Below are 102,884 nucleotides of genomic sequence, written 5' to 3' on the forward strand. Positions count from 1 at the left end.
CCTGCTCCCATAAAGATCTAATAATTGGTTGCGTATTAACCTCAAGTGGCATTGCAAAAGTAATCGCAATTTTTTGCGCTTTTTTAGTTAAAGGATGTTGCAAAAATTTAGTAGCCAAAATTTGATCTTCTGCTAGTTTTCTTGATGTCTGTGCAAAATTAGTTAATAAATTGATTTGCTTCTGGCGAAATGTCGTTTTATCTATCATATGATCTCCATAAATAAAAAAACAACAGGCAAACCTGTTGTTTTAATTACTTAGTTTCGCGGTGAAGTGTTGCCTTTCTTTCAACTGGGCAATACTTCTTTAATTCTAAACGTTCTGGATGCTTACGCTTATTCTTTTCAGATAAGTAACTTCTGTCACCACATTCGGTACATTCAAGAATAATATGATCTGCCATCTTTTCCACCACCTATTTGTTTTTATATTGACTGTTAAACTATACCATTATTCAGGTTAAATTTCCAGTCTTTTTCTATTTGTATAACTCAGCATAATCTTCAACCATTGCTTTAGCTACTTGAAGGGTAAAAGTACCTTCTTTGTCAGGATCTAAGCCAGGGAAAACTACAGCGATGGCAATTTTAGGATCTGATTCTGGTGCATAGCCAACAAAGGTCGCATTAATCACTTCTGGAGCATTAGGATTACCAGGTTTGTCAGGATCATAGTAGAAGGTTTCAGCCGTACCGGTTTTACCAGCAATACGAGGCTTAACATCACTCAAGGCATGTGCCGTTCCCCATGAATTACTACCGTGAACTACGCGATCGAATCCCTCACGTACTACATTTAACTCATCTTGCGTCCATGGAATTCGCATCTGTACTTGTGGTTTTTTATTGTAATTAATAGCCACTTTCTTACCATCAGCAGTAGTCTTACCAACAGATTGCACGACATATGGTTGCATCCGGTAACCACCGTTAGCAATGGTTGATACATATTGGACCATTTGGATAGGCGTATAAGCATCATAGTTACCATAAGCCAAGTCAAGCACTGATCCTGTTAATAATTGTCCTTTCGAGTTAAATGAAGCTCCTTTAATTCCGGCAACTTCTCCTGGTAAATCAATCCCAGTTTTTTGGCCAAGACCAAACATTGAAAAGTTATTTCTTAGTGTTTGGAAAGCATCTTTAGGCATTGAAATATAAGTATGAGGTTCATATTTTGCCTTCACCCATCTCAAAGCTAGTTGCATCATATAGATATTAGATGAAACTTCCAAGGCTGTTGGTGCATCGAGGGCACCGAAGGTTCCCACCGGATAAACTGACTTTTTAACTGGTGAACCAGGTAAGTAAATCGGAGTATCGGGTAAAGTGTTACTAGTTGGAGTAATAATATGATTCATTAAACCACCAGAAACAGTTGCCCCCTTAACTGCTGACCCCATAACAAAGGATTGGTTAATAACGCCAAGGGCATTTTCCGTATCTTTACCAGTCTTAGGATTATGACTAATTCCGGCCATAGCTAAAACTGCACCAGTTTTAGGATTCATAGCTACTGCATAAGCACCACTTGAATATTGAGTAGCACCAGCTGCTTCAGCTGAATTATAAACTTGGGTGAGGGCTTTTTGAACTTCTTGTTGATATTTGGCATTAATAGTTAAAACTAAACTTGAACCACTTTCACCTTTATAAACAGTTTTGGTTTGTTCGATTTGACCATTGTCTTTGGAAGTAACTTCCGATTGACCTTTGGTTCCTTTTAATAAAGGTTCATATTCTTCTTCTAAATAAGAAGTTCCGACACGATCATTTCGTGAATAACCTTGACTTAGGTAATATTGCAAATTATCACTTGGTAGGCCAGATTTTTCAGAAGAAACAGATCCAATCACACTTTGAATTGATTTTCCATTAGGGTAGTTACGAGCCCAGTCAGTTCCGATTCCCACACCTGGAAGATCAGATAAGTGTTCACCGACAGTAGCTAATTCCTTATCCGATAAGTGATTATTCTTAATATAAATAGTAGATAAAGTATAAGCACCTGAGATTTTATTAAAAATCAAAGCAGCAGTTTTTTGTCTCTTGGTAAATTTAGGATTTTCTTTTTCGAGTTCCTTTAAAGTATTTTCATAAACTGTACTGCTATCTAGTTGGTCGCCATTACTATCTACCTTGGCTGATTTAGGTAGTTTAGCTTCTACTCGTTTGTTATTTGCCTCATTTGCGAGATAATAATCATATAAGTGTCTTTTAGTTGGTTTTTCATTATCAATGGTAATGTAATGACTTAATTTATTTGAAATTGAATAAATTTGTTCAGTACTTACTGTACTACTCTTGGTATAAGTAATCGCATTATTAGCCTTATTACCTACTAAAACTTTTCCAGTTGAATCATACATTACCCCACGTGGGACATTAGTCGTGACGACTTTGGAATCTGTCTTTTGGACTTCCGAGTTAAAACGTCCCCCATAGATAATCTGTAGATAGACTAATTGACCAATCAAAAGTAAAAATAAGACTAAAATTATCCCGAGGATAATATTCATTCTTAAAGCAGTTGAAGGACCGCTATTTTTTTGTTTTTTATTTTTACGTTTAAAAATATTAAAATTCAATTTGAAACCTCTCTAAACTAGATTTGATTTTAGCAAAAAATGCGACTTATTGCTATTTTCACTATGACAATTTACTAATATTTAATTCTTTTATGAGTAAAGTGAGTTAACTATGACACCTAGCAAAAAATCTCCTCAAGTAATTTTTTATTTATTATCTTTTTTCCTGCCCGGCTTCATTTTCCTATCTTATTTTTTATCAAATCAAACCAATATTTTAACTGTTGATCTTGGGCAACAATATATCGATTTTTTGGCTTATTTGAAAAACAATTTCTTTTCTGATCCCTTAAAATTAATTTACAACTTTAATCAAGGGTTAGGCAGTAGTTTTATTGGGACGAGCGCTTATTATTTAACCAGTCCGTTTAACTGGCTCTTATTTTTCTTTCCAAATAATTATTTACCTCAGGCTATTCTGATAATTATTAGCCTTAAAATTGGTGCGATTGGCTTAGCGGCTTACTATTTTTGGCAAACAAAATTTCAGACCTACCAAAAAATTTATGCCCTAGCTGCCAGTCTTGCCTATGCACTTTCCGGTTATGTAGTTGCCTTCAATTTAAATTTAATGTGGCTTGATAGTTTAATTTTACTTCCCTTATTAACTAAAGGAATCGATCAATTATTTATTATAATCACCCGTAAGCAGTTGGTTTATTTAACTCTAATAACCTTCTTGATGTGGACCACTAATTTTTATACTGGTTATATGGTATTACTTTTCGGTCTCTTTTATTATCTGTGGCAAGTATTTTGTCAAGAAGCTCCGCTTAAATCCTTTCAATCGACGATCTTTTCTTATTTATTTGCAGAAATCAGTGCTAGCTTAATTGCTTGTTTTCTTTTATTACCGACGATTAGTGACCTATTTGCTGGCAAAGTTCAAGGAAAAACTAACTGGACTTTAACCTGGCAATTTCCCTTATGGAAAGGACTCAGTAAGTTTTTAAACGGGGCATTTTCATTTCACGAAATGTCTCATGGTCTGCCAAATGTTTATCTTCCTAGTATTTTACTTTTACTAAGTCTCTTATTTTTCTTTAACCCGCAGATTAAAGTCAGACCAAAACTAGCAAGCTTCATTTTTTTGAGCTTTCTAATTATATCTTTAAGTTTTACCCCTTTAGTACTAATTTGGCATTTAGGTCAGTTCCCAGTTTGGTATCCTGGCCGGCAAAGCTTTCTCTTGATCTTTTACCTGCTTGATCTCATGATTCTCACTTTAGCAAGACAAAGTAAACTTCTAAATTGGCAAAAAATAATTCTCCTAATTGCTGGACTCGCTTTACTTATGTATTTCATTTTTACGAGAAAGTATTTTGCTTTTGCCAACTCACTTAATCTAACAATTAGTAGTATCTTAATCATCTGTAGTTTGCTTTTAATTATTTTTTTCAATTATAAATATAGTCCACTTTTACTTTTTGCTTTGGTGGCCTTGAGTAGTACCAGCAACCTTGTTTTAAGTTTAAGTTCAATTTCTTACCAAAATAATTCTGAATATAGTAACTATACTACTGAAGTAAGTAAAGCCAGCTCCTGGGTTCAAAATCACGATTATCATTTTTATCGTACCGAAAAGAATTTTAGTCGCTCAGATAATGATCCTCTAAGTAGTAATTACGCTGGCGTAAGTTCATTTAATTCTATTAATAACCGCCAAGTAATCCGTTTTATTAATTATTTGGGGCTAAAAAATAATGATAATTCTTTTGAAAACCAATACGCTACATTGGCGACAGATAGTATTTTAGGAATTAAATATTATTTAGTGGCTTCTCATCAATATGATAATCCTGCTTTCAACACTTATGATTATCGCCCGAGCTTGATGAATAAAAAGACGCTTAAGCAGTATCAAGACTTTAACATTATCAAAAATCAGACTGCTTTGCCTTTAATATTTGCGTCTCCAACAAGCTCCAATCCCCACCTTATTTCAAATGATCCAACTCAAAACCAAACTAACATTTTAAATAATATTACCGGTAAAAAATTTATCCTTTATCAAGAAAATTACTGGCCATTAGCCCAATTACAGAATGCAAAAGAATCAAAATCCAATTGGCATGAATTTAATAAAATTAACCCTGAGCTCCCAAGTAAAGTAAGTTTCACTTTTGTCCCAACATCCAATGATCCTTACTATTTAGAACTTCCACCAGATCTAGATCAAAATAACACCACTATACGAGTTAATCATCAGCTAATTGATAATAGTGAACTTGGAAATAATAATCATCTAATTGAAATTGCTAACCAGCAAAAAGATAAACCAGTTAAAATTACTTTTACCTTACACCATAGAGAGCTATATCTTGGAAATGCCCTTATTTGGCAATTTAATCAAACTAAATTTAATCAAGTACTAAAATCATATTTAAAAAAGCAACCCCAAATCAAACAAACATCGGCTCTGTCCTTGAGTTTTAACTTCAAGACAAAATCACGAGAAACTCTTAAATCTACTATTCCTTACTCTTCAGCTTGGTTAGTGTATGATAATCATCACCTCATTCAGACCAAACCTTTTGCCCACACTTTCTTGAGTTTTGATTTAAAACCAGGGCATCATCAAATAAAATTAATTTATCTCCCTCTTACTTTACTAGTAGGGATGCTGATTTCTTTAATAGCTTTAATTGTTTTTATAATTATTTTGTCTAAACGAAAATTTATGTAAAAAAATAACCAAGGATAAAATCCTTGGTTATTTTGCTACTTAGAATAAATTTATTTACTTTCTACATCATCGATAGTTACATCAAAACTTCCACCTGGAGTATTGATAGTAACAGTGTCACCCTTCTTTTTTCCAAGTAAGGCCTTAGCAATTGGTGATTCATTTGAGATCTTACCACTTAATGGATCTGATTCATCTGAACCGACAATAGTGTATGTTTCTGGATCATCAGTACCTACTTCAGTATAAGTAATGGTCTTACCAATTGAAACTTCATTAGGATCTACACTATCAGCCTCAACCACCTGTGCATATTTAAGCATTTGTTCAATTTGAGCAATTCTTTGTTCAACTGCACTTTGTTCATCCTTAGCAGCATCATATTCTGAGTTTTCAGAAAGGTCACCGTAAGATCTAGCAACCTTAATTCGTTCAATAACTTCAGGGCGTTTAACTAACTTTAAATCTCTTAATTCTTTTTCAAGCTTTTCCTTACCTTCTGCGGTCATCGGATATACTTTTTGTGCCATAGCGATTTAACTCCTCACTTTTTTCTCTTTGCAAATCAAATAGTATGGTTAATTAGTCTAATTGTCAACTTTTACTGCCCAAAACTTGCATTATTTGCTTCGTGTTCATCTAAAGTATGGGAGAACTTAACTTCTCCAGTCTTAAGGTTAGCAACGAAGTAAAGGTAATTATCATCACGATCAAGTGGGTTTAAGACAGCACTAATTGAGTTTAGACTTGGATTATTAAATGGACCTGGTCCATAACCCTTATGTACATACAAGTTATATGGTGATTTCACCTTAACATCTTTTAGAGATAATGAATGTTTATGCTTGTTTAGAGCATACATAACTGAAATATCTGATTGTAATGGCATGCCAGCATCAAGTCGGTTGAAGAAGACACCCGCAATCTTGCGTCGGTCAGTATCCTTAACACCTTCTCGTTCAACTAAAGAAGCTAAGGTTAAAACTTGTTGAACAGTCAAATCCTTCTTCTTAATCGAACTGTAGTATGGCATTAAAACTTCGTTTTCTTTTTCAACCATTTGCGTTACTAATTCATCCAAACTTGCCCCTTGGTAAACATCATACTTAGCTGGGAATAAGTAACCTTCTAAGTGATAACGGACATCTTTTTTCTTCATTGAAGAAGTCAATAATTTTGGATAACGTTTTTCAAGGGTGGCCAAAAACTTCTTATTCTTCATTAAAGCTAAGAAATCCTTCTTAGAGTACTTAGTATTCTTGGCAATTGTATTTCCAATTTCATCAATTGTTTGCCCTTCTTTAACAAGTACATGCCCCACTACTGGGCGACCACCACCGCCTTGCAATTGACTAACAATTTGACGGTTATTCATTGAAGGTGAAACATAAAAGTCTCCTGCTTGGAAGTTAGCAATTGAATGAGTTTTGAGCCACATTTTGAAAATTGATGTATTCCGAATTAAACCATCTTTTTTCAAGATATTGGCAATTTCATCATTAGTTGCACCATCAGGAATATGAACACTAACTACACTCTCATTATGACGATTAGCTGGTTGTAAGGCGTAAACGGTATAAACACCACCACCAATAACAAATAAGGCGATGAGAATTCCGACTACGCTAGCCACCCAACGCATTACTTTATTAGAACCTTCTTGCTCTAATTCATGCTCTCTTTGTTTATTTTGATCTTGCAAATTAACTTTCCTCCAGACAAAAACTCTAGGAACAGTTTACCAAATTTAACGAACAATAATATTTAATTTTTCCTTTAAATCGTCATTAATTTTGGTCATTGCCTTATTAATCACTTCATCAGTTAAGGTATCTTTTTCATTAAGGAAAGTTAGCTTGTAAGAGATGGACTTCTTACCGGCATCAATATGGCTACCTTCATAAACATCAATTACATTCACTTGGTGCAAATATTTGCCGCCAGCGGACTTAATCACATCTACCACTTGTTGATTGGTAATATTCTTATCCAGTAAGAGTGATAAATCACGTTCAATTGCTGGGAATTTTGGCGCAGGCTTAGCTTTCATGCCATCTTTAAGCATTGGAATTAAAGCATCTAAATCTAATTCATATACGTAGATTTCATGGTTACGCATTGCTTTATCTGGCATTGTTACGACATGAGCCACCATCCCTATTAAACCAATATATTGGTCATCAAGATACATCGCAGCACTACGAGTTGGGTGTAGACCGGGAACATTATCAACTGGTTGATAAATCACTTTTTCAGGATCGAGTTCTACGGCAGTCAACATATCTTCTACAAGACCTTTAAGGTAGAAAAAGTCGATCTTTTCATTTTCATGTTGCCAGTTAGCATCAAGCACATCACCAGTCATTAGAGCGGCCAAGTGTTCATGTTCATTAAATTCACCATTGGCATGATCATAGGTACGACCTTGTTCATAAAGTGCTAATTGATCTTCTTTACGAGCCATATTATAACTAGCGGCATCAACTAGACCAGTAATTAAGTTTTCACGCATAGCACTTCTACTTGAGTTAAGTGGCATTTCCACTTCAACTATCGGTGCAGCTGGTTCAAGATTATAGCGCACTGCCTTTTCAGGTGAGGTCAATGAATAAGAAATTGCTTCCATCAAACCTTGACCTTCAGCGATTTGCTTGAAGCGTCTAATATGATTTTCTTTTTCAGAATAACCACCATGAGTTTCAGCAAGTAATGGTTGCGTTGACTTCAAATTGTCATAGCCATAAATACGACCCACTTCTTCAACCAAATCAGCTGGAATTTCAATATCCCAACGACGGTTAGGAACAGTTACAACTAGTTCATCCCCATTAATTGCTGTCTCAAAATTAAGACGATCAAAAATTTTTTTCATTTCTGATTCAGTAAGTTCAGTTCCCAAAACTTTATTAATGTAAGAAATTGTAGTTTTAACTACTGCTGGTTTCTTTTCAGTATCAGTGGCTTTAATTTCACCATTAGCAATGGTTGCCTCGGCGTCATTTCTTAAAAGCAATGCAGCCATATCAAGAGCTTTTTGGGTATTATCCCAATTAACACCTTTTTCATAACGACTTGAAGCTTCAGTTCGATTAGCATGGCGCAAAGCAGCCTTTCTTACTAAAGTTGGGTCAAAAATAGCTGATTCTAAAATAACATCAGTCGTATCTGCTTCAACTTCTGAGTTTTTGCCACCCATAACTCCAGCCATCATAACTGGTTTGTCACCATCTGTGATCACAATATCATTAGGATCAAGTTCTACTTCTTTATCATTGAGTAAGGTTAATTTTTCACCTTTTTGGGCTTTTCTAACTTCAAGCTTGCCATTAGCAAAAGTCTTTGCATCATAAGCATGCATTGGTTGGCCAGTTAAAAGCATGACATAATTAGTCACATCAACAACATTATTAATCGGGCGAATACCTGCATTCCAAAGTCTTCTTTGCATCCATAAAGGACTAGGGCCAATTTTAACGTTATTAACTTTTCTCAAGTAAAATCTTGGTGCCAAAGCTTGATCAACTTTTACCTCAAGTTGATCAGTCCAATCATCGCCATCTTCTTTCAAGACAACATTTTCAATTTTAGGATTTTGATCTAAAATAGCACCTACCTCATAGGCTGCACCTTCCATTGACAAGGTATCTGCACGATTAGGTGTAATATCAAAATCTAAAATATAGTCATTCATGCCTAATGCTTCATAGACATCTTCACCAGGTTTAACATCAGCATCTTTTGGAAAAACATAGATACCATCACTAAATTCTTTTGGTACAACACTATCAGAAAAACCAATTTCTTGTAAACCGCAGATCATACCGTTAGATTGAATTCCACGAATTTTACCCTTTTTAATTTTTTCATTACCAGCAATGCGGGCACCATGTAAAGCAACAATTACATTTTCACCTGCAGCCACATTAGGTGCACCACAAACAATTTGAATTGGTTCATCTTCTCCAACATCAACTAAACACTTGTGCAAGTGGGTACCTTCAATATCTTCACATTCTAAAATATGACCTACTACTAATTTTTTTAAACCTTCAGCAGGGTGAGTTACGGTTTCAATTTCAACCCCAGTACGGGTGATTTTTTCGCCAAGCTCTTGGGGATCAATATCAAGATCTAGAAAGTCTTTTAACCAGTTATATGAAACAAGCATTATTTTTCCTCCTTACGGAATTGTTTTAAGAAACGAACATCGTTGGTATAGAAGTCACGGATATCATTAATTCCGTATTTCAAAATTGCTAAACGATCAAGTCCAACACCAAAAGCAAAACCACCATAAACTGATGAATCTACGCCCGCATTTTCTAAAACATTTGGGTGAACCATACCAGCACCTAATACTTCAATCCAACCAGTATATTTACAAATTGGACAACCTTTACCATCACAATTAAAGCAAGATACATCCATTTCAACTGATGGTTCAGTAAATGGGAAGTATGATGGACGCAAACGGGTTTCCCGATCTTGACCAAACATGTGCTTAGCAATCATTTCTAAAGTTCCCTTTAAATCTGACATCGTAATGTTTTTGTCAATTACTAAACCTTCCATTTGTTGGAATTGGTGTGAGTGGGTTGCATCATCATCATCACGACGATAAACCTTACCCGGCCCTACCATCTTCAAAGGTCCCTTAGAAAAATCATGTTTTTCTAAAACTCGGGCTTGGTCACCAGAAGTTTGTGAACGTAAGAGTCTTTCATCATTAATATAGAAAGTTGCTTGCATATCACGCGCAGGGTGATCCTTAGGTAAGTTCATCATTTCAAAAACATAATGGTCAGTTTCCATTTCTGGGCCTTGAACCACTTGATAACCCATCCCAATAAAGTAACTTTCTAAATCATCTAAAATAATATTAATTGGGTGTTTTGAACCAAGACGAGTTTTACGACCAGGTAAAGTAACATCAATTTTTTCTTCTTCTAGTCTTTTGGCAATAACTGCTTGGACAAACTTTTCTTTAGCATCATCTAAAGAAGTTTGGAAGAGGTCACGAATTTGATTAACCTCTTGACCTACCTTGGGACGATTTTCGGGGGCAACATCTTTCATTGAGTGTAAAATTTCAGTCAATTCACCTTTACGACCTAAAAGTTTGACCCTAATTTCTTCTAATGCCTTTTGGTTATCAGCATCTTGGATATTTTTTATTCCCTTTTCTTTTATTTCTTTTAATCGATCAAATAAGTCCATCTTATTTCCTTTCCAACAAAAAAAGCCCCGTCCCAAAAGGGACGAAGCTTCGCGGTACCACCCTAGTTTAAACAGCAACTATTAAAAGTGCGTGTTCACACTCTTTTCGTTTAACGGGGAAACACCGGAATTGATTAGATTCTGCTCCCAAGATGAAATTCATGTCTTCCTATTAAGTACTCCCACCAACCATACTCTCGCTAAAAATAGGAATCAACACTACTAATCTTGATTATCGCATTTATTGTTTATGATAGTATCTTAATGCATTTTAAAGATTCTTGCAAACTTAAATTATGCCCACTTATCAGCCCAATCATGGACTTGATCAAAAACTGGCTTTAATTCAACGCCCTTTTCAGTTAGGGAATAAGAAATGATTCCAGACTCATCATTAACATTACGTTTGACAATTTTAAGCTGTTCTAATTCTTTTAAACGCTCTACTAATACACGATCAGAACACTTATCAATGCAGCGCGCTAAATCCTTAAAACGCATAGCATTAGTATCACACAAAGATGAAATGATTAGGCCATTCCATTTCTTCCCAATAATTCCAAAAGCACTAATAAAATGATCGCATAAAGCATATTCTTGTGGATCTTTACAATCTATTTTTTCTTTTTTATTTTGTGCAGTCATATTGGCTTCCTCCTAAGTATTTGTGGTTCATTAAAGCTAAAATATACTTTAATTATAAGAAAACCACTTACTAAAAACAAGTCCCCTTTGCTTTAGTTTAACTAAAATGATAAATCATAATTCCTGCTGCAACAGCCGCATTTAATGATTCAGCCTGCCCCTTAATTGGAATATAAATCTTTTTATCAGCTAAGGCTACTACTTCCTTGCTTACACCATGAGCTTCATTACCAATTACAAGTGCTAATTGCGGAACCGGTGCACAATTATTCAGTTGCTTAGCAGACTTATCCAGCACACTAACATAAATTGGGAAGCCGTTTGCCTTAAAACTAGCTAAGGCCTCAAGAATTGGCATTTGAATTACTTGTACATGGAATTGGCTGCCTTGCATACTGCGTTGTACTTTAGGATTATAAAGGTCAACACTTTCTTTTGATAAAACTACCCCATCAAATCCAGCTGCATCCGCCGTTCTAATGATCGTACCAACATTACCCGGATCAGTTAAATTATCGAGTACGACCCACTTCCCATATTCAAAGGAAAAAGTCTTAGGTTGATTGATATTGAGTACCATAAAGACTTCTTGACTATTCTTCGTAGCTGACAAATGTTCAGCAATTACATCTTTAATGATGATTACCTTGCGATCATCAATATTTGCTAGTTCTAATAAGCGATCATAAGCTTTTTCAGTAGCCAATAGATAATCATATGCCTGATTACCCTGTAATGCTTCTTGGACTAAATGAAAGCCCTCAATCAAATATTTATTTTCTTCATGACGGTACTTTTTTTGTAATAATTTTTTTATTTCTTTAATTTTAGTGTTTTTAACGGAATTGATTTCTATCATTTTTACTCTTCTTTCTCTTACTTCTATTTTAATGTACGCAGTAGAAAATTAACATGTTAAAATTTATTTGAATTAATTTTAAGAAAGCTGGCAATTAAGTATGGAAACAAAAAGAATCATTGTTTCAGGATTAGTCCAAGGAGTAGGATTCCGATGGGCAACACAACTTCTTGCTAAGGACTTAAAAGTTAAAGGAACTGTTAAGAATCTAGCAAATGGTAATGTCGAAATTATTGCTCAAGGAAATTCACTCCAGCTGGCTCACTTTATCAGTAAAGTTAAGGCTTGCCCAACTCCGGCAGGAAGAGTTGATCGGGTTAGCGTGGAAGATCTTCCAGCAAAAGATAAATTTCATTCATTTAACATTGTTTACTAAGTTGCTTGAAACTAAGATTACTAGTAAACTTTACTCAATACAAAGAGAAAGGTATTCATTTAATGAAAATTAAAAGTAAATATTTAAAAATTGCGGCTCTCTTAGGAATCATGATGGTCTTCCTTAGTGCATGTGCTTCAAAGACCACTTCTGGAGCACTTCAAGCTCCAACTTCTGGACCTTATGCTTGGATTTATAACTTATTTGGTCACCCATTACAAAATATCATGCTATTTGTAGAAGCCAAAATTGGTGGTAGTAATGGTGCTGGTTGGGCAATTGTGTTAATTACCTTAGTCGTCCAATTCATTGTTTTGCCACTGCGCTTAAATCAATCTTACAAGATGACCAAGCAGCAAGAACGTACTAAACGTCTACAACCACAAATTAGTTTGGTGCAAAAGACTTTAAAGAATCCTAACTTGACCCAAGACCAAAAGATGCAAGTTAGTCAATTACAAATGAAAATCTATCGTGAAAATAACCTTTCATTAATGGGTGGTATGGGTTGCTTACCTTTAATTATCCAGTTACCTATTATGGCAGGAATTTATCAAGCTGTAGCTTATTCAAGTAAACTTGCCCAAACAAGTTTTTATGGAATTTCACTAAGTCAACGTTCAGTAACCTTAGCTATCATTGCAACCGTTCTTTATGTTATTCAAGCTTACCTTTCAATGATTGGCTTATCTCCTGAACAAAAGAAAACCATGCAGACAACTGCTTTTATTAGTCCATTGATTACTTTCTTCTTCGCCATCACTTATTCCGGTGCTTTAGCCCTTTACTTTGCTGCCGGTGGTGTTGTAATGGTAATTCAACAACTTATTACTACTTTCATCTTGATGCCACGCGTTAAAAAAGAAGTTGATAAGGAATTAAAAGAAAAACCAATTAAAGAAGTTGTCACTGAACAAACTATTGCCGATATCATTGGTGGTAATACCCCAAATGGTAATGATGTTTCAGCAACTTTTTCTAATCAAGAACTTCATGAAGATTTACGTTCACGTAATGCTGGTAAGCAAAAACGTAACAAGGATGATAAATATAATTAAAATTAACCATCAAAATTGACCTTTTCGGTCATTTTGATGGTTTTTTTTATACTCTTCTATCATAATTTCTAAGACTATTCAGAGAAATAAAGTACATTGTTTTTTGCAATATATTAAAGAAGATTTTCATGATCATGAACTCATCGGAAATTATGCAGGTTACCGCGAATTTCATCTTCGTGATACTCCGAAAGGATATCATCCATCTGAAATTAATAATATTTTAGTTATTTATAAAATTAATAATCAAGATTTAGTTTTAGTTGCCGTTGATATTGGATCTCATAAAAAAGTAAACTTATTCCTCTATTGACCTCAAATCTTACAATCACTAACTAGAAAAGAAGGTCAGACACTATCAAGCTATAAAAAAACCAACTTAACTTTTATTTGTTAAGTTGTTTTTTTATTTATTTAATTTTTTCCTTTAAACGAGAATAACCATGAACCTTTTTGACTATTAATCCCCATTATCTTTTCCTTGACTTGTTTGAACTATCACCAATTGCTTTTCAAAATGATGTGGATACCATTTAACAAAGATTAACTGACTAATTACTACTGCAGTTAATTCTAATAAAATTAACAAACTAGCTCCAAAATAAGTATAGACTATTAAGATTAGCCCTAGATTTAAAGCTTGTACCCCTAGAATAAAGTAAGCCATAAATATTCCATTCAAATTAGAAAGCGTCGGATCAATGTGACCATCCCAACTGAATTCTGTTGGCTTTTGCAAAATTTCTCTTCTTAAGCCACGATAAAATTGAATACTACTAACCAAAAAAGATATTGAGGCTACAATTCCACTTAATCCTCCACTAAGAGCTACTTGATGCTGGGAAATATCATTTGACCTTACAATGATTAAAAAAACTCCAATGCCTGCAATGGCGAAGTTAACTAATAAATTCAAAATATTTTCACCAAGATTAGCTTTTTCTTGTAACCAGCGGCGAATTAAAACTTTATTATAGGAAATGACTAAGGCTAGTGAAATAATGATAAAAAGTACGCCCAGCATAATTATTCTTTTTCCTCACCCTGTTTAATTACTGCTTTTCTTGCTTTATTATATTTACGATAAAAAGGACAACTAATTACTAACCCAATGGTAAAAATAATCATACCTACCCTAGTACTTTGGGTAATTAGCAAGCCAATTATTCCTATTGCAAAGCTTACATAACAAATAATATCCCCTATACGTTTATTCTTTTTCATTTCTTACTCCTTTAATCTTCATTATTTTCAACTAACTTTGTTCTTACTTCCTCTGGTAAGTTCTTTCTCACTACATAGGTCATTAAATTAAGCATCCATTTTCGTGATTTAATAGCTATTACTATTCCTAGCACAAGTGGAGAGATAATAATCAAAAAAGGAATTAATCCTTTTACTGATTCTGGAATGATTTGCTCCAGCCAACCTGTTCCTGTTGCTCCTAACATCATTATTCCTACCATACTAAAACCGAATATTGTTCCAAATACTGGTCCAGCTTCAAAATTAATTTCATTATTATAAATAAAGTCAGTTGGATTTTTTTTAACATATTTTAAAAATAGTGTAAGTACAATCAAACTACTTACTAAAAAAATTAAACCAAATGCAGTTAAACCTAATATATTTGAAATAATGTGCATTTTTAGAGGAAAATAATAAGCAATTAAAATCATTTCTATGATTACTGACCCTACTATGATAAATGCAAACAGAAGTATTTCTAAAATTCCAGTCTTTTGTTTACTTGCTCGATTGCCAAAAATAATACTTGCAATTATTGAAACACCAAAAACTATAATCATAACTAGTAATAAAGTGCTTTTGGGAATTGGGCGCATTATGTCATCCATTATTGTTAATTCAATCATTTTAATCCTCAATTCTTACTCACCCATTATTTTATCTATCATCTTATCGTTTAATTTTTCCGTTGTTTTCTTAGCACCTTTAGCAGAAATACTGTTGTCATTGTTACTAGATTCCATCATTGGATCAATAATCTGTTGTTTTGCTCCTTCTTTTATGGTCTCTTTAATTCCTTCGTGTCCATACTTGGACATTACTACAGCATGATTATATTCATGTAGTTCTGATCCTGATTTTCCTACTATTTTTGGTAGTTCATATTTTTCTTTTGAAAATACTCTTGATACTGCCATTTTTGAATTACTACCCATAGCTTCAAAATCACCTTTTGTTGCTTGTAAGATAGTTTTGTTAGTATCACCCTTCAGCCAATTCTTCGTATTTTTTAAGACAGGTGCGGCTTTATCTACTTTCCCTACCATAAAGCCATCTTTAACTAGGCCTTTAAATGCTTTATCCGAACCTGCAGTTCCTGCTGCTATATTTAAAACACTATAAACATTCTCTGCATTTTCTCGAGACATACCCAGATGGACCATACTATCTTTTATAAAATTAAAACCATATTTCTTACCAGAAGTTGCTTTATCAAGATCTTCTCCAATTTGAAGACCATCTAGCAACATACTTCCTGCCGTTAAATTAAAGGTGCTGCTGTACCACCTGAAGCTATCGTAAGAACTGCACCTCCTAAGATGAACGCTGCATCAACTGCCAATGAACTCCAACCATCTCGCTTGTTCGCTGCTTCTTCAGTTTTTTTCTTTTGGCTTCCATAAACTTTTGATAATCTTTAATGGCATGACTAATGTTCTTTTGCGCTACCTTTGCTTTTTTACTATCTGAATCAATATTTTGGTACATATTGGTTAATACTTGAGCTGTTTGATCAGACATCTGGGCATTAAACATTCCTTCTTGATACCCTGTCATCACGTTCAGACTCTTGCTCTTATATTGATCAATCAGATTTTCTATTGCACTAATTTCACTATCTAGTTCATCAAAGGCCTTACTTTGCTTGCTTTCATAGCGAACCCATTTTTCTCTTTGATGTGATGTGTAATTACTATTATTACATGTTCCATTTACAGGCTATACATAGTCGATAAGAAAAATTAATATTTTATAACGAATGTTATAAAATACTCACAAAATTACTTACCATAATTAGCATCATCAGTTTGTTTATTATATCCAACACCTAAAAGGTTGTTTGTTTCTCCGTCTGTTTGCTGCTTTAAAGCACTAACGGATAAATTAAAGCTATCTATTACCTTATTAATATCTGTAAACGGTTTAAGATCAGTCTTACTAAATTGCATCTTATCTACTTTTGAGATACTATCTACACTTTGCTGTACAGTTAACACTGTTTGTTCCCATCGGTCAGGTACTACCCCAGTCTTCATTGTTAATCCTCCCATCTCCGTTGCAAACCTACACTAATATCTGTATAAATTTCGCCATTTAATTCATGAAAAACAAAAAAAGTAGGTGTATTAGGATCTTCTAAATCTCCTGTCTCTAAGACAGCTTGCCCAAGTTTTTCCAATCCGCGTGCAAAATCTAAATTTGTCATTCCTTTTACTCGGACTGAAAGTAAATGTCGAATTTGAAAATATGAACGGTAAATAAAGTTTTCTGGTAATTTTCCATGATAATCTTCTGCGACGGGTACAAATATTTGTAAAGGAATATTTTCAGTTTGATCTATCTCTCCACCATTGGCATAAAAAATACTTTTTACGGGAGTATAACCTGCATCCTTGATTGTTTGTGCAAAATCTTGGAATGCCTCATTCATCATATCCATATCTGCAATACACTTATACTCAATTACATTTTTTTCAGTTATTGCTTGTTCGTATCCAACCATAATTCTTCCTATTCTTCTACTACATCTTCTAAAGGCACCACAATATTTACCCAGTAATCTGTATATACGGGAGTCAAAATTAAGAATATTCTTTCTGGTACAGGCTTATTATTATCATCCAGATATTGACGCAGCTTTCTAAATTCTTCACTAACTTGATCATTAAATTTCATTTCTGAAGAAATAGCCTTAGGAATATCTAGAACATTTTGCCAACTAAATTCACTACCTTCAACTTCGACTTCTTGACTAACCGGTACATAAGCTTTAAAATCAATTTCTTTATCAAAAAAGTGTTCTGTCGGAATAGAAATTATGGTAGGACCTATCTGATATACCCCTTCTCCAAAAGTAAGTTGGCTTATATCTTCAACTAAATCAGCAAATTGTTCTCCCTTTAAATGTTTTTCAATTGTCATCATATCTTCAACATGTACTGAAATTAAATCCATGCTATTTCTCCTTATTTTTCTTTTTATTTATAAAAATACTATTTGCCTCAATATCCTTAGGTCCGAATTCTTTTTCTAATTTTCGTTTAAATGGAAATTTAAGAATAAGTACATAACAAAAAATATAGCTTCCCATTTGGCATCCAATTATCAAAACTGATAACAAGAAAAATATTATTTTTTCAGAGATTATATATATCATCATTATAATAAGACCAATTAATACCATACCGTAATAAATATTCTTTAAGAACTTTCGATCTTTACCTGCTATTTCATTACTTTCATACCAAATTACAATCAAAGACCAGCAAATAAAATAAATAAACATTATGAATACAGCAATTATAATTGTCTGAAGCGATAAACCAAACCCGTCCCCACAAAGTTCCGTTAACATAATCATATCTGCATATACAGCGATTACTTCAATTAGTCCTGCCAACCTACTTTGACTATATTTTTTCCAAGAAATTCGATCTATCACCAAAAAAAATAAAACAATTATAAAGAAAAATATTAATCTTCTTTTACCTTGAAAGCTCACACTCATATTCGTCATTACATTGTCAGCTAGTCCTAATATAAAGATCACAATCATAGTACCCATTAGACAATGAAAATTACTGGTCTTAGTAAGAGTATGCATTTTACTTAACGAGTACATATATTTTTTTAATCCCTTTTTATTCACTATTCTTCTCCTTCTAATGACTCATTGCTTTTATTCCCCAGGAAAGAACATTGTTCCAAGCTTTCTTAGCCTTCTCTTTTACATGCCAATGTTTTGCTAATGCATTAGCACCCATTGCTGCACCAACTCCTATTGCAGCTACTGCGCCACCTACTACCCATGCTGGTGCGGTTGCAGTCATTCCTGCGGCCGCACCGGCAGCCAAAAGTCCGCTCACTGCTATATTTGCAGCAAAATCGGCTGTAGCCGCTACACCAAAATCTGTAGCTGCATCTGTAACAAATCCGCCACTCACACTAGCTACTTTCCAATTTCCTTTTAGCTTTCGCTCATCAGCCATTCTCTGAGACTCTTCTACTCCGTCTTTAACATCTACTCCTGTAGATACTATATTTAAAAATGGAAGTGTTTTACCTATTCCTTTGGCATTTTTAAATTCCTTAAACATTGATACGGGATTAATACTATCTACTCCAGCCTTTAAAGCAGATTTACCATACACTTTTAATTTTGTATGCTCTTTGGATTCTGGATTAAACCATTTATGCCCATCTAGTAAATGCAAGTGCTTTTTCGCAATATCTGCTGAATACTCTTGTATATCTCCTCTTATATTAAGTAGTACTCTCATATTTTTTTTGGAAAGAGTACTGTTTATAGTTTTTTCATTTAATCCTTTGGTTAATTGATCAACAATATATTTTTGATCCATATGCTTTAGTAATTTGATAATAACCTTGGGAACAGTTTTTTTGGTTTTCATCTCATAAGCTTTTACCATGTCCTCAACTGTTCTAAAACCAATTCTTCCCTTATCATCTTTAGTTAGGGCTGCTACAACAAATAAATCAGCAAACCTTTTTTGAAATTTTTTACCTTTTTTAAAAATATCATTTCCATTATTCTTCACTTCACCAATTAAATTAACTAAATCATTTAATTCTGAAGCTTTTATATTTTTACCATCAATAATATCTAAAGCGGGCGTTTTCTTTATAAGTTGTTTTTTAACCTTTTTATCAAAATTTTCTGTATCTTGTAGATACTTTGTATTGAATACAAAAGAGCCTTGAGCATAGCCACCTGATAATGCAGACGTTAATTTTCCGATTACAACTTTTTGATTAGCTAATTTTTCCTCTATTTCCTTGTACGGGTCGCTAATGGAATTAAAATTATCCATCCAATTATTTGTATGCGTTAGCACAGTTTTTGCTTTTGAAAATTAATTTTTAATTTTACTTATACTTGGATTTGAAATTTTAATAATATCATCTTCTTCTACACTCTGGTAAATACTCTTTGCAGAATCATGTAATTCATCTAAATCCACACTATTAGTTTTAAGTTTGCTTTTTAATGAATTTACAGTGCTAGTGTCTATAACTGCGCTATTGTTAATTTCAAAAAAGATATTTTATACCTTTTGATATAAAATATCTTTTTTGTCTAATTTGATACTAAATTTCAGTCTAATGAAAATTATTTACATGCTCGTAATACATTTATTCTCCATACTTTCTCTTTGGAATATTAAGTTTGCTTTCCCATTCGGCATAAATTTCTAAGAAGCGCTCTTCATCGTCATCTACATATCCTTTAAAAAGTACTTTATCTATATCTTCATTATTGAAGAAAATTCCATCATCAGGTTCAAAACCACTTGGATAAACAAATCCAAGATAATCTGTATAGAACTCTCCTTGATCATCTTCAATTACGGTTCCTCTACCGACAATTACAATCTTTACTGTTCCTTCTTTTAAGTAAACAATTGAACCTAATGGTAATAAATCTGCTTTTTTTGTCATTTTATTCTTTCCTCATTTCTTTAGATTTCATTTGAATTTATTTTCTTTTCATCTTCTGGCCGATAAACGGAGGGATGTTTTGCGGCACGCTTTTCTCCTAAGTACCACAATTTATCAGAAATCTTATAATAAAGTCGATATTCAGTTGGGTATTTTTTGATGTAATACCAACTCAGCTTTGCAGAAAAAGAGAGCCGTAATATCTCTATTAAGATTACATAAAGTAAAGGTACGATTAAACCAATTAGTAATCGTTCTTTCCAAGAAGGTCCCACTTGACCATTTGTTTCAAATATTCCACATATTGCAATTATAAAGAATATTCCTATTAATCTAACGAAGGTCTTAAACTCATCTATCGGTAATAATTTTTTGTTAAATTTATCAAAAATATTCAGTTTTTCTTTTGTTCCATACATTTTCTGTAAACTATCCATTAACCAACTTCTAAAATGATAAATTTCAAAATCTACTACTATTATTGCTGCCACAATTGTAGCAATAATTCCACTATTTCCTAATGAGATACCGAGAGCTAATGGCAAAATTGAAATAATTGTAGATAAAATCCATAAAATCATAATATTGAATCCATTATTCATAAAATTTGCTAAATTTTTAAATGGAAACAGTCTTCGAAAGCAAACCATCAATTCTAATATTAATACAATAAAAAATACTACTTGTACTACTCTTCCAACTCCATAGACATAGTTTCCTGTATTAGGCGCTAAATTTAAATTTTTTCCTTTACTGTCTAAAGATAAATAAATAAAACTCCAGGTCATTAACATAAAACCTAAAAATAATAATATTGTAAATATACGAGTAAAAAAGCTATTATGATTTATATTTCTATAATCATTGCTATATAATAGCCAATTTCTTTTCATTATAATTTCCTTTGATTGTTCAAAGGTTCCTTGAAAGAGTTTTTTTAGTTTCAAGATTCTCTATCCTCCTATATGAATTGGGCCAAATTTAAATGAACGAACCACACTTTTAACCTTATCTACTCCTTTATCTACCGTATTCTCAACGTTTTCATAAAATTTATCCTTTCCTTTAGAATCAACCTTTCCCCATATCCAATTTGCAGTTCCTGCTATAGCTCCTCCTGCAACACCAGCAGCCATACCCACAGGCCCACCAACTAAACTTCCTGCTTGGGCACCAGCAAGCGCTCCACTAATAGGACCAGCACTTTTTACGGACTCTACTGCTGTGTGCACGACTGCATGTCCAAAATTATGGTATGTTTTTTTATTCGATTTATCGAGATAAGCTGCTCCTGCACTAATTCCACTTAAGAGACCTGCAGCGACCCAACCACCTTTACCAGAAATCTTATTAAGCCATTTAGCATGTTTGCCTAAGTATCCTAATGCACCAGCAGTTTTTTTATTTAATAATCCTTTTACTTGCTCTAATTTTTTAGGAGACGCCATTTGTTGAATAGATTTAAAATTAAGTTTACGCACTATTGTAGACAAATTATCTGCTTCAAAAGCTTTTACTAAGGATTTAACAGGATGAACTACTTTTTCTGCCAAATCCAATCCTTTTGATATCTCTTTAACTCCCTTACACTCAGATAATGCTTTGATATATTTTAAATTACCTATCTTTTTCAAATTGATATATAAAGAACTAGATAATTTTCCTGCTTTAATTTTGGAACTAAGCCATTTTTTAGTTAATGCTTTATTCCACAAAAACTCTACTCCTTTTATAGCGGGTCCTTTTCTAAATTTTCCATCCTTTTTATAAAATTTATATAGTGTCTGATCTAAATTAATTACTCCATCTTTGATTCCCTTTATCGGCTTTATAACTTCATCAATTTCATCATAAAATCCCTGGACTCCCAGTCCAAAACCTTGTAACTTTTTACCAAACCACGTTAGTTGTTCATTATCTAAACTTGCAAAGGTCTTATCTAATTCCTTATTATCCTTTTCTTCATAAGCCGTTGAAATCTTGTTACTATCTTTGATTCCTTGACTTATCATTTTCCGATATTTCTTGGATTCAAAGATCTTCTTATTCGAAATCGACTTATACGCTCCTGCTGCTGAGGCTGTTGGTGAAATCACTTTTAAGGTTGAATTTACTGAATTCATTACTGCATCTATGTCACCTTTAACCTTTACATTGTTAAAGGTTTCCATATTATCAGATATTTTCTTTATCTTTCTAGTTGCTGATTTTACTTTACTATCTACCTTACTATTAGATAACTTCCCTAGATCAATAATATCTGAAACACTACTTATTGCTTTATTTGCATCCTTAATTTCATCATCCACATTATCTCTTTCGTGATTTAGATCTCGCGACATACTTTCTAAAGCATCAGTATCAATAATCGCATTAGAATCTGTTTCCTGGACGATGTTCATAAATTCATTAATAAGATGTTGAAATTCTGTTTGTAATTTAGACGCAGCAGTTTCATAACCATTCATTAACGGAATCGTATAATTGCCTATTTCATTATTTATCGCATCTTTTACTTTTCCCTTTAATGAATCAGTACTTTGAATTTGGTTACCATTAGTTCTAGCTCTTGAAAGATCTGACTTTGTTGCTTTAACTGAAGCTGCTAACTTTGATCTTGCTTCATTTACTTCGTTTAACTCAATTCGCATTGTTCATCCCTTTTATCCATAATTCATAACTTACTGGTATTAATCCATTAGAAATAATCTCTTTTCTGAGATAATTAGCATAATTTTTGGTTAAAGGAGTTTCTGGTCCCTCTCCAATTACTCGTTTAACAAGATGATTATTTAAGGGAATTGGTTTTTCCACCCCATTACCTCGTACACCATTTGGATAGAAGCTAGCTAAATAATCAATATATGTATTATTATCTATTGAAATTCTTTGCCCAATTATTGACATGTAATAATAATCTATATCTGGAAATTCTTCCTTAGCATCCCTTGTTAATAATTCTTTATCTATTTCAACAATCGTTCCCAAAGGATAAATTTTTGAGTATAAAGCATCAACAACAGCCAGTATTTCTAAGAATTCTGATTTCGTAAGCTCAACAGTATCATTAAGACGTATTATTTTTACCTTCTCTTTAAATACAACACTAAACCCAGTTCCAATTTGTGGATCATAATGATAATCTAAAGCTCCACTTAAAAAAGCATTTAAAAGATCATTTGCAATAGTAGATTTTCTCTTTAATAAACTTATAAATGAATTAATAAGGTGGGAACTTTTAATCTTAAAACCACAGCTATCTGCGTATAATTGCCATTCTTCCAAAAATAGTCCTCCCATTAACCCCGTAAATCATTTGCACCTTGAGAATCAACCGTCACTTTATTTTCTCCAACTTGTAACATATTTGCTTGTTGCTTAGCGACATAGGATTTAAAAGATGAAAGTGAACTATTTACTTCATTAATATATTCATTAAAACTTGTAAACGGAGTCATTGTAGTTTTGCTTAACTTAATTTTTTTAATCTTTTTAATTCCACTTACATTTCTGCCATAAGATGTTACTGTAGCATTCCATTCTTGAGGTCTAACTCCAGTTTGTACCATAGTCTTCTCCTTTCATTTATTTTTTTAACAATGCCAAACTGCCTTTTAATGAACTTATGTCAGTTAAAATTCCTCCAATTATTGTATTGTTCCACACTTGTTCTGCTCTTAATTGGACAATTTTCATTTCAATGGCTCCAGCTTTTTCAAGAATATCAACCTTTAAAGCATTAATTTCACTCATGACATCACTTATTTTTTGGTTAACCTTATCACGTTGTTGCCCACAAAAATCTTCTTTTTTTGAATTACTAATTTTTTCAAATTTACTATGTGATTTACTTAAATGATCACTGACATGAGCCAAGTTGCGCTTAACCTTATTCAATTTTGCTATCTTGTTATCAATATCTTTATTTTTTGTATTTAATGAACTTATCTGACTCTCTAAACCACTTATCATATTTGTAATTTCTGATTTTGACACTATTCTGACCTCCTAACTAAGAACCTGAATTCTTACACCCCTTTGACCTTTAAATGCATTAACCTCATTTTGTTTAAGACGTGGTTCTCGATAACTAGCTTCAATATCAATGTTACTTTGATCACGGAAACGACTACCAATTATTCCAATAGGGATATTATTTTTTATTGCTTTAACTACATTATTAAATTGAGCAAAGAATTGCTTTTCTGGAGCATCAAAAATAAAGTAAATTTGTACCTTCCTTGCTCGTAAAAGGAAGTCATTGAAATCATCCTCTGAATCCATCAATTTATTTCCTAATTGATGAGCCCCTAAAACATAAATAAGCATTGGTATTCCGCCACCATCCACTTCACGATTTTCAACTTCATCTTTTAAATCTGCAAATTGATCTGCAATATTAGTTCCTTCATCTTCAATTACTGTGTCAAAATGACTGGTAAAACTATCATCCGAGTTTGTAAGCTTCATAAGAATTGAACTTACTTTACCTTTCAAGTGATCTATACCTGTGACAATAGCCTTTTGCAATCCCTGCTGTTGTGAAAGGCTATTATAAAGCATTACCAAATATCCATCTCTATTTAAATCAAATATATACGGTAAAGTAGATTCTATTTCAAATCCAAGTGGTAACTTAAATTCTTGCCATGCTTTTTGAACTTGCTCATTATTAGCAAAACCTGATTGATCAAGTTTTTCAGGTAACATTGGTATCTTCTTAGGTCGATTACCTTGCCATTCTTGATCCATAGTAGTAGATAATTCACGAATATCATTGATTATCTCTAAAGAATCTGTATCTGGCATTGGAGTATAAATTTGAAACGCAAGGACTTCATCTTCAAATTCCATTTGTCCTCGTCCAGGAACAGCAGACTGAGTTAGTACATTCCTTCCAAGCAGGTCTCTTGGTGCAGTTTCATCTACCATGTAAAGACCTATCTTTTTAGTAATATTGCTTGTAATTGTCAATCTAAAACTTGAGTATCGATTTGCGGTCATTATTGTATAAATGCCTAGAGCTTGTCCTTCACGCAATAGTTTTGTGATTATAAGGTCAATAGTTTCTCGATAATCTTCATTTTCAGTAACGGTATCATAAGCATCAAGGGCCACAACAATTACTGGTAATTTTATTTGTAGAAGATTTTCATATTGTTCTAGTGTAGATACTCCATTTTCTTGTAAGAGTCCTTTACGCTCATCAATTAATGAACTTAAGCGTTTAAGCATCTTATTTAATTTTTCAATGTTTTCAAAACTTGCAATATCTCCTACATGTGGTAATTGTGCCAAAGGCAATAGTCCATTAGTTCCAAAATCAAGTAAATAGAATTGCATTTGTTCAGGAGAATTTTCTTTTGCCAAATTTAAAATTAAAGTCTGTAAAGCCATGGATTTACCATAGCCAGAACTTCCAATTAAAACAGCTGGTGAGAATTCGGCCAAATCAAAATTCATAGGCTTTTGCTCTTGATGACTTGGAATGTCTAACAATCCAAATGGAACAGATAAAGTACACTTCTTTTGCCATTCTTCACGCCAGTTTATTTCTGGACCATGAATCACTTCCTTAAGTGGTGGCAACCATGGCTTCAATGGAATTACTGACTTGGCTACTTTACTTTCCTTAACTACTTCATCTACAACAGCATCAAGTTGAGTAATATCTTCATCAACTTGTTCTTCTTGATCTTCTTCAGATAAGTCAGTTGTTAATAATTCTGCTTGTCCTAAGTGATTAATCATCCAAATTCGGTTATCCACTTTTTGATCTTCTTCTCTATCAGGTTGATAGGTTGCACCACTATAAGCAGTTTGGAATAATTCATAAATTTCATTGTTACCAACTTGCAAGTAAGCACGGCCCGGTTGAGTAATGGAAGCAGCATCTGGTGTGTGAATAATTTCTTTAGAATCTGCTGGTTCAGCAACTTTAAGCGCAATTTTGAAGCGTGAGTTAGACCAGATTTGATCATTAACTACCCCACTTGGTTTTTGCGTCGCTAAGATTAAGTGCACCCCAAGTGAACGTCCGATACGCGCAGTTGAAACAAGCTCGTCCATAAATTCTGGCTCATTAGCCTTTAATTCCGCAAACTCATCACTAATTAAGAAGAGATGTGGTAGCGGTTGATCAGGATAATTTTTCTTTTCTTCCGGATCAGTAATTGTCTTACCCTTCTTATAAAGCTTGGTATAGGCATTAATATTATTTACATGGTATTTTCTGAACCATTCTTGCCGCTTATTTAATTCAGCACGAATACTCTTTAATGCTCGTTCAGTTCCAGCTCCATCTAAGTTAGTGATTGTTCCCATTAAGTGTGGCAATTTGGCAAATAAGTTAGCCATTCCTCCACCCTTGTAATCAATTGGGAGGAAGCCCACATCTTCAGGAGCAAAGTTAACTGCTAGTGACAAAATATAACTTTGAATAACTTCTGACTTACCAGATCCAGTTGTTCCGGCAATTAATCCATGGGGACCATGAGCACGTTCGTGTAAGTTAAGATCTACAACATCATCTTTTCCTCTTAGACCAAGTGGAACTGCCAAAGTCTTAGAAGTGTCTGCTTTTTGCCAACGATCTAAAATATGGAGATCAGTCACATTCTTGGCGTGATATCGACTCTTGTTAAAGAAATAAATTACTAATATAAAAATGATTAGGTAAAAATACCATGATAACAGAGTATCATTAACGCTAATAAATTAAAATATTTTTTCATAATTACTTCACACAATATTCACCCTTTAAGTCTAAAAGATTAAAATAACTTTGATTATATTTAAAATTATCTTAATTCTTAATACTCCCTCTTAACTTTACTAGTACTAGCACTTTATTTAAAAACGACTTATATTAAATATAAATAAACATAACAGTTGCTTTTTAAACAAAGATTATAAAGCTTAACTAGTCACTATTTCAAACTTCCTATAAACTTAATTACAAAATAAAATCCTATTAAATCAACTTTTTACTAATTGATCTAATAGGATTGATTAATTTTGTAGAATTTTACATGACCTTGAATCAAAAAAGGCCCATTAAAAGCTACAGTACGGAGGTGATGCTTACCACCAACTGCTAGTGCCAAAGAACCTCCTAAAGAGTGTCCAGTTACAGAAATCTTAATATTAGGAACTTTTTGCCCATATTTATTTTTGATATATTTCATATAACCATCAGCGGTAGTAAATTGTGATTGTTTAACACTAAGACCAACATAATCTTTAGAGCCATTTATCACATTTTCTATATCAGTTAAAATATCTTTTATATCTCCAGTATTTGTTCCAGCGTAAGCAATGGTAATATGCCCATAATCTACTTTCCCCTTTTTATCTACTGGCGCAACTGTCATTGCTTGCATTCCATTTGTGGCGCCATATTTATGATGGGGTCCATAAATTCCATCACGGGAGATGTCGAGGATTTTATACTTCGTACTGTTCCCTCTTATTATTTTTCCAACTTGCGGCCTTTTGTTTGAGACTTTTTTAATAGGATCAACATCATATACAGCATTAGCCAAATAATTATTATCAATTAAATTATTTGAAAAATCCATTTATTTCTCCTTCCATTCTTCGATCTTTATTCCTTTTAAAGTTCTAGACTTTATTTCTTTTTTAGTAAATTCATATTTACAATTTGAAGATATAAATGCTCCACCTTTCATTGGAACTTCTCCATCAACACTTAAATCAAAACTATTATTGTCATTATTATTAATTTTTACACTTACACTACTTCCACCAGTACCGCCAATCCCATTTCTTCTAATTTCACTAATTTCTAGACTTTTTATAGGTTCAGGTCCTTCTATATTTTGTACTACCCACAATGCTATCTTTTCTCTCTCTTTTTTATGTTCTTTCTCTTCTTTAATTTTCTTTTTTTTAGCTTCTTCCATCTTTTTTGCCTTCCTATTTTCAATAACCCTATTCGTTGTTTGGACACTGACTATTGTTAACCCAGTTACTCCTATTACTATTCCTAAAATTATTAATATTCGTTTTATAATCTTCTTTTTCATTTTATTTAAACTGATCAAACTTCTTATTTACTTTATTACCACTACATTTTTAAATTTGACTATAATTAACGTTGCCATTTTTATCTACTGGCGCAACTGTCATTGTTTGCATTCCATTGGTGGCGCCATATTTATGATGGAGTCCGTAGGTTCCACGGGAGATATCGAGGATTTCGTAGGATTGGGAACTATTTGGAAATTTTACATTTTTTCCTACAATATAAGCTGCTCCCTTTTTAGGATCGGTTTTATAAACCACAATTGAGAGAATATTATAATCTCTTAAACTTGTTTTGTGCATTCACTAATTTTCCTTCCATTCCTCTACTTTTATACCCTTTAAATTTTTACTCTTATCTGTTTTTTTAGTAAAATCGTATTCACTATGCGGATCAAAAGTTCCTGCTTTAGGAACTAAATCTTCACTATCAACGATAAATGAAATACTATTTTTCTTCATATTATTGATTTCTACATCTATTGAAGTTCCTCCAGTTCCTGCTATGCCAAGTTTTGTTACTGGGCCAACTTTTATTTCTTTAATTTTTGGGCCTTCTAGATTTTGTACGCACCACAGAGCTATCCTTCGACGTTCCTTCTCAGCTTTTTCTTCTTTCTTAATTTTTTCTTCTTTTCTTTCTTTTTCCATTTTTTCTGCTCTTTCAACTCTTACTTCTCTAATTTTTTGATTAACTTTTACACTTATAAATGTTGCTGCACTAATACCTAAAATAATTCCTACAACAATTAAAATATTTTTCTTCTTCATTTTATTTAAATTCATTCAATTATTTACTTAATACTACTGTGAGCTGTTGTAAATTGAGATTGTTTAACTCCATTTTAATGTCCCTTCCATTCTTTCACCTTTACTCCATCTAAGGTATTATTATTGGACTTTTGTGTAAATGTATATTCACATTTTGGAGCAAAACCTCCTCCTGTTGGACTACTATTCTTTTCTAAGCCATCCAGGTCGAGTACAATAGTATTTTGTTTTTCATTATTAATTTGTACATCAATTGATGCGCCTCCCGTTCCATCTAAACCATATTTTGTAAGTTTTCCCACTTTTATTTCTTTAATCTCTGGGCCCTTTAAATTCTGCACGCACCACAGAGCTATCTTTTCTCTCTCTTTTTTAGCTTCTTTCTCTTCTTTAATTTTCTTTTCTTTAGCTTCTTCCATCTTTTTAGATTTCCTATTTTCAATAATTTTATTAGTAGTTTGTACACTGACTGTTGTTAACCCAGTTACTCCTATTATTATTCCTAAAATTATTAGTATTCGTTTTGTAATCTTCTTCATTTTATTTAAACTGATCAAATTCCTTATTTAACTTCGTAGCTGCATCAACTACTCCCTTGGCCATTTCTCCTTTAATGGCACCATCTACTGCATCAATATCTACTTGAATATCTTCTTGAGTTTCAGTCGCTAGTGACTTCACCCTATCTAGCGTAGTGTGATAAATATCATTTTTTATACTTCTTCCAGCCGGGCCAACGCTTTTTATAATAGTTAGTATTTCTGATGCCTTTTCTATTTCTTTTCTTATGTCTTCAGCCACTCCCCATTGCTTAAGATTTAACGCATCATATAATTGCCCTGTTAAACTTCCTATTTTTTCAAAAATAAAATTAATATCCATCTTTCATTCTCCTTATGCTATCTAGATCATCCTCTAAATTTCGTTTTTGCTTTCGATAATCTTCTTCATATTCTTCCCATTCATTAAGCAACTTTCTTCTTTTAGTCTGATAAACTTCATAGTTCATGCTTTGCAATTGTTGATTTATCTGTTCAGCACTTGTGAAGTATTCTGGTTCTGACTGCATTTCTTTTAAAGCCTGGTGTGCATTAAAATTTAGTTCATTATACATTTGGCTAAGATCATGGTTTGTTTGACTAAATAAATCTAATTTTTCACTAAATTCTTTACGTTTGGCATAATATTCATCTTCAAGTTCTTCTTGTTTTAACTTTATCTTGCGCTTTAATTCGTCTTGCTTTTCTTCTTTCATAGTCCAAATTTCCTTGTTAGTTTACCATCATCACCAACTTTTAACTTTTTAATTGGTTCTGAACTTTCTATATTATTCCTCCAAAAAATAACTGGTGTAATTATATCATTTTTAAATATAGTAATTTTAATTTTATATTTAAACTACAAAAAAAGCAGTATTCTATTTGCGTATATAGAATACTGCTTTATTATTACCTAAATCTTTAAAACTAACTTATTAACTATTAATCATCATTACAATTATTTAACCAACTAAAGAAATCAATGAATCAAATTTCATAACAAGAGACATTAATAGTCGCTTTTATTCTAACCTCAATACTTGATCGTTAATTTAAGTATTAAAAAAGCATTACCTTTTGTCGCGATTAGGTAATGCTTTTTGAGTCTATTGAAATTTAGACCTTCTAACTTATTACATATTAAGTATATCATTTTTAAATTGAGGACATAACTCAATTAAATTATTTTGTTTAACTAACAATGATCTATTTTTAACCCTAATCTTTAAACCAATCAGTTAATTCTTGATCATACCCAACTATCTTCTCAATTCTTTGGGCAGAAGTTAGCATCTTTTAAGCTATTCACTTTTTAGCTCCATTCTTCTATATTTATTCCCTTAAGATTTTTATTCTTATTTTTATGTTGTAAAATTTTATATTCACAATTTGGAGCTGAATAAGCTACCTCAGAAATAGGTACATTCTCATTAACAAGGAAGATAAAAGTATTTTTTTCTTGATTGTTAATTTCCACGCTAACACTACTTCCTTCTGTACCACCTATTCCATTCTTACTTATTGCACTAATTTTTAGTTCTTTTATAGGCTTAGGACCCTCTATATTTTTTACTACCCACAGAGCAATCTTTTGCCTCTCTTTTTTAGCTTCTTTTTCATTTTATTTAAACTGATCAAATTGCTTATTTAACTTCGTAGCTGCATCAACTACTCCTTTTGCCATTTCTCCTTTAATTGCATTATTAACTGCTTCAATATCTCTTTCTATGTCCTCTTGCACTTCAGTAGCCAAGGAATTGATATTATTAGAGCCTGTATTATAAATTTGACTTGCTTTAGATGCTCCACTAGGCCCAACTGTATTCATAATATTCATCAGTTCTGTCATTTTTTCAATTTCTTGTTTGATGGCTGCAACTGAATCAAATTGTCCCTTACTCAATACATTAAAAAGCTCACTAGTTTTGGCAGCTATATCGTTTATATTAATAATCATTACTTCTCCATCTGTAATTTACTTAGCTTGTCTTCTAAATTGATTTTTTGTCGACGATAACTATGCTCATATTCTTCCCAATTATTAACTAATGAACGTTGTTCTCTTTGATAAATATCATTAGTCATTTCTTGCAACTGACTATTTAATTTTTCAGCCTTGGAATAATATTCAGGAGCAGAATCCATTTTCTTTAAAACCAAGTTCACTTTAGCGTTAGTTTCTTGATAAAACTGTCCAAGCTGTCTATTTGTCTGGTTAAATAAGGCCAATTTTTCATTGAACTCTCTACGTTTTGTATAAAATTCATCTTCTAATTGTTCTTGTTTGCTCCTAATATCTTTGATTAATTCTCTCTTCTGCTCTTCTTTCATAGTCCAAATTTCCTTGCTAATTCTCCATCATCGCCAATTCTTTTATCAATTCGTTCTGTCATTTTGTCACTAAAATCATCAAAATCTTGTGATAATTGAGAAATACCTTTGACTTTACTTGCTAACTTATCATCTAGGTTAGTGTAAATACTATTTTTGTCTGCTTTTACTGTGGCGAGCGCTTCAGCAATTTCACTTGCAGTCAAAACTTGGCCAATAGCAGTTGCGGCCTCATGGGTTTTAGTCCAATTATTTTTAAGAGAGCGACTAGTTTTTTGCTTCTCTTGTTTTATAGCTTTAATTCCAGCCTGGGCATGTTCCTGAATGGCATCCTTAACTGCAAGGGCACTTAGAGAATCTAAATATATTTCTCCTTCATTTCCAGTTCCTGCACCACCAAATTGATTCACTATTGCAACAAGATGATCATTTAAAGCTTTATCAATTTGATAACTTGTATTTTCAAAAGTTGATTGGTTTTTAGGTATATTAATTTTGATATTGGCTGTCCTAATATAATTATTATCATTGAACCATGATTCTACCCCATGATTGCGAAGAACGTAATCATATAATGAGAAAGGACTATTGAGCGCTTTACCATTTTTCAAATAGACATATCCTGGTCCTCCTCCAATGAACATACGAAGTGGTGCAGAATATGTATCTCTAATTGTTTGTGCCCAATTAATGTCATTGTTATTTATCTTATTCATAAACATAAGATGAGATAAAATTTGATCATTATCATAAATATGTTGGAAATCTCCTGTAACTTTATTTAATCCATAAGTATTATTGTAATTTCCAATAAAATCTGAGCTATTTAGATAATTTTGATACATTGTAGGATGAGTTTGAAGGAACTTTATTTCCTTTTTAGACATCTGGTTAGCTGGAACAGGACCATTAAAGGTCACAGCTGGCGCTTTCATTTTTACTCCAATAGTTAAGGCTAAAGAACCTCCAAGCGAATATCCTGTAAAAGTTAACTTAGGGTTATAAGCTCCCTTATCATTTAATTTAGTTTTAGCAAATTTCTTTTTGATATATTTGGCGTAGCCATAAGCTGTATCAAATTGGCTATTCTTATACTTTTTTCCTATGATGACATTGTTCCAATCCGTACCATCATCTTGTATATCTCCGAAATTGGTACCAGCATAAGCAATTGTAATATGGCTATAATCTACTTTACCATTCCTATTTACTGGAGCTACTGTCATTGCCTGCATCCCATTTTTTGCGCCATATTTTTGATGGGGACCATATGTACCGTTGCGAGAGATGTCGAGAATTTTGTAAGTTTGAGAAATATTCTTGGGGTGAAAATTATTATTAACTACATATTTATTTTCCTTTTTTGGATCAACCCTGTATACTTCATTAGAAATTATATTAAAATCCTTTATTTTATTTGCTCTCATTCTAATTATTCCTCCATTCTTCTACTTTTACCCCTCTTAGAGTTGCACACGTATTTTTTTTACTATGGTAGGTATATTCAATTTGATCATTATAAATAAAACTTCCATCAGGTTCTCCATCATCATTTAATCCCATTCCTTCTAATCTATTCACATCTTTATTATTTATAATGACTGAAGTACTTTTACCAGCACTTCCTCCAATTCCATTAATCCTTATTCGACCAACTTTTATATTTCTGATAGGCTTTTTACCAGAAAAATGTTGTACACACCATAGTGCAATCCTTTCTCGTTGCTGTTGTTGCTGAATTCTTGTTTGAAATGCTAATAATTGCCAGATTCCTATTAACGTAACTACACCAATTAACAATCCAAGAAATACATATTTTATAGTTTTTTTACTCTTTTTATTTTCATTCTTCCTACTCATAGCTTTTAATTCTCCTTCCATTCTTCTACTTTTATTCCATTAAGATTCTTATTTTTATAGGGCTTTTGGACTAAAATATATTCACTTTTTTCATCAAAGGCTCCTCCAGATGGTTCTAAATCTCCACTATCAACGGTCAACACAATAATATTGCGTTGTTTATCATTAATTTGCACATCTATTGATGCTCCACCAGTACCATCTAATCCATGCTTGACAAGCTTTCCTACCTTTATTTCTTTAATCTTCGGTCCCTTCAGATTCTGCACGCACCATAAAGCTACTTTCTCTCGTTGCTGTGCTTGTTGAATTCTTGTTTGAAACGCTAATAATTGCCAGACTCCTATTAACGTAACTACACCAATTAACAATCCAAAAAATACGTGTTTGATAGTTTTCTTGTGCTTTTTATTCTTCATTTTCCTTCTCACAGCTTTTTATTTTCCTTCGACCTAAAAGGTTTTTCACTGATTTATCCTCCTAAATATATAACTTGTGTTATTGTATCATTTTAAAGAATACTACCATAGAGTGCTTTAGTGATTACCATAATTTATGCAACAAAAAAGTCAGTATTCTAATTGAATACTGACTTTAAACTAATCTTCCTCATCTTTTAAAAGTGGAAATTCTATTTTAAACTTGCTTCCCGAACCTAATTCTGAAATTACACTAATTTTACCATGATAACTTTCGACTAATTTTTGGGCAATTGAAAGACCAAGTCCATTACCACCCTTTTCACGAGTTCTCGCCTTATCAACACGATAGAAACGGTTAAAGATCTTCTTTTGTTCTTCAGGCGAAATACCTTCACCAAAATCCTGTACAATAATTTCTACTTTATCTTCTTCAGTAGATGCATCAACAATTAACTCTTTACGATCAGTTGAATATTTCATAGCATTATCCATCAAAATAATTAGCACTTGCTCTAAATGGTTGCGATACATTTTAATCATTGTATCTGGCTTTAGGGCATCGTTATAAGTAATAACAAAATCCTGATGAATCATCCGCATGTCGCTAATTGTCCGGTTAAGCACCTCATTAACGTTAGTAACTTCATTAGGGAATTGAACATCTATTTGTTCTGCCCGAGTTAAATCAAGCATTTCCTGAATCAAGTGCTTCATTCGATTAATTTCTTGTAATGAGGCCTCGATTGATTCTTCTAATACTTCTGGATCATCCTTTCCCCAGCGTTCAAGTAAATTCAAGTGCCCTTGCACTACTGCAACTGGGGTACGCAATTCATGAGAAACATCCCCTACAAATTGTTTTTGCTGCTGAATATAAGCCTGCATCCGATCGAGCATTTGATTAAAGTTTTGCACTAATTCACCCAATTCATCATTGCGCTTCAAAACAGGCATTCGTTCTTGACTATTAGGATCATTATTAACCGCCCGAGAAATTTTAGACATTTGCTTAACTGGTTTTACAACGTTATTAACAATAAAGAAGGCAAATAAACTAAATAGAATAATTCCTACGATTGAAATCGTCGCCATCCATAAACGCAAAGAACGAAGAATATCATTGACGCGTGACAAAGAATTATCAACAACAATATACCCAGTTAATTTACCGCTGCTTTCCGAACGAATTGGTTGTGAATCAATTAAATGTAAGCGGTGGTTTTGATCAACAATCGTTTGCTGATCATTTTTACCAATCTTTGGCATTTTCATGGCTGTATCAGTATTACCATTTGAAAATACAACAGAACCACTAGGATCATAAATAATAACGGTCATTTCTCGGTTAGCTAAAGAGGCAATCACATCATCATTAAAATGCTGACGTGTTTGATCATTTTCTTTGGTAGTTTTCCCCTCTAACAGACGTTGAGTATTGGGCGAAAGCCGTGGCACCACATTTGAAATTGTTAGTTTACCAGGAATATTATTTAACCGATCATTAAATGTCTGCACAATGTTATTGCTAACTCGTGCTTCTTGTTCAATCAATTGCCGTTTAACAACGGAATAAATAATAATTGAAAATATAACAAAAGAGACCGTAATAATTGCAGCCACCGCACTAACCCATTTAAAAGTTAATGATGACTGTCTGGTCTCTTTTTTGTTTTTATTCGTCTTCTGCTTCATTTTGTTTTTGTTCATCATTTTCATCCGCTCTTACCATATAACCGGTACCACGAACTGTTTTGATATAGGAAGGTTGACCGGGAACATCGATCTTATTACGCAAGTAACGTACATAAACTTCAACCACATTGGTTTCAATTTTAGAATCTGGTCCCCAAATTTTATTTAATAATTGTTCACGAGTTACAACATTATTTTTATTTTCAATCAAAGTCATTAATAAGTTGTATTCACGTTTAGTTAGGTCAACGGTCTTATCACCACGATGAACAATTCGATTAGCCGTCTCAATAGTTAGATCATTAAAGTGAACTACCTTTTGCACACCCATTGTGTCATCGACTGCCTTCTTTTCAATTTGAACGCGACGAAGGACTGCACGTAAACGTGCCAATAATTCCTCAATGGCAAATGGTTTGACAATATAATCATCTGCACCATGATCGAGTCCAGAAACACGATCGATTACTGAATCACGTGCAGTCATCATAATGATTGGTGTCGTCTTTTCTTGACGCACACGCCGAGCAATTTCTAGACCATTAAGTTCTGGTAACATTAAGTCTAAAAGAATAGCATCATAATCTTCATTTAAGGCAGCATCTAATCCTTTACGACCATTAGATTCAACAGTCGTTTCGTATTTTTCATGTTGAAGTTCCAACTCAACAAATCTTGCTAAGTTTTTTTCATCTTCAATAATTAAAATCTTGCTCATGCTAGTTAACCTATCCCATCTTTGTGATTTAAAACAATATCACAATTATTATATTTCACTTAAATAATTCTAGTGCTTTTTTATGAATAATTTAATAGTAAGTTTTTCACTAGATTATTGCAAGTTATTTTTTGTTTTCATCATCAAATAGATGTTTAAGTGAAGCGAAGGCTGGATTGACTTTTTCTTTAGCTTCATTTTCATGTTCTGTCTCTGAAACAACTTTCCAGCCTTGTCCCTCAGGATAAATTTCCTTTTCATCTTCATCTTTAGTTAATACAACGGAAGGTAAACTCAATAGTAAGTTATCTTCAATTGCTGTTTGGAGATCAATTTGATCATCCTTTACTTGAATAATTGTTTCCTCATCTTCAAGTTGTTCTGGAGTTGGTTTTACTTCACTGTAATTTTCTGTAAAGTTAAAATCTTGATGCATGGATACTGGTGCTAGACTTCTAGTTGAAGGTGCAACTACATCAGCAGTAACGGTAAAATTACCAGTAACAAATGGTTCATCATAAAAGAATTGTCCTTTTACATGAACATTTTTAGCATCAATAATTAAATTTTTACTTCTTTCAAAAAATTCCGGTCTTAATTCGACATCTTCATCCACTTCAACTAAGGGACTACGATCATTTTTTATTTGTGAAAAAGAATATTTTAACATTATTTAACCTCATTTCACTTCAAGTGGTCTGCGACCAAAATTCTGATCTTGACCAATAATTTGTTCATAAAAGCGATCAACTTTAACTTGTAAGCCTAAAGTACCTTGACTGCTATTTTTCTTATCTACTTTTGAAATGATTGGAATCTCACTATCTTTACGTAACTTTTTGAGATAATTACGACCGCGCTGCGTATAACCCAGTAATAAAGTTGAGACATCTTTTTGCGAAGCACGCATATCCTCATCTTTAATATTTAATAAGCTATAAAGACTTAAGCGTCGCAAACGCGCATAGGTATAGCGTTTAGACTTAATACGACGTAAAAAGTCAGTAAAATTAGTAGCATCGTGAATTTCTTCTTTCATCTTATATTCTAGGCCTTCACTCATTTGATAAATTGTGCCTAATTCGGTGACTGAAGCACTTTCCAGACGATACTTTAAAAAGTTATAGAGAATATTCCAATTCGGGTAAACCTTTTGCGCCGATAATTGCGCTAATTCAGTTTTAGGTAAAAAGTTTTTTAAAGCCTGTAAATCGTGATCTTGATGCTCTAATACATAATTTCGAATTCCCGTTGCTGATGAAATTACCTTTTCGGTAATCAAGGGATCATCATGACCACTTCCAATCCGCATGATCGGATGTAAGTCTAGCGGATGACCTAAATTCAAGTTAGCTACAGCATAAGCAATTGCTAGCATTAAGTTGGGCTGATTAACCTCTTGCCCAACTTCTCGTGCAACTAATTGATTATATTGGGTAGCATAAGTTTGAGTATAATCACGAAAATTTAAACTTTCCTGAGGAATTTGGCTAATCTTTTTGGCTAAATAATCCAAATTTAAATTAGCATCTTCGACTCCAAAAACTAGAGTTTTTGCCCCTAACTTACTTAAGATTTCAACTCCACCCTCAGCGAAAATATCTGCTGGTTGCACGGCAAAAGAAAAAGGTAATTCTAAAACTAAATCAGCACCTGATTGTAAGGCTGCTTGAGCACGGTGCCATTTATCCATAATTGCCATTTGTCCGCGTTGCACATAATTTCCTGACATCACCACAATAATCGGATCATTTTTGGCTACTATCCTAGCTTGGTTCATCAAAAAATCGTGCCCACTATGTAGTGGATTATATTCAGCAATAATACCTACTGTACTCATTCTTACCTATTAGTCTTCATCTAAATCTAGTTCAAGCTTTTTACCGTTACGCCATAATTTTTCTAAGCCATAAAAATCACGAGCATCTTCAGTAAAGACATTCACTATGACATCACCCATATCAATTAAGAGCCAGTTAGAATCACGGTTCCCTTCAATGCGGTAATCATCTTGACCATGTTCATGAATTTTGTCCACAATTGCATTAACAATTGCATGTAATTGCCTATTAGAACCAGCACTAGTAATCACATAGTAATCAGCCAAAATACTTTGACCTGCCATATCATAAGCTTCAATATCTTCACCATGTCTTTCATCAATGGCTTCAATAGTTAAATCTAATAATTGTTTTGCTTCCAAATTTTTACCTCGAATTTCTATCTTAATTGTTCAGCTTATTTATTAAGTTTTAATTTTATTTTTTTATTGACCAGACATTATATGCGGCCAAAGTCTTGGGATAAATTTTTTGACGGTTTTTTACTAAAAAATCTAATGTATGAGCTAATTCATAACCAACACCTTGATCCAAATTGGCAAAGGCCACTTTACGTGCCTCCTCTACTCCGGGGAAATCACGGTGAGGCTCAATAAAATCAGCTACAAAGACAATTTTATCTAAGGTTGTCATTTCTGTATCTGCCGTAGTGTGACGCCGGATAGCAGTAAGAATTTCTGGATCGGTAATCTTTAATTCAGTTTCAATAAAGTAAGTCCCAACGATACCATGCCAAATTGCACGGTTATAGTTAAGTAGATCTTGATCAAATCCTTGTTTTTTAATTACTTCAATAAACTTTTCATTAGGAATTTGCTTAGCATAATCATGAATAAAGCCAGCTAAAGCAGCTTTATCAGGATCGTAATTATTTAACTCAGCTAATTTACGACTTGTTTCACTTACTCCAATACAATGTTGAAAACGTTTATCATCCATCTTAGCTTTTTCACGTGCTACAAGTTCTTCTGAACTAAGTGGTGAAAAAGTATTTTTAAAATTAAGCTTACTCACGATACAAGCCTCTTGAATCAATATATAGTCTTACTGCTTCAGGTACTAAATAACGAATCGAACCACCATCAGCAATTGTTTTTCTTATTTGCGTAGAAGAAATATCCATCATCGGAGCATCAACCCAGACAATCGGATATTTTGTTGTTTCAGCCTGATAATTAGGTCTTTTAACACCAACTAGTGTCACTAACTTTGCAATTTCATCAGGGTCACGCCATTTTTCAAAATTATTCACTTGATCAGTGCCCATAATCAAATAATACTGATTCTTAGGAGCATATTTTTTAAGCTGACGCAAAGTTTCCACCGTATAAGAAACTCCACCGCGCATAATCTCGAAAAGTTTAACACGAAAGTATTGATTGCCATGCGTAGCTAATTCAAGCATTGCCACCCGATCTTTAGCACTAACCTCATTAGCTAGTTCTTTATGGGGAGGAATATTATCGGGAATAAACCAAATTTGATCTAAGTGCAATTTCTTGCGCACTTGTTCAGCCATCGCTAAGTGGGCTTGGTGAACTGGATTAAAAGTTCCTCCCATAATTCCAATTTTCATTGCCGAAGTAGCAATGGGCTTAAATTGTACTTGTGTTTTTTCTTCAACAACGCAATTCATTAAATCAACGCTCTTCTAATTCCTAATCCAATTCCATCAGGCGTATATGCCTTAACAACTACATCTTTAGGGACAGTAATGAAGCCTACTCCACCAAATAATATGTCACTCTTTTGGTGAGGTCTAAACGTTTGTCCTTTGAGGGGACCAAGATCATCTGCTTTACTTGGCGGCAATAAAAGATCATCCTTATGCTTCTTGTAAAATTCATCTGCATTTTCGGTCTTGGTACGGTGTAAGTAAAGATCACGTGCTACATAAATTGTAAAGCCGGCTGATGGTCCATCAACATAATCAAAGCGTCCCAATCCAGCCAAAAAGATAGTTTGACCAGGAAGTAATTGATAAGTAGCAGGTTTTAACGGTTTCTTAGGTTCCACTACTTCTAGTTCTTTACCACTTAAATGACTAGCCAGTTGCTTCTTACTTAGAATTCCCGGAGTATCAATTAAATAGTGACCATTATCCAGCGGAATCTTAATTTCATCAAGGGTAGTCCCTGGGAATTTAGAAGTCGTAATTAAATCTTTCAAATCACTACGTGCTGAAAGAATAGCATTAATTAAAGTCGATTTCCCCACATTAGTAGTTCCAACAAAGTAGACATCCTTATTTTTTCCTTCTTGGGCAATAAAATCAATTAGGGCATCGAGATTTTTCTTTTTTGCAGCACTAACTAAGAAAATCTTTTCTGGACGTAAACCATTGCGATTAGCCTCTTGGCGCATCCAGTCTTTGACCTTTGATTCCTTAGTATTTTTCGGGAAAAGATCAACCTTATTACCAACTAAAATATATTCATTGTTCCCAATAAAGCGTTTTAGTGAAGTAATTAAGGAATTACTAAAGTCAAAAAGGTCAACAACATTAACTACTAGCGCCTTTTTTTCAGAAATTGAATTTAATAATGCCAAAAAATCATCATTATTCTCTTCCACTGGCATAATCTCATTATAGTGGCGCAAACGGAAGCACCTTTGACAATAAACTTCTGCATTTTCTTCTTCCATTGCCTTTTTTAAGGCTGAAGCTGGTAAGTATCCTGATTTTTTAGGATCTTGATCTTGCAAGACACTACCACAACCAATACAACGTAATTCTTCTTCATTACTCATTTTAGTTTCTCTCCAAAAGTTACAGGCTTTTTCATATTTAAAAAGAAATAGATTCCTTTTTCAAAAAATCGATTAATTCGGGTATTCCATTTATCGGTTTGCACTAAAGGTTTCACTAAAACCGTTGCTACACCGGCTAAATTACCAGCTTGAATATCAGTAATTAACTGATCACCAACCATTAAAACTTGATTCTTCTTCAAGCCTAACTTTTTAACTTCTTCATTAATACCCGTTGGTAAAGGCTTCCGGGCTTTAGCAATAAAATCAATACCTAAAGGCTTTAAGACTCTTCCAATCCGTTCAGCATTATTATTAGAAATAACAACCAATCTAATGCCAGCATCTTTTAAACGCTGATTTAATTCTTGCATTTCTTGGGCTGAATCAGCTTTATTCCAAGCAAGTAAGGTATTATCTAAGTCACTAAAGACGGCCTTTATCCCCATTTTATTTAATGTCTGAGGATCTAAATTATAAATTGTATCTATTGTATAACGAGGTCTAAATAACATCTAAAATTCTCCGATTTTTTCTCATATATAATATACCAAAATTGCGTCATTTAGAGAAATTTTTGCGGTTGCTATTAAAGAAAAATCAAAATGTTTTACAATAAAAAATTGTTAGTTAAATTATTAAAAGAGTTGCAAAAAAAGCGTAAGTAAAAAGACCGAATCACTTGATTCGATCTTTTTTAAATACTTAATTTAATTAAGCTAAAGCTTTCTTAGCAGTTTCTGCTAATTCTGCAAAAGCCTTTTCGTCGTTGTAAGCAATATCAGCTAACATCTTACGGTTCATATCAACACCAGCAAGTTTTAAGCCGTGCATTAACTTGCTGTATGAAAGACCGTTTTGTCTTGCAGCAGCGTTAATACGAGCAATCCATAACTTTCTGAATTCTCTCTTAACTTGCTTACGGTCACGGAATGCGTACTTACGAGAAACAAATACTTGAGTACTTGCTGCTTTAAATTGTACGTGCTTTGAGCCACGGTAACCCTTGGCTAATTTTAAAATCTTCTTACGACGTTTACGTGTTACGGTTCCACCTTTAGTTCTTGGCATCTAAAATTCCTCCTCAAAAAGTATTTCCAATAATTAATGCATTTGGGAAAGCATCTGTTTGATGCGCTTTAAGTCACTCTTTGAAACCATAGCAGCTTTTCTCAAATGACGACGTTGTTTCTTAGTCTTACCGTGGAAACGGTGTCCAGTGTATGCGTGGTGACGCTTTAAACCACCATTAGCAGTTCTCTTAAAACGTTTTGCTGAAGCGCGGTGTGTCTTTTGCTTTGGCATATCTATTCCTCCAATTAACTACTTTTTCTTTTTGTCTTTCTTACTCAAAGGAGCAAGCATTAGAAACATGGAACGGCCTTCCATCTTAGGTCTAGTGGTGACAGTTGAAATATCACTAACCTGATCAGCCATCTTTTCTAGTACTTCTTTACCTAACTCCTTGTGAGTAATGGCACGGCCTCTAAAGCGAATTGAAACTCTAACTTTAGCACCTTTACCCAAGAATTTACGTACATGCTTCAATTTGGTATCGAAGTCATTTCCTTCAATGGTTGGACTTAAACGAATTTCCTTAACAGCCATTACCTTTTGGTTCTTACGGTTTTCCTTGGCCTTCTTTTGTTGTTCGAATCGGTATTTACCATAATCCATAATTCTTGCAACAGGTGGCTTGGCGTTTGGAGAAATAAGAACTAAATCTAAACCAGCATCAGCTGCCTTGTTCAACGCTTCGTTCTTAGATACAACACCTACTTGTTGGCCGTCTTCGCCAATCAAACGAACTTCACGTGCACGGATATCTTCGTTCAAGATAAGATTTCTTGGAATGAGTATTCACCTCCATGTTAATTTCGAGGACAAGAAAAAAGCGGGCAAAGTTAACGCCCGCTTTTAATCAACAGATATTATCGATTAGCCCAGAGGTTGTTCACTTAGGCGAGAAGCGGGTGCTTCTTCTTGTTCTCAACTATGATATTATACCTATTCTTCAAATAAGCGTCAAGCAAATTCATAGAAAAAGGAGTACTTTCTCTTAAGTTAGTACTCCTTTATTCAAATCAAATTATTTATTGATCTTTATCTTTTCTACGCTTGCTTGCACCAGCAAGTCCTAATAAACTTCCGATACCGGCTAATAATAGGCCGAGCATGCCAAGGGATTGGTTATTTTCCTTAAGACCTGTCTGTGGTAAGCGTGCTTTGCTATTTGACTTACTTTCAGCAATTGAAGTGTGATGTGCTTCTGAAGTTGATAAACCTTCTCCATTTGGTTTGTTAGTACTATCAGCTTCACTCGTAGAAACTTGATTATCAGAACCTGATGTAATTTCTGAAGATGCACTTGAGCTAGCCTCTGATTCGGCAGAACTTGCAGCACTTGAATCAGCTGATGATGAGCCTTCACTTGCTGCGGAACTTGAAGCGCTTGAGTCAGCTGATGATGAACCTTCGCTGGCTGATGAACTTGAAGCGCTTGAGTCAGCTGATGATGAGCCTTCGCTGGCTGATGAACTTGAAGCGCTTGAGTCAGCTGATGATGAGCCTTCACTTGATGCTGAACTTGAAGCGCTTGAGTCAGCTGACGATGAGCCTTCGCTGGCCTCACTTAAGTTAGCTTCAGCTTCGCTCTTTGCTGCGCTTGCCTCACTATCAAAATTAAAGGCTTCACTGGCAGCACTTGAAGCAAGTGATGCATGAGTTTTAGCTTTTTCTTCATCGATAATTGCTTGACTGGCAGCACTTGAAGCAGCACTTGCGGCACTGCTGGCTACACTGGCGGCACTTGAAGCTTCCTTTGCTAATGACTCAGCTTTATCAGCTTCACTTGCCTTATAAGCACTATCAGCTGCACTAGCTAAATCTCCAGCACTCTTGGTTGCTGCACTAGCAATACTATTTTGTTCACTCGCAGTAGAACGTTGAACTACAGCTTCACTGGCAGCACTTGAAGATACACTTGCGGCACTGCTTGCTACACTAGCTGCTGATTTAGCATTACTTGCAGCACTACTTGCTTTTTCGGCCGCACTAGAAACAACACTATTAGTTGGATGTTGACTAGCTAAACTTGTCACGTTATCTGCATTACTTTGAGCTAAACTTGCTTGACTGGTAGCAGTACTTGAAAGATCAGCTGCACTTTGACTGTAACTACCAGCTGCACTGGCTGCACTGCTTGCAGCTGATTCAGCTGAACTTGCATTTGTATGTGCGTCAGCGGCACTACTTGCGGCTTGACTTGCTGAACTTGCAGCAATTTCACCTCTAATTGCATCGCTAGCTTCACTCTTAGCCACTTCAGCTGTGCTACTTGCTTGGCTGGCAATATCAGCCATTGAACTTGCGACACTTGCAGCACTACTTGCCACACTGGCATGACTTTGCGCTATTGAGGCAGCCGTACTTGCAGCACTTTCTGCACTCTTAGCGGCACTTGCAGCGCTGCTTGCTTTAGCAGCTGCGCTACTTGCGCGCTTGTATCACCTACAGATGCAGCACTTTCTGCTTCACTCTTGGCCTTTGAAGCAAGATCTGCAGCACTCTTAGCTACTGCATCAGCTTCACTGGCCTTCTTGTATTCATCACTTGCTAAACTTGCAGCTTCTGAAGCGGCACTAGTTGCACTTGAAGCCTTGTCTGCAGCACTCTTAGCAGTACTTGCAGCATTTGATACTTTGTCTGCAGCACTTGATACGAGTGAATTCCTTGGATGGTCACTTGCCATTGAAGCTACTTCGCTAGCTGTTTCACTAGCTTGACTTACTGATGAACTTGCTGCACTTGTTGAGTCGGATGCAGCACTTTCATCTGAACTTGCTGACTTAGCGGCGCTACTTGCAATACTTGCATATGAACTAGTTTGAATTGCTGAACTACTTGCAGCACTTGATGCACTCGATGCACTATCTACAGCATCGCTAGCTTGACTTAAGTTATCTTCTGCTTCACTCTTTGCTGCGCTTGCCTCACTATCAAAATTAAATGCATCACTAGCAGCACTTGAAGCAAGCTCGGCATGAGTTTTAGCAGTTTCTTCGTCGATAATTGCTTGGCTGGCAGCACTTGAAGCAGCACTGGCGGCACTGCTTGCAAGAGAAGCGGCACTTGAAGCTTCACTAGCTAAACTTTCAGCCATTGAAGCATCACTAGCCTTGTAGGCACTATCAGCCTTACTTGCTAAATCAGCAGCATTACTTGCGGCTTCACTGGCAATACTATTTTGTTCACTGGCAGTAGAATGTTCAACAACTGCACTGCTTGCTGCAGTTGAAGATACTACTGCAGCACTACTTGCAGCACTGGCAGCTGACTTAGCATTACTTGCAGCACTATTAGCCTTATCAGCGGCACTTGCTACCACACTATTAGTTGGATGTTCACTAGCTAAGCTTGCTACATCATCTGCATTACTTTGAGCATCACTTACTTGACTAGTAGCTGTACTTGAAAGATCAGCAGCGCTTTGACTGTAACTTCCAGCAGCACTGGCGGCACTACTTGCGGCTGATTCATCTGAAGTGGCATTTGTATGTGCATCAGCGGCATTATTTGCGGCTTGACTTGCTGAACTTGCAGCAATTTCACCTCTAATGGCATCACTGGCTTCACTCTTAGCAACCTCTGCTGTGCTGTTTGCTTGGCTTGCAATTTCGGCCATTGAACTTGCAGCACTTGCGGCCTGACTGGCAATACTTGCAGCACTGCTTGCCTTTCTTGCAGCACTTTGAGCAGTACTTTCTGCACTCTTAGCTACAGCTGCTTCACTTCTAGCTACGCTTGCGGCACTACTTGCTATAGCAGTGTTACCCTCAGCAGCAGCTGAATCAGCTTCACTTTTGGCTACATTTGCAGCATTAGCGGCACTACTTGCTAAATCATCAGCAACTTTTGCAGCATCATAAGCTTCACTAGCAATGCTACTTGCTGAATCTGCATTAGTTTTAGCCACATTTGCTGCACTAGCGGCACTACTTGCACGCTTGGCAGCACTATTAGCCTTGACTGCAGCGCTTGATACTAAGGAATTAGTTGGATGAGCATCAGCCATTGAAGATACTGCAGTAGCTGTATCACTAGCGGCACTTGCTTGACTGGCTGCTGAATTAGTATTTTCACTAGTTACAGTACTTGAGCTGTTAGCTTCCTTAGCTGAACTCGAAGCTTGACTTGCATAAGATTGAGTCTTTAGAGCTGAAGAATCAACGGCACTGGCGGCACCACTAGCAATTGCATCATCGACTACATTCTCCAAAATGTTATTAATTGCTTCACTCTTAGCAGCACTAGCTTCACTTTCAAAATTCAAAGCATCTTGCGCATAGCTATTGAGAGTTGCAATTGATTTATTTGCTTCACTTTCATCTACAAGAGCTTGACTGGCAGCACTTGAAGCTACTGCTTCAGCACTTTGTGCTGCACTCTTAGCGGCACTAGCTACCGCAGCCAAACTGACAGCTGCACTAGCATTACTTGCCTTATATGCAGCATCAGCAGCGCTAGCAGCACTATTAGCAATTTTTGCTTGTTCACTTGCAATATGATCTTGATCAGCAGCAATTGAACGTTGAGTTGCAGCATCACTAGTAACTGAGCTTACATATGATGCTACACTAGCTGCACTACTTGCAGCTGAACTTGCAGCAGTTGCTGCACTTGAAGCCTTTGCGGCTGCGCTTGAAACTACTTCATTACTTGCATGTTCACTTGCCATTGAGGCTACTTGATCGGCAATAGCCTTAGTATCTTCAGCAGTATGAGCAACTGAAGTAGACGCGCTATTTGCATTACTATTGTAATCTCTTGCTACGCTAGCTGCGCTACTTGCAACTACTTCGTATGAGTTAACTGCAGTTGAGGCAGCTGAAGCAGATTTAGCAGCTTCGCTTGCTTCACTTGCGGCACTTTCACCAACAATTGCTTCACTAGCTTCACTCTTGGCAACTTCTGCGTCGCTGGCGGCACTTGAGGCAATAGCTTGGTATGAAGCAGCTTCACTAGCAGCACTTGAAGTGATTGAGTTAGCAATGCTTGCAGCTTCACTGGCTACACTTGCAGCATTTGAGGCTTTCGCGGCATCTGAGTTAGCAGCTGAAGCAACGCTGGCAGCACTACTTGCAGCACTGACGTTTCCTTCTTTAGCAAAACTTGCGGCATCGCTGGCGGCACTTGAGGCTTTTGCGGCTGCACTACTTGCAGCTTCACTTGCAGCATTTGCAGCAGAACTTTGAGTTGCAGCATCTTGAGCAGCTGAGCTTGCTACATCTGCAACACTGCTTGCCTTAGTAGCGGCACTACTTGCGGCTTGTGAATCATTATTAGTTCTAGTTGCTGCACTACTTACTAATGGATTAGTTGGATGCTCACTTGCCATTGAGTCAACTTCATCTGCAGTACTCTTAGCTACATCTGAATTCTTACCAGCACTTGTAGCATTATCTGAAGCTTGACTATTTGAACCAGCTGCTTGAGAAGCACTAGATGAAACAGCAGTTGAAGTAGCAGCTGTAGTTGCGGCACTTGATTGAGCTTGGCTAGCCTGACTTGCTGCATTACTTGCATAGCTTTCTGCTAAAATTGCTTGATCAGCATCACTAGCAGCAACTGAAGCAGCTACCCTTGCTACTTTGGCAGCACTAGCATATGAATCTGCAGCACTAGCAGCGCTAGATGCACTTTCAGAAGTCTTCTTAGCATCTGATAATAAACTTGCGGCAGTGCTTGCAGCTTCACTGGCAGCTGTACTTGCATTACTTGCGGCACTTGCAGCTGATTGAGCATTAGCGATATCACCTAAAGCGGCATAACTACTTGCGGCTGCACTAGCACTAGTTGCGGCGCTAGCGGCACTGCTTGCCTTAGTAGCCGCATTACTTGCAGCATTTGTTAATGAATCAGCAGTTGAAGCTAAATCTTTAGCTGATTGAGCTTGAGTAACTGCATTACTTGCAGCTGTACTTGATACTCCAGCTAAACTCTTAGCACTACTTGCGGCACTAACTACAATTGGATTATCTGAGTAAGAAGTAAGATCAGTAGCTAATGAATCTGCTTGACTTGCAGCACTTGAAGAATATGAACCAGCTTCAGTTGCACTAGAGTCTGCAGCACTACTTGCGGTCTTAATATCACTAGCTGCACTATTAATGTCTGTTTGAGTTTGATCAGTATTTGTCTTGTCAGCAATTGCTCCTGAATTTGCTTGACTGGCAGCTAAACTGGCAGCACTAGCTTGTTCTACATTAGTTTGAGCTGCACTTAAATAATCCACAATCTTGTTTGCTTCACTGGTAAGTGAAGTTTGAGCACTTGCAATTGAAGCTAATGCTGCATTAGCAGTTGATTGAGCTAAGCTTGCAGCAGTTGCAGCACTTTGAGCGGCACTCTTAGCTTGGGACGCAATAACTGCTTGAGCAGCTGCTTGTGACGCAGCACTACTTGCTGCTGAAGTATCACCATTTGCCTTAGCAGTATCTACAAGAGCGGCATAACTGGCTGCGCTACTTGCTGCTTGTGATGCAGTACTACTTGCTGTTGCAGCGGTAGCTGTTTCTTTTGCGGCAGTTGCAGCAGCCGAACTTGCAAGATCACTATTATCTGCAATTACCTTAGCATAACTATCTGCATTAGATTTAGCTGTGGTAGCTTTGGTTAAATTGTCAGCTACAACTTTATTATCAGCATTTGCACTTGACAAATTAGTGAGACTATTTAAATCATCTGCAGCACTATTAACTTCATTATTTGCACTAGACATGTTATCCTTTGCACTTGAAGCAGCTGAACTTGCAGCATCTTGAGCAGATTGTGCAGAACTAGTTGCACTTGAAGCAGTAGTAGAATCAACTGCTGCACTTGAAACAGCTGTTGAGGCAGCTTCTGACTTAAGCTTAATGTAGTCACTAACAGTATTTTCATAAGCTAAATCAATATCAGCAACCGCTTGTTGAGCTCTTTGCGCATCAGATTCAGCACTTGAAGCTGCAAGCTGAGCAGCAGCAGCACTACTGGTTACTGCATTTACCTCACTAGCATAAGATGCTAGCTTTTGAGGCAGACTTGCCAAGGCTGTATATAAAACTGAATAAAAAGGATTTCCCATTGCGACTGCTGTATCAGAGGTCATATTATACATTAAATGCGCCGTATTAACATCCCCAGCGAGAACATTCGCAGCGTTTGTAATAGCACCATTTCTTCTATTATAACCTGAATCTGCTACCCTTGTTGCCCTTGCAACACTACTTGAAGCTGCATTAATTTTTGCCCCCTGACTGGGAACATCTCCAGTTGCAGTAGATGAGATGTTATATGCACTACTTGCTGCCTTAGCATAAGAGGCTAATTGATCTGGATACTGATCAACTAATTGACTAATTGCATTACTTTTAGTAGCTACTGAAGCGGTAGCACTAGAAGCAGCAGTTTGAGCACTACTTGCAGCACTTGCAGCACTTGTAATTGTTTCCTTAGCAGCTGCCACTTGAACTTCAAAGAGCAGGATTTGCGCAGCAACTAATCCTTCCTTCTTTGCAAATGTGCTGGCAGCTTCACCAATTCCTGCAAGGGCACTTGCTTCATTAGCAAGACTTTGAGCTACCCCAATTGGGCTTGAAGTGCTAGTTTTATCAAGAATTGGTGCCATATTATTAATTTGATTATTAATATTTGCAAAATCAGTATTACTGCTTGCAGCGGCACTCAAACTTGCATCCGCCTCACTAGTATTATTTTGGCTTAAAGCTTCAATAGCAGCAGTTAAATCACTAGCCTTTTGAGTTGCTGCACTGGTAGCACTATGCATAGTACTTTCATCAATAGCTGCATAACTTAACTGTGCGGCTGTTTCACGAGCTGAACTGGCAACATTGGAGAGACCTACAGCCAAACTAGCAACACTGTCGGCCGCACTAGACAAGGAATCTACCTTAGTTTCCGCAGGTTTTACAGAAGTGGCAGTACCAATTGGATATCCAGAAACTGTAATACCATTTGGATAGCTATTACTGTAGCTGCTCAATTCATTAGCTACTGAACTCGCTACTGGCGCATTGCTGGTAGCCACACTTGCGATAGAATCTAGAGCAGTAGCTGTTTCACTAATAATATCTGCCGTTAAACTAGTTGCAGTACTTGCTGCTGAAAGATACTGACTTTGAGCACTTTGGACAAAGCTAATAGTATCTTTTGCATAGCTAGCTACTGAAGCCATCGCACTATCAAGACTTGAACTTAAACTTTGTGCCAAACTCGCTTTTGAATCTGCATTTGTCTCATTATTATATTTATCAACGGCACTGGCAATACTTGTAGCGAGGCTACTTGCACTACTTGCTGCTGCAGCTGCACTTGCCAATGAATCATTAATATAATCTGCAATTGTTATTGTGTTTCCGTCGTCGTCTTCACTTTCATTATAAAGATCGGCTAAAGATGCCATATCATCTTGAACCGCAGCAGGTGGAAATCCGGTTAAAGTATAGCTTGAATCTGGTCCAATCGTAGGAATTGAGTTTGTAATTGACTGATCAAAACTAGAAATTGAATTAGCTACACTAGTAGCATTAGACAATGCAGTCGTAGCACTAGATAAATCTGCTTGATTTGCATAACTTGTAGCAATTGATGCCATTGAATTAGCATTATCAACATATTGTGAAAAGTCAGTTGCATTAGATGCAACCTTTGATTCACCTAATTGAACATTATCAGCGTTAGCTTCTACAAGATTAGCAATTTGCACTTGATCTGTATCAACTTCAGCACTACTATTTTTACTTACTTCATTATGAGCAAGTTCATCAGCTTCTTTATGAGCAAGTTCATCAGCTTCTTTGCTATCGCTTGCTGAGGATGCTGATTGACTGCTAATCTCAGCACTAGCAGCACTTACTTGTACGTCAGCAACTGATATACTTGCACTTTGAGGTGTAACAGCTTCACTTGCAGTTGTTGCTTCGCTATCATGTGAAATTTGATCAGTTAAGTGTGTATCGTTGGCTAGTTCTCCTGCAGCATCAAGCGTAGCTTGGTCTACAGCAGCTGATTCTGGTTCTTTCACTTCATCAGCATGTACTAAGTCGGTATCATGAGATAAAAAGAAAAACGAACCAATCATCACACTGGCTAAACCAACGGATAATTTTCGTAAAGAGAAAACCTCTTTTTTATGTAAGTCTTTTCTAGACATTAAAATTTCCCCTATTCTTCATCTAAGTAAATTTATCTATCTAAACTAACTTAGCATATCCAACTACTAAAATAAAATAATTAATCTATAAATTTATCCCATTGTTTCATAAAGTTAGCTTCAGAATTTTCTTTAGCTGTCTGAATTGCTCCTTGAGAAAGGTTAGCATATTCTTTACTATCACCCAAAAGCTCTAAAACTTTATTAGCCAAACCAACTGGTGTTGTTTTAACCACATTAAAGCCATTTACTCCATCTTTAATTAAGTTATTTCTAGTATAGTCAACAGCATAAGTTACTACTGGTATACCGCTTGCTAAAGCTTCAAGCATATTCATTCCGAATCCTTCACTATGACTCGCATTCAAGAATAAAGTTCCATCTTGCAGAACTTGTTTAGCTGGATCATAGGCAACGAACTCAACTTTATCAGTTAAATCTAACTTTTTAACTAGTTCTTTGAGTTCTTTTTCATACTCACCACTACCAAAATATCCTTGTAATTTGAGCTTAGCTTCAGGCAACTTATTACTGATATGTTTAAAGGCCTTGATCACATCGTCGGTGTGCTTTTCAGCAGCCAAACGACCAACATAGACCAAATTAATTTCTTGGCCTAATTCTTTTGCCTTACCAGCTTTGACATAGCTATCAGGAGCAGCCACTACTTGACTTTGTGCAGTCGTTAATTTCGCTACTTCATCGGCTTGATCTTGTGTAGGCAAAATCACATAATCAAATTCTTTCCCATTTTCACCATTCACTGCGCGTTCGTAAACATCCATTAATCCTTGTTGTGGACGGTTATAGTCTTTAAACGGCACACTGTGAAGATAAGAAATCTTCTTATCCGCATTTTCAACATTTAAGACTGAACTATCTAAAGTTCGACGATCAGAAATAAATGTGCCTGGTTCTTGGTTGTTAATTTCATTAAGGAAGAAAGTATAGAGTTGATCTTCAGTTCTAAATTGCCAATCTCTTCCCTTATAATTAATTAACTTCCACATGGTTGGTAGTACTTTATCACCAATGTACATGTGGGTTACTTCAATTGCTGGACTACCATCTTGACGTAAGTATTGCTGCATTGCAACTGAACCATCTGGATGGTAAGTTTCAACCATTGACTTAAAGCCACGCCAGTCCCAATATTCTTTGACTGCAGTTTGGCCAAGTGAATCATAATATTCAATCGATCCCACTAGTCCAACAGTAGCTGGCATAACACGAATTTCTCCAATTTTTTTACCTTTATATTCGATATTAGAATAGTTATTATCTACTCCAACAATGTGGTAATCAGTGAGGGGAATACTATCAAGCAAACGTAAGGATTGTTCCTTGCGTCTAGTTTTAACTGTGCCTTGGAAGTAATCATACATGTTGATGACATCTTTTTGTCTTAAGCCATGCTTCTTAACTTCATTGCTAAGCATGCGGTTATAATTACGTAGTAATAAGACAACGTGCTTATCATTATTATTAAAAGCATTCAATCTTTCAAATTGAGAGAATTCAGTACCTGAATTAAAAGTAAATACGTTTTCTCCTACTAAATAAATCATTTTTTCACTGCACCTCCCAATGTCTTTTCTGCATCTTTAATTAAATCTTGCCATGCATTCCACACATTCTCATCTGAGAATCGTTCACTGGTTTCATATGAGCCATCGCTAAGTTCTTGCATTAACTTCTTATCCTTAAAGATCTTGAGCATCTTTTCAGCCAAAGCCTTGTAGTCACCAAAATCAACAATATAACCATTTTTGCCATCAACGACGATATCATTTGGACCATAGTTAACATCATAAGTTACACCGATGACACCATGTGATAAAGCTTCCATGACAGCTAAGTTAAATCCTTCCATTCTAGAAGTTAAGCCAAAGACTTGCGCATCCTTTTCAACCTTGGCGATATCATTGGTATAGCCCTTAAAAGTTACAACATCTTCAAGATTTAATTCCTTGATTAACTTTTCAATCTTGCGTTTTTCACCATAATTATTTGAAGAATCAGCATAACCATAAAGATCTAAAGTTACTTCTGGAACTTGATCATGAACAATTTTAACTGCTCGGACTAAATCATCTAAACGTTTTTCATAGGCAATGCGGGCCACAGCGATTACTTTACCAAAAGTACGTTTATCCATAGCAACGTGATCTTCATTTAAAGTTTCATTATCAACAATCCCAACTGGGATGGTAAACATTTTGGCCTTAGGTTTGAATCTTTCAATCACATCATTTGTTTGACGTTGAGTTGCTGAAACCACAGAAGAATAACGATCAAGATTTGCCAAAGCATATTCGTAGTTATTGTTAACAATTGAATGAAGTGGATCTTGGGCATCCCCCGCTTGTGAATTATGTAAGTGCATAACTGTATAAGCTGGCTTCTTCAATCTAGTTAAAGCACCATCTGCCAAAAGCGAACGGTCAAGGATAAAGATATTATTACCTTTTTCATTAATTCGATTTAGAAAATGTTCGAATAATTCATCAATGGTATCAAAAGTATGAATTTCACCATTCTTTTCTTGTAACCACCAACCGGTTTTAACTAACTTGTGGTGAATATCAAACTTATTAAACGTTCTAACTACAGTTCGACCATCAGGAGTTAACCATTCTTCATTACCGATCTTGTTATCAGGTGTATACCATTGAATTAATGATCTAAATCCACGTGAATCATAATGATCTACACGGTAAAGATTGCCGTATTCATCAAATAATTCAGTTGATACGACTTGACGATCATGGACCGGATCATAATTCACACGAGCAACTAACTTCCCATTAGCTGCATTGGTAACTAAATAACGATTTTTATCTGTTTCATCTTCCCGGTTGGTATTAACAACGCCAAAATCCAAATCATCAACTGTTACGTTCTTTGCAGCTACCTTGGTTGCATCTTGGAAATAATCAAACATTCCTAATAAGCTATCATCATCTACCCCAGATGCATTTGCAGTTTGGTGAAGAGTACGATTCCAATCACGTGCAATAACTTTAGCTGGTTGATTATGGTTTTTAAATAAATTCAATCTTTTTATTTCGGCATGTTCAATCCCAGACTTATGATCTGGCATTCCAAAATTAATAAAATAAATCATGCAATTCTCCTTGGTAATTAGCAAATTAAATAACTGTATTTCACAAGCAAAAATTTACTAGATTATTGTTGTTATTATAATCTAAATTTTACCGATAAAACGGCAAAAAAGCAAAATATTGTAGTTAGTTTTTTCTTATTATTCAATTAATTTAAATAAAATTAATAAACAAAGAATAACAATAAACAACAAAAAAGGGGCTCTCTTCTGAGAACCCTTTTTTGTTAAGATTATTTATTTTTACGTGAGTAAGATTTAACATCAGCATCAATTTCATTAATGAAGTCATCTAAACTCTTAGAAATTTGTTCTTCAGTTCCGTAACGACGAACATTAACACTATTAGCATTCATTTCATCATCACCTAAAACTAAAGTGTAAGGAACCTTTTGAGTTTGAGATTCACGAATCTTGTAACCCATCTTTTCGTTACGGTGATCTACTTCAGCTCTAAAGCCACGCTTAGTTAATTCTTCTTTAACCTTTTCAGCATATTCACCATGAGCATCTTCATTAACTGGAATAATTTCTGCTTGAACAGGTGCAAGCCAAGTTGGGAAAGCACCCTTGTAAATTTCAGTTAAGTAAGCAATAAATCTTTCCATCGTACCAACAATACCACGGTGGATCATAACTGGACGGTGTTCTTCACCATCTTTACCAACATACTTCAAGTCAAATTTTTCTGGAAGCATGAAGTCTAATTGGATAGTTGACATAGTTTCGTCGTTACCCAAAGCTGTCTTAGTTTGGATATCAAGTTTTGGACCGTAGAAGGCAGCCTCACCTTCTGCTTCAACGTAATCTAAGCCAAGATCATCCATTGCACCCTTAAGCATCTTTTGTGCAGTTTCCCACATTTCATCATTTGCAAAGTACTTATCAGTGTTCTTTGGATCACGGTAAGATAATCTGAAGTAGTAATCAGTAATATCAAAGTCTTCGTAAACATCCATGATTAACTTCAAAACTTTAGCAAATTCTTCTTGAATTTGATCTAAGGCTACGAAAGTGTGACCATCGTTTAAAGTCATTTCACGTACACGTTGAAGTCCTGAGAGAGCACCTGATTTTTCGTAACGGTGCATCATACCTAATTCGGCAATTCTGATTGGTAATTCACGGTATGAACGAATGTGGTGCTTGTAAATTTGAATATGTGAAGGACAGTTCATTGGACGTAATTCAAGCATTTCGCCATCACCCATATCCATTGGTGGGAACATGTCATCACGGTAGTGTGCCCAGTGACCAGAAGTCTTGTAGGCGTCAACATTCATTAAAACTGGTGTATAAACGTGTTGGTAACCATCAGCAACTTCTTTATCGACAATGTAACGTTCAATTGTACGACGAATAGTAGCACCCTTTGGCATCCAGTAAGGAAGACCAGCACCAACTTTAGGATCAACGAAGAATAAATCTAAGTCACGACCAATAGTACGGTGGTCTCTTTCTTTGATTTCTTCACGACGCTTTAAGTCTTCTTCTAAAGCACTCTTCTTGAAGAAAGCAGTACCAAAGATTCTTTGTAACATTGGGTTTGAAGATTTACCTAACCAGTAAGCACCAGCTACTGATAAAAGCTTGAAGTTCTTAATCTTACCAGTATTTGGTAGTAAAGCATCAAAGCCAAAATCAACAAAGTCACCTAACTTGTAAACTTCAACTTCATTATCTTCTTTTTCAAGTAATTCAAGTTTAAATTTATCGTCTTTGAAAATTTCTTGTAATTCACTCTTACTCATAGTAGCGAATTCAATTTTTTCACCATTCTTAATAGCCTTTTCCATGGCCTTTTCAAGTTTTGGTAATTCAGTAATCTTAATTTGATCGCTCTTATCAGTATCTACAAAGAAGCCACCTTCATCAGCTTCATGCATACCAAGGCGTAATTCAGGATATTCACGTTTAGCAATTGCTTCAAGTAAGAATGCAGTGGTTGCACGTAAAATATCTAAACCTTCTTCATCCTTATCAGTGACGATGGCTGCTTCTACATCACCATCAATCATGTAATCTAAAGGTCTTAAATGACCATCAATTCTTGCTCCAACAGCAGCTTTGCCAAGAGAAGTAGCAATTGAAGATGCTAAATCCTTCACAGATACTGCTTGGTCAAATTCTTTTTTTGATCCATCTGGTAAAGTTACAGAAAAACTCATTTTTTACCTCCAAATAAAAAAATCCCAGTGCTTAATGCACTGGGACGTTAAAGTACGTGGTTCCACCCAAAATTCGAGCTAGTTTAGACTGGCTCCTCTACAGGTTGTTAATGTTACCTAATCAAATATTTATATTTGGGCTGATGAAATTGGGGCAATTTCTTAATCAAGGATTTCCAGAACTAGATCCTTGTCTCTGAACTAGAAATTGTCATGTCTTTCATTGATTTTTATTATACTAGCTCTTGCTTGAGTTGCAAGCATATTTTTAATTTTTTCTTTATGAAGGATTACGACGATTGGCCCCATCGACAAAAACTTCCTTACTTAAAAAACGAACTCGTTCCATTAATCGCTTTGCCTTTACTTCATCCAGATTATTTCTGGTTTCAGCAAAATGTTCTTCTAATTGTTTCATGTCCATATTAGAAGAGAAAAATGTCGGTAAAACATTATCCATCCGTTTTTGCAAAATCACACCCAAAATATCATCTCGCGACCATTCACTCAAAGTTTCGGCCCCAATATCATCTAAAATTAAAACAGGTACATTCGCTAAGCGATCCACTTCTTGATTTAAACTATTATCTGAAAAATGACTAGAAAGACCTGCAATAAATGAGGGCACATGCAAAAAGCTAACTTGGTATCCGCGAGAGGCAATCGTATTAGCTAAACCTGCTAAGAGAAAAGTTTTTCCTACGCCAAAATCACCTTCCAGATAAAGTCCCCGAGTATGGGGATCTTGTTCAAATGATTTTAAGAAACTGGCAATTTCGAGTAATGCTAGTTTACGTTCAGGCGTCTGTTCTACATCCGCTAACTTTACTTGACGTAATTTTGCCGGTAAATCAATTAGTTCAATTTTTTTAGCCGTTTGTTTTTCTTGGCTAGCTAAGGCTTTGGCCTTTGTTGGCACATAAGTAATATCGATAATCCCACCATTAATAAATAATTGTGGTTGATAATCGGCAACGATTTTATCATTTGCACTTTCAACTTGTTGAGCATAAATATAAAGATTAGTTAAGGAAGCTGCAATCATATCTTTAGAAATTTCGGCTTGATGAGTAGTTAAAAAATTTTTAACCTTTGGATTTTGAAGTGAACTTTTGGCCAATTCTACACTATTTCCTTGAACTTTTCGTTCCTTCAAAATTTTGCTGATTACTTCTGAAATTGACTCCATAGTTTATTCCTTCTTATTTTCTTTTCCAAACTCATTAAAGATTTGATTCATCTCTTCTTCGGTCATAGTTTGGTTAGAGTTTTGCGCTGCTTGCTTCTTTTGTTTTTGCCAATTATTAGTCTTTTTAACTGGTTTATTTTTGACTTGGTAACGCCGTTGCTGGTATTTTTTTCGTCTATTTTTTACATATTCAATTGCTTGAACAGCAGTAGTTACACCTTTTTGTAACCAATCATTAGCAATCCGATCAGCTAAATTTGGTGCTAAGACTGAATCATATTCTAAACAGGTATAAATCAGTACATTAATTAACTGTGGGCTTAAACCATATTGATTCTGTAACCGGTATATTACCTTTTTTTCATTAGCTGTAACATAACCGCCCTTTTCTTCTTTTAAGTAATAAAGATAATCAATCGTTGAATATTGATTAATTGTTTTTAGAAGTTCATCATCTTGAGCTGACAAATTCTTAATAGTTGCTAGTGAATCTTTGGCAGGGGTAATTTGCTTGTGAACTGAAGCCTTTGTACGTTTTTTACCATAATTTTCAGCGATTACCGCTGCAATAGCTTGCATATCAAGCGTAGACTTACCTGCAGAAAAGGTTAACATTGCTTCATTAATGAAATCTTGCTCACTTAAATCATAAAACGAAATTAATTGACTTATTTCACTGCGGTGTTTGTCAATTTCATTTTTATTAATGTGATAAGCATCAAAAAGAGCAATCAAAAAATCCCAATCTATCTTATGTGCGCTAGCACCCAAATCTACTTGAATCTTTTCAGGTTTGCCGACTTTTTCACTAGCCTCTTTCACTGCCGGTGGAGGCTCAATAGCCGTATCTTGTGATAAATGGAAAACATCAAAAAATCCAGCTGTTACTTCAGCAGCATCTTTTAATCCTGAAAATTGACGAGGAGTAAACTCTTTAACTAATCGTTCAAAACTGACCGTTCCAAGTTTTTCTCTTAATAAACTAGAAAGTAAAAAGGTTTTAAAAAATTCTTGAGGACTTGGAACTGGTAATAATTGGAAAATTAACACTTCACCCAAGACTGGATTTTGACCAAGATAGGTCTTCAAAAGGCCGACGGCTTCTAAATGATGTAAGCTTGAAAAGATACTTTTTAAATCACTATCAGTTTGGTCTTGCAATTGATAAAGCGTCTTATAATCACCAGCAAACGGAATTGTGTCAAATTCATTTACTAAGGTAGTATATAAGCCTATTCCTAAGACTCCTACCAAAGGTTGATAAAGTTTCGTTAAGACTTTTTGATCCTTGGTTGTTAAAACAATCTGATTAGCAACATAAAAAGGTTGTTTAGGATTTGTACTAGCGTACATTTACTTTAATTCCCCTTATCATTGTTATGCTTTTTGATCATATCTTCCATTGCATCCATAAACCCAGAAACATCTTTAAACTGGCGGTAAATACTGGCAAAGCGGATATAAGCCACATCATCTAAATTAGCTAACTCTTTCATTACCAATTCACCAATTTCTTTGGATGAAATTTCAGAAACTCCTTGTTTACGAACAGCATTAGCCACATGATCAGCCAAAGTCCCTAATTGATAACTTGAAATTGGACGTTTTTGAGCCGCCATCACTACTCCATGTAATATTTTGTCACGGCTAAAGGCTTCGCGTGTTCCATCATTTTTTATTACTAGAAGTGGAGCCTGCTCAATTCTTTCAAATGTAGTAAAGCGAAAACCACAGTTTTCACATTCTCGGCGTCGTCTAATCGCTCTATTTTCATCACTCGGTCGCGAATCAATTACTCGAGAAGAATTTTGATGACAATTAGGACATTCCATCTTCCTCAACCTTTCTCAATTCATCAAGTAAATTACCTAAATTTCGTTCTAGTTCATCTATTGTACCAGTATTTTCAATTGCATAATCAGCTTTTTTAACTTTTTGTGTCAAAGGCATTTGACTATGAATACGTTCCAATGCAGCACTACTATTCAAATGATCGCGTTGCATCAAGCGTTCTAATTCAAGTTCAGGCGTTGTGTAAATAACTAAAGTTTTATCCACAATTTCTTCCAATCCCGCTTCAAAAAGCAAAGGGACATCCACCACACAAATCCGATAACCCATTTCATGGTAACGCTGCATTTGAAGCATGGTTTCGTCTCTAATCCCAGGGTGTGTAATTGCATTTAAAGCAGCAAGTTGTTCTGCTTCATTAAACACAATCTGTCCTAAGACCTTGCGATTAATTGATAAATCTTGATTAAGAATCCCTTTACCGAAATATTCAACAATACCTTGATAGTTTCTTTTTCCTGGTTTCATTAATTCATGAGCAATCTTATCGGTATCCACTACCGGTACTCCCTGATTAATAAAATAATTACTAGCTGCACTTTTTCCAGTTGCAATTCCACCAGTTAATCCTAAATATACTGTCATTAATATACCACCTGACAGGTCGGGCAAATAGTTGTCCCCCTGCCATTTACCTTAATTTTTTCTAATTTTGTACTACATCTCACACAAGGCTGGCCTGCATGACCATAAACCTTCAGTTCATTTTGATAATTGCCTGAAGTACCTGCTGCATCAAGGAAGGTATGGACACTTGTCCCTCTTAATTTAATTGCCTTTTGCATGATCTCATTAATATTATCATGTAAAATTTTAACTTGCTCACGCGGGATCTTTTGGGCACTACTTAAGGGATGAATCTTACTCAACCATAAGACTTCATCGACATAAATATTTCCCAATCCACAAACAACACTTTGATCAAGCAGGGTATTTTTAATATTTTTCTTTTTCTTAGCCATTGCCTTCTCAAAATAATTGATACTAAATTCACTAGAATTAGGTTCCGGACCTAGGTGCTTAATTCCTGTAGTTATTCTTTCAGTACCCGTTTCGACTAAATGCATCCTCCCAAATTTACGAACATCATCATAGCGTAAAGCAGTTCCATCAGTAAATTCGAACTGAACATGCTCATGTTTTTGCTTTGGTCGCTCGGGAGTAACTAAACGATATTTTCCTTCCATTCTTAGATGCGAAACTAAGGTTAAATCATCAGATAAGCGAATTAAGAGGTATTTACCATACCGATCCACAGTAATGATCTTTTTTCCTTTTAATTGTTTAGCTACTTGTTCTGCATCCCCCATAATAATTTTAGGATACCAAACAGTAACGTTTTTGATCGTTTTGTCTTTAATTAAAGGTTCTAAAGTTCTTCTTACTGTCTCTACTTCTGGTAACTCAGGCACTTGAATCTTTCTCCTTATAAAATTTACTGGCTTTTATTTTGCATCATACCAATTATGACCCCAATTTGAATCCGCAATTAGAGGTACATCTAATTTAATGGCTGATTGCATGACCTCAGGAACGATCTTCTTAATAGTTTCTAATTCATCTTGAGGAACATCAAAAATCAATTCGTCGTGAACTTGTAAGACCATTTTAGTCTTGAGCTTTAGCTCATCTAATTTCTTTTGCATATTAATCATGGCAATTTTAATAATATCAGCTGCACTACCTTGAATTGGCGAATTAATTGCTGTTCTTTCCGCAAATGATCTGACATTAAAGTTCTTGGCATGGATATCAGGTAAGTAACGTCTGCGGTGCATAATTGTTTCGGCATAGCCCTTTTCACGTGCTTCCTTGATCGCCTTATCCATATAATCTTTAATCTGTGGATATTGTTCAAAGTAATTTTCAATAAATTCTTTGGCTTGTTTACGACTAATTCCTATATTTTTAGATAGACCATAATCTGAAATCCCATAAACAATTCCAAAGTTAACCGCCTTGGCGTGACGACGCATTAATGGCGTTACTTCATCAGGTGAATCTAGATGGAAAATACGCATCGCTGTATGAGCATGGATATCATAGCCTGATTTAAAGGCTTCTTGCATATTTTCATCACCTGAAACATGAGCTAAAACACGTAATTCCACTTGTGAATAATCACAAGAAAAAATATAACCATCTGGTGTAGAAGGTACAAAGGCCTTTCTAATTTGCTTACCTTCTTCAGTTTTAGTTGGTATATTTTGTAAGTTTGGATCAACCGAAGACAAACGGCCCGTAGCAGTTAAAGTCTGTAAGTAACGAGTATGGATTTTTCCATCTGACATAATCCACTCAGGTAAAGCCTTTATATAGGTTGATTCCAGTTTATTTAATTGACGATAATCAAGTATTTTAGAAACAATTGGGCTCTTAGTTTTTAAGGCTTCTAAGACTTCAACTGAAGTTGAATAGCCGGTCTTGGTTTTCTTAATTGGTGGTAAACCGAGCTTTTCAAACAAGATATGACCTAATTGCTTAGTAGAATTAATATTAAACTCTTCACCAGCCTGTTGATAAATTGTGGATTCTAATTCTGTTAATTTTTTAGAAATCTCTTGATCCAACTCTTCTAAAGTTGAAGCATTAACCTTAAAACCATTACGTTCCATTTTGGCTAAAACATATGCCGTTGGAATTTCAATATTATCATACAAATCATCTTGTTCATGATCTTTTAGTTTTTCTAATAATTCTGGTTTTAATTTTTCAATGACAGCAACTTTAGCAGCTAGGTGATTATAAAAAATATCTTTTTCAGGAACGGCAGCTTTTTTACCCTTACCATAAACTTCTAAATCACTTTTTACGGAATATTCACCATATAAATGAGCAACTTCCCCAAGATCATTGGAATTATTTTCATTATTAACTAAATAAGAGGCTAAAAGCATATCATAATCCAAGCCTTGAGCCTTGATACCAAGACGATCCAACCCAACTAAGGTACGTTTGATATCAAAAACGTTTTTCTTAATATTTTTATCTTCCAATAAATCTTTTAAGACTGGCTCAGTTAAAAGTTCACTATTTTCACTAGCATAAATTTTGCCATTGGCTTTGATGCAAAAGCCTTCAATTGGTGCAAGATGATAGTTTTCTCCGAGCATTGCCAAGTAAAAGGTGACTTCTTGCCCCTTAATATTAGTTAGTTCGTCAATATTTTCTGAATTTAATTCTTCAAAAGTGTAAGTTTCAGTTGCAGATTCTTCGTTTGTTCCATCTGCACTCGCATTCATTTTAGCTAAAAAACTTCTAAAATTAAGTCTTTCATATAATTGACGTAAGGCTGCTTGGTCTGGCTCACGCAACTTAGTATCTGCCAAAGTAATCGTGACTGGTGCATGACGGTCGATAGTTGCTAATTTTTTACCGAGAACAGCCTTGTCTTTATCTCTAATTAAACGTTCTTTACGCTTAGAAGCTTTAAGCTCATCAATATGTTCATAAAGTCCTTCAACTGAACCATATTTTTGAATTAAATTTGAAGCAGTTTTAGGGCCAATTCCCTCAACACCTGGATAATTATCTGAACTATCACCCATCAGAGCTTTCATATCAATAAATTCAGTGGGAGTAACCCCATTAACTTCTTTCATATGTTCAGGTGTATAAGCTTCTAAGTCATTAACCCCACGTTTAGTGACCATTACTGTAACTTTATCAGAAGCTAATTGGGTTAAATCTCGATCTCCTGTCACGATCGTGACTTGCATATTATTTTCTTCACCTAAAGTGGCAAACGTCCCAATAATATCATCAGCTTCATAATTCTTTAATTCATAACTTTCAATCCCCATATCCTTTAGTAATTCGCGGATAACTGGTAATTGTTCTGATAATTCGCTTGGTGTTTTTTGACGGCCACCTTTATAATCATCATACATTTCATTTCTAAAAGTGACTTTGCCAGCATCAAAAGCAACCAAAACGTTGTCTGGTTCAACATCTTTTAATAAGGCATCAAGCATATTTTTAAAGCCAAAAATGGCATTAGTATGAAGACCATCTGGACTTTTAAAATTTTCAAGTTGGCGAAAGAGTGCATAGAATGCTCTAAAAGAAACTGAATTTCCATCGATTAAAAGTAATTTTTTTTGAGCCATATCTTTAATTATCTCCTTGAAGAAAAAAGCTGTTAGAAGAACTTTTATGAGTCTATTCTAACAGTTTTTAAGATCGATTAGTTTTATTTTAACTTTGCTTCATAAGCATCCTCATATTTAGGAATGTCCCCAGCTCCCATAAAGACAACAACAGCATTTTTATGTTTAGTTAAATCGTTAATATTGTCTAAATCAATAACTTCTGAACCAGGAATATTTGCTGTTAAATCTTCACTGGTGATATCACCATCACTCTCACGTGCTGAAGCATAAATTGGAGTAACATACGCCTTATCTACATCGCTCAAGATTTCTTCAAAATCTTTTTGATATTTCTTGGTTCTTGAATAAGTATGTGGTTGGAAAACAACAACTAATTCCTTATCAGGGAATTTTTGACGAGCTGCTTGGATGGTCGCGCGCATTTCAGTTGGGTGGTGAGCATAATCATCAATTACGGCAATATCACCAAAGTCTTTTTCTGAAAATCTTCTCTTAGCGCCTTTAAAGGTAGGTAGGCCCTTCTTAATATCTTCCATTGGAATATTTTCAGTATAAGCCAAAGCAATAACAGCGGTCGCATTTAAAATACTGTGATCTCCAAATAAATGAATTTCAAAACGTCCTAAATCTTTACCATTGGCAATGACATTAAAAGTTGAACCTTGAGTAGTCTTTTCGATGTTAGTAGCTTGAAAATCATCAGAATCTTTAAATCCATAAGTATACTTAGGAATATCAATTTTTAATGATTGTAAACGTGGATCATCGCCCCATACAAATAAGGCCTTTTTAGTTTGCTCGGCGGCTGTTTGGAAAGCAGAAGTGTAATCAGCTTGATCTTTAAAATAATCAGGGTGATCAAAATCAATGTTAGTCATAATTTGGTAATCAGGATGATATGCCAAGAAGTGACGACGATATTCATCAGCTTCATAGGCAAAAAAGCGTGAGCCTTCAACGCCCTTACCGCGACCATCACCAATTAAGTAAGAAGTTGGGGCTACTTCACCTAAGACATGTGCAAGTAAGCTAGTAGTTGAAGTCTTTCCATGAGTTCCAGAAACTCCAATTGAAGTATGAGCTTGGACAACTTCTTCTACAGTATCGGGATAACTTTGCCAAGCTACATCTTTTTCAATGCAGGCATTAACTTCAGGATGATCTTGTTTAAAGGCATTACCTTTAACTATTACTTGACCTTCATCCTTGATATTTTCAGGATCAAAGTTGGTAACTTTAATGCCAGCCTTTTCTAAAGGAACTTGGGTAAAGGTATATTTTTCAATATCAGAACCAGCCACATTGTAACCAAGATCATGTAAAAGTAAGGCTAAAGAAGCCATTCCTGTACCCTTAATACCAATGAACCAAATTTGCTTATTTTTATCTAACATTTATTGTTTCTCCAATTAAAGTATTGTCTAAATTTCTGCTTTTAATTTTAACATTTTTATAGCAAAAAAGAGCCTCAATCTGAGACTCTTTTAAAAATCATTAATCTAAAGTAATGTCACCACTGGCAAGTAACTCATCAGTCTTAGTTGGTTCAAATTCGTCACCAACTTGGAAACTATCTGGAACAACCATAATGCCACGTTTTTGTGGTGCATGCGGAAGTCCTAATTCACGTGCTGAACAGATCATGCCGTATGAATCTACGCCACGTAATTCACCTGGCCAAATTTGTTGACCATTTGGCATCAAAGTACCTGGTAAAGCCACAACAACTTTTTGGCCTTGAGCAATATTAGGAGCACCACAAACAATTTGATGAGTTTCATCACCCACATTCACAGTAGTTACGTGGAGGTGATCTGAATCAGGGTGTGGTTCACAAGTTTCTACATAACCATAAACCAAAGTTGGTTTACCAATTTCTAATTTATCATCAAAACCAGCTTTTTCAATTTGCTTGTTAAGGCTATCAATTAATTCTTGAGTTGGTGTAACTTGACCATTTGGTAATTTTTCATAATCCAAAAAGTCGCTAACGTTAAAGAAATTAAAACCAATTACCTTACCATCTTCATCTTTAACACGGGTAATGTTTTCTTTTTCTTCAAAACTACTACGGCCCTTATCTTGACCTAAAATTACAATTAATGTATCTGGATAACTTTCTTTATTGGTAGAAATAATCATTTCTAGTAATTCCTTTCTGCGACTAATTTAGAGAGTTAAGGAAGTTTTCTACTTCTTCTTTAGTCTTTCTATCCTTATTTACTAGTCTACCAATTTCTTTGCCATCTTGGTAGACAACAAAGCTAGGAATTCCAAAAATATTTAATTCTTTAGCTACATCAATTGAACCATCACGATCAATTTTATAAAATTTATCTTTTGAAAAATCTTTTTCAATTTCTGGTAAAAAAGGATCTAAAAAACGGCAATCTGGGCACCAAGTTGCTGAAAATAGTAAGACTGTTCTACCATCGGCAGTGATTTCTTTTAATTTCTCATTAGTTAAGTTTTTAATTTCTTCCATCTTTTTCACCCTTTTTCTTACTTTTAATAAGTTTAAATCTATTTTACTTACCTTAGTGAAAAAAAGCTAGTCTTCTGCATAAAAAATTTATCTAATGAACTGAAGCCCCACTACTTACATCTGGACTAATTTCTTTGGCAGCAGTTTCAGCGGCAATCCGACCAAAAGTAAAGATATCTGAAAGGGAGTTACCTCCTAAACGGTTACCCGCATGAAGACCACCAGCATTTTCACCGGCGCTATAAAGCCCCCTAATTACTTCGCCATTTTGATTTAAAACATGGGCCTGTTTATCAATCACTAAACCACCCATTGTGTGGTGAATTGCAGGTTTACGAGGAGTAGCATAAAATGGTGCAACTTCACACTTTAAATCAAAGACATTTTTATGAAATTCTGGGTCTTTACCTTGATCAACGTAAGAATTGTAATCTTTAATAGTTTGGACCAAAACTTCTGGGTCCACCCCAATTTGTGTGGCTAAATCTTCTAAAGTGTCAGCTCTAAATAAGGTTCCGGCTTCCACTTGAGCATCAATTGATTCTTGCGTGGTATTATAAGCCGTTTCCTTAATCTTATCATCAGCAATTAAGTAAAATAGTCCACCATTAGCAATTGCAGCTTTAGCCAAAGTATCACGTTCTGCAAACTCATTGACGAACCGCTTACCTTCTTGGTTAACCATAATGTAATTGGCAGGAGGAGTTTGCAGCCCAGTAAATAATTCACTTGTTTCTGGATCAGATACCGGCATTAGTTGAATAAAGCCCATCCCAAATAAATCAGCACCTGCTTCGAGACCTAATTTAATGCCATCACCAGTAATAGCTGGTGAATTAGTAGTAGCAATATCATCCGCAATTTTTTGCCAATAAGTATTATATTTTTGGACCATTTTGGTGTTTGCACCAAAGCCACCAGCCGTTAAAATTACCGCTTTGGCATGAACAGTAACAGTTGACCCATCTTTTCTGTGGGCAATTACGCCCTTAACTTCACCATTTTCCACAATTAAATGTTCAGCTTGTGTTTCAGTTAAAAGTTTAGCGCCATGATCTTTAACCCAATCACCTAAAACATGGATATAAGCATAACCCATTGGTTCAACTGGCTTGTGTCCACGACGCCATAAGCCACCAACCGGTTCGGTTACATCCTCATTATCAAATTTAACGCCCAAATTGCTTAACCATTTAACTGAATCAAGTGCATTAGTCACTAGTTCATGAACCAAAGGATATTTGCCATGAATTTCATTACCCTTAAGATCGGTTCTTTTTCCACCTAAATAAGTTTGAATTTCATGTAATAAGGTTGAATCGAATAAATTATTAGCACCAGAAGCTAAATATTCTTTAATTTGTGCCTGTAATTGTTTGAAGTCAGCTTGATATTCTGGATCAATTTTTTCAATTGGAGTGGCTGCTAACTCAGTTAAAGTTTCTTTTTCACCCGGTAAAGCCTTAAATTTATCTTGCCAAGCCGGCTCGGCCGCATTCATTGGGCCACCTGCACGTGAAGTATTACCGCCGATTTGGGGATATTTTTCTAATATTACAACGCTTTGTCCTTCTTCTAAAGAACGGACTGCTGCAGCTAACCCTGCACCACCAGCACCAACGATAACCACATCAGTTGTTATTTCTTCATCCTGATAGTTAGTAGCCACAGGCTTGGCACGTTTTTTCCATTCACTTGCATCCCCGCCGGCTTCGGTAATTGCTTGCGCTACACCATCAATCACCCCATTACTTGAAATAGTAGCACCTGAAACGGTATCTACGTTCAAAGTTTGGTGATCAACAATTTCTTGCGGCAAACGCTTAAAGACTTCATCAGCTACTCCTTTAGTTTCACCACGTGAATCAACAGTAATAGCCTTAATCTTATCGTCTCCAATTGTAACTTCCATCGGCATAAAACTTGAGCCATGTCCCTTGGCCTTAACATTGTATTTACCTGCTTGCATATTGCGATACCTCCTAATTTAAGCCATGTTTTTCTCTCAATTTATATTTTAAAGACAATCTTGGAGTAAGTGAAATAGTATTATTACAAGTACGCTATAATAAAATTGTTATTACACTTAAGAGGTGATCAGATGAACGATGCTGAAGAATTATTACATGATCTCGATATGCTTTTAAAAGAAAGCAATTTTACTAAAGCAGCTCAACAGCTTTATATTTCTCAACCTTATCTAACTCAGTTGATCAAACGGATTGAGAAAAAAGTTGGTGCTAAGATTATTAATCGCGATACTAAACCCTTCTCCCTTACTGAAGCAGGTTTAATTTATTATAAATATCTAGAAAATGTTTCTTATAACGACCAACAACTAGAGAGAAAACTTGCCCAGTTCTCCCATCCAGAAAAGGAAGTAATTAAGATTGGAATCTTAGAAAGTCTTGGTTCATATCTTCTGCCCGAAATCTTGCCGACTTTTTTAAACAAACATCCCAATGCTGAAATTCAGCTCTTTGAAGCCTTTCCTCGCAAAACAGAGCGTCGACTTTTAAATGAAGAAATAGATTGCTATATTGGGCAAACTCCTGAGGCAATTAGTCGGGGTTTTGATGTTTATACAAATGGTGGTGAACAATACTATATTGTTATCCCTGCTAATTCAAAATATTTTCAGACAGATAAATTTATTTTGGCAGAAGATGAGTTGGATATTAAGGAATTACTTGAGCAACCATTAGTTTTAAGTCAGCCAGAGTCAGCCATACGCCACCAAATTAATGGTTTATTTCAAAAATATAATGTCACTCCAAAAATTGTGATGGAAAGTAATAGTGTAATCACGGTTGCTAATTTAGCAGTTAAAGGAATTGGTTTGACTATTTCTTCAGCCAGTATTTTAAAACGACTCCAGCACCTTCCTATCAATTTGCTTCCCATTAATCGTAATCTTTTAATGATTAAATACTTTATTGCAATTAAGCAGGACAAAGACTATTCCCCTGCAATAACAGACTTAGTTAAAATCTTTCGTGATGCTAAACTTGAACAAAGTATTCATTAATCAACTAAAAAAATACTTAATATAATAATATTGAACTATAATAAATGGCGAAGGAATATAATAAAAGAATTATGAAAAGAGGAACAAACATGGCTGAATCAAACGATAAGGCATTATTACGTGCAGGTTTTAATCTTCATAATGCCTTTAGTAACCTTCTCAATTTAATTAAGCAAGATCCCACTAATTGGACAAATTACATTGATGAACAAATCGAGGATTTGTCTAGACTAATCTATGATTATCATAAAGTGGCGCTCAGAATTACTGAACACACCAGAAAAAATGGTTTACCAGATTATTTGGCCAAGAGTAATCATTTAAGTCTAGAATTAATGGATAAATTCAATGATGAAATCATTGCTTTCAACAATTTAATTGACGTAGGTACCCAACCCAAAACCTTTACCCAATTAATTGATGCTGTGAACGATGCCAACGGTGTGATGTTGCAAATTAAATTGAATCATTAATTTATATTTTAAATTAGTGTCGGAGTCCCTATTATATAAGAAGAGGGACTTTTTATTTACCTTAAAATTAGCAATTTGAAATTATTTTTATTGACAACTTATTTTTTATAAGTTAATCTTATTCCATACTTTAAGTTAGGAGAACAAATTATGTTTTACGTCCAAAACAACAATAATGCTGCATTATGTTGCTGTGGATCGCGTCTTATGCGACCCACTTTTTGGCGTGCTCATAACTAAAATGAGTTTCGAATAACAAAATTACGGGATATAAGCATAAGGCGCAAATTCGGATTAATCAGATTTGTGCCTTTTTTCTATCCCTTTTTAAATAAAGGAGACAGTTTTTTTATGTGGAAAATAATTGAAAGTTCAGTACCGCAAATGCTAGCAGCCGGATTTAAATATACGATCCCCCTAGCAATTATTTCATTTTTCTTTGGGCTAATTTTAGCTTTGATAACAGCTTTAGTTAGACTAACTCGAAAAAAAGGACCTTTTCGGATAATAAAATGGATTTTTAGTTTTTATGTGTGGTTATTTCGTTCAACCCCACTTTTAGTTCAATTATTCATTGTCTTTTTTGGCTTACCATATTTCAAAATCAAGGGAATTTTTCCAAATGGAATTAAGTTAGAGCCCTTTACCGCTGGCATAATTACTTTTTCTTTAAACACTGGCGCGTATGCCTCAGAAACAATCAGAGCCGCTATTAGCTCAGTGCCAAAAGGTCAATGGGATGCAGGATTTGCCATGGGGATGTCCAAATTAAAAACTCTTTGGCGAATTATTTTACCCCAAGCATTTCGAGTTGCCCTGCCACCACTTTCAAATAGTTTTATTAGCTTAGTTAAAGACACGTCTTTAGCTGCTTCAATCACAATTATGGAAATGTTTGCTGTTAGTCAACAATTAGCTGCCGAAAATTATCAACCCTTATTGATGTACAGTTTGGTCGCTCTTATCTATGCTGCTTTCACAACAGTACTGACGTTTTTACAAAAATATTTAGAACATATCACTGACCGTTATGTAAAAGCCAACTAAAACGGAGGTAAAAATGAAATTAACTAATATCAATAAAACATTTGGCAATAAAAAAGTACTAAAAAATATTAATTTAGATTTTCCAACGGGTAAGACAACTGTTTTAGTTGGACCTTCTGGATCCGGCAAATCGACGCTCTTGCGTACCTTAAATCTCTTAGTAACCCCAGAATGTGGACAATATGAATTTGAAAAGCAAAAACTAGATTTTGCTAAAAAAATTAGTAATAAAGAAAAAATTTTTCTTCGGCAAAAAACTGGGATGGTTTTCCAAGATTATAACCTTTTTCCTACTAAAACTGTTTTAGGAAATATTATTGAGGGTCCGACCCAAGTTTTAAAAGAAGATAAAACTCATGCAATCACAACTGCACAACAATTATTGCAAAAAGTAGGACTAGCTGATTATGCAACTGCTTATCCGCATGAACTTTCAGGCGGACAAGCACAACGCGTTGCCATTGCACGAGCTTTAGCTATGAAGCCAAAATATATTTTATTAGATGAACCAACTTCTGCCCTTGATCCAGAATTAGAACTAAGTGTTTTAAAAGTTCTTTTACAGTTAGCAAGAGAAAAACAATCAATGGCAATTGTGACTCACAATATGGTTTTTGCAAAAAAAATAGCAGACAAAATTATTTTTGTCGAAAATGGGGAAATTCTTTATGATGGCTCACCGACTGAATTTTTTGATCCTAATAATCCTAATCAGAGAATTCGCAATTTTATTAGCTCAATGACATTAGAAGATTTATAAAAAGGAGTTTATTTATCATGAAAACTTGGAAGAAAATTACAATCGCAATTATCGCTCTTATCGTAGCTGGTTTTGGTATTTTTGCCTGGGCTAATAGTGTTAGGAATGACAAAAAGGCTGATACTAGTAAAAAGACCTTAATCATTGGACTTGAAGGAACCTATGCACCCTATTCTTATCGTAAAGATGGCAAACTCACTGGTTTTGAAGTTGAACTTGGTAAGGCCGTAGCTAAAGAAATGGGTATGAAAGCTAAATTTGTCCCTACTAAGTGGGATTCCTTAGTTGCAGGGCTGGGAACAGGGAAATTTGACCTGATTATGAATGATATGACTCCAACACCTGAACGGGCTAAACATTACGATTATTCGATTCCGTATATCAAATCTCGTTCAATTTTAATTGTGCCAGCAAGCAGCAAAATTAAAGAAATTAAAGAAGTTAAAGGTAAAAGAATCGTTGCTGGTATTGGTACGGAAAATGCCGCAATTGCCAAAAAATATGGTGCAACCGTGGTACCTAATGGTGATTTTTCAACTGCTATTGGAATGGTTAGAGATGGGCGCGTAGATGGTGAAGTTAACTCAAGTGGTGCTTGGTATACTTATCGCAAAAAGAACAACACCAAAGGGTTAAAAGCTATTGATATTTCTAAAGATGTAAAGCCAGATGATATTTCGGCCCTCTTCAATAAAAAAGATACGAAGTTGCGCGCTTCTTATAATAAGGCAATGCAAAAATTACTGGATAATGGAACAGTAGCCAAACTTTCTAAGAAATATTTTGGTGCGGATCTTACTAAATAAAATTTGTATCAAAAAACTCCATTACTGTTTAAATTAGCAGTAATGGAGTTTTTTATTCTTCTACAAATGAAGCATGTAAACAATAAATTGGATTTCCTTTTTCAGCAAATTTATGTTCATATTCAGTTTCAACATTTCTTGCAGCAATTTCATCCTCATCATGATGTAAATCAACACTTACATGTTCAAATTTCATCCCATAATTATTGAGACTTACTAAACTATATTCGAATAAACCACGATTATCAGTCTTAAATTCTAAGTGCCCTTCTGGCTTTAAAACTTTACGGTATTTATCTAAGAAGCTCTTGTAAGTTAAGCGACGTTTTTCGTGACGTGTTTTAGGCCAAGGATCAGAAAAGTTAAGATAAAGGACATCGACGCTGTTTTCTGGCAAGTAATAAGCGATATTAGCCGCATCAGCACACATTAATTGCAAGTTGTCGATGCCTTCTTCAAGTTTAGTTCTTAAAATCATCCCGGCCGCAGTAGTCTGTAATTCTACGCCGATGAAATTCATTTCGGGATGTTGTTTAGCCAAGGTCGTAATAAATTGACCCTTACCTGAACCAATTTCAATTGCTAAAGGTTTGGAGAAATCAGCAAATCTTTCTTCCCAATTAATTTTTTCATCAATATTTGGTTCATTAAGAATAGCTTCTGGGTGTTCTTTAACTAATTTTTGCGCCCAAGGTTTATTTCTTAATCTCATGAAGTCTCCTTTTAATAATTAGTATCTAACTTTTTTAAATAATTTTTCAATTCGTAATGGTAAATAACCATAAAGTAAGGCAAAAGTAAAAATTAATAATCCAATACTCATCCCAATTGCCAATAATTTTTGTGGTGAAAAGACAATAATTCCAGCACTAATTACTACCCATTCGATTAACATTCCTTTTTGTAAAACTCTGGCTAGAGCCTGTCCTCTTTTTGCCATCGGAATAGGCTGTACATGATACATGACATTATGTTCATAAACGATTCCTAAAGGAATTAACTGGTACAAGGTTAAGAAAATAATCAAGGCGCCGATTGCACCAGCCCAAATGTAATCTTGCAGTGCCCAAGATAATAAGACTGAAAAGATCATCATTCTTAGTAACAAATTGCTATATTCTGGATCTCGTAAGAGTACTCTTTGATACAAGAAAGTATTTGGCGTTTGTTTTTTATGAGTAAGAAATACATCAAAGTATTTTCTTCGTTTAATCTTAACTTTCTTTTCTGGCACATCAGTAAACATACTGTAAAAACTATTAACTAAGTCTTGTCGTCTTTCTTCATAGTCAATGGCCTTATACCAATTAAAAGCCTTTCCTTGTTCGAAATGGGGCAAAATTCCCCACACAATTAGCGTTATGGCAAGATAGAGCCATGATAAGTAGTTAAGCTGAATCGACAATAAAATAAAAATATAGTTAACTAATAAGAACATCCAGTAATTGTAGTATTCCTTATTATTGAAATAAAAAGATCGAGCTACTAAATGGAACTGTATATCTTTAGCAAATACTAAACCAATTGCTATTAAAACTAAGGCTAAAACTGACACACCTGCTCTTAATGTAGCAAACGGAAATAGCAAACCTGAAACTAAAACGATTAAGATAACTGGTAAAATCAAACTATGTCGATACAGAGGTTTGAAATACTCTTTTAGTTGATCATCTTCATTAAATAAAAATTGCTCATCAGCTCTTTTGAAGAGTGTGGCAAAATTGCCAATTCCTAAAACTACTGTCCAAATTAAAGCAATTAATGGCTTATAAAACCAAAGATTATGAGGCCATTTCTTAATATTTTGAGCATACCAAAACATCAAGGCGCCAAATAAAAATATCAAAGCCAAAATAAAGAAGTCATTAAAAACAAGAGTTAAATAATGCATTGAACGTTTAAAATTGGCATTAAGCCGTTTTTTAATAATATTATTCATGCTTTTTTTGCTCCTGATTTAAAATTTGGTATAAGCGATCAAATGAATCAGTTGGTTTGAGTCCATAAAACTTACGGATTTCATCTAAACTGCCTTCAATTTGAATAGTACCACCATTTAAGACGGCAAACTTTTGTACAACTTCTTGTGCTTCAGCCAAAACGTGGGTAGTCATCAAGACCATTTTATTTTGTTTGACAGCTTCTTTAATAAGGTCAATCAAATTAGCCACTGCAAGCGGATCTAAACCAGTAAAGGGTTCATCAATTACTAATAAATCCGCATTGGCCAAAAAGGCTGTTACGATCATTACCTTTTGCTTCATCCCTTTAGAAAAATTAATTGGTAACCAATCTAGTTTATTATCTAAGCGAAACATTTGGCATAATTCATGAGCTCGCTTCCAGGCTTGCTTTTTTTCTAACCCATAAGTAAGCATGACTAATTCCAAATGTTCTTTTAAGGTTAATTCCGGATAAAGAATTGGAGTTTCAGGAATATAAGCTACCATCTTCTTAAATTCACTAGGATTTTGCATTAATTTAACATCATTTAAACTAATACTCCCCTTTTGCATCCGCAGTAATCCGAGTAAATGCTTAATGGTAGTTGATTTACCCGCTCCATTCAAACCAATTAATCCGACCACCTGTCCTGGTTCAATGGTTAAATTTACATCTTTAATAACTTTAATCCCAGCGTAGCCACCGCTAAGATTTTGGATTTTTAATGACATTGTTCTTTCTCCTTACTGAAAAAACTTCCTTTATATGATAGCATGAACACTATAGTTACACTAAAATTTCTTAAATAAATTAAATAAATAGGAGTTCAAAATGAATGATAATGAATTAGTCGACGATTGTCTTTTTTGTAAAATTATTAGAGGTGAAATTCCTTCTTATACCGTTTTTGAAAATGATGATGTGAAGGCCTTTTTAGATATTTCACAAGTTACTAAGGGGCATACTCTTTTAGTACCTAAAAAACATCTCACTAATATTTTTGATTATAGTCAAGCAGATGCTCAAAGATTCTTACAATACATCCCTGAAGTAGCCCAAGCAATTAAAAAATCAGATCCAGAAATTAAAGGGTTAAACATTTTTGTTAATAATGGAGAGGTTGCTGGACAAGTTGTGATGCATTCTCATATTCACCTTGTACCACGCTATGGTGACAAAGAGGCGGTTTCAGTTCCACATGTAGATAACGCAGATAATTACGATGAAGCTCGTTACCAAGAAGTAGCAGATGCCATAAAAGACAATCTATAATATTATCCTCTCCGCAATGAATGCGGTACAATATTAATTGAATAAGTATTTAAAATAATATTTTATTGTTACAAAAGTATAGATAGAGGTAATAAAAATGGCAGGATTTTTAATTGGTGTAATTTCAGGTGCAGTTGTTGGTGGAGTTGCTTCTTTTGCAAAAGATCCACTTACTGGACGTCCTTTAAGAAAAGATGTACGTAATACTGTTGATACTTTCACTGATTCAGTTCACCGTTTATCTAATATTTACAATGAACTTGAAGAAAAGAATAAAAAAGAAGGTAACAAGGAATCTCGCGCTAAAGTATTTACTGATGCATTTACAGCAGCTTCTTTCAAGGCTCTTGATCATAAGAAGGTCTTTGCAGCAATCAAGGATTACGTTCATGGTGAACGTCCACAAGCTCAACCAGAAGAAGTTGATAAAGATGTAGACAGTACTACTAGTGCTTCTGAAGAAGAAGAACATAAGCCAACTGATACTGAAACTGGTGCTTCTGAAGAAGAACATAAAGAAACAGATGCAGCAACTGGTGCTTCTGAAGAAGAACATAAGGAATAAAAAATGAAATATTTTGCAAGCGGATTTGGTATTGGTACTATTTTGGGCGTAGCTTCATCTTTTTTATATGATCCAGAAACAAATCAAAAAGTAAAAGATGATGTTAAAGATTGGTTAATTGGTGTAAAGGATGATAGCGTAGCATTAACTACTAATATTCAAAACACTAAATCTAGTCTAGCTGATTTGAAAGCTCAACTTCCTTCAGCAATGCGGACCCTTTCTTCTTTAGAAAAGAGAGTTCAAAAGTATGAAAGAAATATCCAACCACATCTTAACAAGATCAAAACGGATTTAAATCAGATTAATCAAACTATTGAAAATTTAAAGTAGTTTTATTTAATTTTATTTTTATTATTTGAATAATTTTTAAAGTCTCTTTGCTTTTTTGGGCATTGAGGCTTTTTTATGTTATATTTGAACTTGTAAACTATCAAGTAATGGAGATTTTTATATATGAAAAAAACATGGAAAAAGGCTGCTGCTGTAGTAGCATTTGCTGGTATTGCATTAAGTGCAACTGCTTGTTCAAATAACAAAACTGTTGTGAGCTATAAGGGTGGTAAAATCACTCAACAAGATTACTACAACAAGATGAAAAAGTCTGCTGCCGGTCAATCACAATTAGCTTCAATGATTGTTAACGATGCATTAGAAGAACAATATGGTAAATACGTAACCGACAAGCAAGTAAACAAGCAATTTAATGAATCTAAGAAACAATATGGTTCTCAATTTTCTGCCGCATTACAACAACAAGGATTAACTGAATCAACTTATAAAGAAAGTATTAAAACTAATCTTTTAATGAATCAAGCTCTTCGTCACATTAAGAAGATTAGTAAAAAACAAGAAGAAAAAGCTTGGAAGAATTACCAACCAAAGGTACAAGTTGAACACATTTTAGTATCTAAAGAAAGTACCGCTAAAGATATTATTAATCAATTGAATAATGGTGCTAGCTTTGAAAGTTTAGCTAAGAAGTACTCAACTGATAGTGAAACTAAGAATAATGGTGGTAAATTACCAAAATTTGACTCTTCAGACACTTCTTTAGATTCATCATTTAAGACTGCAGCCTTTAAGCTTAAGAAGGGTGAATACACTAAGACTCCAGTTAAGAGTGAATATGGTTATCACGTAATTAAGATGATTAGTAAACCTTCTAAGGGTAGCTTTAAGTCACATAAGAAGGAACTCGACAACCAAATTTATGCCAAGATGGCTCAAGACCAAACAACAATGCAAAGTGTTCTTGCTACTGTCTTGAAGCGTGCTGATGTTTCAATTAAGGATAGTGACTTAAAGGATGTTTTAACTAAGTACGTTACTCCAGATGCAAAATAATTTATTTTAAAGTTAAAAAAACGACTCGATTTTAAATCGAGTCGTTTTTTCTTATCTATATCTCATCTATTAGTTTTTAAAGCTATGAACTGGTGCTGGAATTAATCCCCCACGATTAATCATTTTACTACTATCGGCATTACTGATTGCCATAATTGGAGCATGGCCAAGAAGTCCACCAAATTCAACAGTTTCGCCAATTTTTTTACCTGGAACGGGAATTACTCTAACCGCAGTGGTTTTATTATTAATCATCCCAATAGCTGCTTCATCAGCAATCATACCACTAATGGTTGTACTTGGTGTGTCACCTGGAATTGCGATCATATCTAGCCCTACCGAGCAAACAGCGGTCATTGCTTCTAATTTGGAAACATTAAGGGTTCCGTTTTCAACTGCCTTGATCATCCCGGCATCTTCAGAAACTGGAATAAAAGCACCTGATAAGCCTCCAACATGGTTGCAGGCCATTAAGCCACCTTTTTTAACTGCATCATTTAACATGGCAAGAGCAGCAGTTGTTCCGTGTGCACCAACTTGAGAAACTCCAATTTCTTCTAATACTTCAGCTACTGAATCTCCTGCAGCAGCCGTTGGAGCCAAAGAAAGATCAACTATTCCAAAAGGAACTCCCAATTTTTCAGCAGCTACACTACCAACTAGTTGACCCATGCGCGTAACCTTAAAGGCAGTTTTCTTAATTGTTTCAGCTACGATATCCATCGACTTACCTGCTACTTTTTCCAAAGCAGTCTTAACCACTCCTGGACCTGAAACACCAACATTGATAACCACATCCGGTTCACTTACACCGTGAAAACCACCGGCCATAAAGGGATTATCCTCAACTGCATTTGCAAAAATAACCAGCTTGGTATTGGTCATATAGTCCAGTTTGGCACTATCGACTACAACTTGACCCATTTTTTTAACTGCATCCATATTAATTCCACTTCTAGTTGAACCAACATTAACAGATGCACAAACATAATTTGTTTCCGCTAAGGCTTGAGGAAGAGAATCAATTAATACTTTATCTCCATTTTGAAAGCCCTTTTGCACTAAAGCACTAAAACCACCAATAAAATCTACTCCTAAAGTGCGAGCAGCACGATCTAAAGTTTTAGCGTACTTTACATAATCATGATCACCACTAGCAGCAGCAATTAACGATATCGGAGTTACAGTAATTCTTTTATTAGCGATTGGGATTCCATATTCGGTTTCAATTTCTTGTCCTACTTTAACTAAATCTTTAGCCTTAGTAGTTATTTTGTCATAAATTTTTTGACAGGCACGATCACTATCGCTATCAATACAATCAAGTAGTGAAATTCCCATTGTAATTGTTCTAATATCAAGATTTTCACTACTAATCATATGACTAGTTTCATAAATTTGTTGTGAGTCCATAAGCTCTCCTTAATCAAGCGTATGCATTGCTTCATAAAGTTTAGAATTACGAAGATTGATTTCTACTCCTAATTCTTTACCTAATTTATTAAATTTATTGGTTAATTCTTGGAAGTCTATTGTTTCAGGCAAAGCCAAAGACATCATCATCACGAATTCTTTTTCCATAATAGTTTGAGAAACATCCAAAATATTGATTTTATTTTCTGCTAATAAGTTGCTAACACTCGCAATTATGCCTACTTTGTCGTGACCAATTACTGATAAAATTGCTTTCATAAACAAACTTCTCTTTCTTTTAATTTAATTATCACAAGTCTACTTGCTTTTACATAAATGTGTCAAGAAAAAATATAATTAAAAGCCAGAAAAGTAATCTTCTGGCTTTTAATTATTCTAATTTTTGTGAATTATCTATGGCCTCATCTTGCTTAGGACGATAAAATCTTCGATTATCTTGAGATGGAATAATATCAGTAAAATAACCCGGCTTGGTATATTGTAAGGCCCGTGTAATAGCATAAATTGTCGCATCCATATCATCGATCATATGTAAAAGTTCAGCTTCAAGTAAAGCGGGTCTTCTAGCAGCCCCATATTCTGGTAAACCATGATGAGAAAGGACCATATGTCTTAACAAGACTACATCTTCGGCCTCTGGATCGAGTTGTAGTTCTTTAGCAGCCAAAATAATCTGCTCATCAATTAGAACTAAATGTCCAATCAAATTCCCTTCAGTCGTATATTTGGTCGCAACGGGTCCTGATAATTCTAATACCTTTCCCATATCATGGAGAATACAGCCCGCGTATAAAAGTGAACGATCAACTTGAGGATAGGTATTAGTAATTCCTTCAGCATCTTTTAACATGGTTACTGTATGAAACGCTAAGCCACCACGTACTGCATGATGATTAGATTTACCAGCTGGAAAAGTAAAAAACTCTTGATTCCATTTTTTTAATAAGTAACGAACTATCCGATTCCAGGTGGGATTTAAAATTTCAAAAACCCTTTTGTTAATTGTTTCTTCTAAATTTTCACGCTTAATTGGAGCAGACTTAACAAATTGACTAAAATCATAGCCTTCATTTTCACCCACCACTCGCATGGAAAAAATTTTTATTTGTGGATGATCTTGATACTCTTCACGCTTACCATTTAATTCCACCACAGTACCTGAAGCATATCGCTGGGCATCTTCTTTAGTCGCATCCCAGTAATTACCTCTAATGGTACCACTCGCATCACTAAAATTAAGAATCAAATAAGGCTTGCCATTTTTACTAGTTCTCATTTTCGATTCTTTTATCATGACAAGAATTTCCATTTCTTCGCCATCATTATATTCCATTAAATTTTTTCGCATCTAATTCTCCTGATTTAAATCAATCACTTTACAATTTAATTGGTTTGCTAAGTCAACTCGTTGGGTAAAAATGATCACTTGCGTCTTTTGACTTAATAACTCTAAAAGATTGATAATATTATCAATTCTTTGTTGATCAAAATTAACAAATGCATCATCAATCAAAACGGGTAAAGAAATTTCATCAGCGATTTGTTCAACAAAAGCTAACTTCAAGGCAAAATATAGTTGTTCACTGGTTCCACGAGATAAATATTGAACTTTTACCTTTTTATTATTCTTATTTTTTACTGTAAGACCCTTTTCAAAATCTAAATCGTGGTAACGCCCATTAGTTAGTAATCCAAAATATTCTTTGGCACTAGATAACATTTTAGGGAAACGTTCATTAGAAGCCAGATCTAAACTTCGACTAATCCAGTTGGTCACAATTAAATCTGATAAATATTCTGTACTTTCTTGTCTCAATTGTGCCTTTAAATTAGCAAGCTGCTGGTTACTGTTAAACACCGCATCAGAATCTGCTAAATTATTTTGCTTAGCCTTAACATCTGCAATTGCTTGCTGCTTTTCATTAACTTGGCTATTTTGTCGAATAATCTGATCATTAATTTTGGAGAGTTCTTGATCTAATTCATGATTTTGCCGATAAGTTTGTAACTCTTTTAAATCACCCGCTAAGTTATTTTTTAAAGTCGCTAATTGTAATTTGATTTTTTCTTGCTCTAAAAAGAGTTGGCGTCTTTTATCCAATTCAGCTAAAGATTTTACTTGTGCTTGCACCAATAATTTATTTAGTTGTGCTTCATTAGTTTTTATTTTTAAGTTTAAGTCAATAATTTGATTTTTTAAGTTGTTTTGCTTAAATCTTGCATTTTGTTGTTTTTCGAGTAATTTATGGAGTGAATTTAAAGCATCATTTACTTCATTGCTACTTCTTAGCTCCTGATTAAGAGCAACACTAATTTGTGAAATATAAGTATTAATTGCCTGATTTAATTTTGTGATTTCTGTTTGATCATGCTTCAATTCTTCTTGTTTAGATAATAAGTTTACTAATTGACTTAAACTATTATCTAAATCAAAACTATTTAAATCAAAGGGATATTTATCTTCGAATAACTTTTGGGCACTATTAGAAGTAGTTCCTGGTCTTAAAAAGTAAATTCCAGCTCCAATTCCAGCAAGAATTAATAATATTCCAATCATTAAATTTTGCTGACTAAACACAAGTATGAGACCAATTAGAAGTACTAAACCACTGATAGCCATAGGAACAATATTAGTTTGTTTTTGCAGAGTTTGTGACTCCTGTTTAGCCCGCTGATAGTCTGTTTTTAATTCTGCTAAACTTTGATCATTATATTTTTGAAGCTTAACTAACTCTGGTTGATAACTTTCTAACCTTTTAATTTCATCATTTAAACGTTTTACTTGTTGGGATAAATTATTTAATTGACTTTGCCATTGTAAAAACTCTGCTTTTTCGTTAAGCAAGCCATTAATTTGATCAGTATTGACCTGATTTTGATCTAGATCAAAATCTTGGATTTGCTTTTTAAGCTTTTCAACTTGTTCTTTTTCAACTTTAATTTCACGATCTAGACTCTTAATTTGATCAAAATTTTCCTGTGAAAATTCAACTGGTTGATACTTTGCTTTTAAGTTTTGATATTCAACAAAATTCTTTTCTTTAGTTTGTAATAGCTGCAGTTGTTGTTGCTTTTTCTTTAACTTTGCTAGTTCTTTTTGAAACTTGGTTAACTCACTTAAGAGGTCCTTTTTTTCTTGATCTAATTTTTGATAATCTTCATATTCACTGGCGGCCTGTCCAACAAGTTCTTTTTGTGATTTTATTTGAGATATCAGCTGATTAATAATTGGTTTCTTTCCCGTAGGCTTAAATAATTTTCCAGCTTCATCTCCATATTTATCGCGCAAACTTAAGAGTTTATTACTTTGGGCTGCTCCTAAAAAATAGATTCGTTCAATTAATTGCTTTTCATCAAGCCCCGTTACTTCGGCTAATAAATCTTGATTAAAAATAAAAGAATCAGTATAAAAATCATCATCAATATTTTTCAGGGAATTGAAAAATGTAGCTTCTGGTACTTCCTGACCATTCAGAAAAACAGTAAGAATTCCTTTTTTGGGATCACCTTTAGCGTAAAGTCTTTCTAAGATATATTTATTTTTTTCATCTTCAAAAAATAATTTTCCTCCCATCGGACTAACATGATCTAAAGGAAAATAATCCTCAAAAAATTTTGATTTTTTTGATTTTAAATGAAAACCAAATAATACCTGTTTTATAAAAGCAACAATTGTACTTTTTCCTGCTTCATTATTCCCCAAAAAAAGATTTAAATTTTTATCTAGCTCAAAGGAAACATTACTTAATTTTCCAAAGTGAATAATTTCGATTTTACTTAATCTCATCATCAAATCCTTTTAGTTCTTGTCCCAACTTAACTGTGGCTAAATCTTGAATTTCTTTTAAAAACTCTTCATTTTCAAAAAGTTCTCGTACAGTATCGTCTTTTTTAGCCAAATTTTTCCCTAATATTTTAATATTTTCAGGTGATAAAACTTCAGCTCTTGCTTGATCAAATGCTTCTTTATCACTTTCATTTAAACTTAAAACATCATTATCTTTTAAATAAACCTTCACCAAACGTGAGTTGAAAGGTAAATTATTTGATATTTGTTCCCAACTATCTGGATCACGAATAAATTCCATTTCTTCATCAGTTAAAAATTGTGCCCCTTTAAGTTCAACTGCAAGAAGTGTTTCTTGTTCAAGATGTTGTCTCAATTCAGTTTGAAGTAATTGAATTAATTCAGTTTGGCTCTGTGGCTGGTTTAGGTTAATTGTAATTTTTTGCCAGATTACTGGTGCAGTTGGAACAAACTTAATTTGTACTGTATTAATATTTTCATTAACTTCACCATAGTAATATCCCTTCGGACCACTTTCATTAATATGACGTCCCTGAATATTACCACTGTAGACAATTTTTGGTTGCTCACTCAATACTTGCCGTAAATGAATATGACCTAAAGCAAAATAGTCATAATTCAAGGCCTTTATTTCACTTGTTTCAAAGGGAGCATAATTATCTTGGCCTTGGTTATGCATTTTTTCACCAGCATGCATTAAACCAAAAGTAAAAACATTATCGGTTTTTTCGGGAAACTCATTAATTTTATCAGAAGTAATATGATTTTCTTGGTATGAGAAGCCAACTACTCGATAAGTAAAATTATTCTTAGTTTTAAATTCAATTTTTTCTACTTCTTGGTCAGATCCCAAAAGTTTAAAATATGGAGACTGTGGTAATAGTAATTCATCTGGTTTTAAATAATCATGATTACCTAAAATCATTACTGTTTGAATTTCATGATCAACTAAACGTTGCAATTGGTTATTAAGAAAAATCTGACTTTGAGGACTGGGATGAATAGAATCAAAAGTATCCCCAGCAATTAGTACTAAATCTACTTCATTCGCAATTGCCTGATCAATAATTTTCTTAAAAGAAGTTTGAGTAGTATTTTTAATCTTTTCAAATTGATTAGATGGCAAAAAAGATAGTCCTAAAAAAGGACTATCTAAATGCGCATCAGCTAAATGAACAAATTTCATAATTATTTTTTATCTTCTGCCAATTCCTTATATAAATCACCAACAGATTTAGTGATGCTTTGTTGAATATCATTAATAATCTTATATAATTTTTGTTCTTCAGTGATCATTTTCTTTAATAAATCACTATTTGTCACAGCCTTATTTACTTCTTCATATTCTTTTTTCATTTCATCGGTCATTGGTTGTCCGGTTTGTTGGGCTGCCATAATTTTGCGTTGTAAAGCATCCATTCTTTGGTAAAGTTTTAGGCTTTCTGGATTATTTTTAACTTCATTAACTGCTTTTTGCAAAGCTTGATATTCTGGAGTTTGCTTTAAGTCTTCTGCTAATTTATTTACATCATCATAAATGTTAACCATAATTAAATCTCCTCTTTTAATCTTTATCGATTTTCAAAAAATCCTTTAACATTATTATACCATTCATTTACCTTGGACCCAGCATCATTGACTCCCTTTTGGATCTGATCACCGAATTGGCTAAACCAATTTTTATCATTTCCGGCTGCTTTTGCTATTTGATTTGGACTCTTTTCAGTAAATTGAGTTTGTGGTGTATACGGTAAAATATTTTCCATTTCTGAACGGTATAGACGGGTAACCCCAGTTTCTGAAACACCATGCATAAAATGATTTTCATCAGTTTGATCAAAACCAACCCAAGTTGAAACTACTACGTCTGGCGTATATCCTACAAGCCATTGGTCCTTAGTACCAAAGCCATAAGAATCTGGAACTTCAGTTGAACCAGTTTTTCCGGCCACTTTAAAACCTGAAGGAGCAGCTGACTGGGCCGTTCCATTTTCAAAGACTCCTAATAACATAGAAGTCATTTCTTTTGACGTATTTTCAGAAATAATTCGATGCGAGCCAGTATCTTTATTTTGCGCAATTACTTTACCACTTGCATCAGTAATCTTTGTAATAAAATGCGTTTGATTAGGTAAATTTCCCTTATTAGCAAAGGCACTATAGGCTTGGGCCATCTGTAATGGAGATACTCCAGTTGATAAACCACCTAAAGCCAAGGCTAAATTTTGATCTTTTTTATTGACATGGATGCCAAAGTTTTCTACCGATTGAACGCCCTTTGACACCCCAATTTTATCTAACAACCAAACAGCAGGAACATTTTTACTTTCAGCTACTGCTTGATACATTGGAATTGTATTAGAGTACTCATTATCAACATTATGGGGCTCATAGTCATTCTTACCAAACTTTTGGAGCTTATTTGATAACTTTGAATCATAGTTATAACCATTTTGTAAGGCAGGTGCATATACTGCGAGTGGTTTAATACTTGATCCCGGTTGACGCTTCGTCTGGGTAGCTCGATTGTAGCCTCTAAATACATGTTTACCACGGCCACCCACAATCGCACGAACTTCACCAGTTTTGGGATCTAAGGCTACACTTGCAGCTTGTACTTGCGTTCCGTCACTTGCATTAGCTGGAAAATTACTTTCATTTTCAAAACTATTTTGCATGGCAGTTTGATAACTTGTATCTAAAGTTGTATATATTTTCAAGCCCTTATTCATTACGTCTTCTTCCTTCAAGCCATAACGATTAATTGCTTCATCCACAACTGCATCAAAGAAATAAGGATAGCGATATCCATTTTTTTGAGTAAAAGTATTGTGTAAAGTCAAACTTGTTGCTTGAGCTTCTTTTTCTTGCGTTGCTGAAATTTTATTATTCTCTTTCATGAGACCTAAAACCACATTTCGCCGCGCAATTGCATTATCCATATGATCAATTGGATTATACCCACTAGGATTTTTAAGCATTCCTGCTAGGGTTGCTGCTTCATTCAAAGTTACATCACTGGCATCCTTACCAAAATACCTTCTTGAAGCATCTTGCACGCCCCAAACACCATTACCAAAATAAGCATTATTTAAGTACATAGTTAAGATATCTTTTTTTGAATACGTATGATTAATTTCAATGGCAAAAAATAATTCTTCGAATTTTCTTGAAAATGTTTGTTGCTGAGTAAGTAGAGCATTTTTGGCTAATTGTTGGGTTAATGTTGAACCACCACCAACAATACCATGATGAATGATGCCTCCCAAAGCTGCTCGTGCCATTCCTTTAATACTGAAACCATGATTTTGATAAAAGGTACGATCCTCAGTTGAGATTACTGCATTTTGGATATTAGGTGAAATTTTATCTAATTCTACAAAAGAACCCTTTTGTGAATATAATTCACCTGCTTTTTGTCCCTTATCATCATAAATTACAGTCGTAGTGGCCAAAGAAGCCTTTAAATTTGGGATATTAGAAGTTTTGACTTTAACGGTATAATAAGTACAGACAAGTAAAAATAAAGTCAAAATAATTAGTATTAACCAGCGAATAATTTGAAATCGATGGTTAAAATTTTTAAGATGCACCCAGAGGCTGTGTGCAAAACTATGTTTTTCCGAATGCATTAACTGCTTCTCCTTAACTAAATCAATATTTTGATTTTAGCATATTAATTAATACTCTATTGCAACCTAAATTAAGTTTAATAAAAAATCAAGATGAAAGAATATAATTTCACTTTAAAATATCCACAAAATTATCCACCTGTTACAGTTGATAACCTTATGCGTCAGCTTCTTATTCCTAGGAAATGGCGTCACTTTTTACGCATTGAACAAAAAATATTAGTAAATGATAAGTATTTACCATTAAACTTTGAAGTTAAATCAGGTGATACTGTCAGTCTTACGCTGAGCCATGTTGAATCAACCCAGCAATCTTATCCTACTAGTGGTAAATTACCAAAAATAACTTATGAAGATCAAAATATTTTGGTAATTAATAAACCAGCCGGTCAAAAAACACATCCAAATTTAACGGAAACCAATACCGCTTTGAACGATGCCGCAACATATTTGACTTATTCACCCTATATTGTTCACCGCCTTGATATGCTGACAAATGGCCTTTTGTTAATAGCCAAGAATCCAGCCGTAGTTCCTATTTTAAATCGACAGCTTACTAATAAAACCTTAAATAGAGAATATTATGCTTGGGTAGATAATAGAAATTTAGAAAATAAGAGTGGAACAATTACCTTCCCCATAGGGCAAGATCCTCTTGATCAAAGAAAACGAATAGTTAGCAAAACTGGTTTACCAGCTATTACACATTACAAAGTCATTCAAACTTCTGGTAATCAATCAAAATTAGCCATCAGGTTAGAAACTGGCCGAACTCATCAAATTAGAGTTCATTTAGCTAGTATTGGGTGCCCAATTATTGGTGATCCTCTCTACAATCCTACTTACAAAGAAGGCCAGGATTTACAATTAAAAGCTTATCGTCTTAGTTTTCAAAAACCTTTCTCTTTTGAAAAAATTACGGTTACACTATAAAAATAAAAAAACCTCAGGAAAACACCTGAGGTTTTTATCATTTTAAATTGAATTATTCTTCGTTTAATGAAGCTTCATCAAAGTGAACTGATGATTCTTTTGAATCAATTGGAGCAGTACCCATCCATGAAATCATTTCTTTCATAGAATCAGTAATAGCATCAGTACCAGCTCTTAAAAGCTTACGAGGGTCATAACCCTTGTTACCCTTGTCTAAGTCCATCTTTTCTTCGATGTACTTACGAGTAGCTGCTTGGAATGCTAATTGGAATTCAGTGTTAATGTTGATCTTAGCAATACCTAAAGAAATTGCCTTTTCAATTTGATCTTGAGGAATACCAGAACCACCGTGTAAAACAAGTGGAGTATCAGGAACAGCTTCAGCAATTTCCTTCAAACGATCAAAGTTCAAGCCTTTCCAGCCTTCTGGGTAAACACCGTGGATGTTACCAATACCACAAGCAAGTTTATCAACACCAGCTGCAACGAACTTCTTAGCATCTTCAACAGAAGCTAATTCACCGCCATCGGCACCTTGGTTTTCACCAATCTTACCAATTTCAGCTTCAACAGAAATTCCTCTTTCGTGAGCTAATCTGATGATTTCTTTAGTCTTTTCTAAGTTTTCTTCAACTGGAAGGTTGTGACCATCAAACATAACTGATGAGTAACCAAGTGCAATACATTCCTTAGCTGATTCATAGTCACCGTGGTCTAAGTTTAAGATAACTGGTACATCGATGTCCATGTTATCCATTTCGTTTTCAACAAGATCCTTAACAGTCTTGTAACCACCCATGTACTTAGCAGCACCAGTAGAAACTTGAATCAATAATGGAGTTCTAGTTTCCTTAGCACCCTTTAATAATGCACGAGTCCATTCAAGGTTGTTAGTGTTGTAAGCACCTACAGCGTAATGGTTTTTACGAGCAGCTTTAAAAATTTCGTTACCGTTTACAAAATAAGCCATTATAAAATACCTCCTAATTTCTTGTACAACTTTAGTTTAACCCATTAGTGCAAAAATTAACATACTTTCGCACCATTTAATTTAGAAAATTACATTTCTTTTGGAGCGTTTACACCCAAAAGTCGCAAAGCCTCGGTCAAAACAATAGAAGTAGTTTGTACAAGAGCCAAACGTGCATTTAATTGATCATCTTCATCTAAGATACGTACATTAGCATAATATTTGTTAAATTTTTTACTTAAACTAAGCGCATATTTAGCAATAATTGAAGGTTCAAATTTTTCTGCAGCTTTAGCAACTACTGCTGGGAAATCTGCTAATTGCTTGGCTACGGCAAAAGCTTGATTATCCGTGAGAGTTAAATTATCCACAGTTGTTTCATGGTTTGCCTTACGTAAGATACTTTGTGCACGAGCATTAGTATATTGCACGTAAGGACCTGTATCACCTTCAAAACGCACAACTTCTTCAAGATCAAAGTCAAAGTTATCTCGACGATCATTCTTCAAATCATGGAAAATAACGGCCCCTACACCAACATCATGTGCAACTTGATCCTTATTTTGTAAATCTGGATTTTTTTCTTCAATTTGTTTATGTGCCAAATTTACAGCATCTTGTAATACTTGATCTAAGAAAACAACATTTCCTTTTCTAGTCGAAAGTTTTTTACCACCTTGGGTAATAAGACCAAATGGAATGTGATGAATATTATCGGCCCAATCATAACCCATTTTTTTGAGAACTTTCTTCATTTGTTCGAAGTGTTCTCCTTGTTCATTACCTACCACATAAAGGGACATAACAAAATCATATTCATTTTTACGATACATAGCAGCTGCTAAATCACGTGTCATGTAAAGGCTAGAACCATCAGATTTTAAAATTAAAGCCGGATTTTCATCTTCACCAAGGTTAACAACTTGTGCACCTTGAGATTCTTCTAAAAGATTCTTTTCTTTTAATTCATCAACAACTGGTTGCATCTTATCATTAAAGAAAGCTTCTCCATTATAAGAATCAAATTCGACACCTAATTCTTTATAGATACGGTTAAATTCCTTTAATGAGGCATCTCTAAACCATTGCCAAATTTTTACTTCTTCTTCATTACCTTCTTCTAATTTCTTAAAAGTAGCACGAGCTTCATCATCTAATTTAGGATTCTTTTCTGCTTCTTCATGGAATTTAACATAGTAATGGAAAAGATTATTAATAGGATCTTTCTTTACATCTTCTTCGTTACCCCAGAGACGATACGCCACGATTAATTTACCAAATTGGGTTCCATAATCACCCAAATAATTAATTTTAATTGGGGTATAACCTACTTTTTCTAAAGTCTTAGCAATTGAATTACCAATTACTGTTGAACGCAAGTGGCCCATTGACATTGGTTTAGCAATATTAGGAGAAGACATATCAATCGGCACATTTCCATCACCAAGAGTTTGGTCACCATAATGTTCACCATCTTTTAATACATCATTTAAAGTAGTATTAATCAATTTTGCATGATCAATTGCAAAGTTAACGTATGGGCCTACTGCTTGAATGCTAGTAAAGTTTTCGTCATTAATTTGATCTGCAATATTTTTAGCAATTTCTGCTGGGTTTTTATGTTCAATTTTTGCTAAAGCAAATGCTGGGAAAGCATAGTCACCCATTTTTTCATTTTTAGGTCTTTCAATCAATAAATTGATTTTTTCTTTTGGTAGGTCAACTTGTTCATTAATTAAATCAACAACTTTTTGCTTAAAGTCCATAGATTTTATCCTTTCGTGCAATAAAAAAGTCTCCTTCTAACAAAAGTTAGAAAGAGACGAGAATTTTACCCGCGGTACCACTCTATTTGATTCAAGAATCCGCTTTATCAAAATCATATTAAATGTATTACCAAACACGCCTTCATCTTAATTTGTTACCTAACTTCCAACATCTTAGGCTTGCTGAAAACAAATTTAAAATTACTACTTTTGGTATTTCAAGTAACGATTATAACAGGTAAAAGGAAAATAGCCAACCATTTTTCCCAGATAATTATCCGAAAATTAACCGCCAAATTCTTACAAAAATATTTGTCTTTTCAACATTTTGGGTTACCGTCGCTGGTAGTTGTACCCCTTGATTTGATTTTATTGAAGGTATTTGCTTAATGTCAAAATAACCTACTTTTTGTCCTCTTTTTACTGGTGCATTAATACTGGAAGCTGAAAATTTAGCCGTAATATGATTTCCATTGGCAATCCAAATACCAGTATCTTGTTGCATTACGACATTAACATTTTTTTGCTTACCATTAGGAACCGAAACGTGCTTTACACCATCAATCGGTTGGCCCTTTTTCATAATATAGAGTTGATAATTAGAAAAGACATAATTTAATAATTTCTTGGTTTGAGTAAAACGTGAAGGATCAGGTCCGTCTTTATGGCGTGCACCCATCACAATCGTAATAATTCGGCGACCATTTTTTATCATTGAACCAGCAAAGCATCCCCCTGCTGCATCGGTGGTTCCAGTTTTTAAGCCATCTAAAGGATAAGTACTATCATATTGAGATAGACCTTTTAACATCCAATTCCAATTATCCATCACAGTAATTTTGCCATTATCATCAAAATTCTTATGAGCAATTTTAGTTGTATTAATTACTTCAGGAAAATCAGTTACTAATTTATCCACTATAATTGCCATATCTTGAGCTGATAATTCATTTTCTGCATTTTTGCTTACTCCAGGATAAGCATCCTTACCCTGTGTATAATTTGGCAGACCATCAGGAGTATAAATTTTTGCTCCTTTAATTCCCCATATTTTAACTTGCTTTTGCATCTGCTTCACAAAGCCAACCTGACTTCCACCAATAGTTTGAGCTAATAGCATCGCTGGAGCATTAGCTGAAGCAATTAGGGTAGCTTCGTAAAGTTGTCGAATTGTATATTGATGCCCCATTTCTAATGGCACACCAGAATAATCAGGATTTTTACTTACCTTAACCATTTGTTCGGTCGGTGTAACCTTTTGATCCCAACTAATTTTTCCCTCTTTAACAGCCTGTAATGTTAGATAAATAGTAATTAATTTGGACATCGATGCAACCGGTAATTTTTTATTGGCATTTTTGGCATAAAAAACTTGTCCGTTCTTAGCATCCACAGCAATTGCACTTTTCACGTTTAAATCTAATTGTTTTTCCTGATAATTACTTACAGCCGCACTGGCAGTATTATTTTGTAAATTCGCAATTCCTATTAAACCTAAAATCAAGCCAAGGCTAACAGTAATTTTCGTAAAAAATTTCATATTAATTTTTATTCTTTCCTTCACTATACTTTTTCATAAGTTTGGGTAAGAGCGCACTTAGTTTGGTAGGACGAACAACATAATTTTCTTCAAATATTACATCTCCAGCTAATGAATGTAAATAAACAGCTGCTGCAAGAGTCTGTAAATTTACTGAAAATTGCCCACAAAATCCGCCAATAATTCCCGCCAAGGTATCTCCCATTCCACCGGTTGCCATTCCCGGATTACCTAATGGATTAACTAATACTTGATGGTCCATTTGATCATAAACTTTTGTATGATTAGATTTTAAAACGAGATAAGCATTTTGTTTAGGAAACAAATTATCTAAAGCTTCAAAATTTGCTGCATCCGTTTGGTAGTTAATTCTGATTTGACTAAGGCGTTCCCATTCCATTTGATGAGGAGTTATAACTATCTTTTTGGCGTTACGTGGAATTAAAGTCTTATCTTTTGCAATTAAAGTTAAAGCACTGGCATCTAACACCACTGTTTGGTTTTCTTGAACAGTATCACGCAAAATTTCTAGACATTTTATGCTTTGCTGCTCAACTCCTAATCCCATTCCACAAATTATTACATTCATTTGGGGAATTAATTGTTTAAGGCCTGCTTCATCACGCCAATCTAAAAACATTGCTTCTGGATCACGACTATGTAACGCCGTTACATTTAAATTATGGGTAGCAACGCAAACAAGCCCTGCACCACTATTCAAAGCTCCTTCGGTAGCCATAATAATTGCACCGCCATAATGACTGCTACCACCAATTAATAATAACTTACCATAGTCTCCCTTATGGCTTGCACTAGGACGCTCTTTAATTACATTTTTTAAAATGTCTTGGCTAATTTCTGCCATCTTTAACTCCTAATCTATTTTTTATTCAAATAGTCGACATTTTCATTTTACCAATTCTTTGGTATGATTATCTATGTGATTTTTAGCCCTGATGGCGGAATTGGCAGACGCGCAGCGTTCAGGTCGCTGTTTTCTTACGAAAGTGCAAGTTCGAATCTTGTTCAGGGCATTCGCATAACACACTTAAACGTTGATATATAAGCATTGATGATTGTAAATGCGCATCAACTTTTAATAATCAACATAAAAAGGCAATGATTGAAATCATTGCCTTTTTATCTTAGTTATTTGCAATAACAACCTTGGTACCTACTGGTAATTCTTGATAGAACCATTTAGCATCTGGAACGGTTAAACGAACACAACCATGTGAAAGTGGTTGTGTACCTAGTAACTTAGCAGCTTGCATATCGTAAGGGCCGTTATAACCATTCGTTATAGTTGAGTGGAATAGATATACACCATGATCTTTCCAGCTTACATAGTAGTGAGCTCCTACAAATGTAGTTCCTCTTTCAGGTTGAACATAATAAGTTCCAGTAGGAGTCAAGCTCTTACCATTTACAATTCGACCAGCTGAAGAATACAAAGTATAGACTGGTTTATTTCCTGACATTACATAAGTTCTATTACCTAAAATAGACACTCTAATCCACAAGTTTTTAACATATTTCAAGTTTGGATGTGCCTTAGTTTCACTAGTTTGATTCCAGTAATTACTCTTACGCATATCTGCTGGATCTGCAAATGGTTGGTGTGGATTTCTTGAAGGGACAGCTACGGTTTTAGTTGAAACCACACCATTTTTAGCAGTCTTTTGGATATTTGCAAACTCAGAAGTAATCCATTGGTTACCACCTAAGTTATACCAAACATAACCATTTCTTGGAGTTGCTTCTTTAAAAACTTTCCATGAAGAAGCATTTGGTACGTATTTAATTATCTTTTTACCATTAGCATAAGAAGACCAAACTGCTACTTGGCCTTTACCAGAATATGCAATTGAAACTACTTCATTTACATTATTTTCTTTCCAATCACTGGATTCTTTTACTGGGGCAGTAGGTGTCTTAGTTTCCGCATTAGTATTTTTTAAATTGGCAATCGCATATTGACCATCGAGCCATTGATCGCCACCTAAGTTATACCATTGACGATTATCTGCTAGAGTGGCAACTTTAAAAGCTTTCCAACTACTATTTTTAGGAACATACTTAATAATCTTTTTTGATGAATCATAATTATTCCAAATTGCTACTTGGCCCTTACCGGAATATTGAACTTTTACTACTCCGTTAACATTTTCTACTTTAGCGGTACTATTAGCAGTATTATTTTTTGTATTGTTGGCGGTAGTAGACGCAGTAGTTGAACTAATAGAATTTGAGTTTGTCTTATTTTCTGTTTGAGTTTGACTAAGAGCAGGAGTATTAGTACTATTTGAATCTGCTCTAGAATTATTATTTTCAGCAGTTAAGGCAGAAGTCTGCGTGGTAGTTGAATTATTGGAATCATCAGCCGCATGAACCTTTCCGGTACTTAAAAGTGCTATTCCAACTAAAGTCATACCACATAACCAATTAATTTTTTTCATTTCTTTTCTCCTTATTAATAACTTAATGCACGTCTTTTATCGGCATTCCAATGACTCATAAAATTCTTTTCGCTCATTGATTCTCGTTTGCCACTCCAGGGATTATTATAGTAAAATTTCCCATCAGTTGAGAACCCAGTTAAAGTAATTGCATGGTTAACAAAGCCATTCATATTAGCCATCCAGGCAACTACCGGATGTCCTTGAAGTAGTTTATTTTTGATTGTAGATATACCTACTCCAGTTAGATTTGAACTATGCCCAAGATGTCTATTTACTACTGGGGCAATTCCACTTGGAAATACCCACCAACCACTGGGACTATACGGATTACCGACAAAGCCTCGATTACCATCATTAGATCTTGGAGTTTGTGCTGCAACTTGGAGTTTACTTATATTTACTCCTGCATACTGTAATAACATCGTAACGGCCGTCATTTCACAACCTGTCGGTAATTGTGGTAATTGACTGATTACAGGAACATTCATTTCTACTTGATAAATTGCACCATTTGGATGAGTAAATAAGGTTTGTTTTCCATTAATAATTTTACCAGATTGAATTCGACCATTTTTGCAATATACATTTGCTTTTAGTCGGTTATCATAAATTACTCCATTAATATCTTTGGCATATTGACTATCAAGCCATTGATTATTGCCTAAGTCATACCACAATCTACCATTTGCATCAGTAGCCTTTTTATTGACCACCCAATTAGACTTAGGAGCTACATATTGCTTAATTTTTTTGCTTTGATCATAACTTGACCAAATGGCTACTTTTCCTTTTCCGGAATAATTAATTGTAATTATTTTATTTTCAGAACTTATATTTTGATCAGTATTAGTTATAGAAGTATTTGGATGATTCTGATTTTCAAAAAAAGTGGTTTGTACTTTCGCATAGTTACCATCAACCCATTGGTTTCCACCTAAGTTGTACCATTTATGATCATTTTCAACTGATGCGACTTTAAATGATTTCCATGAAGTATTTTTAGAAAGATAATTAACAATTTGTTTTGGTTGTTCATAATTATTCCAAACTGCCACTTTACCCTTACCATCATAATTAATGGTAACTACTTGATTTTTAGATTCAATTTTAGCAGCTTTTTCACTAGCGCTTAAATTATTATTTTTAGCATTTACTGTTGTTACATTGCTTGAATTATCATTACTCTCTTCGTGATTATTCTCATTAGTAACAATTTCAGTTTCACTACTTTGATCAGGAGTATTTTCACTTGCTGCATGAACCTTACCCGTACTTAAAAGTGCTACTCCAACTAAAGTCATACCACAAATCCAATTAATTCTTTTCATTTAGTTTCCTCGATATGTAAAACTTAAAAACAAAATCAGATTTAATTATAATTTTGATTTTTAAATTATTCAACAAAAAAAGCATCTATCTTAAATAGATGCTAAAATATTATTTTTTTACTAAATAAGAACCGTCAATCCATTGGTTTCCACCTAAGTTATACCAAACATGACCATTAATTTTGGCTACTTTAAAGAATTTCCAACTAGTATTCTTACTTACATATTTAATAATTTTATGACCACTATTTGGTGATGACCAAATTGCTACTTTTCCTTTACCGTTATAACGTACTTGACCAATTCCCTTCTGATCAATCACATTATTTTTATTGTATAACGGTGCCATTTCATCATAACGCTGTTTAATTAAATTAAAGAATTGTTGCATAGAATAATTATGCCAAGCAAAATAATCATCTGGATCTGTATGATTAGTGTTACCTAAATACTTAGTAACATCATGATGAGACCAAATAGTACCGTTACCGTTACCATCAGCTAAACTAGGTTTTAAATTATATTGATGTAGTAGTTGTGCAATATAAGTAGCATCATTCTGAATACTCTGAGCAAAATCTTTTTCAGTATTTTCTTCACATAATTCTACTTGGATAAAACGTTGATTTGCATAATATCCTGCTCCCCACACAGTTTTATTTGTAGGTGCAATTTGAACAACTTGGTCTTTATCTACAAAAGCATGGACATAAGTTTGATTTGTCTTCCAATTTTGATTAAACATATTAGCCCATTCTTGAGCTGAAATATTAGGCTTATTAGTTTCGTGAACTACAATACCTTCAGGTGTTCCGTGACGATATGCTTTACCTGCTGTAAAAGTGCTTTGAGCAGTTTCATCTTTTACCCCAGAAAATTGTAATTTATTTTGATTAATATAACCATTTACATCTTTTAAACGAGGATGGGATGCAGTTGGATCAACATAAATTGATGAATTATTATTTTCAGTAGATTGGGTAACTTGAGTATTTTCAAAGTCTGCCGCCTTAGCATTATTTATATTTAAACCTAACAAAATTAAGCCTGTAATAAATGTAGTAGTTAAAATACCTTTTTTCATCTTTTCCTCCTTTTAACTTATACTAGTATATCTCATAAAAATAACAATTCCTATACTAATTTTACAAAATACAAAAAAGTACTTACACCACTATGTAAGTACTTTTTCTTATTCAATATCATTATTTGCTTTACGTGCAATTTCTTCAGCCTTTTTTGCTAGCTTTTCTGCTCCTACATCACGAGCATCATTTTGCAAAAGTAAAGCCTCATGTTCAAGTTTCATTCTTAAATTTTCTGGTAAATCTTTTTCATATTTTCCATATTGACTTTTACTAAACGGCTTTAAAAATTCATTAATATTATTAAATAATTTTTCCATTGCCAAACGAATTGCCTTATCGTTTTCGTTTTTAACTGAAGAAATCTTATTTTTTATTCTTTCTAAACTTTGGAAAGAATGAGGTAAAAGAAGATATTCATTTTTTCTTCTTTCCCAAACAATTACATTTTCAGTATCAACATTATTTAAATCTTCTTGAACTTGATCTAAATTATCATCTGGTCCAAAAGCATAACTTAAAGAATTATCATCTATAAATGCCTGATAATTCTTCTTAAAGTCATCTTTATCACCAGAATAATTATTTATATATTCTCTAGCCGCATTAATATCATGCTCAATTTCATGTTTATTAGTTAAACTAAGATATTCAGGAGCATAATCTTGATAAATATTTGCACCAACTTCAAATTCTTTAAGTAATTCTTCGGTTTGATTTTTCTTGAGAATCTCTTCAATTTTTTTATATGTATCTGTGCCTAAAAAAGGATTTTTATTATCAATATCAAAATTGAAATCATTATAACAAACATCCCTTAAACCTAATAAAGTCATGTAAGTATCTTTTTTCATTATTGTTCCTCTTTTCTTTCAATTTTATTTTACACTCTTTGCTCATATTTAAAAAAGATTTTAACCATTATAGTGTATAATTTAATTACCTTGGCAGGGGCGTATTTTGATTAAAATCAAAATAAACCAAAAAAGAGAGCTATGGATCTTAGATAATTCATAACTCTCTTTTTTTAAATTTTAATATGTAATTTAGCTAATAAAGCATTAATTTTATGACCCATAATTTTTTGAGCAAGACCTGTTTTTAAAGCTAGATAGCCGTACACGATACCGCCTATTGCTACTGCAATAATTACCAAAATCATCGATCCCATTCGACCTGTTGGGGGAATAAATTTCCCTAATAAATATACTGCGACACTTACAAAGGCAAACATAATTAATGAAAAGACTGTAATTCCGATAAACCTCCGGCCAGTTCGATTAGAATTATATTTATATTTTACTTTCAAATGTTGTATAGCTAACCAAATAATTACAATCATTCCGATATTTGTAGCAATCAGCGGACCAAAGACCTTAAAGAATTTTATCATCGGTAGTTGCACTGCAAGTTTAATAATAAGACCTAAAATTAAATATTTAATAGCTAAACCATTTTCAGACAAACCTTGAAGAATCGCCATTAAAACAGTAAAGGCCCCTAAACTTATGGCGGTAAATGCTGATAAATAGAGTACCCTTGCTCCCAAAGCATCAAACCCATAAAAAATTGTATAAATTGGGCTCGAAATAGCAGCCATTCCAAGAGAAGCCGGCATCATCACGAAAAAGAATAATTCTAAAATATTTTCAATTTGATTAGAAATACTGTGAAAATCTTTTTGAGCATGTGCACCTGATAATAAGGGAATTGCAGTTACGGCCATCGCGGTGGCTAATGAAATAATAATCATAATTAATTTATTTGCATTTAGTCCGAATAAAGCATACCAAGTATCTACTTGTAATTGATTTGCATGAACAAACATCCTAATCATTGATGGAAAAGTATACTGATCAACTAATTGAAATAAAGTAATTCCTGAATCGATAATTATAAAAGGAATAGATTGATTAATTATTTCTTTAAAAATTTCTAAAGTAGAAATTTTTATAGCATTATTTGAATTTTCAATTAAGGCATTTAAGGTATTTCTTCTGCGATATAAAAACCATAGTAACAGTAAAATTCCAAATACAGCCCCAATTGCAGCTGCCAAGTTTGATTGCACTACCGCTGTAACATATGACCCATGTTGAATTTGCATAATTAAGAAGGCCGTTAAAAGCATCCATCCTACTCTTGCAACTTGCTCAACTAACTGTGACATAGCAGGCGGCATCATATCTGCATAACCTTGAAAATAACCACGCATAATACTCAAAATTGGGATTAATAATAAAGCATAGGACAAACTCCTCATAACTGCAACTTGTGCAGGATCAGAATTTGCACCGTGAAAGATTGCACCCAAAATATCATCAGCTGCTAGAACTGGTGCAGCAAAATACATCAAAGCTGCACAGGCTATACCAAATATAGCCATTAGGATTAAACCCCGTCGATATAGCTGCCTTCCTATTCCATATTCATTTAAAGCATTATATTTTGCCACTTGCTTGGCAATTGCTCCAGGAATACCAGCCGTAGAAACAATAATAAATAAGCTATAAACATTGTAACTTTTGGCAGTTAAGGCATTCGCAATATTCCCGTGACTACCCATCCAAGCATACCAGGGAATAATATATATGGCTCCTAAAATTCTTGAAAAGATAGAGCCGAAAGTCATCCAGGCAGAACCTTTAACCATCGTCTCCTGGGTACTAGATTTTTTTGTGTTATTTTCCATAAATTTTTCCTACTTTAAAACGAGCCTGAAATTTATCATACTCAGAAATTTTTACTTTGTTTAAGAAAATTAATATTTTAGGAAAAACTTAATTTACTTAGCCACAATGTTAACAATCTTATAAGGAATTACAATAACCTTTTTGACTTCTTTTCCTTCTAAGAATTTTTGTACATGCTCTAAACTTAATGCTTCTTTTTCTAAATTATCTTTACTTGAATCCTTAGGAGCTTCAAATTTGCCACGTAATTTACCATTAACTTGTACCATGATTTCAACCGTTGATTCTACAAGCTTACTTTCATCGTATGTTGGCCACTGCGCAAAAGTAATTGATTCATCGTGACCGAAAATTGACCAGATTTCTTCCATCATGTGTGGAGCAACGGGTGCAACTAGTTTAATAAAGCCTTCGGCATATTCACGTGGAATCTGCTTAGCCTTTTGAGCAGCATTCATAAAGACCATCATTTGAGAAATAGCAGTATTAAAGTGTAAGTTTTCAAAGTCTTCGGTTACTTTCTTAACCGTTTCGTTATAAACCTTATCAAGAGTTCCATCATTTTCATCAACGATCTTTTCACTAGGAATAGCTTGAAGATCTAGATCATTAACCATAGTTCTCCAAATACGGTCTAAGAATTTCTTAGTAGAAACTGGACCATTATCATCCCAATCAATTGATGCATCTAAAGGTCCCATGAACATTTCGTACATTCTAAGGGCATCTGCACCATATTCATCAATTACTTCGTCTGGATTTACTACATTTCCACGTGATTTAGACATCTTTTCGTGATCTTTAAGAATCAAGCCTTGATTATAAAGTCTTTGGAATGGTTCCTTGGTTGGAACAACGCCGAGATCGTAAAGTACTTTATGCCAGAATCTTGCATAAAGTAAGTGACGAACCGCATGCTCAGCTCCACCAATATAAAGGTCAACTGGTAACCATTGTTTAAGTAAATCATAATCAGCTAATTCCTTATCGTTATGTGGATCAACATAACGTAAGTAATACCATGAAGAGCCTGCCCAGTTAGGCATTGTATTAGTTTCTCGTTTACCCTTACGACCATTTTCATCTACTACATTTACCCAGTCTGTTAAGTTGGCCAAAGGACTTTCAGGAGTACCAGATGGTTTAATATCTGTTGCATGTGGCAAAACTAAAGGTAATTGATCTTCAGGCACTAAAGTTGTTTCTCCATCTTCCCAGTGAATTACAGGAATTGGTTCACCCCAGTAACGTTGACGAGAAAAGTCCCAATCACGAAGTTTGTAGTTAACTTTCTTTTGTCCTGCATGATGGTCTTCAAGCCAAGCAATCATTTTTTTCTTAGCTTCTTCAATATTAAGCCCATTTAAAAATTCTGAATTAATGTGTTTGCCATCCCCACTAAAAGCTTCTTTAGAAAGATCAGCACCTTCAATGAAAGGAATAATTGGCAAGTCATATTTTTTAGCAAATTCATAATCACGTTGGTCTCCAGCTGGAGCTGCCATTACCGCACCAGTACCGTAACTTGCTAAAACATAATCAGAAATCCAAATTGGTACTTCTTTACCGTTTACCGGGTTAATTGCATAAGCACCAGTAAAGACACCAGTCTTATCTTTATTTAAATCAGTTCTTTCAAGATCAGACTTTGATTCAATCTTTTTAATATAAGCATCAACCGCTTCTTTTTGTTCAGGAGTGGTAATTTCTTGCACTAATTTGCTTTCTGGCGCCAAAACAGTATAGCTAGCACCGAATAAAGTATCTGGACGTGTAGTAAAGACATCAAAAGTTTTGTCGCTATCTTTAACTTTGAAAGTAACTTGTGCACCTTCTGATCGACCGATCCAATTACGTTGCATTTCCTTAACTGCTTCTGGCCAATCTAAGTCATCTAGATCTTCAAGCAAGCGATCAGCATAAGCAGTCATCTTAAGCATCCATTGCTTCATGTTACGACGATATACTGGATAGCCACCACGTTCAGTCTTTCCGTCAATAATTTCTTCGTTGGCAACCACAGTACCAAGGTCTGGTGACCAATTAACAGGGACTTCAGCTTCATAGGCTAAGCCCTTTTTGTACATTTGTTCAAAAACCCATTGAGTCCACTTATAAAAGTTTGGATCAGAGGTTCTAACTTCGCGATCCCAATCATAAGAAAAGCCCAAGCGATTTAATTGTTTTTTGAAATTTTGAACATTTTCATCAGTAACCTTTGCTGGATCTTCACCAGTCTTTAAAGCATATTGTTCAGTTGGTAATCCAAATGCATCCCAACCCATTGGGTGCAACACATTATAACCTTGTGCACGTTTCATACGAGCTAGGATATCAGTTGCAGTATAACCTTCTGGGTGACCTACATGAAGTCCTTTTGCTGAAGGAAATGGGAACATATCCAAAGCATAATAATTCTTCTTTTTAGGATCTGTACCTGTTTTAAAGGTATGATTTTCATCCCAATACTTTTGCCACTTTTTTTCTACGGTTTTGTGATTATACATTAATTTCCTCCCAATAAAAAAATCCTATGATTATTAAAATCATAGGACGAGTTATCGCGGTACCACCTAAGTTTCACAGTTGTGACCCTTGTACTATTCCTAACGCAAATAGTAAAAACGAAAGGTATTTTTGAGAACAAGTTCATATCCTTCATCTAAGACTTCCCAGCGCCAGCCTCTCTCTAAAAGAATTCAGATATTACTACTTTCTAACCTTTATTATTTTATTAAGATAATGATTATAATTTAACACATATTTTGTACAAAATACAAGCACAGATTCAATAAGACAATTATCTTATTTCGAAATATCTAAAATAATCTTTCCAGTATTGCCAACCTTTGCAACCTGCTTCATAGCTGCTTCAGTTTGATCCAAAGTAAAGTGTTTTCCTAAAGCTGGACGAATTTCTTTTTGCGCTAAAATTTCACTAGCTTCTTTTAATTGTTTTCCATCAGCATGAACAAAAATAAAGTGGTAAGTTACACCATACTTTTTAGCTAAACGATCCATTTTTGAGCCAGCCATACTAAATAACATTTGTTTAGCCTTGCTCATTCCCATTGACTTAGCAAAAGCTTTATTAGGCATCCCTCTTAAAGTGACTAATACTCCACCAGGTTTCATAATACTCATTTCTTTTTCAATATTATCGCCACCTAAAGTATCAATTACAAAATCAACGTTAGAGAGCACATCCCAATAGTTTTCCTTCTTATAATCAATAAATTGGCTAACACCTAATTTTTCAACTTCTTCTTTTTTAGCGCTGCTACCATTAGTAATGACCTTCAATCCCTTAGCAACTGCAATTGGAATTGCCATGGCACCAAAACTTCCCGTTCCACCAGAAATAAATAAAGTTTGACCAGGCTTAAAGTGCATTAATTCTAGCGCTTGCATAGCAGTAAGTGCTGTTAGGGGCACTGCAGCTGCTTCAGGAGTAGTCAAATATTCAGGAACTTTAGCAACTGCATCTTGTTTAATTACCAGTTCACCTGCAAAGGCACCTATGTTATCAAGAGGATTTCTAGCAAAAATGCGATCACCGACTTTAAAATCAGTTACTTTAGAGCCAACTTGTTTAACAAGACCAACAAATTCGTTGCCCATTGTTTGGGGTAACTTATATGGAACCACTAACTTTAATTCTCCATGTGCAATCAAGTTGTCTAATGGATTGACTCCAGCATTTAAGACTTCTACCAACAAGTCATCCTCCCGTAATTTTGC

The 102,884-nt window shown here is 34.5% G+C and carries 101 protein-coding genes, 1 tRNA gene and 2 other annotated features (1 of these 104 only partly in view); of the genes, 15 read left to right on the forward strand and 87 right to left on the reverse strand.

Features of this window, described 5'->3' with window-relative positions; translation table 11 throughout:
• From LrDSM24759_RS01855 to LrDSM24759_RS01865, 3 genes are all read right to left on the reverse strand, one after another.
• Positions 1 to 208 carry the beginning of a 5-formyltetrahydrofolate cyclo-ligase gene (locus LrDSM24759_RS01855; protein WP_117117799.1) on the reverse strand. Its footprint begins 365 nt before the window's first position, so only the first 208 of its 573 coding nucleotides appear in the window; the start codon lies at positions 206 to 208; its stop codon lies off the left edge, out of view.
• 46 nt (positions 209 to 254) lie between these two features.
• Entirely contained in the window at positions 255 to 404 is a 150-nt protein-coding gene (gene rpmG / locus LrDSM24759_RS01860) for a 50S ribosomal protein L33 (protein WP_117117800.1), read from the reverse strand.
• 75 nt (positions 405 to 479) lie between these two features.
• On the reverse strand, positions 480 to 2,519 hold the full coding sequence (locus LrDSM24759_RS01865; RefSeq protein WP_117117904.1) for a peptidoglycan D,D-transpeptidase FtsI family protein: 2,040 nt from the start codon (positions 2,517 to 2,519) through the stop codon (positions 480 to 482).
• A gap of 181 nt (positions 2,520 to 2,700) precedes the next feature.
• Between LrDSM24759_RS01865 and LrDSM24759_RS01870 the strand changes: the two genes are divergently transcribed.
• Positions 2,701 to 5,274 carry a YfhO family protein gene (locus LrDSM24759_RS01870; protein WP_117117801.1) on the forward strand — a complete coding sequence of 858 codons (2,574 nt, stop codon included), beginning with the start codon at positions 2,701 to 2,703 and terminating at the stop codon, positions 5,272 to 5,274.
• 50 nt (positions 5,275 to 5,324) lie between these two features.
• Here the strand turns inward: LrDSM24759_RS01870 and greA are convergent, their stop codons facing one another.
• The 6 genes from greA to LrDSM24759_RS01900 all read right to left on the reverse strand — a co-directional run bounded on the left by greA (position 5,325) and on the right by LrDSM24759_RS01900 (position 11,995).
• A complete protein-coding gene (gene greA / locus LrDSM24759_RS01875; protein ID WP_117117802.1) occupies positions 5,325 to 5,804 on the reverse strand; it encodes a transcription elongation factor GreA in 480 nt (159 codons plus the stop codon).
• A 71-nt stretch (positions 5,805 to 5,875) separates the two neighbouring features.
• Complete coding sequence (mltG, locus tag LrDSM24759_RS01880) at positions 5,876 to 6,976, reverse strand: endolytic transglycosylase MltG (RefSeq protein ID WP_117117803.1); 1,101 nt, start codon at positions 6,974 to 6,976, stop codon at positions 5,876 to 5,878.
• A gap of 45 nt (positions 6,977 to 7,021) precedes the next feature.
• Positions 7,022 to 9,442: a phenylalanine--tRNA ligase subunit beta gene (gene pheT / locus LrDSM24759_RS01885; protein WP_117117804.1), complete on the reverse strand. Its 2,421-nt coding sequence runs from the start codon at positions 9,440 to 9,442 to the stop codon at positions 7,022 to 7,024.
• Entirely contained in the window at positions 9,442 to 10,491 is a 1,050-nt protein-coding gene (pheS, locus tag LrDSM24759_RS01890) for a phenylalanine--tRNA ligase subunit alpha (RefSeq protein WP_117117805.1), read from the reverse strand. The genes pheT and pheS overlap by 1 nt, the downstream gene beginning before the upstream one ends.
• A gap of 34 nt (positions 10,492 to 10,525) precedes the next feature.
• Positions 10,526 to 10,736 (reverse strand) — a binding site (T-box leader).
• Positions 10,737 to 10,785: 49 nt separating this feature from the next.
• Positions 10,786 to 11,136: a winged helix-turn-helix transcriptional regulator gene (locus tag LrDSM24759_RS01895; protein ID WP_117117806.1), complete on the reverse strand. Its 351-nt coding sequence runs from the start codon at positions 11,134 to 11,136 to the stop codon at positions 10,786 to 10,788.
• Positions 11,137 to 11,233: 97 nt separating this feature from the next.
• On the reverse strand, positions 11,234 to 11,995 hold the full coding sequence (locus LrDSM24759_RS01900) for a TrmH family RNA methyltransferase (RefSeq protein WP_117117807.1): 762 nt from the start codon (positions 11,993 to 11,995) through the stop codon (positions 11,234 to 11,236).
• A 100-nt stretch (positions 11,996 to 12,095) separates the two neighbouring features.
• Here LrDSM24759_RS01900 and LrDSM24759_RS01905 point away from each other — a divergent pair, with 100 nt between their 5' ends.
• From LrDSM24759_RS01905 to LrDSM24759_RS01915, 3 genes are all read left to right on the forward strand, one after another.
• Positions 12,096 to 12,371 carry an acylphosphatase gene (locus LrDSM24759_RS01905; RefSeq protein WP_117117808.1) on the forward strand — a complete coding sequence of 92 codons (276 nt, stop codon included), beginning with the start codon at positions 12,096 to 12,098 and terminating at the stop codon, positions 12,369 to 12,371.
• A 62-nt stretch (positions 12,372 to 12,433) separates the two neighbouring features.
• Positions 12,434 to 13,429, forward strand: a complete 996-nt coding sequence (gene yidC / locus LrDSM24759_RS01910) for a membrane protein insertase YidC (RefSeq protein WP_117117809.1) — start codon at positions 12,434 to 12,436, stop codon at positions 13,427 to 13,429.
• Between the two features lie 76 nt (positions 13,430 to 13,505).
• Positions 13,506 to 13,742: a type II toxin-antitoxin system mRNA interferase toxin, RelE/StbE family gene (locus LrDSM24759_RS01915; protein ID WP_257575132.1), complete on the forward strand. Its 237-nt coding sequence runs from the start codon at positions 13,506 to 13,508 to the stop codon at positions 13,740 to 13,742.
• Between the two features lie 147 nt (positions 13,743 to 13,889).
• On the opposite strand, the gene LrDSM24759_RS01920 is transcribed toward LrDSM24759_RS01915, so the two are convergent.
• The 57 genes from LrDSM24759_RS01920 to LrDSM24759_RS02195 form a co-directional block, all read right to left on the reverse strand.
• Complete coding sequence (locus LrDSM24759_RS01920; protein WP_117117811.1) at positions 13,890 to 14,453, reverse strand: hypothetical protein; 564 nt, start codon at positions 14,451 to 14,453, stop codon at positions 13,890 to 13,892.
• Positions 14,454 to 14,455: 2 nt separating this feature from the next.
• Positions 14,456 to 14,653: a hypothetical protein gene (locus LrDSM24759_RS01925; RefSeq protein ID WP_117117812.1), complete on the reverse strand. Its 198-nt coding sequence runs from the start codon at positions 14,651 to 14,653 to the stop codon at positions 14,456 to 14,458.
• 11 nt (positions 14,654 to 14,664) lie between these two features.
• A complete protein-coding gene (locus LrDSM24759_RS01930) occupies positions 14,665 to 15,303 on the reverse strand; it encodes a hypothetical protein (RefSeq protein WP_117117813.1) in 639 nt (212 codons plus the stop codon).
• 15 nt (positions 15,304 to 15,318) lie between these two features.
• The gene (locus tag LrDSM24759_RS01935; protein ID WP_133297774.1) at positions 15,319 to 15,927 is read right to left on the reverse strand and encodes a hypothetical protein; all 609 of its coding nucleotides are present in this window, start codon (positions 15,925 to 15,927) and stop codon (positions 15,319 to 15,321) included.
• 64 nt (positions 15,928 to 15,991) lie between these two features.
• On the reverse strand, positions 15,992 to 16,234 hold the full coding sequence (locus LrDSM24759_RS01940) for a hypothetical protein (protein ID WP_117117815.1): 243 nt from the start codon (positions 16,232 to 16,234) through the stop codon (positions 15,992 to 15,994).
• Positions 16,235 to 16,458: 224 nt separating this feature from the next.
• Positions 16,459 to 16,713, reverse strand: a complete 255-nt coding sequence (locus tag LrDSM24759_RS01945) for a hypothetical protein (protein ID WP_117117816.1) — start codon at positions 16,711 to 16,713, stop codon at positions 16,459 to 16,461.
• 2 nt (positions 16,714 to 16,715) lie between these two features.
• Entirely contained in the window at positions 16,716 to 17,180 is a 465-nt protein-coding gene (locus LrDSM24759_RS01950; protein WP_117117817.1) for a DUF5085 family protein, read from the reverse strand.
• Between the two features lie 8 nt (positions 17,181 to 17,188).
• Positions 17,189 to 17,632, reverse strand: a complete 444-nt coding sequence (locus tag LrDSM24759_RS01955) for a hypothetical protein (protein WP_117117818.1) — start codon at positions 17,630 to 17,632, stop codon at positions 17,189 to 17,191.
• Position 17,633: 1 nt separating this feature from the next.
• Positions 17,634 to 18,326 carry a hypothetical protein gene (locus LrDSM24759_RS01960; RefSeq protein WP_117117819.1) on the reverse strand — a complete coding sequence of 231 codons (693 nt, stop codon included), beginning with the start codon at positions 18,324 to 18,326 and terminating at the stop codon, positions 17,634 to 17,636.
• Between the two features lie 13 nt (positions 18,327 to 18,339).
• The gene (locus LrDSM24759_RS01965; RefSeq protein ID WP_133297775.1) at positions 18,340 to 19,509 is read right to left on the reverse strand and encodes a hypothetical protein; all 1,170 of its coding nucleotides are present in this window, start codon (positions 19,507 to 19,509) and stop codon (positions 18,340 to 18,342) included.
• Positions 19,510 to 19,831: 322 nt separating this feature from the next.
• Positions 19,832 to 20,137 (reverse strand): DUF4176 domain-containing protein, encoded by a 306-nt coding sequence (locus tag LrDSM24759_RS01970; RefSeq protein ID WP_117117821.1) that lies wholly within the window; start codon positions 20,135 to 20,137, stop codon positions 19,832 to 19,834.
• Between the two features lie 20 nt (positions 20,138 to 20,157).
• The gene (locus LrDSM24759_RS01975; protein WP_117117822.1) at positions 20,158 to 21,084 is read right to left on the reverse strand and encodes a hypothetical protein; all 927 of its coding nucleotides are present in this window, start codon (positions 21,082 to 21,084) and stop codon (positions 20,158 to 20,160) included.
• Positions 21,085 to 21,090: 6 nt separating this feature from the next.
• Positions 21,091 to 22,788, reverse strand: a complete 1,698-nt coding sequence (locus LrDSM24759_RS01980) for a T7SS effector LXG polymorphic toxin (protein WP_117117823.1) — start codon at positions 22,786 to 22,788, stop codon at positions 21,091 to 21,093.
• On the reverse strand, positions 22,778 to 23,422 hold the full coding sequence (locus tag LrDSM24759_RS01985) for a hypothetical protein (protein ID WP_157964225.1): 645 nt from the start codon (positions 23,420 to 23,422) through the stop codon (positions 22,778 to 22,780). Before LrDSM24759_RS01985 ends, LrDSM24759_RS01980 begins: the two co-directional genes overlap by 11 nt.
• Before the next feature lie 14 nt (positions 23,423 to 23,436).
• On the reverse strand, positions 23,437 to 23,706 hold the full coding sequence (locus LrDSM24759_RS01990) for a hypothetical protein (protein ID WP_117117825.1): 270 nt from the start codon (positions 23,704 to 23,706) through the stop codon (positions 23,437 to 23,439).
• A gap of 16 nt (positions 23,707 to 23,722) precedes the next feature.
• Positions 23,723 to 24,133, reverse strand: a complete 411-nt coding sequence (locus tag LrDSM24759_RS01995) for a DUF5082 family protein (RefSeq protein WP_117117826.1) — start codon at positions 24,131 to 24,133, stop codon at positions 23,723 to 23,725.
• 12 nt (positions 24,134 to 24,145) lie between these two features.
• Complete coding sequence (essC, locus tag LrDSM24759_RS02000; RefSeq protein WP_117117827.1) at positions 24,146 to 26,851, reverse strand: type VII secretion protein EssC; 2,706 nt, start codon at positions 26,849 to 26,851, stop codon at positions 24,146 to 24,148.
• 284 nt (positions 26,852 to 27,135) lie between these two features.
• Complete coding sequence (locus tag LrDSM24759_RS02005) at positions 27,136 to 27,717, reverse strand: lipase family protein (protein WP_117117828.1); 582 nt, start codon at positions 27,715 to 27,717, stop codon at positions 27,136 to 27,138.
• On the reverse strand, positions 27,718 to 28,185 hold the full coding sequence (locus tag LrDSM24759_RS07680) for a hypothetical protein (protein ID WP_133297776.1): 468 nt from the start codon (positions 28,183 to 28,185) through the stop codon (positions 27,718 to 27,720). It abuts the gene before it with no gap.
• A 49-nt stretch (positions 28,186 to 28,234) separates the two neighbouring features.
• On the reverse strand, positions 28,235 to 28,486 hold the full coding sequence (locus tag LrDSM24759_RS02015) for a hypothetical protein (RefSeq protein ID WP_117117830.1): 252 nt from the start codon (positions 28,484 to 28,486) through the stop codon (positions 28,235 to 28,237).
• Between the two features lie 3 nt (positions 28,487 to 28,489).
• Positions 28,490 to 28,969, reverse strand: coding sequence for a hypothetical protein (locus LrDSM24759_RS02020; RefSeq protein WP_117117831.1), 480 nt, complete (start codon positions 28,967 to 28,969; stop codon positions 28,490 to 28,492).
• A 59-nt stretch (positions 28,970 to 29,028) separates the two neighbouring features.
• Positions 29,029 to 29,373 carry a hypothetical protein gene (locus tag LrDSM24759_RS02025; protein WP_133297778.1) on the reverse strand — a complete coding sequence of 115 codons (345 nt, stop codon included), beginning with the start codon at positions 29,371 to 29,373 and terminating at the stop codon, positions 29,029 to 29,031.
• Positions 29,374 to 29,494: 121 nt separating this feature from the next.
• Positions 29,495 to 29,836 (reverse strand): hypothetical protein, encoded by a 342-nt coding sequence (locus LrDSM24759_RS02030; protein WP_117117833.1) that lies wholly within the window; start codon positions 29,834 to 29,836, stop codon positions 29,495 to 29,497.
• Positions 29,826 to 30,209 carry a hypothetical protein gene (locus LrDSM24759_RS02035; protein ID WP_117117834.1) on the reverse strand — a complete coding sequence of 128 codons (384 nt, stop codon included), beginning with the start codon at positions 30,207 to 30,209 and terminating at the stop codon, positions 29,826 to 29,828. The genes LrDSM24759_RS02030 and LrDSM24759_RS02035 overlap by 11 nt, the downstream gene beginning before the upstream one ends.
• Positions 30,210 to 30,805: 596 nt before the next feature.
• Positions 30,806 to 30,970 (reverse strand): hypothetical protein, encoded by a 165-nt coding sequence (locus tag LrDSM24759_RS07700; protein ID WP_157964228.1) that lies wholly within the window; start codon positions 30,968 to 30,970, stop codon positions 30,806 to 30,808.
• A 144-nt stretch (positions 30,971 to 31,114) separates the two neighbouring features.
• Positions 31,115 to 31,450, reverse strand: a complete 336-nt coding sequence (locus LrDSM24759_RS02040) for a hypothetical protein (protein WP_117117835.1) — start codon at positions 31,448 to 31,450, stop codon at positions 31,115 to 31,117.
• Complete coding sequence (locus LrDSM24759_RS02045; protein ID WP_117117836.1) at positions 31,450 to 31,824, reverse strand: hypothetical protein; 375 nt, start codon at positions 31,822 to 31,824, stop codon at positions 31,450 to 31,452. Before LrDSM24759_RS02045 ends, LrDSM24759_RS02040 begins: the two co-directional genes overlap by 1 nt.
• Positions 31,821 to 33,251 (reverse strand): Tle-like phospholipase domain-containing protein, encoded by a 1,431-nt coding sequence (locus LrDSM24759_RS02050; RefSeq protein ID WP_117117837.1) that lies wholly within the window; start codon positions 33,249 to 33,251, stop codon positions 31,821 to 31,823. The genes LrDSM24759_RS02045 and LrDSM24759_RS02050 overlap by 4 nt, the downstream gene beginning before the upstream one ends.
• A gap of 1 nt (position 33,252) precedes the next feature.
• Positions 33,253 to 33,705 (reverse strand): hypothetical protein, encoded by a 453-nt coding sequence (locus LrDSM24759_RS02055; protein ID WP_117117838.1) that lies wholly within the window; start codon positions 33,703 to 33,705, stop codon positions 33,253 to 33,255.
• Positions 33,690 to 34,103, reverse strand: a complete 414-nt coding sequence (locus LrDSM24759_RS02060; protein ID WP_117117839.1) for a hypothetical protein — start codon at positions 34,101 to 34,103, stop codon at positions 33,690 to 33,692. The genes LrDSM24759_RS02055 and LrDSM24759_RS02060 overlap by 16 nt, the downstream gene beginning before the upstream one ends.
• A gap of 180 nt (positions 34,104 to 34,283) precedes the next feature.
• Positions 34,284 to 35,822 carry a HAMP domain-containing sensor histidine kinase gene (locus LrDSM24759_RS02065; protein WP_117117840.1) on the reverse strand — a complete coding sequence of 513 codons (1,539 nt, stop codon included), beginning with the start codon at positions 35,820 to 35,822 and terminating at the stop codon, positions 34,284 to 34,286.
• Positions 35,779 to 36,516: a response regulator transcription factor gene (locus LrDSM24759_RS02070; RefSeq protein ID WP_117117841.1), complete on the reverse strand. Its 738-nt coding sequence runs from the start codon at positions 36,514 to 36,516 to the stop codon at positions 35,779 to 35,781. Before LrDSM24759_RS02070 ends, LrDSM24759_RS02065 begins: the two co-directional genes overlap by 44 nt.
• Before the next feature lie 124 nt (positions 36,517 to 36,640).
• Positions 36,641 to 37,186, reverse strand: a complete 546-nt coding sequence (locus LrDSM24759_RS02075; RefSeq protein ID WP_117117842.1) for a YceD family protein — start codon at positions 37,184 to 37,186, stop codon at positions 36,641 to 36,643.
• Positions 37,187 to 37,195: 9 nt separating this feature from the next.
• Positions 37,196 to 38,356, reverse strand: a complete 1,161-nt coding sequence (locus tag LrDSM24759_RS02080) for a nucleotidyltransferase (RefSeq protein WP_117117843.1) — start codon at positions 38,354 to 38,356, stop codon at positions 37,196 to 37,198.
• Between the two features lie 9 nt (positions 38,357 to 38,365).
• Positions 38,366 to 38,719: a ribosome silencing factor gene (rsfS, locus tag LrDSM24759_RS02085; protein WP_117117844.1), complete on the reverse strand. Its 354-nt coding sequence runs from the start codon at positions 38,717 to 38,719 to the stop codon at positions 38,366 to 38,368.
• A gap of 55 nt (positions 38,720 to 38,774) precedes the next feature.
• Entirely contained in the window at positions 38,775 to 39,371 is a 597-nt protein-coding gene (gene yqeK, locus LrDSM24759_RS02090; RefSeq protein ID WP_117117845.1) for a bis(5'-nucleosyl)-tetraphosphatase (symmetrical) YqeK, read from the reverse strand.
• Positions 39,364 to 39,993 carry a nicotinate-nucleotide adenylyltransferase gene (locus LrDSM24759_RS02095; protein ID WP_117117846.1) on the reverse strand — a complete coding sequence of 210 codons (630 nt, stop codon included), beginning with the start codon at positions 39,991 to 39,993 and terminating at the stop codon, positions 39,364 to 39,366. Before LrDSM24759_RS02095 ends, yqeK begins: the two co-directional genes overlap by 8 nt.
• Positions 39,993 to 41,108, reverse strand: a complete 1,116-nt coding sequence (yqeH, locus tag LrDSM24759_RS02100) for a ribosome biogenesis GTPase YqeH (RefSeq protein ID WP_117117847.1) — start codon at positions 41,106 to 41,108, stop codon at positions 39,993 to 39,995. The genes LrDSM24759_RS02095 and yqeH overlap by 1 nt, the downstream gene beginning before the upstream one ends.
• On the reverse strand, positions 41,105 to 41,623 hold the full coding sequence (locus tag LrDSM24759_RS02105) for a YqeG family HAD IIIA-type phosphatase (RefSeq protein WP_117117848.1): 519 nt from the start codon (positions 41,621 to 41,623) through the stop codon (positions 41,105 to 41,107). Before LrDSM24759_RS02105 ends, yqeH begins: the two co-directional genes overlap by 4 nt.
• Before the next feature lie 199 nt (positions 41,624 to 41,822).
• A complete protein-coding gene (gene rplT, locus LrDSM24759_RS02110) occupies positions 41,823 to 42,179 on the reverse strand; it encodes a 50S ribosomal protein L20 (protein WP_117117849.1) in 357 nt (118 codons plus the stop codon).
• A 33-nt stretch (positions 42,180 to 42,212) separates the two neighbouring features.
• On the reverse strand, positions 42,213 to 42,413 hold the full coding sequence (gene rpmI, locus LrDSM24759_RS02115; protein ID WP_117117850.1) for a 50S ribosomal protein L35: 201 nt from the start codon (positions 42,411 to 42,413) through the stop codon (positions 42,213 to 42,215).
• 18 nt (positions 42,414 to 42,431) lie between these two features.
• Positions 42,432 to 42,962, reverse strand: coding sequence for a translation initiation factor IF-3 (gene infC / locus LrDSM24759_RS02120; protein WP_117117851.1), 531 nt, complete (start codon positions 42,960 to 42,962; stop codon positions 42,432 to 42,434).
• Positions 42,963 to 42,988: 26 nt separating this feature from the next.
• Positions 42,989 to 43,099: a sequence feature (ribosomal protein L20 leader region), on the reverse strand.
• Between the two features lie 102 nt (positions 43,100 to 43,201).
• Positions 43,202 to 44,503, reverse strand: a complete 1,302-nt coding sequence (locus LrDSM24759_RS07790) for an LPXTG cell wall anchor domain-containing protein (RefSeq protein ID WP_117117852.1) — start codon at positions 44,501 to 44,503, stop codon at positions 43,202 to 43,204.
• 17 nt (positions 44,504 to 44,520) lie between these two features.
• Positions 44,521 to 51,321 carry a YSIRK-type signal peptide-containing protein gene (locus tag LrDSM24759_RS02130; RefSeq protein WP_117117853.1) on the reverse strand — a complete coding sequence of 2,267 codons (6,801 nt, stop codon included), beginning with the start codon at positions 51,319 to 51,321 and terminating at the stop codon, positions 44,521 to 44,523.
• A gap of 80 nt (positions 51,322 to 51,401) precedes the next feature.
• Positions 51,402 to 52,889 (reverse strand): glycosyltransferase, encoded by a 1,488-nt coding sequence (locus LrDSM24759_RS02135; RefSeq protein WP_117117854.1) that lies wholly within the window; start codon positions 52,887 to 52,889, stop codon positions 51,402 to 51,404.
• Positions 52,886 to 54,448 carry a glycosyltransferase family 4 protein gene (locus LrDSM24759_RS02140; protein WP_117117855.1) on the reverse strand — a complete coding sequence of 521 codons (1,563 nt, stop codon included), beginning with the start codon at positions 54,446 to 54,448 and terminating at the stop codon, positions 52,886 to 52,888. Before LrDSM24759_RS02140 ends, LrDSM24759_RS02135 begins: the two co-directional genes overlap by 4 nt.
• Positions 54,449 to 54,678: 230 nt before the next feature.
• A complete protein-coding gene (gene thrS / locus LrDSM24759_RS02145; protein WP_117117856.1) occupies positions 54,679 to 56,613 on the reverse strand; it encodes a threonine--tRNA ligase in 1,935 nt (644 codons plus the stop codon).
• A gap of 280 nt (positions 56,614 to 56,893) precedes the next feature.
• Positions 56,894 to 57,802 carry a primosomal protein DnaI gene (gene dnaI / locus LrDSM24759_RS02150; RefSeq protein ID WP_117117857.1) on the reverse strand — a complete coding sequence of 303 codons (909 nt, stop codon included), beginning with the start codon at positions 57,800 to 57,802 and terminating at the stop codon, positions 56,894 to 56,896.
• A 3-nt stretch (positions 57,803 to 57,805) separates the two neighbouring features.
• Complete coding sequence (locus LrDSM24759_RS02155) at positions 57,806 to 59,155, reverse strand: DnaD domain protein (protein WP_117117858.1); 1,350 nt, start codon at positions 59,153 to 59,155, stop codon at positions 57,806 to 57,808.
• 5 nt (positions 59,156 to 59,160) lie between these two features.
• Positions 59,161 to 59,634, reverse strand: coding sequence for a transcriptional regulator NrdR (nrdR, locus tag LrDSM24759_RS02160; protein ID WP_117117859.1), 474 nt, complete (start codon positions 59,632 to 59,634; stop codon positions 59,161 to 59,163).
• A complete protein-coding gene (gene coaE, locus LrDSM24759_RS02165; protein ID WP_117117860.1) occupies positions 59,621 to 60,238 on the reverse strand; it encodes a dephospho-CoA kinase in 618 nt (205 codons plus the stop codon). Before coaE ends, nrdR begins: the two co-directional genes overlap by 14 nt.
• Complete coding sequence (gene mutM / locus LrDSM24759_RS02170) at positions 60,238 to 61,065, reverse strand: DNA-formamidopyrimidine glycosylase (RefSeq protein WP_117117861.1); 828 nt, start codon at positions 61,063 to 61,065, stop codon at positions 60,238 to 60,240. The genes coaE and mutM overlap by 1 nt, the downstream gene beginning before the upstream one ends.
• Positions 61,066 to 61,098: 33 nt before the next feature.
• Positions 61,099 to 63,762 (reverse strand): DNA polymerase I, encoded by a 2,664-nt coding sequence (polA, locus tag LrDSM24759_RS02175; RefSeq protein WP_117117862.1) that lies wholly within the window; start codon positions 63,760 to 63,762, stop codon positions 61,099 to 61,101.
• Positions 63,763 to 63,845: 83 nt separating this feature from the next.
• Positions 63,846 to 65,159 carry a UDP-N-acetylmuramate--L-alanine ligase gene (gene murC, locus LrDSM24759_RS02180; protein ID WP_117117863.1) on the reverse strand — a complete coding sequence of 438 codons (1,314 nt, stop codon included), beginning with the start codon at positions 65,157 to 65,159 and terminating at the stop codon, positions 63,846 to 63,848.
• Positions 65,160 to 65,259: 100 nt separating this feature from the next.
• Positions 65,260 to 65,907: a YtpR family tRNA-binding protein gene (gene ytpR / locus LrDSM24759_RS02185; protein ID WP_117117864.1), complete on the reverse strand. Its 648-nt coding sequence runs from the start codon at positions 65,905 to 65,907 to the stop codon at positions 65,260 to 65,262.
• Positions 65,908 to 65,929: 22 nt separating this feature from the next.
• Positions 65,930 to 66,250: a thioredoxin family protein gene (locus LrDSM24759_RS02190; protein ID WP_117117865.1), complete on the reverse strand. Its 321-nt coding sequence runs from the start codon at positions 66,248 to 66,250 to the stop codon at positions 65,930 to 65,932.
• A 91-nt stretch (positions 66,251 to 66,341) separates the two neighbouring features.
• Positions 66,342 to 68,219, reverse strand: a complete 1,878-nt coding sequence (locus tag LrDSM24759_RS02195; RefSeq protein WP_117117866.1) for a flavocytochrome c — start codon at positions 68,217 to 68,219, stop codon at positions 66,342 to 66,344.
• Positions 68,220 to 68,351: 132 nt separating this feature from the next.
• Here LrDSM24759_RS02195 and LrDSM24759_RS02200 point away from each other — a divergent pair, with 132 nt between their 5' ends.
• From LrDSM24759_RS02200 to LrDSM24759_RS02220, 5 genes are all read left to right on the forward strand, one after another.
• Positions 68,352 to 69,278 carry a LysR family transcriptional regulator gene (locus LrDSM24759_RS02200; protein WP_117117867.1) on the forward strand — a complete coding sequence of 309 codons (927 nt, stop codon included), beginning with the start codon at positions 68,352 to 68,354 and terminating at the stop codon, positions 69,276 to 69,278.
• An 89-nt stretch (positions 69,279 to 69,367) separates the two neighbouring features.
• Entirely contained in the window at positions 69,368 to 69,751 is a 384-nt protein-coding gene (locus LrDSM24759_RS02205) for a hypothetical protein (protein ID WP_117117868.1), read from the forward strand.
• 351 nt (positions 69,752 to 70,102) lie between these two features.
• Positions 70,103 to 70,798 (forward strand): amino acid ABC transporter permease, encoded by a 696-nt coding sequence (locus LrDSM24759_RS02210; protein ID WP_117117869.1) that lies wholly within the window; start codon positions 70,103 to 70,105, stop codon positions 70,796 to 70,798.
• A 13-nt stretch (positions 70,799 to 70,811) separates the two neighbouring features.
• Positions 70,812 to 71,558: an amino acid ABC transporter ATP-binding protein gene (locus tag LrDSM24759_RS02215; RefSeq protein ID WP_117117870.1), complete on the forward strand. Its 747-nt coding sequence runs from the start codon at positions 70,812 to 70,814 to the stop codon at positions 71,556 to 71,558.
• Positions 71,559 to 71,575: 17 nt separating this feature from the next.
• Positions 71,576 to 72,364, forward strand: coding sequence for a transporter substrate-binding domain-containing protein (locus LrDSM24759_RS02220; RefSeq protein ID WP_117117871.1), 789 nt, complete (start codon positions 71,576 to 71,578; stop codon positions 72,362 to 72,364).
• 52 nt (positions 72,365 to 72,416) lie between these two features.
• Here the strand turns inward: LrDSM24759_RS02220 and trmB are convergent, their stop codons facing one another.
• Genes trmB through LrDSM24759_RS02235 form a run of 3 tightly spaced genes read right to left on the reverse strand, consistent with a single transcriptional unit; the run spans position 72,417 to position 75,039 of the window.
• Positions 72,417 to 73,076 carry a tRNA (guanosine(46)-N7)-methyltransferase TrmB gene (trmB, locus tag LrDSM24759_RS02225; protein ID WP_117117872.1) on the reverse strand — a complete coding sequence of 220 codons (660 nt, stop codon included), beginning with the start codon at positions 73,074 to 73,076 and terminating at the stop codon, positions 72,417 to 72,419.
• 18 nt (positions 73,077 to 73,094) lie between these two features.
• Positions 73,095 to 74,303, reverse strand: coding sequence for an ABC transporter permease (locus LrDSM24759_RS02230; RefSeq protein ID WP_117117873.1), 1,209 nt, complete (start codon positions 74,301 to 74,303; stop codon positions 73,095 to 73,097).
• The gene (locus tag LrDSM24759_RS02235; RefSeq protein ID WP_117117874.1) at positions 74,296 to 75,039 is read right to left on the reverse strand and encodes an ABC transporter ATP-binding protein; all 744 of its coding nucleotides are present in this window, start codon (positions 75,037 to 75,039) and stop codon (positions 74,296 to 74,298) included. The genes LrDSM24759_RS02230 and LrDSM24759_RS02235 overlap by 8 nt, the downstream gene beginning before the upstream one ends.
• 100 nt (positions 75,040 to 75,139) lie before the next feature.
• On the opposite strand from LrDSM24759_RS02235, the gene LrDSM24759_RS02240 reads away from it, so the two are divergent.
• The 4 genes from LrDSM24759_RS02240 to LrDSM24759_RS02255 all read left to right on the forward strand — a co-directional run bounded on the left by LrDSM24759_RS02240 (position 75,140) and on the right by LrDSM24759_RS02255 (position 77,492).
• Entirely contained in the window at positions 75,140 to 75,580 is a 441-nt protein-coding gene (locus LrDSM24759_RS02240) for an HIT family protein (RefSeq protein WP_117117875.1), read from the forward strand.
• Positions 75,581 to 75,677: 97 nt separating this feature from the next.
• Positions 75,678 to 76,145, forward strand: coding sequence for a hypothetical protein (locus LrDSM24759_RS02245; RefSeq protein ID WP_117117876.1), 468 nt, complete (start codon positions 75,678 to 75,680; stop codon positions 76,143 to 76,145).
• Between the two features lie 3 nt (positions 76,146 to 76,148).
• Positions 76,149 to 76,478, forward strand: coding sequence for a YtxH domain-containing protein (locus tag LrDSM24759_RS02250; RefSeq protein WP_117117877.1), 330 nt, complete (start codon positions 76,149 to 76,151; stop codon positions 76,476 to 76,478).
• Positions 76,479 to 76,601: 123 nt separating this feature from the next.
• A complete protein-coding gene (locus LrDSM24759_RS02255) occupies positions 76,602 to 77,492 on the forward strand; it encodes a peptidylprolyl isomerase (protein ID WP_117117878.1) in 891 nt (296 codons plus the stop codon).
• Between the two features lie 69 nt (positions 77,493 to 77,561).
• On the opposite strand, the gene LrDSM24759_RS02260 is transcribed toward LrDSM24759_RS02255, so the two are convergent.
• From LrDSM24759_RS02260 to LrDSM24759_RS02290, 7 genes are all read right to left on the reverse strand, one after another.
• Positions 77,562 to 78,905 carry a PFL family protein gene (locus tag LrDSM24759_RS02260; RefSeq protein WP_117117879.1) on the reverse strand — a complete coding sequence of 448 codons (1,344 nt, stop codon included), beginning with the start codon at positions 78,903 to 78,905 and terminating at the stop codon, positions 77,562 to 77,564.
• Positions 78,906 to 78,914: 9 nt separating this feature from the next.
• A complete protein-coding gene (locus LrDSM24759_RS02265) occupies positions 78,915 to 79,184 on the reverse strand; it encodes an ACT domain-containing protein (protein ID WP_117117880.1) in 270 nt (89 codons plus the stop codon).
• A 112-nt stretch (positions 79,185 to 79,296) separates the two neighbouring features.
• Positions 79,297 to 80,274: a 3'-5' exoribonuclease YhaM family protein gene (locus LrDSM24759_RS02270; RefSeq protein WP_117117881.1), complete on the reverse strand. Its 978-nt coding sequence runs from the start codon at positions 80,272 to 80,274 to the stop codon at positions 79,297 to 79,299.
• Positions 80,275 to 82,713: an ATP-binding protein gene (locus LrDSM24759_RS02275; protein WP_157964229.1), complete on the reverse strand. Its 2,439-nt coding sequence runs from the start codon at positions 82,711 to 82,713 to the stop codon at positions 80,275 to 80,277. It abuts the gene before it with no gap.
• On the reverse strand, positions 82,700 to 83,920 hold the full coding sequence (locus LrDSM24759_RS02280; RefSeq protein ID WP_117117883.1) for a metallophosphoesterase family protein: 1,221 nt from the start codon (positions 83,918 to 83,920) through the stop codon (positions 82,700 to 82,702). Before LrDSM24759_RS02280 ends, LrDSM24759_RS02275 begins: the two co-directional genes overlap by 14 nt.
• Before the next feature lie 2 nt (positions 83,921 to 83,922).
• Positions 83,923 to 84,282 (reverse strand): YlbF family regulator, encoded by a 360-nt coding sequence (locus tag LrDSM24759_RS02285; protein WP_117117884.1) that lies wholly within the window; start codon positions 84,280 to 84,282, stop codon positions 83,923 to 83,925.
• A 23-nt stretch (positions 84,283 to 84,305) separates the two neighbouring features.
• Complete coding sequence (locus LrDSM24759_RS02290) at positions 84,306 to 86,366, reverse strand: PBP1A family penicillin-binding protein (RefSeq protein WP_117117885.1); 2,061 nt, start codon at positions 86,364 to 86,366, stop codon at positions 84,306 to 84,308.
• Between the two features lie 93 nt (positions 86,367 to 86,459).
• On the opposite strand from LrDSM24759_RS02290, the gene LrDSM24759_RS02295 reads away from it, so the two are divergent.
• A complete protein-coding gene (locus LrDSM24759_RS02295; protein ID WP_117117886.1) occupies positions 86,460 to 87,299 on the forward strand; it encodes an RluA family pseudouridine synthase in 840 nt (279 codons plus the stop codon).
• Positions 87,300 to 87,351: 52 nt separating this feature from the next.
• Here LrDSM24759_RS02295 and fba read toward each other — a convergent pair whose 3' ends face one another.
• The 4 genes from fba to LrDSM24759_RS02315 form a co-directional block, all read right to left on the reverse strand.
• Positions 87,352 to 88,269 (reverse strand): class II fructose-1,6-bisphosphate aldolase, encoded by a 918-nt coding sequence (fba, locus tag LrDSM24759_RS02300; protein WP_117117887.1) that lies wholly within the window; start codon positions 88,267 to 88,269, stop codon positions 87,352 to 87,354.
• An 89-nt stretch (positions 88,270 to 88,358) separates the two neighbouring features.
• On the reverse strand, positions 88,359 to 90,035 hold the full coding sequence (argS, locus tag LrDSM24759_RS02305; protein ID WP_117117888.1) for an arginine--tRNA ligase: 1,677 nt from the start codon (positions 90,033 to 90,035) through the stop codon (positions 88,359 to 88,361).
• Positions 90,036 to 90,309: 274 nt separating this feature from the next.
• Positions 90,310 to 91,575 carry a serine hydrolase gene (locus LrDSM24759_RS02310; protein WP_133297779.1) on the reverse strand — a complete coding sequence of 422 codons (1,266 nt, stop codon included), beginning with the start codon at positions 91,573 to 91,575 and terminating at the stop codon, positions 90,310 to 90,312.
• A gap of 1 nt (position 91,576) precedes the next feature.
• The gene (locus LrDSM24759_RS02315; protein ID WP_117117890.1) at positions 91,577 to 92,440 is read right to left on the reverse strand and encodes an NAD(P)H-hydrate dehydratase; all 864 of its coding nucleotides are present in this window, start codon (positions 92,438 to 92,440) and stop codon (positions 91,577 to 91,579) included.
• Between the two features lie 85 nt (positions 92,441 to 92,525).
• Here LrDSM24759_RS02315 and LrDSM24759_RS02320 point away from each other — a divergent pair.
• Positions 92,526 to 92,609, forward strand: a tRNA-Leu gene (locus LrDSM24759_RS02320).
• A gap of 111 nt (positions 92,610 to 92,720) precedes the next feature.
• On the opposite strand, the gene LrDSM24759_RS02325 is transcribed toward LrDSM24759_RS02320, so the two are convergent.
• From LrDSM24759_RS02325 to LrDSM24759_RS02355, 7 genes are all read right to left on the reverse strand, one after another.
• The gene (locus tag LrDSM24759_RS02325; protein ID WP_117117891.1) at positions 92,721 to 94,034 is read right to left on the reverse strand and encodes a L,D-transpeptidase; all 1,314 of its coding nucleotides are present in this window, start codon (positions 94,032 to 94,034) and stop codon (positions 92,721 to 92,723) included.
• Positions 94,035 to 94,048: 14 nt separating this feature from the next.
• The gene (locus LrDSM24759_RS02330; RefSeq protein WP_117117892.1) at positions 94,049 to 95,365 is read right to left on the reverse strand and encodes a C39 family peptidase; all 1,317 of its coding nucleotides are present in this window, start codon (positions 95,363 to 95,365) and stop codon (positions 94,049 to 94,051) included.
• A 109-nt stretch (positions 95,366 to 95,474) separates the two neighbouring features.
• Positions 95,475 to 96,449, reverse strand: coding sequence for a peptidoglycan recognition protein family protein (locus LrDSM24759_RS02335; protein WP_117117893.1), 975 nt, complete (start codon positions 96,447 to 96,449; stop codon positions 95,475 to 95,477).
• 108 nt (positions 96,450 to 96,557) lie between these two features.
• Positions 96,558 to 97,304 (reverse strand): hypothetical protein, encoded by a 747-nt coding sequence (locus LrDSM24759_RS02340; protein WP_117117894.1) that lies wholly within the window; start codon positions 97,302 to 97,304, stop codon positions 96,558 to 96,560.
• Positions 97,305 to 97,477: 173 nt separating this feature from the next.
• Complete coding sequence (locus tag LrDSM24759_RS02345; protein ID WP_117117895.1) at positions 97,478 to 99,142, reverse strand: putative polysaccharide biosynthesis protein; 1,665 nt, start codon at positions 99,140 to 99,142, stop codon at positions 97,478 to 97,480.
• Positions 99,143 to 99,235: 93 nt separating this feature from the next.
• Positions 99,236 to 101,650 (reverse strand): leucine--tRNA ligase, encoded by a 2,415-nt coding sequence (gene leuS / locus LrDSM24759_RS02350; protein WP_117117896.1) that lies wholly within the window; start codon positions 101,648 to 101,650, stop codon positions 99,236 to 99,238.
• 298 nt (positions 101,651 to 101,948) lie between these two features.
• On the reverse strand, positions 101,949 to 102,884 hold a 936-nt coding region (locus LrDSM24759_RS02355; RefSeq protein WP_170133350.1), incomplete at its 5' end, for an NADP-dependent oxidoreductase.

It is taken from the genome of Lactobacillus rodentium, from assembly GCF_003423665.1.
Taxonomy (GTDB): Bacteria; Bacillota; Bacilli; order Lactobacillales; family Lactobacillaceae; genus Lactobacillus; species Lactobacillus rodentium.

Coding starts and splice junctions, on each gene's coding strand:
- rpmG (WP_117117800.1), bottom strand. CDS start 404: ATGGCAGATCATATTATTCTTGAATGTACCGAATGTGGTGACAGAAGT.
- LrDSM24759_RS01865 (WP_117117904.1), bottom strand. CDS start 2,519: ATGAATATTATCCTCGGGATAATTTTAGTCTTATTTTTACTTTTGATT.
- LrDSM24759_RS01870 (WP_117117801.1), top strand. CDS start 2,701: ATGACACCTAGCAAAAAATCTCCTCAAGTAATTTTTTATTTATTATCT.
- greA (WP_117117802.1), bottom strand. CDS start 5,804: ATGGCACAAAAAGTATATCCGATGACCGCAGAAGGTAAGGAAAAGCTT.
- pheT (WP_117117804.1), bottom strand. CDS start 9,442: ATGCTTGTTTCATATAACTGGTTAAAAGACTTTCTAGATCTTGATATT.
- pheS (WP_117117805.1), bottom strand. CDS start 10,491: ATGGACTTATTTGATCGATTAAAAGAAATAAAAGAAAAGGGAATAAAA.
- LrDSM24759_RS01895 (WP_117117806.1), bottom strand. CDS start 11,136: ATGACTGCACAAAATAAAAAAGAAAAAATAGATTGTAAAGATCCACAA.
- LrDSM24759_RS01900 (WP_117117807.1), bottom strand. CDS start 11,995: ATGATAGAAATCAATTCCGTTAAAAACACTAAAATTAAAGAAATAAAA.
- LrDSM24759_RS01905 (WP_117117808.1), top strand. CDS start 12,096: ATGGAAACAAAAAGAATCATTGTTTCAGGATTAGTCCAAGGAGTAGGA.
- yidC (WP_117117809.1), top strand. CDS start 12,434: ATGAAAATTAAAAGTAAATATTTAAAAATTGCGGCTCTCTTAGGAATC.
- LrDSM24759_RS01920 (WP_117117811.1), bottom strand. CDS start 14,453: ATGCTGGGCGTACTTTTTATCATTATTTCACTAGCCTTAGTCATTTCC.
- LrDSM24759_RS01925 (WP_117117812.1), bottom strand. CDS start 14,653: ATGAAAAAGAATAAACGTATAGGGGATATTATTTGTTATGTAAGCTTT.
- LrDSM24759_RS01930 (WP_117117813.1), bottom strand. CDS start 15,303: ATGATTGAATTAACAATAATGGATGACATAATGCGCCCAATTCCCAAA.
- LrDSM24759_RS01935 (WP_133297774.1), bottom strand. CDS start 15,927: ATGTTGCTAGATGGTCTTCAAATTGGAGAAGATCTTGATAAAGCAACT.
- LrDSM24759_RS01940 (WP_117117815.1), bottom strand. CDS start 16,234: ATGACAGGGTATCAAGAAGGAATGTTTAATGCCCAGATGTCTGATCAA.
- LrDSM24759_RS01945 (WP_117117816.1), bottom strand. CDS start 16,713: ATGAAGACTGGGGTAGTACCTGACCGATGGGAACAAACAGTGTTAACT.
- LrDSM24759_RS01950 (WP_117117817.1), bottom strand. CDS start 17,180: ATGGTTGGATACGAACAAGCAATAACTGAAAAAAATGTAATTGAGTAT.
- LrDSM24759_RS01955 (WP_117117818.1), bottom strand. CDS start 17,632: ATGGATTTAATTTCAGTACATGTTGAAGATATGATGACAATTGAAAAA.
- LrDSM24759_RS01965 (WP_133297775.1), bottom strand. CDS start 19,509: ATGGATAATTTTAATTCCATTAGCGACCCGTACAAGGAAATAGAGGAA.
- LrDSM24759_RS01970 (WP_117117821.1), bottom strand. CDS start 20,137: ATGACAAAAAAAGCAGATTTATTACCATTAGGTTCAATTGTTTACTTA.
- LrDSM24759_RS01980 (WP_117117823.1), bottom strand. CDS start 22,788: ATGCGAATTGAGTTAAACGAAGTAAATGAAGCAAGATCAAAGTTAGCA.
- LrDSM24759_RS01990 (WP_117117825.1), bottom strand. CDS start 23,706: ATGGTACAAACTGGAGTTAGACCTCAAGAATGGAATGCTACAGTAACA.
- LrDSM24759_RS02005 (WP_117117828.1), bottom strand. CDS start 27,717: ATGGATTTTTCAAATAATTTAATTGATAATAATTATTTGGCTAATGCT.
- LrDSM24759_RS07680 (WP_133297776.1), bottom strand. CDS start 28,185: ATGAAAAAGAAGATTATAAAACGAATATTAATAATTTTAGGAATAGTA.
- LrDSM24759_RS02015 (WP_117117830.1), bottom strand. CDS start 28,486: ATGCACAAAACAAGTTTAAGAGATTATAATATTCTCTCAATTGTGGTT.
- LrDSM24759_RS02020 (WP_117117831.1), bottom strand. CDS start 28,969: ATGAATTTAAATAAAATGAAGAAGAAAAATATTTTAATTGTTGTAGGA.
- LrDSM24759_RS02025 (WP_133297778.1), bottom strand. CDS start 29,373: ATGGAAGAAGCTAAAGAAAAGAAAATTAAAGAAGAGAAAGAAGCTAAA.
- LrDSM24759_RS02030 (WP_117117833.1), bottom strand. CDS start 29,836: ATGGATATTAATTTTATTTTTGAAAAAATAGGAAGTTTAACAGGGCAA.
- LrDSM24759_RS02035 (WP_117117834.1), bottom strand. CDS start 30,209: ATGAAAGAAGAAAAGCAAGACGAATTAAAGCGCAAGATAAAGTTAAAA.
- LrDSM24759_RS02040 (WP_117117835.1), bottom strand. CDS start 31,450: ATGATTATTAATATAAACGATATAGCTGCCAAAACTAGTGAGCTTTTT.
- LrDSM24759_RS02045 (WP_117117836.1), bottom strand. CDS start 31,824: ATGAAAGAAGAGCAGAAGAGAGAATTAATCAAAGATATTAGGAGCAAA.
- LrDSM24759_RS02050 (WP_117117837.1), bottom strand. CDS start 33,251: ATGAGAGCAAATAAAATAAAGGATTTTAATATAATTTCTAATGAAGTA.
- LrDSM24759_RS02055 (WP_117117838.1), bottom strand. CDS start 33,705: ATGGAAGGAGAATTAAAAGCTATGAGTAGGAAGAATGAAAATAAAAAG.
- LrDSM24759_RS02060 (WP_117117839.1), bottom strand. CDS start 34,103: ATGAAGAATAAAAAGCACAAGAAAACTATCAAACACGTATTTTTTGGA.
- LrDSM24759_RS02065 (WP_117117840.1), bottom strand. CDS start 35,822: ATGAAAATGATGAACAAAAACAAAATGAAGCAGAAGACGAATAAAAAC.
- LrDSM24759_RS02070 (WP_117117841.1), bottom strand. CDS start 36,516: ATGAGCAAGATTTTAATTATTGAAGATGAAAAAAACTTAGCAAGATTT.
- LrDSM24759_RS02075 (WP_117117842.1), bottom strand. CDS start 37,186: ATGTTAAAATATTCTTTTTCACAAATAAAAAATGATCGTAGTCCCTTA.
- LrDSM24759_RS02080 (WP_117117843.1), bottom strand. CDS start 38,356: ATGAGTACAGTAGGTATTATTGCTGAATATAATCCACTACATAGTGGG.
- LrDSM24759_RS02095 (WP_117117846.1), bottom strand. CDS start 39,993: ATGAATTGCGTTGTTGAAGAAAAAACACAAGTACAATTTAAGCCCATT.
- yqeH (WP_117117847.1), bottom strand. CDS start 41,108: ATGAGTAATGAAGAAGAATTACGTTGTATTGGTTGTGGTAGTGTCTTG.
- LrDSM24759_RS02105 (WP_117117848.1), bottom strand. CDS start 41,623: ATGTTATTTAGACCTCGTTATACAATAGATACAATTTATAATTTAGAT.
- rplT (WP_117117849.1), bottom strand. CDS start 42,179: ATGCCAAGAACTAAAGGTGGAACCGTAACACGTAAACGTCGTAAGAAG.
- rpmI (WP_117117850.1), bottom strand. CDS start 42,413: ATGCCAAAGCAAAAGACACACCGCGCTTCAGCAAAACGTTTTAAGAGA.
- LrDSM24759_RS02130 (WP_117117853.1), bottom strand. CDS start 51,321: ATGTCTAGAAAAGACTTACATAAAAAAGAGGTTTTCTCTTTACGAAAA.
- LrDSM24759_RS02135 (WP_117117854.1), bottom strand. CDS start 52,889: ATGATTTATTTAGTAGGAGAAAACGTATTTACTTTTAATTCAGGTACT.
- LrDSM24759_RS02140 (WP_117117855.1), bottom strand. CDS start 54,448: ATGATTTATTTTATTAATTTTGGAATGCCAGATCATAAGTCTGGGATT.
- thrS (WP_117117856.1), bottom strand. CDS start 56,613: ATGAGTTTTTCTGTAACTTTACCAGATGGATCAAAAAAAGAATTTGAC.
- dnaI (WP_117117857.1), bottom strand. CDS start 57,802: ATGGAGTCAATTTCAGAAGTAATCAGCAAAATTTTGAAGGAACGAAAA.
- LrDSM24759_RS02155 (WP_117117858.1), bottom strand. CDS start 59,155: ATGTACGCTAGTACAAATCCTAAACAACCTTTTTATGTTGCTAATCAG.
- nrdR (WP_117117859.1), bottom strand. CDS start 59,634: ATGGAATGTCCTAATTGTCATCAAAATTCTTCTCGAGTAATTGATTCG.
- coaE (WP_117117860.1), bottom strand. CDS start 60,238: ATGACAGTATATTTAGGATTAACTGGTGGAATTGCAACTGGAAAAAGT.
- polA (WP_117117862.1), bottom strand. CDS start 63,762: ATGGCTCAAAAAAAATTACTTTTAATCGATGGAAATTCAGTTTCTTTT.
- murC (WP_117117863.1), bottom strand. CDS start 65,159: ATGTTAGATAAAAATAAGCAAATTTGGTTCATTGGTATTAAGGGTACA.
- ytpR (WP_117117864.1), bottom strand. CDS start 65,907: ATGATTATTTCTACCAATAAAGAAAGTTATCCAGATACATTAATTGTA.
- LrDSM24759_RS02190 (WP_117117865.1), bottom strand. CDS start 66,250: ATGGAAGAAATTAAAAACTTAACTAATGAGAAATTAAAAGAAATCACT.
- LrDSM24759_RS02195 (WP_117117866.1), bottom strand. CDS start 68,219: ATGCAAGCAGGTAAATACAATGTTAAGGCCAAGGGACATGGCTCAAGT.
- LrDSM24759_RS02200 (WP_117117867.1), top strand. CDS start 68,352: ATGAACGATGCTGAAGAATTATTACATGATCTCGATATGCTTTTAAAA.
- LrDSM24759_RS02205 (WP_117117868.1), top strand. CDS start 69,368: ATGGCTGAATCAAACGATAAGGCATTATTACGTGCAGGTTTTAATCTT.
- LrDSM24759_RS02210 (WP_117117869.1), top strand. CDS start 70,103: ATGTGGAAAATAATTGAAAGTTCAGTACCGCAAATGCTAGCAGCCGGA.
- LrDSM24759_RS02215 (WP_117117870.1), top strand. CDS start 70,812: ATGAAATTAACTAATATCAATAAAACATTTGGCAATAAAAAAGTACTA.
- LrDSM24759_RS02220 (WP_117117871.1), top strand. CDS start 71,576: ATGAAAACTTGGAAGAAAATTACAATCGCAATTATCGCTCTTATCGTA.
- trmB (WP_117117872.1), bottom strand. CDS start 73,076: ATGAGATTAAGAAATAAACCTTGGGCGCAAAAATTAGTTAAAGAACAC.
- LrDSM24759_RS02230 (WP_117117873.1), bottom strand. CDS start 74,303: ATGAATAATATTATTAAAAAACGGCTTAATGCCAATTTTAAACGTTCA.
- LrDSM24759_RS02235 (WP_117117874.1), bottom strand. CDS start 75,039: ATGTCATTAAAAATCCAAAATCTTAGCGGTGGCTACGCTGGGATTAAA.
- LrDSM24759_RS02240 (WP_117117875.1), top strand. CDS start 75,140: ATGAATGATAATGAATTAGTCGACGATTGTCTTTTTTGTAAAATTATT.
- LrDSM24759_RS02245 (WP_117117876.1), top strand. CDS start 75,678: ATGGCAGGATTTTTAATTGGTGTAATTTCAGGTGCAGTTGTTGGTGGA.
- LrDSM24759_RS02250 (WP_117117877.1), top strand. CDS start 76,149: ATGAAATATTTTGCAAGCGGATTTGGTATTGGTACTATTTTGGGCGTA.
- LrDSM24759_RS02255 (WP_117117878.1), top strand. CDS start 76,602: ATGAAAAAAACATGGAAAAAGGCTGCTGCTGTAGTAGCATTTGCTGGT.
- LrDSM24759_RS02260 (WP_117117879.1), bottom strand. CDS start 78,905: ATGGACTCACAACAAATTTATGAAACTAGTCATATGATTAGTAGTGAA.
- LrDSM24759_RS02265 (WP_117117880.1), bottom strand. CDS start 79,184: ATGAAAGCAATTTTATCAGTAATTGGTCACGACAAAGTAGGCATAATT.
- LrDSM24759_RS02270 (WP_117117881.1), bottom strand. CDS start 80,274: ATGCGAAAAAATTTAATGGAATATAATGATGGCGAAGAAATGGAAATT.
- LrDSM24759_RS02275 (WP_157964229.1), bottom strand. CDS start 82,713: ATGAGATTAAGTAAAATCGAAATTATTCACTTTGGAAAATTAAGTAAT.
- LrDSM24759_RS02280 (WP_117117883.1), bottom strand. CDS start 83,920: ATGAAATTTGTTCATTTAGCTGATGCGCATTTAGATAGTCCTTTTTTA.
- LrDSM24759_RS02285 (WP_117117884.1), bottom strand. CDS start 84,282: ATGGTTAACATTTATGATGATGTAAATAAATTAGCAGAAGACTTAAAG.
- LrDSM24759_RS02290 (WP_117117885.1), bottom strand. CDS start 86,366: ATGCATTCGGAAAAACATAGTTTTGCACACAGCCTCTGGGTGCATCTT.
- LrDSM24759_RS02295 (WP_117117886.1), top strand. CDS start 86,460: ATGAAAGAATATAATTTCACTTTAAAATATCCACAAAATTATCCACCT.
- fba (WP_117117887.1), bottom strand. CDS start 88,269: ATGGCTTATTTTGTAAACGGTAACGAAATTTTTAAAGCTGCTCGTAAA.
- argS (WP_117117888.1), bottom strand. CDS start 90,035: ATGGACTTTAAGCAAAAAGTTGTTGATTTAATTAATGAACAAGTTGAC.
- LrDSM24759_RS02310 (WP_133297779.1), bottom strand. CDS start 91,575: ATGAAATTTTTTACGAAAATTACTGTTAGCCTTGGCTTGATTTTAGGT.
- LrDSM24759_RS02315 (WP_117117890.1), bottom strand. CDS start 92,440: ATGGCAGAAATTAGCCAAGACATTTTAAAAAATGTAATTAAAGAGCGT.
- LrDSM24759_RS02325 (WP_117117891.1), bottom strand. CDS start 94,034: ATGAAAAAAATTAATTGGTTATGTGGTATGACTTTAGTTGGAATAGCA.
- LrDSM24759_RS02330 (WP_117117892.1), bottom strand. CDS start 95,365: ATGAAAAGAATTAATTGGATTTGTGGTATGACTTTAGTTGGAGTAGCA.
- LrDSM24759_RS02335 (WP_117117893.1), bottom strand. CDS start 96,449: ATGAAAAAAGGTATTTTAACTACTACATTTATTACAGGCTTAATTTTG.
- LrDSM24759_RS02340 (WP_117117894.1), bottom strand. CDS start 97,304: ATGAAAAAAGATACTTACATGACTTTATTAGGTTTAAGGGATGTTTGT.
- LrDSM24759_RS02345 (WP_117117895.1), bottom strand. CDS start 99,142: ATGGAAAATAACACAAAAAAATCTAGTACCCAGGAGACGATGGTTAAA.
- leuS (WP_117117896.1), bottom strand. CDS start 101,650: ATGTATAATCACAAAACCGTAGAAAAAAAGTGGCAAAAGTATTGGGAT.